The organism is Sphingomonas sp. OV641 (genome assembly GCF_900109205.1).
In the GTDB taxonomy this organism is placed as follows: Bacteria; Pseudomonadota; Alphaproteobacteria; order Sphingomonadales; family Sphingomonadaceae; genus Sphingomonas.
This window is the reverse complement of sequence record NZ_FNZB01000002.1, coordinates 169,147-283,492: the sequence shown is the minus strand read 5'-3', so window position 1 is coordinate 283,492 and position 114,346 is coordinate 169,147. Positions and strand designations below refer to the sequence as shown.

107 protein-coding genes, 2 tRNA genes and 1 pseudogene (2 of these 110 running past the window's edge) are annotated in these 114,346 nt (G+C 66.5%); 50 read left to right on the top strand and 60 right to left on the bottom strand.

The annotated features are described in order from the left end of the window. From BMX36_RS12245 to BMX36_RS12230, 4 genes are all read left to right on the top strand, one after another. Positions 1-1,718 carry the 3' portion of a TonB-dependent receptor gene (locus BMX36_RS12245; protein WP_256210782.1) on the top strand. It extends 934 nt beyond the left edge of the window, so only the last 1,718 of its 2,652 coding nucleotides appear in the window; the start codon falls outside the window, past its left edge; the stop codon is at positions 1,716-1,718. Between the two features lie 24 nt (positions 1,719-1,742). Beyond that, positions 1,743-2,618, top strand: coding sequence for a tyrosine-protein phosphatase (locus tag BMX36_RS12240; protein ID WP_093065864.1), 876 nt, complete (start codon positions 1,743-1,745; stop codon positions 2,616-2,618). Between the two features lie 136 nt (positions 2,619-2,754). Next, positions 2,755-3,555, top strand: a complete 801-nt coding sequence (locus BMX36_RS12235; protein WP_093065862.1) for a DUF72 domain-containing protein — start codon at positions 2,755-2,757, stop codon at positions 3,553-3,555. A 191-nt stretch (positions 3,556-3,746) separates the two neighbouring features. Continuing rightward, positions 3,747-4,490 (top strand): hypothetical protein, encoded by a 744-nt coding sequence (locus BMX36_RS12230; RefSeq protein ID WP_093065860.1) that lies wholly within the window; start codon positions 3,747-3,749, stop codon positions 4,488-4,490. Between the two features lie 187 nt (positions 4,491-4,677). Here BMX36_RS12230 and BMX36_RS12225 read toward each other — a convergent pair whose 3' ends face one another. From BMX36_RS12225 to BMX36_RS12200, 6 genes are all read right to left on the bottom strand, one after another. Next, positions 4,678-5,892 carry a UbiH/UbiF/VisC/COQ6 family ubiquinone biosynthesis hydroxylase gene (locus BMX36_RS12225; RefSeq protein WP_093065858.1) on the bottom strand — a complete coding sequence of 405 codons (1,215 nt, stop codon included), beginning with the start codon at positions 5,890-5,892 and terminating at the stop codon, positions 4,678-4,680. 143 nt (positions 5,893-6,035) lie between these two features. Then, positions 6,036-6,794, bottom strand: a complete 759-nt coding sequence (gene pgeF / locus BMX36_RS12220; RefSeq protein WP_093065856.1) for a peptidoglycan editing factor PgeF — start codon at positions 6,792-6,794, stop codon at positions 6,036-6,038. Further along, a complete protein-coding gene (locus tag BMX36_RS12215) occupies positions 6,791-7,306 on the bottom strand; it encodes a GNAT family N-acetyltransferase (RefSeq protein WP_066775786.1) in 516 nt (171 codons plus the stop codon). The genes pgeF and BMX36_RS12215 overlap by 4 nt, the downstream gene beginning before the upstream one ends. Next, entirely contained in the window at positions 7,303-8,355 is a 1,053-nt protein-coding gene (locus BMX36_RS12210) for a class I SAM-dependent methyltransferase (protein WP_093066365.1), read from the bottom strand. The genes BMX36_RS12215 and BMX36_RS12210 overlap by 4 nt, the downstream gene beginning before the upstream one ends. Before the next feature lie 121 nt (positions 8,356-8,476). Beyond that, a complete protein-coding gene (locus tag BMX36_RS12205; protein WP_093065854.1) occupies positions 8,477-9,502 on the bottom strand; it encodes a glycosyltransferase family 4 protein in 1,026 nt (341 codons plus the stop codon). Next, a complete protein-coding gene (locus tag BMX36_RS12200) occupies positions 9,499-10,374 on the bottom strand; it encodes a UDP-2,3-diacylglucosamine diphosphatase (RefSeq protein WP_093066363.1) in 876 nt (291 codons plus the stop codon). The genes BMX36_RS12205 and BMX36_RS12200 overlap by 4 nt, the downstream gene beginning before the upstream one ends. 255 nt (positions 10,375-10,629) lie before the next feature. Between BMX36_RS12200 and BMX36_RS12195 the strand changes: the two genes are divergently transcribed. Together BMX36_RS12195 and BMX36_RS12190 are read left to right on the top strand one after the other, a co-directional pair. Further along, positions 10,630-11,274 (top strand): class I SAM-dependent methyltransferase, encoded by a 645-nt coding sequence (locus BMX36_RS12195; protein ID WP_197420557.1) that lies wholly within the window; start codon positions 10,630-10,632, stop codon positions 11,272-11,274. A gap of 11 nt (positions 11,275-11,285) precedes the next feature. Beyond that, positions 11,286-11,885: a hypothetical protein gene (locus BMX36_RS12190; protein WP_093065852.1), complete on the top strand. Its 600-nt coding sequence runs from the start codon at positions 11,286-11,288 to the stop codon at positions 11,883-11,885. Positions 11,886-11,903: 18 nt separating this feature from the next. On the opposite strand, the gene BMX36_RS12185 is transcribed toward BMX36_RS12190, so the two are convergent. Then, positions 11,904-13,562, bottom strand: coding sequence for an aminotransferase class III-fold pyridoxal phosphate-dependent enzyme (locus BMX36_RS12185; RefSeq protein WP_093065850.1), 1,659 nt, complete (start codon positions 13,560-13,562; stop codon positions 11,904-11,906). A gap of 32 nt (positions 13,563-13,594) precedes the next feature. Between BMX36_RS12185 and asd the strand changes: the two genes are divergently transcribed. Next, on the top strand, positions 13,595-14,467 hold the full coding sequence (asd, locus tag BMX36_RS12180; RefSeq protein WP_231731776.1) for an archaetidylserine decarboxylase: 873 nt from the start codon (positions 13,595-13,597) through the stop codon (positions 14,465-14,467). 82 nt (positions 14,468-14,549) lie between these two features. Beyond that, a complete protein-coding gene (locus BMX36_RS12175) occupies positions 14,550-15,104 on the top strand; it encodes a tyrosine-type recombinase/integrase (RefSeq protein ID WP_256210780.1) in 555 nt (184 codons plus the stop codon). 151 nt (positions 15,105-15,255) lie between these two features. Here BMX36_RS12175 and BMX36_RS12170 read toward each other — a convergent pair. Further along, a tRNA-Leu gene (locus BMX36_RS12170) sits at positions 15,256-15,342 on the bottom strand. A 100-nt stretch (positions 15,343-15,442) separates the two neighbouring features. Here BMX36_RS12170 and BMX36_RS12165 point away from each other — a divergent pair. The 4 genes from BMX36_RS12165 (at position 15,443) to gltB (ending at position 23,325) form a co-directional block, all read left to right on the top strand. Further along, positions 15,443-16,369: a complex I NDUFA9 subunit family protein gene (locus BMX36_RS12165; protein ID WP_093065848.1), complete on the top strand. Its 927-nt coding sequence runs from the start codon at positions 15,443-15,445 to the stop codon at positions 16,367-16,369. A 58-nt stretch (positions 16,370-16,427) separates the two neighbouring features. Continuing rightward, positions 16,428-17,228, top strand: a complete 801-nt coding sequence (locus BMX36_RS12160) for an undecaprenyl-diphosphate phosphatase (RefSeq protein WP_066782271.1) — start codon at positions 16,428-16,430, stop codon at positions 17,226-17,228. Between the two features lie 134 nt (positions 17,229-17,362). Further along, positions 17,363-18,811, top strand: coding sequence for an NAD(P)-dependent oxidoreductase (locus BMX36_RS12155; RefSeq protein WP_093065846.1), 1,449 nt, complete (start codon positions 17,363-17,365; stop codon positions 18,809-18,811). Beyond that, complete coding sequence (gene gltB / locus BMX36_RS12150) at positions 18,811-23,325, top strand: glutamate synthase large subunit (RefSeq protein ID WP_093065844.1); 4,515 nt, start codon at positions 18,811-18,813, stop codon at positions 23,323-23,325. The genes BMX36_RS12155 and gltB overlap by 1 nt, the downstream gene beginning before the upstream one ends. A 431-nt stretch (positions 23,326-23,756) precedes the next feature. Here the strand turns inward: gltB and BMX36_RS12145 are convergent, their stop codons facing one another. Further along, entirely contained in the window at positions 23,757-25,868 is a 2,112-nt protein-coding gene (locus BMX36_RS12145; RefSeq protein WP_093065842.1) for a transglycosylase domain-containing protein, read from the bottom strand. A gap of 61 nt (positions 25,869-25,929) precedes the next feature. Here BMX36_RS12145 and BMX36_RS12140 point away from each other — a divergent pair, with 61 nt between their 5' ends. The 12 genes from BMX36_RS12140 (at position 25,930) to BMX36_RS12085 (ending at position 39,669) form a co-directional block, all read left to right on the top strand. After that, the gene (locus tag BMX36_RS12140) at positions 25,930-26,532 is read left to right on the top strand and encodes an NADPH-dependent FMN reductase (protein WP_066781779.1); all 603 of its coding nucleotides are present in this window, start codon (positions 25,930-25,932) and stop codon (positions 26,530-26,532) included. A 236-nt stretch (positions 26,533-26,768) separates the two neighbouring features. Continuing rightward, positions 26,769-27,881, top strand: a complete 1,113-nt coding sequence (locus tag BMX36_RS12135) for an Rv3169 family protein (protein WP_093065840.1) — start codon at positions 26,769-26,771, stop codon at positions 27,879-27,881. Then, positions 27,878-29,296, top strand: coding sequence for a phosphotransferase family protein (locus BMX36_RS12130; protein WP_093065838.1), 1,419 nt, complete (start codon positions 27,878-27,880; stop codon positions 29,294-29,296). Before BMX36_RS12135 ends, BMX36_RS12130 begins: the two co-directional genes overlap by 4 nt. Continuing rightward, complete coding sequence (locus BMX36_RS12125; protein ID WP_093065836.1) at positions 29,293-31,569, top strand: CaiB/BaiF CoA-transferase family protein; 2,277 nt, start codon at positions 29,293-29,295, stop codon at positions 31,567-31,569. Before BMX36_RS12130 ends, BMX36_RS12125 begins: the two co-directional genes overlap by 4 nt. A gap of 11 nt (positions 31,570-31,580) precedes the next feature. Next, complete coding sequence (locus BMX36_RS12120) at positions 31,581-32,384, top strand: crotonase/enoyl-CoA hydratase family protein (RefSeq protein ID WP_093065834.1); 804 nt, start codon at positions 31,581-31,583, stop codon at positions 32,382-32,384. After that, positions 32,384-33,889, top strand: a complete 1,506-nt coding sequence (locus BMX36_RS12115) for an acetyl-CoA acetyltransferase (RefSeq protein ID WP_093065832.1) — start codon at positions 32,384-32,386, stop codon at positions 33,887-33,889. The genes BMX36_RS12120 and BMX36_RS12115 overlap by 1 nt, the downstream gene beginning before the upstream one ends. 213 nt (positions 33,890-34,102) lie before the next feature. Further along, the gene (locus tag BMX36_RS12110; RefSeq protein WP_093065830.1) at positions 34,103-36,142 is read left to right on the top strand and encodes a malate synthase G; all 2,040 of its coding nucleotides are present in this window, start codon (positions 34,103-34,105) and stop codon (positions 36,140-36,142) included. Positions 36,143-36,334: 192 nt separating this feature from the next. Beyond that, on the top strand, positions 36,335-36,790 hold the full coding sequence (gene rpiB / locus BMX36_RS12105; RefSeq protein WP_093065828.1) for a ribose 5-phosphate isomerase B: 456 nt from the start codon (positions 36,335-36,337) through the stop codon (positions 36,788-36,790). Further along, positions 36,787-38,094: a serine hydroxymethyltransferase gene (glyA, locus tag BMX36_RS12100; RefSeq protein WP_093065826.1), complete on the top strand. Its 1,308-nt coding sequence runs from the start codon at positions 36,787-36,789 to the stop codon at positions 38,092-38,094. Before rpiB ends, glyA begins: the two co-directional genes overlap by 4 nt. A gap of 7 nt (positions 38,095-38,101) precedes the next feature. After that, on the top strand, positions 38,102-38,278 hold the full coding sequence (locus tag BMX36_RS21720; protein WP_177179126.1) for a hypothetical protein: 177 nt from the start codon (positions 38,102-38,104) through the stop codon (positions 38,276-38,278). Positions 38,279-38,405: 127 nt separating this feature from the next. Continuing rightward, on the top strand, positions 38,406-38,867 hold the full coding sequence (gene nrdR / locus BMX36_RS12090; RefSeq protein ID WP_066776567.1) for a transcriptional regulator NrdR: 462 nt from the start codon (positions 38,406-38,408) through the stop codon (positions 38,865-38,867). Between the two features lie 58 nt (positions 38,868-38,925). Further along, positions 38,926-39,669, top strand: a complete 744-nt coding sequence (locus BMX36_RS12085; protein ID WP_093065824.1) for an RNA methyltransferase — start codon at positions 38,926-38,928, stop codon at positions 39,667-39,669. Positions 39,670-39,699: 30 nt separating this feature from the next. On the opposite strand, the gene BMX36_RS12080 is transcribed toward BMX36_RS12085, so the two are convergent. From BMX36_RS12080 to murI, 9 genes are all read right to left on the bottom strand, one after another. Next, positions 39,700-41,487, bottom strand: coding sequence for an acyltransferase family protein (locus tag BMX36_RS12080; RefSeq protein ID WP_177179125.1), 1,788 nt, complete (start codon positions 41,485-41,487; stop codon positions 39,700-39,702). A gap of 293 nt (positions 41,488-41,780) precedes the next feature. Then, positions 41,781-41,856, bottom strand: a tRNA-Phe gene (locus tag BMX36_RS12075). Positions 41,857-41,886: 30 nt separating this feature from the next. Next, positions 41,887-42,057 (bottom strand): DNA gyrase inhibitor YacG, encoded by a 171-nt coding sequence (locus tag BMX36_RS12070; protein WP_082745974.1) that lies wholly within the window; start codon positions 42,055-42,057, stop codon positions 41,887-41,889. Continuing rightward, positions 42,054-42,980: a ribonuclease gene (locus BMX36_RS12065; protein ID WP_093065820.1), complete on the bottom strand. Its 927-nt coding sequence runs from the start codon at positions 42,978-42,980 to the stop codon at positions 42,054-42,056. Before BMX36_RS12065 ends, BMX36_RS12070 begins: the two co-directional genes overlap by 4 nt. Next, the gene (locus BMX36_RS12060) at positions 42,973-43,548 is read right to left on the bottom strand and encodes a Maf family protein (RefSeq protein ID WP_093065818.1); all 576 of its coding nucleotides are present in this window, start codon (positions 43,546-43,548) and stop codon (positions 42,973-42,975) included. The genes BMX36_RS12065 and BMX36_RS12060 overlap by 8 nt, the downstream gene beginning before the upstream one ends. A 29-nt stretch (positions 43,549-43,577) precedes the next feature. After that, positions 43,578-43,823 (bottom strand): translation initiation factor IF-1, encoded by a 246-nt coding sequence (infA, locus tag BMX36_RS12055; RefSeq protein WP_026325702.1) that lies wholly within the window; start codon positions 43,821-43,823, stop codon positions 43,578-43,580. Between the two features lie 183 nt (positions 43,824-44,006). After that, a complete protein-coding gene (locus tag BMX36_RS12050; RefSeq protein WP_066776578.1) occupies positions 44,007-44,876 on the bottom strand; it encodes a 3-hydroxybutyryl-CoA dehydrogenase in 870 nt (289 codons plus the stop codon). A gap of 148 nt (positions 44,877-45,024) precedes the next feature. Then, the gene (gene hemA / locus BMX36_RS12045) at positions 45,025-46,269 is read right to left on the bottom strand and encodes a 5-aminolevulinate synthase (protein WP_066776581.1); all 1,245 of its coding nucleotides are present in this window, start codon (positions 46,267-46,269) and stop codon (positions 45,025-45,027) included. Positions 46,270-46,367: 98 nt separating this feature from the next. Further along, positions 46,368-47,156, bottom strand: coding sequence for a glutamate racemase (murI, locus tag BMX36_RS12040; RefSeq protein WP_093065816.1), 789 nt, complete (start codon positions 47,154-47,156; stop codon positions 46,368-46,370). 114 nt (positions 47,157-47,270) lie between these two features. Between murI and plsY the strand changes: the two genes are divergently transcribed. Together plsY and dprA are read left to right on the top strand one after the other, a co-directional pair. Beyond that, on the top strand, positions 47,271-47,897 hold the full coding sequence (gene plsY, locus BMX36_RS12035; protein ID WP_093065814.1) for a glycerol-3-phosphate 1-O-acyltransferase PlsY: 627 nt from the start codon (positions 47,271-47,273) through the stop codon (positions 47,895-47,897). Beyond that, positions 47,890-48,984, top strand: a complete 1,095-nt coding sequence (gene dprA, locus BMX36_RS12030) for a DNA-processing protein DprA (RefSeq protein ID WP_093065812.1) — start codon at positions 47,890-47,892, stop codon at positions 48,982-48,984. The genes plsY and dprA overlap by 8 nt, the downstream gene beginning before the upstream one ends. On the opposite strand, the gene BMX36_RS12025 is transcribed toward dprA, so the two are convergent. Then, entirely contained in the window at positions 48,985-49,719 is a 735-nt protein-coding gene (locus BMX36_RS12025; RefSeq protein WP_066776589.1) for a Crp/Fnr family transcriptional regulator, read from the bottom strand. Positions 49,720-49,846: 127 nt separating this feature from the next. Between BMX36_RS12025 and murA the strand changes: the two genes are divergently transcribed. Continuing rightward, positions 49,847-51,145 carry a UDP-N-acetylglucosamine 1-carboxyvinyltransferase gene (gene murA, locus BMX36_RS12020; protein ID WP_066776592.1) on the top strand — a complete coding sequence of 433 codons (1,299 nt, stop codon included), beginning with the start codon at positions 49,847-49,849 and terminating at the stop codon, positions 51,143-51,145. A gap of 78 nt (positions 51,146-51,223) precedes the next feature. Here murA and BMX36_RS12015 read toward each other — a convergent pair whose 3' ends face one another. The 7 genes from BMX36_RS12015 to BMX36_RS11985 all read right to left on the bottom strand — a co-directional run bounded on the left by BMX36_RS12015 (position 51,224) and on the right by BMX36_RS11985 (position 57,652). After that, positions 51,224-51,667, bottom strand: coding sequence for a DMT family transporter (locus tag BMX36_RS12015; protein ID WP_371262880.1), 444 nt, complete (start codon positions 51,665-51,667; stop codon positions 51,224-51,226). A gap of 86 nt (positions 51,668-51,753) precedes the next feature. After that, entirely contained in the window at positions 51,754-53,214 is a 1,461-nt protein-coding gene (locus BMX36_RS12010) for a flavin-containing monooxygenase (RefSeq protein WP_093065808.1), read from the bottom strand. A gap of 173 nt (positions 53,215-53,387) precedes the next feature. Continuing rightward, complete coding sequence (locus BMX36_RS12005; RefSeq protein WP_177179124.1) at positions 53,388-53,795, bottom strand: hypothetical protein; 408 nt, start codon at positions 53,793-53,795, stop codon at positions 53,388-53,390. A gap of 86 nt (positions 53,796-53,881) precedes the next feature. Then, positions 53,882-54,214, bottom strand: coding sequence for a hypothetical protein (locus BMX36_RS12000; RefSeq protein ID WP_093065806.1), 333 nt, complete (start codon positions 54,212-54,214; stop codon positions 53,882-53,884). 172 nt (positions 54,215-54,386) lie between these two features. Beyond that, positions 54,387-56,651 carry an NADP-dependent malic enzyme gene (locus BMX36_RS11995; protein WP_093065804.1) on the bottom strand — a complete coding sequence of 755 codons (2,265 nt, stop codon included), beginning with the start codon at positions 56,649-56,651 and terminating at the stop codon, positions 54,387-54,389. A 72-nt stretch (positions 56,652-56,723) separates the two neighbouring features. Continuing rightward, positions 56,724-57,260, bottom strand: a complete 537-nt coding sequence (locus tag BMX36_RS11990) for a DNA-3-methyladenine glycosylase I (RefSeq protein ID WP_093065802.1) — start codon at positions 57,258-57,260, stop codon at positions 56,724-56,726. After that, entirely contained in the window at positions 57,257-57,652 is a 396-nt protein-coding gene (locus BMX36_RS11985) for a winged helix-turn-helix transcriptional regulator (RefSeq protein ID WP_371262903.1), read from the bottom strand. Before BMX36_RS11985 ends, BMX36_RS11990 begins: the two co-directional genes overlap by 4 nt. An 85-nt stretch (positions 57,653-57,737) precedes the next feature. On the opposite strand from BMX36_RS11985, the gene BMX36_RS11980 reads away from it, so the two are divergent. Further along, positions 57,738-58,505: an SDR family oxidoreductase gene (locus BMX36_RS11980; RefSeq protein WP_093065798.1), complete on the top strand. Its 768-nt coding sequence runs from the start codon at positions 57,738-57,740 to the stop codon at positions 58,503-58,505. Here the strand turns inward: BMX36_RS11980 and BMX36_RS11975 are convergent. After that, complete coding sequence (locus BMX36_RS11975; RefSeq protein ID WP_066776608.1) at positions 58,489-58,983, bottom strand: methylated-DNA--[protein]-cysteine S-methyltransferase; 495 nt, start codon at positions 58,981-58,983, stop codon at positions 58,489-58,491. The genes BMX36_RS11980 and BMX36_RS11975 overlap by 17 nt on opposite strands. 214 nt (positions 58,984-59,197) lie before the next feature. Between BMX36_RS11975 and mutS the strand changes: the two genes are divergently transcribed. Further along, complete coding sequence (mutS, locus tag BMX36_RS11970; protein WP_093066357.1) at positions 59,198-61,885, top strand: DNA mismatch repair protein MutS; 2,688 nt, start codon at positions 59,198-59,200, stop codon at positions 61,883-61,885. Between the two features lie 292 nt (positions 61,886-62,177). After that, positions 62,178-63,473 (top strand): ATP-dependent protease ATPase subunit HslU, encoded by a 1,296-nt coding sequence (gene hslU, locus BMX36_RS11965; protein WP_093065796.1) that lies wholly within the window; start codon positions 62,178-62,180, stop codon positions 63,471-63,473. 54 nt (positions 63,474-63,527) lie between these two features. On the opposite strand, the gene BMX36_RS11960 is transcribed toward hslU, so the two are convergent. The 6 genes from BMX36_RS11960 to BMX36_RS11935 all read right to left on the bottom strand — a co-directional run bounded on the left by BMX36_RS11960 (position 63,528) and on the right by BMX36_RS11935 (position 69,816). Next, entirely contained in the window at positions 63,528-63,833 is a 306-nt protein-coding gene (locus tag BMX36_RS11960) for a hypothetical protein (protein WP_066782205.1), read from the bottom strand. 126 nt (positions 63,834-63,959) lie between these two features. Next, a complete protein-coding gene (locus BMX36_RS11955) occupies positions 63,960-65,090 on the bottom strand; it encodes an acyl-CoA dehydrogenase family protein (protein ID WP_093065794.1) in 1,131 nt (376 codons plus the stop codon). 61 nt (positions 65,091-65,151) lie between these two features. Then, complete coding sequence (locus tag BMX36_RS11950; RefSeq protein WP_093065792.1) at positions 65,152-66,729, bottom strand: DHA2 family efflux MFS transporter permease subunit; 1,578 nt, start codon at positions 66,727-66,729, stop codon at positions 65,152-65,154. Positions 66,730-66,779: 50 nt separating this feature from the next. After that, positions 66,780-67,931, bottom strand: a complete 1,152-nt coding sequence (locus BMX36_RS11945) for an HlyD/EmrA/EmrK family protein (RefSeq protein ID WP_093065791.1) — start codon at positions 67,929-67,931, stop codon at positions 66,780-66,782. Continuing rightward, entirely contained in the window at positions 67,928-69,367 is a 1,440-nt protein-coding gene (locus tag BMX36_RS11940) for an efflux transporter outer membrane subunit (protein ID WP_256210779.1), read from the bottom strand. The genes BMX36_RS11945 and BMX36_RS11940 overlap by 4 nt, the downstream gene beginning before the upstream one ends. After that, positions 69,355-69,816, bottom strand: a complete 462-nt coding sequence (locus tag BMX36_RS11935; protein WP_197420523.1) for a MarR family winged helix-turn-helix transcriptional regulator — start codon at positions 69,814-69,816, stop codon at positions 69,355-69,357. Before BMX36_RS11935 ends, BMX36_RS11940 begins: the two co-directional genes overlap by 13 nt. 115 nt (positions 69,817-69,931) lie before the next feature. On the opposite strand from BMX36_RS11935, the gene BMX36_RS11930 reads away from it, so the two are divergent. Beyond that, the gene (locus tag BMX36_RS11930) at positions 69,932-72,787 is read left to right on the top strand and encodes a M16 family metallopeptidase (protein ID WP_093065790.1); all 2,856 of its coding nucleotides are present in this window, start codon (positions 69,932-69,934) and stop codon (positions 72,785-72,787) included. After that, positions 72,787-73,086: a hypothetical protein gene (locus tag BMX36_RS11925; RefSeq protein ID WP_093066353.1), complete on the top strand. Its 300-nt coding sequence runs from the start codon at positions 72,787-72,789 to the stop codon at positions 73,084-73,086. Before BMX36_RS11930 ends, BMX36_RS11925 begins: the two co-directional genes overlap by 1 nt. 39 nt (positions 73,087-73,125) lie before the next feature. Here the strand turns inward: BMX36_RS11925 and BMX36_RS11920 are convergent, their stop codons facing one another. The 9 genes and pseudogenes from BMX36_RS11920 to BMX36_RS11885 all read right to left on the bottom strand — a co-directional run bounded on the left by BMX36_RS11920 (position 73,126) and on the right by BMX36_RS11885 (position 77,771). Continuing rightward, complete coding sequence (locus BMX36_RS11920) at positions 73,126-73,569, bottom strand: SRPBCC family protein (protein ID WP_093065788.1); 444 nt, start codon at positions 73,567-73,569, stop codon at positions 73,126-73,128. Between the two features lie 12 nt (positions 73,570-73,581). After that, a complete protein-coding gene (locus BMX36_RS11915; protein ID WP_066778172.1) occupies positions 73,582-74,196 on the bottom strand; it encodes a dihydrofolate reductase family protein in 615 nt (204 codons plus the stop codon). Then, positions 74,189-74,689: a VOC family protein gene (locus BMX36_RS11910; RefSeq protein ID WP_093065786.1), complete on the bottom strand. Its 501-nt coding sequence runs from the start codon at positions 74,687-74,689 to the stop codon at positions 74,189-74,191. The genes BMX36_RS11915 and BMX36_RS11910 overlap by 8 nt, the downstream gene beginning before the upstream one ends. A gap of 24 nt (positions 74,690-74,713) precedes the next feature. After that, entirely contained in the window at positions 74,714-75,496 is a 783-nt protein-coding gene (locus BMX36_RS11905) for a VOC family protein (protein WP_093065784.1), read from the bottom strand. A gap of 16 nt (positions 75,497-75,512) precedes the next feature. Next, complete coding sequence (locus tag BMX36_RS22145; RefSeq protein WP_305825948.1) at positions 75,513-75,893, bottom strand: DUF1428 domain-containing protein; 381 nt, start codon at positions 75,891-75,893, stop codon at positions 75,513-75,515. Further along, positions 75,882-76,226: pseudogene (locus tag BMX36_RS22140) on the bottom strand (DUF1428 domain-containing protein); the annotation flags it as partial. The gene BMX36_RS22145 and the pseudogene BMX36_RS22140, both read right to left, overlap by 12 nt. Further along, the gene (locus BMX36_RS11895; RefSeq protein WP_093065780.1) at positions 76,223-76,927 is read right to left on the bottom strand and encodes a glutathione S-transferase family protein; all 705 of its coding nucleotides are present in this window, start codon (positions 76,925-76,927) and stop codon (positions 76,223-76,225) included. The pseudogene BMX36_RS22140 and the gene BMX36_RS11895, both read right to left, overlap by 4 nt. Positions 76,928-77,091: 164 nt before the next feature. After that, positions 77,092-77,322, bottom strand: coding sequence for a DUF4287 domain-containing protein (locus tag BMX36_RS11890; protein ID WP_093065778.1), 231 nt, complete (start codon positions 77,320-77,322; stop codon positions 77,092-77,094). A 14-nt stretch (positions 77,323-77,336) separates the two neighbouring features. Beyond that, positions 77,337-77,771, bottom strand: coding sequence for a VOC family protein (locus tag BMX36_RS11885; protein WP_093065776.1), 435 nt, complete (start codon positions 77,769-77,771; stop codon positions 77,337-77,339). Positions 77,772-77,866: 95 nt separating this feature from the next. Here BMX36_RS11885 and BMX36_RS11880 point away from each other — a divergent pair, with 95 nt between their 5' ends. The 6 genes from BMX36_RS11880 to BMX36_RS11855 all read left to right on the top strand — a co-directional run bounded on the left by BMX36_RS11880 (position 77,867) and on the right by BMX36_RS11855 (position 84,070). After that, a complete protein-coding gene (locus tag BMX36_RS11880) occupies positions 77,867-78,535 on the top strand; it encodes a winged helix-turn-helix transcriptional regulator (protein ID WP_371262877.1) in 669 nt (222 codons plus the stop codon). Positions 78,536-78,581: 46 nt separating this feature from the next. Next, complete coding sequence (gene cobS, locus BMX36_RS11875; RefSeq protein WP_066778154.1) at positions 78,582-79,586, top strand: cobaltochelatase subunit CobS; 1,005 nt, start codon at positions 78,582-78,584, stop codon at positions 79,584-79,586. A 7-nt stretch (positions 79,587-79,593) separates the two neighbouring features. Beyond that, a complete protein-coding gene (locus BMX36_RS11870; RefSeq protein WP_093065773.1) occupies positions 79,594-80,019 on the top strand; it encodes a hypothetical protein in 426 nt (141 codons plus the stop codon). A gap of 2 nt (positions 80,020-80,021) precedes the next feature. Continuing rightward, a complete protein-coding gene (gene cobT / locus BMX36_RS11865; protein ID WP_093065771.1) occupies positions 80,022-81,845 on the top strand; it encodes a cobaltochelatase subunit CobT in 1,824 nt (607 codons plus the stop codon). Between the two features lie 77 nt (positions 81,846-81,922). After that, positions 81,923-82,936 carry a glycosyltransferase family 2 protein gene (locus BMX36_RS11860; protein WP_093065769.1) on the top strand — a complete coding sequence of 338 codons (1,014 nt, stop codon included), beginning with the start codon at positions 81,923-81,925 and terminating at the stop codon, positions 82,934-82,936. Positions 82,937-83,083: 147 nt separating this feature from the next. After that, positions 83,084-84,070 carry an acyltransferase family protein gene (locus tag BMX36_RS11855; protein ID WP_177179123.1) on the top strand — a complete coding sequence of 329 codons (987 nt, stop codon included), beginning with the start codon at positions 83,084-83,086 and terminating at the stop codon, positions 84,068-84,070. Between the two features lie 208 nt (positions 84,071-84,278). On the opposite strand, the gene BMX36_RS11850 is transcribed toward BMX36_RS11855, so the two are convergent. From BMX36_RS11850 to BMX36_RS11835, 4 genes are all read right to left on the bottom strand, one after another. Then, positions 84,279-85,502: a tetratricopeptide repeat protein gene (locus tag BMX36_RS11850; protein ID WP_218142162.1), complete on the bottom strand. Its 1,224-nt coding sequence runs from the start codon at positions 85,500-85,502 to the stop codon at positions 84,279-84,281. A gap of 10 nt (positions 85,503-85,512) precedes the next feature. Next, positions 85,513-87,693 carry a GumC family protein gene (locus tag BMX36_RS11845; RefSeq protein ID WP_066778146.1) on the bottom strand — a complete coding sequence of 727 codons (2,181 nt, stop codon included), beginning with the start codon at positions 87,691-87,693 and terminating at the stop codon, positions 85,513-85,515. A 54-nt stretch (positions 87,694-87,747) separates the two neighbouring features. Further along, complete coding sequence (locus tag BMX36_RS11840) at positions 87,748-88,446, bottom strand: polysaccharide biosynthesis/export family protein (RefSeq protein WP_197420522.1); 699 nt, start codon at positions 88,444-88,446, stop codon at positions 87,748-87,750. Between the two features lie 138 nt (positions 88,447-88,584). Then, on the bottom strand, positions 88,585-89,925 hold the full coding sequence (locus BMX36_RS11835; protein WP_093065763.1) for an O-antigen ligase family protein: 1,341 nt from the start codon (positions 89,923-89,925) through the stop codon (positions 88,585-88,587). 98 nt (positions 89,926-90,023) lie between these two features. On the opposite strand from BMX36_RS11835, the gene BMX36_RS11830 reads away from it, so the two are divergent. After that, complete coding sequence (locus BMX36_RS11830; RefSeq protein ID WP_093065761.1) at positions 90,024-91,163, top strand: glycosyltransferase family 4 protein; 1,140 nt, start codon at positions 90,024-90,026, stop codon at positions 91,161-91,163. A 61-nt stretch (positions 91,164-91,224) separates the two neighbouring features. Then, the gene (locus BMX36_RS11825; protein ID WP_093065759.1) at positions 91,225-92,490 is read left to right on the top strand and encodes a hypothetical protein; all 1,266 of its coding nucleotides are present in this window, start codon (positions 91,225-91,227) and stop codon (positions 92,488-92,490) included. A 71-nt stretch (positions 92,491-92,561) separates the two neighbouring features. On the opposite strand, the gene BMX36_RS22135 is transcribed toward BMX36_RS11825, so the two are convergent. The 6 genes from BMX36_RS22135 to BMX36_RS11795 form a co-directional block, all read right to left on the bottom strand. Further along, on the bottom strand, positions 92,562-93,239 hold the full coding sequence (locus tag BMX36_RS22135; RefSeq protein WP_066778136.1) for an acyltransferase: 678 nt from the start codon (positions 93,237-93,239) through the stop codon (positions 92,562-92,564). Then, positions 93,236-94,477: a glycosyltransferase family 4 protein gene (locus BMX36_RS11815; protein ID WP_093065757.1), complete on the bottom strand. Its 1,242-nt coding sequence runs from the start codon at positions 94,475-94,477 to the stop codon at positions 93,236-93,238. Before BMX36_RS11815 ends, BMX36_RS22135 begins: the two co-directional genes overlap by 4 nt. Positions 94,478-94,482: 5 nt before the next feature. Beyond that, the gene (locus tag BMX36_RS11810) at positions 94,483-95,544 is read right to left on the bottom strand and encodes a glycosyltransferase family 2 protein (protein ID WP_093065755.1); all 1,062 of its coding nucleotides are present in this window, start codon (positions 95,542-95,544) and stop codon (positions 94,483-94,485) included. Further along, entirely contained in the window at positions 95,541-96,890 is a 1,350-nt protein-coding gene (gene wzx / locus BMX36_RS11805; RefSeq protein WP_066775847.1) for an O-unit flippase-like protein, read from the bottom strand. The genes BMX36_RS11810 and wzx overlap by 4 nt, the downstream gene beginning before the upstream one ends. A 126-nt stretch (positions 96,891-97,016) precedes the next feature. After that, positions 97,017-97,655: a class I SAM-dependent methyltransferase gene (locus BMX36_RS11800; protein ID WP_066775845.1), complete on the bottom strand. Its 639-nt coding sequence runs from the start codon at positions 97,653-97,655 to the stop codon at positions 97,017-97,019. Between the two features lie 82 nt (positions 97,656-97,737). Next, positions 97,738-99,018 (bottom strand): right-handed parallel beta-helix repeat-containing protein, encoded by a 1,281-nt coding sequence (locus BMX36_RS11795; RefSeq protein ID WP_093065753.1) that lies wholly within the window; start codon positions 99,016-99,018, stop codon positions 97,738-97,740. 170 nt (positions 99,019-99,188) lie between these two features. Here BMX36_RS11795 and rfbC point away from each other — a divergent pair, with 170 nt between their 5' ends. From rfbC to rfbA, 4 genes are all read left to right on the top strand, one after another. Next, positions 99,189-99,749, top strand: coding sequence for a dTDP-4-dehydrorhamnose 3,5-epimerase (gene rfbC / locus BMX36_RS11790; RefSeq protein ID WP_093065751.1), 561 nt, complete (start codon positions 99,189-99,191; stop codon positions 99,747-99,749). Between the two features lie 14 nt (positions 99,750-99,763). Next, a complete protein-coding gene (gene rfbB / locus BMX36_RS11785; protein ID WP_093065749.1) occupies positions 99,764-100,816 on the top strand; it encodes a dTDP-glucose 4,6-dehydratase in 1,053 nt (350 codons plus the stop codon). Positions 100,817-100,973: 157 nt separating this feature from the next. Continuing rightward, entirely contained in the window at positions 100,974-101,879 is a 906-nt protein-coding gene (gene rfbD / locus BMX36_RS11780) for a dTDP-4-dehydrorhamnose reductase (protein ID WP_093065747.1), read from the top strand. Beyond that, positions 101,876-102,742, top strand: coding sequence for a glucose-1-phosphate thymidylyltransferase RfbA (gene rfbA, locus BMX36_RS11775; RefSeq protein WP_093065745.1), 867 nt, complete (start codon positions 101,876-101,878; stop codon positions 102,740-102,742). The genes rfbD and rfbA overlap by 4 nt, the downstream gene beginning before the upstream one ends. A 4-nt stretch (positions 102,743-102,746) precedes the next feature. Here the strand turns inward: rfbA and BMX36_RS11770 are convergent, their stop codons facing one another. Then, on the bottom strand, positions 102,747-104,162 hold the full coding sequence (locus BMX36_RS11770; protein ID WP_066775830.1) for a sugar transferase: 1,416 nt from the start codon (positions 104,160-104,162) through the stop codon (positions 102,747-102,749). A 170-nt stretch (positions 104,163-104,332) separates the two neighbouring features. Between BMX36_RS11770 and BMX36_RS11765 the strand changes: the two genes are divergently transcribed. The 3 genes from BMX36_RS11765 (at position 104,333) to BMX36_RS11755 (ending at position 107,313) form a co-directional block, all read left to right on the top strand. Beyond that, positions 104,333-105,637: a UDP-glucose dehydrogenase family protein gene (locus BMX36_RS11765; protein WP_093065743.1), complete on the top strand. Its 1,305-nt coding sequence runs from the start codon at positions 104,333-104,335 to the stop codon at positions 105,635-105,637. Then, complete coding sequence (locus BMX36_RS11760; RefSeq protein ID WP_218142161.1) at positions 105,634-106,074, top strand: VOC family protein; 441 nt, start codon at positions 105,634-105,636, stop codon at positions 106,072-106,074. The genes BMX36_RS11765 and BMX36_RS11760 overlap by 4 nt, the downstream gene beginning before the upstream one ends. Before the next feature lie 87 nt (positions 106,075-106,161). After that, positions 106,162-107,313 (top strand): PQQ-dependent sugar dehydrogenase, encoded by a 1,152-nt coding sequence (locus BMX36_RS11755; RefSeq protein ID WP_371262902.1) that lies wholly within the window; start codon positions 106,162-106,164, stop codon positions 107,311-107,313. Here the strand turns inward: BMX36_RS11755 and BMX36_RS11750 are convergent. Together BMX36_RS11750 and BMX36_RS11745 are read right to left on the bottom strand one after the other, a co-directional pair. Then, positions 107,297-107,677, bottom strand: a complete 381-nt coding sequence (locus tag BMX36_RS11750) for a PaaI family thioesterase (protein ID WP_093065739.1) — start codon at positions 107,675-107,677, stop codon at positions 107,297-107,299. The genes BMX36_RS11755 and BMX36_RS11750 overlap by 17 nt on opposite strands. After that, positions 107,674-108,111 carry a PaaI family thioesterase gene (locus BMX36_RS11745; RefSeq protein WP_066775825.1) on the bottom strand — a complete coding sequence of 146 codons (438 nt, stop codon included), beginning with the start codon at positions 108,109-108,111 and terminating at the stop codon, positions 107,674-107,676. The genes BMX36_RS11750 and BMX36_RS11745 overlap by 4 nt, the downstream gene beginning before the upstream one ends. A 102-nt stretch (positions 108,112-108,213) precedes the next feature. Here BMX36_RS11745 and BMX36_RS11740 point away from each other — a divergent pair, with 102 nt between their 5' ends. Both BMX36_RS11740 and BMX36_RS11735 read left to right on the top strand, forming a co-directional pair. Further along, positions 108,214-108,996 (top strand): crotonase/enoyl-CoA hydratase family protein, encoded by a 783-nt coding sequence (locus tag BMX36_RS11740; RefSeq protein ID WP_066775824.1) that lies wholly within the window; start codon positions 108,214-108,216, stop codon positions 108,994-108,996. Between the two features lie 111 nt (positions 108,997-109,107). Continuing rightward, complete coding sequence (locus BMX36_RS11735) at positions 109,108-109,380, top strand: CsbD family protein (RefSeq protein WP_093065737.1); 273 nt, start codon at positions 109,108-109,110, stop codon at positions 109,378-109,380. 199 nt (positions 109,381-109,579) lie between these two features. Here the strand turns inward: BMX36_RS11735 and BMX36_RS11730 are convergent, their stop codons facing one another. From BMX36_RS11730 to BMX36_RS11720, 3 genes are all read right to left on the bottom strand, one after another. Next, positions 109,580-110,023, bottom strand: a complete 444-nt coding sequence (locus BMX36_RS11730) for an acyl-CoA thioesterase (protein ID WP_093065735.1) — start codon at positions 110,021-110,023, stop codon at positions 109,580-109,582. 222 nt (positions 110,024-110,245) lie between these two features. After that, positions 110,246-111,028 (bottom strand): SDR family NAD(P)-dependent oxidoreductase, encoded by a 783-nt coding sequence (locus BMX36_RS11725; protein ID WP_066775818.1) that lies wholly within the window; start codon positions 111,026-111,028, stop codon positions 110,246-110,248. A 152-nt stretch (positions 111,029-111,180) separates the two neighbouring features. Next, on the bottom strand, positions 111,181-112,386 hold the full coding sequence (locus tag BMX36_RS11720; RefSeq protein ID WP_066775853.1) for an acetyl-CoA C-acetyltransferase: 1,206 nt from the start codon (positions 112,384-112,386) through the stop codon (positions 111,181-111,183). Between the two features lie 81 nt (positions 112,387-112,467). On the opposite strand from BMX36_RS11720, the gene BMX36_RS11715 reads away from it, so the two are divergent. After that, the gene (locus BMX36_RS11715; RefSeq protein WP_066775816.1) at positions 112,468-113,133 is read left to right on the top strand and encodes a nitroreductase; all 666 of its coding nucleotides are present in this window, start codon (positions 112,468-112,470) and stop codon (positions 113,131-113,133) included. Positions 113,134-113,281: 148 nt separating this feature from the next. Here BMX36_RS11715 and BMX36_RS11710 read toward each other — a convergent pair whose 3' ends face one another. Together BMX36_RS11710 and BMX36_RS11705 are read right to left on the bottom strand one after the other, a co-directional pair. Continuing rightward, positions 113,282-113,542, bottom strand: coding sequence for a hypothetical protein (locus tag BMX36_RS11710; RefSeq protein WP_066775814.1), 261 nt, complete (start codon positions 113,540-113,542; stop codon positions 113,282-113,284). A gap of 218 nt (positions 113,543-113,760) precedes the next feature. Further along, positions 113,761-114,346: the 3' portion of a DEAD/DEAH box helicase gene (locus BMX36_RS11705; RefSeq protein WP_066775812.1), read on the bottom strand. 800 nt of this gene lie beyond the right edge of the window; the window shows 586 of its 1,386 coding nt (coding positions 801-1,386); its start codon lies off the right edge, out of view; it ends in the stop codon at positions 113,761-113,763.

Sequence of the window (114,346 nt, the reverse complement as noted above, 5' to 3'; positions counted from 1 at the left end):
GCGTGCAGAGTGGCGACCTGCTGCGCGTGCCGGTGCGTGGCACCTTCAACGACGGCAAATATCGCACGCGCAACTACATCAACACGATCGGCGGCGAGCTGGAGGATGGGAATGGCCTCCGTGCCGCGGTCACGCTGAACTATACGCGCACGGAAAACACGACCGATCTGCCACTGATCCAGGCGAGCACGCCAGGGAGCGCCTCGCCCTCGCTGACCTATAACTTCAGCGATCCGCGCTTCCCGATCGTCCAGCTGTACAGCACGGTGGCGGGCGCGACGCCTGGCAGCTTCGCACGCGGCCCGGCGCTTGACGGCTTTGACCAGCGCACCTTGACGGGCACGTACGTGATCCCGGGCCGGCAGGACTCCTTTACGGACAGCTATACCGCGAAGCTCGACCTGTCGAAGGAGTTCGATCAACTGACGCTCTCGGGTGGTGGCCTTTACGCCGATCGCACGATCGATGGCTTCACCTTCGCAACCAGTTCCGTCGTGAACCTTGCGGCATTTCCCGCAGGCTCGGGACTGGCATTCAACGTCAATGATTATGTGACGGACGATCGCTGGGACACCAACTTCCCGCTGGGCATTTCCTTCAAAAATATAGACAATCCGGCGCTGGGACGTGATGTCAGCGCGATCCTCAACCGGCTGCAGGCGCTCGGCATCTATAATCCGGCGAACGACGTGCCTGTCAGCAACCGTTATGCGCTGAACGAGCGCCTCGCGGCCGGCTATGCCATGGCCAAGCTGCGGTTCGACGCAGGGCAGGTGATCGCTGGCGTGCGCGTCGAACACCTCGACCTCGACAATCGCGGCACGGCGCTGTTGCGCGGGAATGTCGCTGCGCCGCTTTCGGCCGGGCAGAGCTATACCGACGTCTTCCCGAGCCTGAACGCGCGCTTTGATCTATCGCGCGACTTCGTGTTCCGTATCGCCGGCCAGCGTGGCATCGCGCGGCCCTCCTTTGGCGAGATCCGCGTCGGTTCCTCGATCGATGATACCGCCTCGCCAGGCAGCATTGGCGGCGGCAACCCGAACCTGCGGCCGGAATATACCTGGGGCGTGGACGCCAGCCTGGAATATTACCTGCCCGGCAGCGGGATCCTGTCGGTTGCCGGCTTTCATCGCTGGGTAGACAACGTGCTGTACGCCAACACCCAGGTGGTCGGGAACGATGCGTTCGATAGCGGCGGGGTGGATCGCTCAGCCTATCTCCTGACCTCGACGTTCAACGGCGAGAGTGGGCGTCTCTACGGCGTGGAGCTCAACTACCAGCAGCAGTTCACCTTCTTGCCCGCGCCATTCGACGGCTTCGGCTTTCAGGGCAATCTCACGCTGCTGGACGGCCAGTTCGACACTGCGGAACGCCAGGACATCCGCTTTCCCGGCACGTCAAACCGGATCGCCAATGCGTCACTCTATTTCGAGAAATATGGCCTGTCGGCACGCGTCAGCTATCAGCATCGCACGCGCTGGCTAGATACGCTTGGCGGGCTTGGCATCGGCGCGGGCAGCGGGGACGAATATCGCGCCGGCTATGACAATCTCGACGTCGCGATCCGTTATGCGATCACCGACAACATTGGCGTCTATGCCGACCTGAACAACCTCACCAACGCCATTTACTGGGCGTATCAAGGCGATGAGAGCCGACCCACCGAAGTGGAGCAGATCGGCCGCCGCTTCCTGTTCGGCATTCGCTTCAACTTCTGACCCCTTCCCGAGAAAGGAACCGTGATGTTCAACCTTGCTACCCGGCGTCTGCCGCTGGCGCTGATCGCCGCAGCGCTGCCCCTTTCCCTGACCCACGCCCAGGTGGCGCAGCCGCGCGCAGCGCAAGCGGCCCCGGTCGCGCAGCAACGCGTTCTTCCGCTGGAGGGCGGGCAGAACTTCCGCGACCTTGGCGGCTATCGCGCGTCTGACGGCCGAACGGTGAAATGGGGCCTCCTCTACCGCTCGGGTGCGATGAACAACCTGACGTTGAAGGATTATGAGACGCTGCGTGCGCGCGGCATCCGCAGCGTCTGCGACTTCCGCGATACGCGGGAGCGGGCTGCGGCACCGGTGCAATGGCCAGCGGGCGTCAAGCCGGCGGTATTCGCGGACGACTACGAAATGGACAGCAATTTTCGGGCGCTGATGAAGCCGGGCCTCACCGGCGAACAGGCGGCCGCGCTGATGGCGGAAGGCTATCGCGACATTCCGCTCCGTTTCGCCGGTCAGTACAAGCGCATGTTCGCGCAGCTTGCCGCGGGGAACGCGCCGCTGGCGTTCAACTGCTCGGCTGGCAAGGATCGCACCGGCGTCGCCGCGGCGCTGCTGCTCACCGCGCTGGGCGTGCCCTATGCGACCGTGATGGAGGATTATCTTCTCTCCAATCAATATTTTAAGCCCGACCGGATGAAGGCGGATCCGCAAGCCGCCGAGTTCGCGAAGCGCGTGTCACCAGACGCGTTGAAGGCGATGATGGGGGTCGACCGGCGCTATTTGGATGCGGCGTTCGATGCGCTGCGCAGTCGTCCGGGTGGTCTCGAGGGCTATTACCGCAACGAGCTGGGCGTTGACGACGCTATGAGGAAAGCGCTGCGCGCGCGCTATCTCGAGCGGGCCTGATGACCATGAGCGTGACCGGCGGCCGAACGCCCGTCACGCTCCCTCACGCCAGGTGCAGCCGCGCCTGGTCTGCCCAACGCCCCCATGCGTGATGGCCGCCTTCGCCACCCGGGCGGCGCCCTGCTAAGCCGTGGTCATGACACAGGCACCGATTCGCGTCGGCATCGGCGGTTGGACCTTCGAGCCTTGGCGCGGGACCTTCTATCCCGCCAAATGGCCGATCAAGCGCGAGCTGGAATATGCCAGCCGCCATGTCACCGCGATCGAGGTGAACGGCACCTATTACAGCGGGTTCAAGCCGGCGACCTTTGCCGGATGGGCGCAGACCGCGCCGGACGGCTTCGTCTTCACGCTGAAGGCCTCGCGCTTCTGCACCAACCGCAAGGTGCTGGCCGAAGCCGGTGAATCCGTCGCCCGCTTCGTGGGGCAGGGGATCGTCGAGCTTGGCGAGAAGCTGGGCCCGATCCTGTGGCAGTTCATGGCCACGAAGAAGTTCGAACCCGATGATTTCGCGGCATTTCTCGCGCTGCTGCCCAAGGCGCACGAGGGCGTTGCGCTGCGCCATGCGGTGCAGGTGCGACACGAAAGCTTCCAGGTGCCGGCGTTCATTTCCATGTGCCGGGCGGCGGGCGTTGCCATCGTGTTCGGCGATTCGGCCGACTATCCCGCCATTGCCGATGTGACCGGCGACTTCGTCTATGCTCGGCTGGAAAATGCGGTGGAGGAGGAGGCGGCGGGTTACTCCCCGAAGGCGCTGGATCGCTGGGCAACGGCGGCGCGGCAATGGGCATCCGGGGCACTGCCAGACGACCTTCCCTATGTCAGCAGCGAGGTGCCGGAGCGGACGCCGCGCGAGACATTCGTCTTCTTCATCAACGGGTTCAAACCGAAAGCGCCGCAGGGTGCGATGGCCTTGATCGAGCGGCTGACGGCCTGATTCGGCCTGTTTCGGCCGTCTTCGGCCTGTTTCGGCCGTTTTTGGCCTGTTTTGGCCGATGTCGGCCAGATGATGTCGCGGCACCTTTATCGCAGCCCCGTCGCACGGTCGCAGCGGCGTCGCGGCGCGGATGAGGCGCGGCGCGTGCCCGTCTAGTCGGGCGGCATCAACACGATGCAACGGAGTTTCGCATGGCGACCGCTTTCGCCGCCGCTGCCGCTCGCCCGCGCGATACCGCGGAGCGGCGCTTCTATCGCTATATGGCGTGGCTGATGGTCGCGCTGGTCTTCGCCGGCTTTGCGCCGAGCTGGTTCCTGCGCGGCATGGTGCCCTCGCCGCGACCGCTGGCGCCGCTGGACGGGGCGGTGGTGGTGCATGGGCTGCTGTGCACATTGTGGCTTCTGATCTTCTGGACGCAGACGCAGCTCGTTTCGGCCGGGCGCCGGGACCTGCACATGCGGCTGGGCGTCGCGGGGCTGATCGTGGCGGTGCTGATGATTCCATTCATGTACCTGACGATGATCCATCTGCCGCAGCGGATGACCCAGCCCCCCGGCGTGAGCCCCTATGGCTGGATGGCGCTGCCGATGGGGGCGCTGCTGTCCTATACGCCGCTCGCCGCGCTGGGCTTTATCCGTCGGCGTGACGGTCAGGCGCACAAGCGGCTGATGCTGGCAGCGACGCTGGTCTTCATGGGGCCGGCAATGGGGCGGATCCCGCTGGGACCGCCATCACCGGCCATGTTCACGGCAAGCCAGGTGATCGGGCTGCTGCCGTTCGGCCTGCTGTTCTGGTGGGACCGTATGTCGCTCGGCCGATTGCACTGGGCGAGCATCACCGGCGCGGCGCTGACCAGCGCGGGCGCGGCCTTTGGCGTCGGGCTGATGGATGCGCCCGGCTGGATCAGCGTGGCACAGCGGCTGCCGGGGGTTTGACGCGACGGCCGCAGAGCCCGAGCCGGGGGGATGAAGCCAGATCTGCGTGACCCCCCGGTGAACGCTGGGGAAGGTGGAAAACGGATCGTGACTGCCGCTGCGCACGCCAGCTTCGCCCCCCAACTGGGCCCCGGCCTTCGCCGGGGAGACGACACAAGTGGGTGAAAGCCATTTCGAGCGGAAGCTTCTAGACGGTCATGCCCTGCAGCAGGCGCGGCAGGGCGCCGCTTTCGCCGCGTGCCTCGGCCATGAAGCGGTCCTTCAGCGGGGGAATGGCGTTCACCGCCGAAATCCCGAAGCGGCGCACGGCGCTGGCGGTGCGGCCCGGGATGCCGAACAGGCGGGTCAAGGTGTCGGTGGCGCCGGCGACCAGCAAGGTATCGAGGCTGCGCCAGCGGCGGTAGCGATCGAGCAATTGCGCGTCGCCCGCGTCAAGCCCCAGGCGGCGCCCCTCGACCAGCACCTCCACCAGCGTGGCCACGTCGCGGAAGCCAAGGTTCAGCCCCTGGCCCGCGATCGGGTGGATACCATGCGCGGCATCGCCGACCAGCGCGAGCCGCTCCGCCGTGATCGCGGCGGCATGGTGGAAGCCGAGCGGATAACTCGCGCGCGGGCTCGCCTTGTACAAGGTGCCGAGAAAACCGCCCATGCGCTTCTCCGCCTCCGCCAGAAAGGCGCGGTCGGACAGTTTCAGCATCCCGGGGCCATCCGCCTGCTTCACCGACCAGACGATCGCGCAGCGATGCCCGTCCTCGTCGTCCACCAGCGGGAGCAGGGCGAAAGGGCCGGACGGATAGAAGATCTCAAAGGCGATATTCTCATGCGAGCGTTCGTGGTGGAACGCGCCGATGATCGCGGCATGATCATAGCGCCAGTGCGCCGTCGTGATCCCGGCGGCGGCACGGGTCGGCGAGTTGCGCCCCTCGGCGGCGACGAGCAGCGAAGCGGTGACCTCCGTGCCGTCGCTCAGCGTGGCGCGAACACCGGTCGCCGACCGCTCCACTTCGGTGGTGCGCGTCAGCGGGCGGAAATCGACCCCGCTTTCGCCGAGCGACTGGGCGAGCGCCCGGCGGAGCGCCCGATTTTCGTACATGGTGCCGAGCGCGCTATCGTCCGCGTCCGGAATGAAATCGAGCGCGCCCGGCTCCAGCCCGTCGCTGACCCGGATCTGCCGGATCGCGCAGCCCTGCCCGGCCAGGCGGTCGGCAACGCCGATCGCCTCGAGCATACGGTGGCTGGCGCTGGCGATGGCGGAGGCGCGCCCGTCAAACCCGGCCGACAAGGTAACGGAGGGATCGGCCGGGTCGACGACGATGGTCGAGAGGCCATGGCGGTCCAGCGCGATCGCCAGCGTTGCGCCGACCAGCCCGCCGCCAAGGATGAGTACGTCCGCGTGCTGCATGTGCCTGGCCCTTGTCTCCGTTCACGGCGCCTGTCCCGCTGGCTCACCGGCGCCTGCGTGGGACAAGGCGCCGGCCGTCACCGGATCAAAGGCTTGTGTTGCCCGCGCTCTAGCGCGTGGGGGCGGAAGGCGAAAGCAGCCGATCAACCCAGGGCAATGATCGCGATCTGGCGGCCGTAATCGGGCTCGCCGCGATGGGTGGCACGGCGATAGCTGAAGAAACGGTCCTCGTCGGCATAGGTATCCAGCCCGAGCGCCTCGATCCGGCGCACGCCGGCGGTCGCGAGGCGATGGGTGACATAAGCCTCCAGATCGAATTGCGCATGGCCGGCGCGCGCGTCGACGAAAAAGCGCTCGTTGGCGGGATCCTCCCCTTCGAAGCGGCGACGGAAATCCTCGTCCACCTCATAGCTTGCCCGGGCGATGCAGGGCCCGATGGCGGCGGCGATGCGGTGTCGCCGGGCGCCGAGCCGCTCCATGGCGGCGAGCGTGGAATCGGTGACGCCGCCGATCGCGCCCTTCCACCCCGCATGTGCCGCGCCGATTACGCCGGCCTCCGCATCGGCCAGCAGGACCGGGGCGCAATCGGCCGTGAGGATGCCGAGCGCCATGCCCGGCCGATCGGTGACGAGCGCGTCGGCGCGGGGCCGCTCCTCCGGTGGTGCGGCGACGGTGACGCAATCGGCGGAATGGATCTGGAAACAGGTGACGAGCGGCGCGCCGGGGAGCACCGCCTCGGCCGCGCGCCGGCGGTTCTCCGCCACCGCCGCGGGATCGTCCGCCGACCCCAGGCCGACGTTCAGGCCGCCGTGCAGCCCTTGCGACACGCCGCCGCGCCGGCCGAGGAAGCCGTGCGGCACGCCGCCGAGCGCGCGGGCCCGGATGACATCCACGCCGGTCACAGATCCAGCCGCATGATCAGGTCACGGTCGATCTGGTCGCCCGTCTTGAAGGCATAATCGCCGATATGGACGAAGCCGTGCTTGGCATAAAAGGCCCGTGCCCGGTGGTTCTCCTCCCACACGGTCAGCAGGATCGCCTGGCGGTTGCGCCGGCGCGCCAGGCCGCATGCCCAATCAAGCAGGTGCGCGGCGACGCCGCTGCCATGCGCCGCCGGATCGACATAAAGCTGGTGCAGATGGAGCGTGCCCTCGGTCGGCACCTCGCCGTTGAAGAAGGTTGGCCCGACCTTGCAATAGCCGACCACCACGCCCCGTTCCAAGGCGAGCTGGAAGTCATAAGCGGGATCGGCAAGGTGGCGGCGCAGCAAGCCGTCCGCCCCATAAGCATGGGCGACATAGGCATCGATATCGCCCGGCGGGGCGGAATGACCGAAGGTCGCGAGCCAGACGCGGCGCGCCATGGCATCCAGCGCTTCCCCGTCCGTGTTCACGGCATTGCGATAATCGATCATGCGAATCCTGCAGGCTCCGGCCAGTCACGATGGCGCATCGCCAGAACCTTGAACAGCGTTCCCATGGCCTCAACCAGGCGATCGCGATCCGGCGCGACACGCGGGCCGAGCGCGGCCGCGCGGGCATCGATCCCCAGCCGGGTGAGAAAGGCGCCCTGTGGCACCGGACCGGAGACGGCGGCGCCGCTGGCCGTGCCGACCATGCCGAGCGTGGCGAAGTCGACATGCGCCGTCAGGTCGCGCTCGCCCGGCTCCTCAAACGGATTGGCAAAGGCATGGCCGCGCACCGCCTGCAGCGTTTCGCCGAGCGCCGGGCCTTCATAGCCATAGTCGATGGCGAGCAGCGCGCCGCCCTGCGCCACGATGCGGGCGGCGAGAACGCGCATGATGCCGACGCTGGCCGGCGAGGTTTCGATGATCGCGCCGGGCGCGGCCTCCCGCAGCGCGTCCGGGATCACGCTGTCCGGCACCGCGGCGCCCGGGATCGGCAGAAACAGCAGATCCTGGCAGGCGACGATCCGCTCGTGCCAGCCGGTGCGCCCGCGGACCAGCTGGCGGATCGGCAGCGCATCGAAGAATTCGTTGGCGATGACGATGAGCGGTCGGTCGGCCGGCAGATCCTCGACATCGTCGTGCCAGGTGGCGGCGGGCACGCGCTCCGCCTGCCGCGTGCGCAGCACCGGGCTGGTCTCGACGAAATGGACCGGCGGGGCGAAGCCGGCGCGGGCGGCCGCGCGCATCGCATCGGCGGTGAGCGTCCCGCGCCCCGGGCCGAGCTCCACCCAGCGAACCTCTGGCCGGCCGGCGCGATCCCACAGATCCGCCGCCCACAGGCCGATCAGCTCACCGAACATCTGGCTGATTTCCGGCGCGGTGGTGAAATCGCCGTCCGCGCCGAGCGGATCGCGCGTGGCGTAATAATGCGCGTTGGCGGCAGCCATGAACTGGCTGACGGGGATCGGCCCACCCAGCGTGATGGCACGGGCGAGCCGCTCGGGCAGATTGCCCTCCGGCGGGGTGGCGGGATCGTGATCGGGGATGTCGGTCATCGCTCGGCCCGACATGCCGATGTGCCACGGATCCCGCAAGCGACGGCGCTGCCCAACGGGAAGGAGCAGCGCGGCGGGTGCCATAGCGGGGGGGGGGGCGGGCGTGTGCCCGCCGATCACCTCAGGCGGCGAGCAACGACCGGCACGGCTCCAGCCCGGCGAGGAACTGCGCGGTGCAGGCGTCCCAGCAATAGGCCCGGCCGGCAGCGGCGGCGGCGCGCCGGTCGAGTTGAAGCGCGCGGGCGACGGCGCGGCCGAGATCCTCGTCCAGCGCCCCCGCCTCAGGGTGTTCGCCCAGCACGTCGAGCGGGCCGGCGACCGGATAGGCGGCGACCGGCGTGCCGCAGGCCAGCGCCTCGATCATGACCAGGCCGAACGTGTCGGTGCGGCTGGGAAAGACCAGGACATCCGCGTCGCGATAGGCTGCGGCGAGCCGCTCGCCCTGAAGCGCGCCGAGAAACAGCGTGTCGGGAAAGCGGGCGCGGAGCATCGGCAGCGCGGGGCCATCGCCGACCACAACCTTGGTGCCGGCGGTGCCCGCCGACAGGAACGCCTCGATATTCTTTTCCGGCGCGACCCGCCCGACATGCAGCAGGATCGGCCGCGGCAGCGCGGCAAGCTCGGGCAGCGGCGGGCCACCGGGGCGGAACAGCGCCAGATCGGCGCCGCGCGACCAGCGATGGGTCTGCGGCAGGCCGCGCCCACGCAGCTCGCCCTCCAGCGTCTGCGTGGCGGCGAACACGCGCGCCGCCGGCTGGTGAAAGCGGCGCAGACTGGCCCAGAACAGCGACGGCGACAGCCCGGTGCGCATCGCCATGTAATCGGGAAAGCGGGTGTGGAAGGAGGTGGTGAAGGCATGGCCGTGCTGCAGGCACCAGCGCCGGGCCGCCCAACCCAGCGGGCCCTCGGTGGCGATGTGCACCGCTTGCGGCGCGAAGGCATCCAGCCGCCGCCGCACGCCCCGGCCGGGCATCACCGCCAGCCTGATCTCGGCATAGGTCGGGCAGGCGACGGTGGGAAAGGTATCGGGCGTGACCGTTTCCACCTCATGGCCCATCGCGCGCAGTCGGGCGACGGTGGTCGACAGGGTGCGCACCACGCCGTTGACCTGCGGCATCCACGCGTCGCTGACGAGCGCGATCCTCACGCCTCGACCACCGTCAGCTTCGGCTTGGCGCGCGCGGCGACCGCATCCGCGCGGTGCCGCTCCGCCCAGTCGATGATCTCCATCCGGCCGCAGGCGTGCTCGACCAGCGCGGTGCAGCTCTCCACCCAGTCGCCGTCGTTATAGTAAGTGACGCCGTCGAACTCGCGGATCTCGGCCGAGTGGATGTGACCGCATACCACGCCGTCGACGTTCCGGTCGGCCGCGGCATGCGCGACCACTTCCTCGAAGCGCGAGATGAACTGCACGGCGTTCTTCACGCGCTTCTTCATGTGCGCGGCGAGCGACCAATATGGCAGGCCGAGCCGGCGACGCGCCCAGTTCACCGTGCCGTTGCTCTTGAGCAGCATGGTGTAGGCCCAGTCGCCGAGGAAGGCGAGCCACTTGTGGTAAAGCACGACGTTGTCGAACTGGTCACCGTGGATCACCAGCAGGCGCCGGCCGTCGGCGGTGACATGCACGTCCTCCCCGACCAGCTCGATGCCGCCGAATTCCAGCCCGACATAGTCGCGGAAATGCTCGTCATGATTGCCGGGCACGTAGATGACGCGCGTGCCGTGCTTGGCCATCTTCAGGATGGCGCGCACAACGTCGTTGTGCGCCTGTGGCCAATACCACCCTTTGCGCAGCTGCCAGCCGTCGACGATGTCGCCGACCAGGTACAGCGTCGCGCATTCGTGATGCTTGAGGAAGTCGAGCAGCAACTCGGCATTGGAGCCCGGCGTGCCGAGGTGAAGATCCGAGATGAAGATGGTGCGATAGCGCGTACGCTTCGGCGATGGGCCGGCATCGTCGCCGTCAATGGCGGTCAGCCAGGGCGGGAGCGTTCGCGGGAGATCGCGCGGGTCCCCCATACCGCTGATGCGCGCGCTTGTTTTCGAAAACAGGTCGGCCATGTCGCGTCCCCGAATGGCGGGCCGGACGGTCGGCCCTTCCTGCTTCGGCCGTTTAGAACATGATAGGGACAGTTCGGTGAGCGTGCGGTGACGATTGCATTGCGAGATTATGGCGGACCCTGTCGCAAAACCTTCGCTCAACTGAAATGCTGGGCTGTCACAGAGCCAGAGAGGATGTGATCCCAAGGGGATCGCGCGTACGGGAGCCTCTTCTTGGCCACACAGATGAGCACCGCCGGCGTCGCCAAAGCCTATGATCGCTGGGCGCCGATATACGATCTGGTTTTCGGTCCCGTGTTCCGCCAGGGCCGCGCCGATGCGATCCGCGCCGCGGAGCGGGTCGGAGGGCGCATTCTGGAAGTGGGCGTGGGAACGGGCATCTCGCTGCCCGGCTATGACCGGCGCAGCCGCATCGTCGGCGTCGACATATCGGAAGACATGCTGGACAAGGCGCGCATCCGGGTCGACCGGTTGGGCCTCGACAATGTCGAGGACATCCGTGTCGACGATGCCGAGCGGCTGTCGTTCGGCGACAATGCGTTCGACGCGGTGGTCGCGCAATATGTCGTGTCCGCCTGCCCCAATCCGGCAAAAGCGCTCGACGAATTCGCGCGCGTATGCCGCCCTGGCGGCGAGATCATCATCACCACGCGCGTGAGCGCCAATGCGGGTTTCCGCGGCGGCGTGGAGAAGGCGCTGATGCCGATCACCAGCCGGCTGGGTTTCCGGACGGAATTTCCCTTTTCGCTTTACACCAACTGGGCGGCGAGCCGGTCCGACGTGTGTCTGGTCGAGAACCGGCCGTTGCCGCCGCTCGGCCATTTCTCGCTCGTCCGTTTCGCCAAGCTCGCCGCCTGAGGACCTCGACCATGACCAGCTTCCGCGCCCAGCTCGCCGAGCAACGTTGGGATGACCATCGCTATTATCACCACAGCCTGGTCAACCAGAGCCTGCACTTCGTCAGCGCCTGCACCTTTATCACCGCATATGTGCTGCTGTTCATCGACCCGGCGGTGGCGAGCCTGCTCGCCTGGGGCGTGGCGATGACGAGCCGCCAGGCCGGCCATTTCTTCTTCGAGCCCAAGGGCTATGATCACGAGAACCAGGCGACGCACGCGCACAAGGAAGAGATCAAGCTCGGTTACAACCTGTTCCGCAAATGGGTGCTGATGAGCCTGTGGGCGGCGGTGCCGGTCACGCTGGTGCTTCAGCCGACATTGTGGGGCCTGCTCGATCCGTCCGACGGGTGGATGACGACGCTGCGCCGCGTTGGCTCGGCATGGCTGTTCCTGGGCGTCGGCGCGATCGTGTTCCGCTCGCTGCAGCTCTTCATCCAACGCGACGTGGAAACCGGGCTCGTCTGGGCGACCAAGATCGTCACTGACCCGTTCAACGACTTCAAGCTCTACAGAAGCGCGCCGGGACGGCTGCTGCGCGGCGAACGTACGGATCGCCGCCACGCCGCCTGAGCCCCGGGGGCGGGACGGTCAGCGCCGGCCGAGCCGCGCCCTGACCGTCTCACGCAAGACCCCGCGGCGCAGCGACTTGTCGGTCACCCCAGCGCCGACCCACCACCAGCCGTCCGCCTCCATGGCGCGGGCGGCGGCGACGAAGCGGTCGACGATCTCCGCGAACAGCGCGTCAGCGATGTCGAGACTGAAGATGAGCCGCCCCGTGCCGACCCAGCTCAGCGCCAGCCCCTCCATGCGGAGGTAATATTGCAGCATCCAGTTATAGCGCGAGGGGCGGGTATAAAGGATCGTCCAGATCGACTGCATGCCCGCCGCCTGAACGGGCAGGCCGGCGGCCGCGAGCCGATCGTTGAGGAGCGCGAGCCGCGCCTGCCAGCGCGCATCCTGGCCGTCATACAGCGCCCGCACCTCCGGCCGCTCCAGCCGGCGCAGGAAGGCATCCATCGTGCCCATCACATAGGGATGCGCATTGAACGTGCCGCGCGCGAAGCAGATGTCGACGGGACGATCGTCCCGCCAGCGCTGCATGAGATCGGCGCGGCCGCAGATCACGCCCACGGGAAGGCCGCCGCCCAGCGTCTTGCCGTAGGTGACGAGATCGGGGCGAACCCCGAAATATTCCGACGCCCCGCCGGGTGCGAGGCGGAAGCCGACGAATACCTCGTCGAAGATGAGCACGGTGCCCGCCGCGCGGCAGGTGGCGGCGAGGCGCGTGAGCCAGTCCGCATAGGCATCGCGATCGAAGCTCGCGCGGCGGCCGGCGCTGTCCACCAGCTGCGAATCGCCCGGCGCCGCGCCGTTCGGGTGCATCGCCTGGAGCGGATTGACCAGCACGCAGGCGATGTCCCGCCGGCGGCGGAGCACGTCCAGCGTCCGCTCCGACATTTCCGCCAGCGTCAGCGTGCCGTCTGCCGGGACCGGGTTGCCGATCCCCGGCTGCACGTCGCCCCACCAGCCGTGATAAGCGCCGGCGAACCGCACGATGCGCCGGCGCCCGGTGTGATAGCGCGCGAGGCGAACCGCCTGCATCACCGCTTCCGTGCCGGACATGTGGAACGACACTTCGTCCATTCCCGTCAGCGCGCGCAGGCGGCGGACATTGTCGGCGACGAGCGGATGATAATGGCCGAGCACCGGGCCCAGCGCCTCGACGGCGGCCGCACCCTCGCGGATCATGTCCTTATAGGCGTCATAACCGAGCAGGTTGACGCCATAGGAGCCGCTCAGGTCTATCAGGCGATTGCCGTCGAGATCATGGAGCAATGGCCCTTCCGAGCGCGCCAGGAACGCGCCCGTGGGCAGCGCCTGGCGGACGTGCTCGCTGAACTGGAACGGCACACGGTAGCGCCCGGTGAACTTGAGGTCGGACAGGCCCTCGCGCGTTTCCTTCGTCAGCGCGATGGTGCGGGCGAAGCGCGCGTTCCACGCCGTTGCAAGCCGATCAAACGCGGCGCGGCGCCGCTCGGCCACATCGGCCGGCGCGTCGTCGGCGCGATAGAAGCGATCAGCGGCATAACCGTAAAACGGGATCTGGCCGGCGATGCGCTTGGCCAGGCGGACATGGCCGGCGAGACCGGGATGCTTGGCGCGCGACAGGCGGAGCCGCTCGCGGCCCTTGGTAGCAGCGGCAAGGCCGGCACCGGCCGCGGCAATCGACAGGAGAAACGAAGCCATGCCCCCTGTGAGCTTATTGCGGTGACACGGCCGTGACAGGAACATCCGGCCCGCGCGGCCTGATGCGCGTCCTGATGCAGGAAGACGTGAACTTCCTGCTCACCAACCGGCTGCCGCGGCGGCTGGCGACGCGCGTCGTCGGGCGAATCGCGCGCGTGCGGCACCCGGTGGTGCGCGCGCCGGCGATCGCTTTGTGGCGATGGTTCGGGCAGGTGGATCTGTCGGATGCGGCAACGACGCGCTTTGCCACCCTGCGCGACGGCTTCACCCGCGCGCTTCGCCCCGGCGCGCGGCTGTTCGACCCCGACCCCGATGTCATCGCCAGCCCCTGCGACGCGATCGTCGGCGCGCATGGCCGCGTGGTGGCAGGTCGGGTGCATCAGGTGAAGGGCTTCCCCTATCGGCTTGCCGATCTGGTGCCCGATCCGGTGCTGGCCGAACGGTATCGCGACGGCAGTTTCGTGACGCTGAGGCTGACGGCGGGCATGTATCACCGCTTCCACGCGCCGCACGATCTGGTGGTGGAGGGAGTCACCTACCTATCGGGTGACTGCTGGAACGTGAATCCGATCGCCTTGAAGCGCGTCGAGCGGCTGTTCTGTCGCAACGAGCGCGCGGTGATCGAAGCGCGATTGGCAAACGGCACGCCGCTGCTGCTGGTGCCGGTGGCGGCGATCCTGGTCGCGAGCATCCGCCTCACCTTTCTCGACACGGTACGGACGGTGCGCGATCTCGGCCCGGCGCGCGTCCGCTGCGCGGCGCCGCTGGCGAAGGGCGAGGAGATGGGCTGGTTCGAGCACGGATCGACGATCATCGTCTTTCTGCCCGCTGGCGTGCCGCTGGCGCCGGGGCTGTCGGAAGGTCAGGCGATCCGCGCAGGCGAGGCGCTGGCGCGGCTCGGGTGAGGCGGGGCGTTGCTGAGTGCGCATCCGCGACCGAGGGCGGCGCGCTGCTGCGCGTAACGGGAGTGATTTTCGGAAGGGCGCGGTGAGCCGCATCAACCCGCCGCGACGCTGTCGCGGCTACCCATCAACGATCGGCGCGCTCAAGCTCTCCCCGCACCTGTTCCAGCGCCCTGGCGAGATCCGCGCCATGCGCTGGCGCGAGCTCGACCTGGGCCGCGCTAAGTGGGTGATCCCAGCGGAACGGACGAAGATGCGCCGGTCGCACGAGGTGCCGCTGTCACGACAGGCAATCGCGATCATCGAGTCGATGCGGCCGATCTCGGGCATCGCCGACTACGTGTTCCCGGCGTTCCACTCGCGGACGAGGCCGATCTCTGAGAACACGGTGAACCAGGCGCTGCGGCGGTTGGGCTACCAGGGCGTGATGACCGCGCACGGCTTCCGCTCGACCGCCAGCTCGCTGCTGAACGAGAGCGAGCGGTGGTCGCCCGACGTCATCGAGAGCGCGCTCGCGCACCAGGATCAGAACGCGGTTCGGGCGACCTACAACCGTGCGAGCTACTGGAAGACTCGCGTCGAGATGATGCAGTGGTGGAGCGACCATCTGGACACGCTCCGCGCCGCGGCGGGCGCGTGATCTAGGGGCCCCAAAGCGGGCCCCCAAACGAGCCCCAACAGGCCCCCGATTTGCCCCAAATGCCTGCGGACCGCGCCGAACGGTCTGCGGGCATTTCTCTTTGCAAATCAGTAATATGCAGCACTGCTGCGGCCACCTGCGCGCAGGTAAATGGTGCCCAGAAGAGGACTCGAACCTCCACGCCCTTGCGAGCGCCAGCACCTGAAGCTGGTGCGTCTACCAATTCCGCCATCTGGGCACGGGGTAGGCCGGCGCCTCTAGGGTGTCGGTGCCGGCCTTGTCAACAGGCACTTTGCACGGCTAGGGGCGGGGCGAAATTTTCCCCGGCGGAGCGTTACATGAGAGACAGGCTGTTCACGCTGATCGGGGGTGGCGGTTTTCTGGGCCGTTATGTCGCACAGGCGCTGCTCGCCACGGGCGCGCGCGTTCGCATTGCGCAGCGCGATCCCCGCGAGGCCTGGTATCTGAAGCCGCTGGGCGGGCTGGGGCAGACCCAGTTCGTCGCGGCCGACATCGCCCGGCCCGAGACGATCGAGCGGGCGATCGCGGGCGCCGATGGCGTGGTGAACCTGGTCGGCAGCTTCACCGGCGATCTGGACCGCATCCATGTGGCGGGCCCGCGGGCGCTGGCCGAAGCGGCGCGTCGCGCCGGCGTGGGCGCGCTGGTCCATGTCTCCGCGATCGGGGCAGATGCCAATGCCGAGGCGCAATATGCGCGGACCAAGGGCGCGGGCGAGGCGGCGGTGCGCGAGGCGTTCCCCGCCGCCACCATCCTGCGCCCCTCCACCGTGTTCGGCCGCGAGGACAAGTTCATCAACATGTTCGCAGGGCTGATCGCCCGGCTGCCGGTGGTGCCGGTGCTGAAGCCGAACACCCGTTTCCAGCCGGTTTTCGCCGGCGACGTCGGCGATGCGGTGGCGGCGGCGCTGCGTGACCCGGCCCGCTTTGGCGGGCGGACGTTCGAGCTGGGCGGGCCGGACGTGCTGACCATGATGGAGCTGCAGCAGTGGATCGCGCGCCAGATCGGCCGCGCGCCGTCGCTGGTGGCGCTGCCCGATGCACTGGGCGGGCTGCTCGCCGCGCTGCCGGGCGCGCCGATCTCGCGCGATCAGTGGAGGCTGTTGCAGAAGGATACGGTGGTGGCGCCGGGCGCGGACGGGCTGGAGGCGCTGGGCATCACGCCGACGCCGCTCGCCGCGATCGCGCCGGGCTGGCTGGTGCGATACCAGCGCGCCGGCCGCTTCGCACGGCCGACCGCCGCCTGATCCCCGCATCACCGTTCCGCGCATCGGCCCGCGGCGGCGGGCAACCTGAAAGGCTGTCATGTCCGACCTGCTGACCGCGATCATCCTCGGCATCGTCGAGGGGGTCACCGAATTCCTGCCGGTGTCCTCCACCGGCCACCTCGTGCTGGCGACCGAGCTGCTGGGCTATGATCCGCAGCGCTGGGCGGTGTTCAACATCGCCATCCAGCCGGGCGCGATCCTGGCCATCGTAGTGCTGTACTGGCGCACGTTCATGGCGGTGCTGACCGGGCTGTTCCGCGGTGAGCCGAACTCGGTTGCCTTCGTGCGGAACCTGCTGATCGCGTTCGTTCCCGCAGTGGCGCTGGGCCTCGCGTTCAACGACCAGATCGAGGCATTGCTGGAGAATGCGGTGGTGGTCGCCTGGGCGCTGATCATCGGTGGCGTGGCGATCCTGGTTGTGGAGAGGCTGGCGAAAACCAGCGTGGTTGGCGGCATTTCCGGGGTATCCACGGCGCAGTCGGCGAAGATCGGCCTGGTGCAGTGTATCGCGATGATACCCGGCGTCAGCCGTTCCGGCGCGACGATCATGGGCGCGATGGCTTTCGGCATCGACCGGCGCACCGCCGCCGAATTTTCCTTCTTCCTCGCACTGCCGACGCTGACCGGCGCGACAGTGCTTCAACTCGTCAAGCATCGCGACGCGATCACCGCCAACGACCTGCAGCTGATCGGGGTTGGCGCGTTCGTCTCGTTCATTGTCGCGCTCGCCGTGGTGAAGGCGTTCATGGCGGTGGTGACCAAACATGGCTTCGCACCCTTCGCCTGGTATCGCATTATTGCCGGGGCGGCGGCGTTGATGATGCTTTCCGCACGATAGGTCCGGGGTGTTACCTTCTTTATTGGTGTTTGTAGCGGTCAAGTGACGAAAAGGCGGGGTGAAGCTGCAAATAGGTAAGCAGTACTGACTTGATGGTGTTTCGGCGATGTGAGACCCACGTCGGCGGAGGGCTTATGGCTGCTGATACCATGCTTCGATTCGTCGCGACCCCGCAGTCCTATCCGGACAAACGGTCGGCCGAGGCGCGAGCGGAAGATTTTCGTGAGATCGCCGACCGCTACGCCGTGGTTCGGGCGGAGGAGCAGGCCGGGCGCTGTTCGCAATGCGGCGTGCCTTATTGCACCGTCCATTGCCCGCTCCACAATCACATCCCGGACTGGCTGCGACTGACCGCCGAGGGGCGGCTGCGCGAGGCTTATGAGCTGAGCAACGCAACGTCGACCATGCCGGAGATCTGCGGCCGCATCTGCCCGCAGGACCGGCTTTGCGAGGGTAATTGCGTGATCGAGTTCAGCGGCCATGGCGCCGTGACGATCGGCTCGGTCGAGAAGTTCATCACCGACACGGCCTGGGAAGAAGGCTGGGTGGAGCCGCTGGTGCCCGGGCCGGCGCGGGGCCAATCGGTGGGCGTGATCGGCGCCGGGCCGGCCGGTCTGACCGCGGCGGAATATCTGCGCGCCAACGGATATGAGGTGCACGTCTATGACCGGCACGACCGGGCGGGCGGGCTGCTGACCTACGGCATTCCCGGTTTCAAGCTGGAGAAGCCCGTCGTGATGCGGCGGGTCGAGCGGCTGAAGGCGGGCGGCATCGTCTTCCATGAAGGCTTTTCCGTTGGCGAGGATGCGGGGTTCAACGACCTGCGCCAGCGCCACGATGCGATCCTGATCGCCACCGGCGTCTACAAGGCGCGCGAGATCGACGTGCCGGGCAATGCGGCGGGCGGGGTGATCGCCGCGCTGGATTACCTCACCGCGTCCAACCGCAAGAGCTTCGGCGATGCGGTGGCGGCGTTCGATGATGGCAGCCTGGATGCGGACGGCAAGAATGTGGTGGTGATCGGCGGCGGCGACACGGCCATGGATTGCGTGCGCACCGCCATTCGCCAAGGTGCGAAGAGCGTGCGCTGCCTGTATCGCCGCGACCGCGCTAACATGCCGGGTTCGCAACGCGAAGTCGCCCATGCGGAGGAAGAAGGCGCGGAATTCGTGTGGCTTTCCGCGCCGCATTCATTCGTCGGCGACGAGACGGTATCCGGCGTCCGCGCCAACCGGATGCGGCTGGGCGCGCCCGACGCGAGTGGCCGGCGCGCGCCGGAAGTCGACCCGGGCGGCCCGATCGACATGCCGGCGGACATGGTAATCAAGGCGTTGGGCTTCGACGCGGAGGAACTGCCGCACCTGTGGGATGCGCCGGAACTGGGCGTCACGCGCTGGGGCACGGTGCTGGTCGACAACAAGACGCTGATGACGAGCCTCGACGGCGTGTTCGCCGCGGGCGACATCGTGCGCGGGGCGAGCCTGGTCGTCTGGGCGATCCGCGACGGCCGCGATGTGGCATCGACGATGCACAAATATCTCAAGAGCAAGGTCGCGGCGCAGCCCGCGAAGGAGGCCGCGTGATGGATCAACGCGAATATCTCGCCACCCACGGCATGTACCGTCCCGAGTTCGAGGGTGATGCCTGCGGCGTGGGTCTGGTGGCGGCGACCGATGGCAAGCCCTCGCGCCGTGTCGTTCAGTCGGCGATCGATGCGCTGAAGGCGGTGTGGCATCGCGGCGCGGTGGATGCGGACGGCAAGACGGGCGACGGCGCGGGGCTGCATGTCGACCTGCCGGTACGCTTCTTCGACGATGCGATCGCGATGAGCGGGCACAAGGTGCGGCCCAACCGGCTGGCGGTGGGCATGGTGTTCCTGCCGCGCACCGATCTGGCCGCGCAGGAGACGTGCCGCACGATCGTGGAAAGTGCGATCATCGAGGCGGGCTATACCATCTATGGCTGGCGTCAGGTGCCCGTCGACGTGTCGGTGATCGGCATGAAGGCGCAGGCGACCCGTCCCGAGATCGAACAGATCATGATCGCCGGGCCGATGCCTGACGAGGTCGATGCGGCCGAATTCGAAAAGAACCTGTATCTCGTCCGCCGGCGGATCGAGAAGCGCGTGATCGCGGCGCAGATCCAGGGCTTCTACATCTGTTCGCTCAGCTGCCGCTCGATCATCTACAAGGGGCTGTTCCTGGCCGAGAGTCTGTCGGTCTTCTACCCGGACCTGACCGACAAGCGCTTCGAGAGCCGCGTCGCGATCTTTCACCAGCGTTATTCCACCAACACCTTTCCGCAATGGTGGCTCGCGCAGCCGTTCCGGTGCCTGGCGCATAACGGCGAGATCAACACGATCCGCGGCAACAAGAACTGGATGCTCAGTCACGAGATCCGCATGGCGAGCATCGCGTTCGGCGAGCATTCGGAGGACATCAAGCCGGTGATTCCGGCGGGCGCTTCGGATACCGCGGCGCTCGACGCGACCTTCGAGGCGATCTGCCGTTCGGGACGCGATGCGCCGACCGCCAAGCTGATGCTGGTGCCCGAAGCATGGCAGAGCGACGTGGCCGACGACATGCCGCCGGCGCATGCCGCGATGTACCAGTATCTCGCCTCGGTGATGGAGCCGTGGGACGGCCCGGCCGCGCTGGCGATGACCGACGGCCGCTGGGCCGTGGCGGGCATGGACCGTAACGCGCTCCGCCCGCTGCGCTATACCCAGACGGCGGACGGCCTGCTGATCGTCGGTTCCGAAAGCGGCATGGTAGTGGTGCCGGAATCGACCATCATCGCCAAGGGCCGGCTGGGGCCGGGGCAGATGATCGCGGTCGATCTGGCCGAGGGCAAGGTCTACGACGATCGCGCCATCAAGGACCGGATCGCAACCGAGGCGGACTATGCCGGGATGATCGGCAATTTCGCGACCATCGACGATCTGCCACCGGCGCCCGCCGCGGGCGTGCCGCGCTTCGATCGCGCCGAGCTGGCGCGTCGCCAGGTGGCGGCCGGGCAGACGCTGGAGGATATGGAGCTGATCCTCGCGCCGATGGTGGAGACCGCCAAGGAAGCGATCGGATCGATGGGTGACGATACGCCGCTGGCCGTCATCTCGGACAAGCCGCGGCTCATCAGCCAGTTCTTTCGGCAGAATTTCAGCCAGGTGACGAACCCGCCGATCGACCCGCTGCGCGAGCGCTATGTGATGAGCCTCAAGACGCGGTTCGGGAACCTCGCCAACATCCTCGACACCGAGGATCGGCGCGAGCGCGTGCTGGTGCTCGATTCGCCGGTGCTGACCTCCACCGACTGGGCGCGGCTGAAGACCTATTTCGGCAGTGCGGCGGCGGAAATCGACTGCACGTTCGAGGCAAGCGGCGGGGCGGACAAGCTGCGCGCCGCGATCCAGCGCATCCGCAACGAGGCCGAACAGGCGGTGCGCCAGGGCAAGAGCGAGATCTTCCTGACCGACGAATATGTCGGGCCGGAGCGGATCGCGATCCCAGGGGTGCTCGCGGCGGCGGCGGTGCACACGCATCTCGTGCGGCGGGGCCTGCGCTCCTACGCCTCGGTGAACGTGCGCACGGCCGAGTGCCTCGACACGCATTATTACGCTGTGCTGGTCGGCGTGGGCGCGACGACGGTGAACGCTTACCTCGCCGAAGCGGCGATCGTGGATCGCCAGGCGCGCGGGCTGTTCGGCGACCTGCCGCTCGACGAATGCCTGAAGCGGCATCGCAAGGCAGTCGAGGAAGGGCTGCTGAAGATCATGTCGAAGATGGGGATCGCGGTGATCTCCTCCTATCGCGGCGGCTATAATTTCGAGGCGGTCGGGCTTTCCCGCGCGCTGGTGAACGATTTCTTCCCGGGCATGCCGGCCAAGATCTCGGGCGAGGGCTATGCCTCCTTGCACATCAACGCCAAGGATCGCCACGACGCAGCGTTTGACGAGACGGTGGTGAACCTGCCGATCGGCGGCTTCTATCGCCAGCGGCACACCGGGGAGGCGCATGCCTATTCGGCGCAGCTGATGCACCTTCTGCAGACCTCGGTCGCGACGGACAGCTATTCGACCTATCTGCAGTTCGCGCGCGGGGTCGGCGATCTGCCGCCGATCTACCTGCGCGATCTGCTGCAGTTCAACTTCCCGGCGGAAGGCGTGCCGATCGACCAGGTCGAGCCGATCACCGAAATTCGCAAGCGCTTCGTGACGCCGGGCATGAGCCTGGGCGCGCTATCCCCGGAAGCACACGAGACGCTGGCGATCGCGATGAACCGGATCGGCGCCAAGGCCGTTTCCGGCGAGGGCGGCGAGGACAAGAGCCGGTATCAGCCGTACGAAAACGGCGACAATGCCAATTCGGTGATCAAGCAGATCGCGAGCGGCCGCTTCGGCGTGACGGCGGAATATCTCAACGCCTGCGAGGAGATCGAGATCAAGGTCGCGCAGGGCGCCAAGCCCGGCGAGGGGGGGCAGCTGCCCGGCTTCAAGGTGACCGAGTTCATCGCCAAGCTGCGCCATGCGACGCCGGGCGTGACGCTGATCTCCCCGCCGCCGCACCACGACATCTATTCGATCGAGGATCTGGCGCAGCTGATCTACGATCTGAAGCAGATCAACCCGCGCGCGCGGGTTTGCGTGAAGCTCGTCTCCTCGGCGGGCATCGGCACCGTCGCGGCGGGCGTGGCGAAGGCCCACGCCGATGTGATCCTCGTTTCCGGGCATGTCGGCGGCACCGGCGCTTCCCCGCAGACCAGCATCAAATATGCCGGCACGCCGTGGGAGATGGGCCTTTCCGAGGTCAACCAGGTACTGACGCTGAACGGGCTGCGCGGGCGGATCAAGCTGCGCACCGATGGCGGCCTGCGCGTTGGGCGCGACATCGTGATCGCGGCGATCCTGGGCGCGGAGGAATTCGGCATCGGGACGCTCAGCCTCGTCGCCATGGGGTGCATCATGGTGCGCCAGTGCCATTCGAACACCTGCCCGGTGGGCGTATGCACGCAGGATCCGCGGCTGCGCGAGAAGTTCGTCGGCACGCCCGAAAAGGTCATCAACCTGATGACCTTCATCGCCGAGGAAGTGCGCGACATCCTGGCGCGGCTGGGCGTGCGCAGCCTGGACGACGTGATCGGACGCACCGAGCTGCTGCGCCAGGTGAGCCGCGGCGCCGAGCATCTGGACGACCTCGACCTGAACCCGATCCTTGCCAAGGTCGACGCGACGGATGCGGAGCGGCGCTTTTCGCTGAACACCTTCCGCAACGAAGTGCCCGACAGCCTCGACGCGCAGATCATCAAGGACGCCGGCGCGGTCTTTTCGCGGCGCGAGAAGATGCAGCTCACCTATTCGGTGCGCAACACGCACCGTGCGGTCGGCACACGGCTGTCGAGCGAGATCACCCGGACGTTCGGGATGACCGCGCTCAACGATCACCATGTGACGATCCGCCTGCGTGGCTCGGCCGGGCAGAGCCTGGGCGCGTTCCTGTGCAAGGGGATCACGCTGGAGGTGTTCGGCGACGCCAATGACTATGTCGGCAAGGGCCTGTCCGGCGGCATGATCGTCGTGCGGCCGGCGGTATCGTCTCCGCTGCGCAGCCAGGAGAATACGATCGTCGGCAACACCGTGCTGTATGGCGCGACCGCTGGCGCGCTGTTCGCGGCGGGGCAAGCGGGCGAGCGGTTCGCGGTGCGCAATTCGGGCGCGACGGTGGTGGTCGAGGGCTGCGGCGCGAACGGCTGCGAATATATGACCGGCGGCGTCGCGGTGGTGCTGGGCGCCGTGGGGCAGAATTTCGGTGCCGGCATGACGGGCGGCATGGCGTTCGTCTATGATCACGACAACAGCTTCGCCCGCCGCGCCAATCCGGAGAACATCACCTGGCAGCGGTTGGCGGCGGCGCATTGGGAAGGCGTGCTGCGCGACCTGATCGAGCGCCATGTCGAGGCGACCGATTCCAAATGGGCGCGCGGGATCCTGGACGATTGGGAGCGCGCCTCGGGCAGCTTCTGGCAGATCGTGCCGCGCGAGATGCTCGACCGGCTGACCCATCCGCTATCCGACGCGCCGGCGATGGAGGCGGCGGAATAATCGTCCCGGCGGGGAGGTGCTGCGCGGGGCGGACGCGTTGTCCGCCCCTTGCCCAGCCGGCTTGATCCGGCTGGTGTGAGGTGTGTCGACGGGCGTGTGTTCCGGGCACGTATCTCGATACGCTAAGCACGTCCCTCGACGCCGCCAACGTCGTCGCTCGGGACAAGCCGGCATGACGATGTGGGTTGCAGCGGTTCCGCGAAGGCTGGGGCCGCTTGGACCCGCTCCTGCGTGAGAGGGGCTATCTTCTCGCCTGAGCCCAGGCTTCGCCGTCCGCGAGGTTTGATCCACCCCGATTGATCCGCCTCCCCGGCGAAGGCCGGGGCGCAGTTGCGCGACCAAGCTGGCAGGCACACCGGCTGTTTCCAACGCTTTCCCGCCTGGCCCCCGGCCTCCGCCGGGGAGGTGCTTCCGGGAGCCTGGATCGGACTCTAGAAGCCTTGCGGCTCGATCTCTTCCGGTTCGAGCTCCTCGCGCCGGCGTGGCGGCGGTGGCGGGGCTTCGGGGCGGGAGACGGTGACGGAGCCGTCGGGGCCGATCTCCAGATCCATGCCGAGCGCGTCCAGCCGTTCGGCGGCGGGCGCGATTTCGTTTTCCACCATGCCGATCAGCCCGGCCTCGGGATCGACATCTTCCACGACGGGCGCCTTTACGACGGGGGCGAGATCCAGCGCGTCCGTCATGAAATTGCGCCAGATCTGCGCCGGTATGCCGCCGCCGTGCAGGCCCGGATTGGGCGTGTTGTCGTCATTGCCGACCCAGACGCCGACCACCAGATCGCCGGCAAAGCCGATGAACCAGGCGTCGCGGCCCGATTGCGACGTGCCCGTCTTGCCATAGGCATCCACCGACAGCGCCGCCGCCCGGCCGGTGCCACGTACAGAGGCCGCGAGCAGCGTCAGCATGTCATCATGGATGCGATCGGGCAGCGTCTTCTGGCCACCGGTGAGGGAGCTGTACCAGCTCTTGTCGCGCACATCGGGCAGGCCGTGCGGCTGTACCGGATAGCGGCCCTCCGCCACACCGGCGAAGGCCGCGGTCAGCTCCAGCAGGGATACTTCCGACGTGCCAAGACCGATCGTGGCCTCGTTCGCGATGGGCGTCGAGATGCCGAGATCGCGCGCGGCGCGAATGACGTTGCGCACGCCGACCTCCTGCGTCAGCCGTGCGGCGACCACGTTGGAGGATCGCTGGAACGCGCGGCGCAGCGTGATTTCACCCAGATAGCGATTGTCGTCGTTCTTCGGCTTCCACCCGGCGATCTCAACGGGAGAATCGTCGACCATCGTGTCGGGTGACATGCCGGCGCGCAGCGCGGCGAGATAGACGAAGAGCTTGAACGTCGATCCCGGCTGGCGGCGCGCCTGCGTGGCGCGATTGAAGGCGCTTTTCTTGTAATCGCGCCCGCCGACCATCGCCACGACCTTGCCGTCGCGCGTCATGGCGACCAGCGCGGCTTGCGCCTGACGCAGGCCGGCCTGGCGGATGACCCGCTCCGCCGAGCGCTGAAGCCCGCGATCCAGCGTGGTGCGAACGGTGGCCTCCGTCTTCACTTCGCCGGCCTGATCGCGCGCTTCGGGCAGGATCCAGTCCGCGAAATAGGTGCCGGTTGGCAATTGCTGCGGCCGGCTGGCGAGCACGCGCTGCGGCTGCACGTCCTCCGCCTGCGCCTTGGTCAGGAAGCCGGCATCGACCATCGCGCCGACCACCACGGCCTGGCGTTCGCGCGCGCCCTTTAGATTGCTGGTCGGCGCGAGGCGTGAGGGCGCCTTGACCAGGCCGGCGAGCATGGCCGCCTGACCGATGTTCATCTTTTCCGGCGAACGACCGAAATAATGTTTCGAGGCGGCGCGCAGGCCATAGACGTTGTCGCCGAAATAGACGTTCGACAGGTAGCGCGAGAGGATCTCATCCTTGCTGAGCCACGCCTCCAGCCAGAAGGCGATCATGACTTCGCGGATCTTGCGCGCGGCGGTGCGATCCGAATCGAGAAAGGCGTTCTTGGCGAGCTGCTGCGTGATCGTGCTGCCGCCCTGGCGCACGCCGCCGGAGCCGAGATTCGCCCAGGCGGCGCGGGCGATACCGCGCGGATCGATGCCCCAGTGCGAGTAGAACCGCCGGTCCTCGATGGCGAGAAAAGCTTCCCGCACATGGGCAGGCATTTTTGCCGCATCCACCGGCTCGGCAATGATCGCGCCGCGCCGGGCGATCGGCGTACCGTCCGCCGCGGTCAGCGTGATCGAGGGCGGCGTCGGCGGCTTGAGCGATTGCGAGAGCGGCGCGGTGATCGCGAGCCAGGCGATCGCCAGCACCAGCAGGACAAGGACGGCGCCCAGCCCGCGCATGATCCAGCGCATGGAGATGCGCGGCAGTCGGCGCGCCGGGGCAAGGCCGGAATCAGGATCGGGCGGCGGCGGCGCTTCATCCTGCCAGGCATCGAAGCCGGGCATGGCCGGGCGCGGCTCTCCCGGCGAATGGTGATAGCGGATACGGCCGCTGTCAAAGGGATCGGGGCGCATATCGTCGTTCCGGCGGTCAGCCATCGCGTGTTACTTTACTAAGACAGTTGCCGCAAGGATGCGCATCGTGCGAGGGAATAGGACCATGAGCGGCGAAGCGGAAGCACTTCAATCAGATCAGCGGCCTCTGGTGGTGGGGATCGGCGGCACCATCGGCGCGGTCTCCTCGACCGAACGCGCGCTGCGAATCGCGCTTGATGCGGCGGAGGAGCAGGGTTTTCGCACCCGGCTGTTCGGCGGCGAGGACATGGCGAAGCTGCCGCTCTACAACCCCAAGGCGATCGAGCGCACGGCGGAGGAGCGGGACTTTGTCGAGGCGGTGCGCGGTGCCTCGGCGCTGATCATCGCGTCGCCCGGCTATCACGGCAGCATTTCCGGCGTGGTGAAGAATGCGCTGGACCTGCTGGAGGAAACGGCGCGCGATCCCGAGCGGACCTATCTGGCGGACATGCCGGTCGGCCTGATCGCCACGGCCTATGGCTGGCAGGCGACAGGCTCCACCATCGCCGCGCTGCGCTCCATCGTGCACGCGCTGCGCGGCTGGCCGACGCCGTTCGCGGCCGCGATCAACAGCGCCGTCACGAAATTCGATGACGAGGGCGGCGCGAGCGATCCTGCCGTGGTGGAGCAATTGCGGCTGATCGGGAAGCAGGTGGCGCGGTTCGCGCCGCTGGCCGGGGTGGAGTGAGACTGGGCAGTAAGGAACCCTCACACCGTTCGTGCTGAGCCTGTCGAAGCACGTTTCAAGCAGCGCGGCGCCTGACGCACGTCCTTCGACAGGCTGAGGACGAACGGTTGGGGTAATAACAGGCTTGCCATCGCTGCCTACGTAACTTCTGTTATCTTGGCGTTGACAGCGGCCCTGCCGCCGGTCCACCTCCCCTTTCAGACCGGTAAACCGGCGCAGCAGAGCGGAGAGCGGGCATGGTGCTGACCAAGGGCGACGAATATCCGATCCACCAGACGGCTGAGCCGGTCGCCTATGCGGGCACCGACCGCAACTTCTACGATCGCTTCTTCTTCAACGGCTATGCGCCCGGTGCGGATGAGGACGGCTTCTTTGCCGCGGCGATGGGCATCTATCCGCATATCAACATCATCGATGCGAGCTTCTGCTGGCTGAAGGACGGCAAGCAGGTCAACATCCACGCCAGCCGCGACCTTGGCATGGAGCGGATGGACACGCAGGTGGGCGGCATCGCGGTGGAGGTGCTGGAGCCGCTGAAATCGGTGAAGCTCACGGTTGATGCGCCCGAACACGGCATCCGCGCGGAGCTGACCTATACCGGCCGCGCCTTTCCGCTGGAGGAGCCGCGCTTCACCCGCCGCAACGGGCCGCGCGTGCTGATGGACGTGACGCGCATGACGCAGAACGGCAGCTATCAGGGCTGGATCGAGGTGGATGGCGTGCGCACCGAGGTGAAGGACTGGCTGGGCACGCGCGACCGATCCTGGGGCGTGCGCCCGATCGGCGCGCCGGATGCGCAGCCGGCAAGCCCGCCGATCATGCCGCAATTCTTCTGGCTGTGGAGCCCGACGGCGATGGAGGACGGCGACTTCTACTTCCACACCAACGATGACGAGCATGGCCGCTTCTGGAACCGGCGGGCGGCGTGGAAGCCGCTGGGTGGCGGGATCGCGGACGAGACCCATTTCGAGTCCGATTACGAGATCCAGTGGAAACAGGGATCGCGCCACGCGCAGGGCGCAACCGTGACGCTGAAGGACGAGGCCGGCGCCGAGACGAAGGTCGAATTCGACCTTGGCCAGACGTTTATGATGCTTGGGCTTGGCTATACCCATCCGAAATGGGGCCACGGTCGGCACCAGGGCGAGGGCGTGGTGGTGGAGCGCGAGGATTTCGTGCCCGCCGAACTCGACGTGATGCAGCCGCATCACCTGCACATCCAGGCCGTCGCCGCCGTCACCATGACCGGCCCCGATGGCAAGGTGCGCCGCGGCAAGGGCGTGCTGGAGCAGCTGGTGATCGGGCCGCATGCGCCATCGGGCTTCAAGGGGATGCTGGACGCGGCATGAGCGGGGCAGCGGCGCTGACCGGCGCGGAGATCGAGGCCTATCTCGGCCGGCTGTGGCAGCGGGCGGTGCGCGTGGAGTCACTGGCGCGGATCCCGGGCGGGGCGAGCCGCGAAACCTATCGCTTCGATGCGCATGACGGCGAGCGGCTGCACCGGCTGATCCTCCGTCGCGAGCCGGCCAAGGGCCTGATCGACACGGAAAGCGAAACCGAGTTTCGCGCCTATCAGAGCGCGGCCGGCGTGGTGCCGGTGCCGCGCGCCGTGGCGCTGGAGCGGGAGGGCGCGGAGCTTGGCCGGCCGTTCTTCATCATGGAGCGGATCGAGGGCGGCGAGGTCGCCGGCAGCTTCGCACGCGATCCGTTCGGTGCGCATTGCCGCACCTTGGGGGAGGAGTTCTTCGGCGCGCTCGGCCGGCTTGCTGCGCATGATGCGGAAGGATCGCCGCTGGCGCAGCATGTGGCGGCGCCCCGGGCGGACGAATGCTGGCGCATCGCGCTCGATTACTGGGAAGGCGTGATCGAGGAGGATGCGCTGTCGCCGCAGCCGATCGCGCGCGCGGCGATCCGCTGGCTGCGCGCCAAACCGCCGCCACCGGCACAGCGCGTGGGTATCGTCCATGGCGATTACCGATCAGGCAATGTGATGCACGACGGCGCGGGCAAGATGCTGGCGATGTTCGATTGGGAAATGGCGCATATGGGCGATCCGCTGGAGGATCTCGGCTGGGCGCTGGATCCGATCTGGGATCATTTCTCGCCGGGCATGTCCTGCGGCATGCTGCCCCGCGACGAGGCAATCGCCGCGTGGGAGCGCGCGAGCGGGCTGACGGTTGATCCCGCGGCGATGCGCTGGTGGTCGCTGTTCGCATCGGTGAAGGGGATCGCGATCTGGATTTCCGCCTTTCGCGAATTCGTCGACGGCGGGCGGCAGGATCCGGTGCTGGCGGTATCCGGCTGGTATACGGCGCGGCGGCAGGACGCGATCATCGCCGCGCAACTGGGCGGACGGCATTATGATCCGGTGCCGGTGATGCCGTCGAGCGATCTCGCCCAAGTGCTGATCGGCGCTGGGATCGCCGCGGCGGGCGCGGGCGAGAAGATGGGCGCGGTGGATGCCTTTGCCGGATCGACGCTGACGGTGGCCGCGCTGCTCGCGCTGCTCGGCGCGCAGGAGGCGGAAAAGGCGGCGGCATGGCGGCTGGCGGACATCCGCGACATGCGCCGGCTGCTGGGCGAGGACGCGCCGGTCACGCATGAAGGCGAGATGCTGGATGCGCTGGACGGGATCTGGGGCACGCTGGCCATCGCGCTTATCGCACAGCATGACGAAGTGGCCGAAACCGGCGGCGACGAGGCGGCGTTCTTCGACTTCTATCGCGAAAGCGCGGCGCGGCGGGAGTTGGCCTGGCCATTATGACGGACCTGCCGCTTTCGGGCGTTCGCGTGATCGACGCCGTGCCGGGCGTGCTCGGCGCGGTAGGGCGGCTGCTGGGCGAGCTTGGCGCGGACGTGATCCGAATCGAGCCGAGCGGCGGCGGAGCGGATCGCACGGCCGGCGCAACCGTATCCGGCGTCAGCCTGTCGTTCGTTGCCGCCAATCTTGGCAAGAGGGCAACCACGATCGATCTGCCGGATGATCACGACCGCCTGCTGGCACTGGCACGCGAGGCGGACATCCTGCTTGAAGCGGGCCTTAAGGGGCTTGATAATGCGGCGCTGCGTGCGGCTGCGCCCATGCTGATCCATGTGTCAATCAGCGATCTTGGCACCAAAGGGCCTTGGCGCGACTGGCAGGCGAGTGATGCGGTGCTGCATGCGCTGACCGGCGGATTGTCACGATCCGGTCTGCCGGGACGGCCACCCCTGCTGCCGCCCGGACAGCTGGCGCTGGAAACGGCGGGGCCGCAGATCGCCGTCGCGGCGCTGGCCGCCTTCATCCGCCGGCTGCGGACGCGCGAGGGCGAGCGGGTGAACGTATCGCTGCTGGAGGCGGGGATGCAGGCGCTTGATCCTGGTTTCGGCCTGTCGGGCAGCGCGCAATCCGGCGTGCCATTGTGGAAGATGCCGCGCAGCCGGACGGACGAGCGGCACCGCTATCCCATCCTGCCCTGCGCCGACGGCTTTGTTCGCCTGTGCATCTTGGCGCCGCGGCAATGGCGCGCGATGCACCAGTGGATGGGGGAGCCGGAAGCGTTCGCCGGGCCGGAATGGGACCGGCTGATGACGCGCATGACCTCGCCCGACCTGCTGCCGGCGATCACGCGCTTCCTCGCCGACAAGGAGCGTAGCGCGATCGAGGAGGAAGCCGCGCGGCGCGGCATACCGGCGGCTGCCGTGCTCGACGCCGGTGAAGCCGTCCGGACGGCGCAGATGACTGCGCGCCGCGCCTTCGTGCCGGTGGAAATCGCGCCTGGCCGCAGCCTGCCCTTTCCGAACGGCACGATCGAGATCGACGGCGCCCGGGCGGGGCTGCGCGGGCCAGCGCCGGCTGCCGGTGGCGATGCGCGCTTCGCCGGGGAGCGGCCGTCATTCGATACGCCGCCCGCTGCCGATTACCCGCTCGCCGGCATTCGCGTGCTCGACATGGGCGTGATCGTGGTGGGCGGCGAAACCGGCCGCCTGTTCGCGGATCTCGGCGCGGACGTGGTGAAGGTGGAGAATGGCGCCTTCCCGGACGGGCAGCGCCAGTCGCTGGACGACGCGCCGGTCAGCCTGACCTTTGCGGCGGGGCACCGCAACAAGCGCGGCCTGTCGATCGACCTGCGCGCGGATCGGGGCAAGCAGCTGTTCCTTGATCTGGTGCGGCAGGCGGACGTGCTGCTGTCGAACTTCAAGCCGGGGACGCTGGCGAGCCTGGGCTTTGACGAGGACGCGCTCAGCGCCGTCAATCCGCGGCTGATCACGGTGGACAGCTCGGCCTTCGGGCCGACCGGGCCTTGGTCCCGCAGGCTGGGCTATGGCCCGCTGGTGCGCGCCTCCGCCGGGCTGTCGCGGCAATGGGTCTATCCCGACGATCCCGACGCATTCTGCGATACGGTGACGGTGTACCCCGACCATGTCGCCGCGCGGATCGGCACGCTGGGCGCGCTGTCGCTGCTGATCCGCCGGATGCGAACGGGCAAGGGCGGCACCGCCAGCGTGAGCCAGGCGGAAGTGATGCTTGGGCATATGGCGGCCGACATCGCGCGCCGCGCGGCGGAAGGTGCGGGCGTGCCGGTGGAGAAGGGCGAGCCGGCCGAAAACTGGCTGCTGCCGTGCGCGGGGGAGGACGAATGGTGCGTCCTTACCCTGCGCGGCGCGGCCGACCGGGCGGCGCTCGCCACCCTCGCCGGCGGTGCGGATCGCGCGGCGGCGGAAGGCTGGGCACGGACGATGGCGCCGGACGCTGCGGCTGCCGCGCTGCAAGGTGCCGGCGTGCCCGCCGGCATGATGGTGCGAGTGGTGGAGCTGCCCGACTCGCCCGGCTATCGCGCGCTCGGTACCTTTCGCGAGGCGTCGCACCCGTTGGTGCCCACCGCCTTTCAGGTGGAAGGGCCGATCGCCCATTTCCAGCACGTGCCCGAGCCAGAACAGCGACCGGCACCGCGCATCGGCGAGAATAGCGCGGAGATCCTTCGCGACTGGCTGGGGCTGAGCGACGATGCGATCGCGCCGCTGCTCACCGACAAGATCATCGAACAGGCTGCCTAGAAAGGACTCTCATGGCCGAATTGGGAAATGAAGCCGTCACCGTCGAGACGCGCGGGAACGTGATGCTGATCACGATCAACCGCCCGGAAGCACGCAATGCGGTCAATCGCTTCGTGCATGAAGGCGTGGGCGACGCGCTGGAAGCGGCGGACAAGGACCCGGAGATCCGCGTCGTCATCGTGACGGGCGCGGGCGACAAGTCGTTCTGCGCGGGCGCGGATCTGGTGGCGCTGTCGCGCGGCGAAAGCCTGGCGCCGGAGGACAAGACCAAGGCGGCCTGGGGCTTTGCCGGAATCGTGAGTCATGCGATCTCCAAGCCGGTGATCGCGGCGGTGAACGGCATGGCGCTGGGCGGCGGGCTGGAGATCACGCTAGCGGCCGATCTGGCCGTGGCGGTGGAAGAGGCGAAGTTCGGCCTGCCCGAGCCGAAGCGCGGGCTGTTCGCGGCGGCCGGCGGCGTGTTCCGTTTGCCCGAGCAGCTGCCGAAGAAGATCGCGATGGAGATGATCCTGACCGGCGATCCGATCGATGCGCAGCGCGCGCTGGAGCTGGGGCTGATCAACGCGGTCGCGCCGCGAGAGGCACTGCTTGATACCGCCTTTGCGCTGGCGGAGCGGATCGCGGTCAACGCGCCGCTGTCGGTGCAGGCGTCGAAGCGAATGGCGCAGGGGATTTCGGGCGGCAAGGTGGCGCGCGAGGAAGCAGCCTGGGCGCAGAACCGCGACGAGACCAAGATCGTCTTCACCAGCGAGGATTCGCGCGAGGGGCCCAAGGCCTTTGCCGAGAAGCGCGCGCCGGTGTGGAAGGCGAAGTAATGGCGGTGGATGCAGAGAAGGTCGCGGTCATCGTCGGCGTCGGGCAGGTCAACGACCGCCCGACCGATCCGATGGCGGGCAAGGATTCGCTCGGGCTGATGATCGCCGCGCTGGAAGAGGCCGACAAGGATGCGGGCGGCGGCTGGCTGGCGGATGTGGATTCGGTCGCGGTCGTGGCGCAGATCAGCTTCCGCCAGGACAATCCGCTGGCGCAGAAGGTCGCCGACGGGATCGGGTCCAAGGCGGGCATCGTCTATGAATCGGTCGGGCCGAACGGCGACAGCCCGATCCTGCTGCTGAACGAGGCGGCCAACCGCATCGCGCGCGGCGAGATCAAGGTGGCGGCGGTGACCGGCGGCGAGGCGCTGCGCACCGCGAGCCAGCGCGCGGCGCTGGCGGCGAAGACGAGCGTGGCGGACCAGAATCCGCTGCGCAATCTCAGCAAGGGGCGCGCGCCGGGCTATCGCCAGATCTATGGGCTGACGACGCCGGTGGATGTTTACCCGCTGTACGAGAATGCCGGGCGGGCTTCGTATGGGCAATCGCTGGCCGAGGGGCAGCGTGAGTCGGGCGAGATCTGGTCGCGGTTTTCCGAGGTCGCGGCGCAGACGCCGGCGGCGTGGATCCATGCGCCGAAGACGGTTGAGGAAGTGACCGAGGCGACGGCGGACAACCGCCCGATCGCTTTTCCCTATACCAAGCTGATGGTGGCGAATTCGAGCGTTAATCAGGGCGCGGGGTTCATCGTCACCAGCCTCGCCGAGGCGCGGCGGCGCGGGGTGCCGGAGGAGCGGATCGTCTATGTGGGGCGCGGTGCCAGCGCGCATGAGGCGGACGATTTCATGGCGCGGGATCGCTACGACAAGTCGCCGAGCATGGAGGTGTGCCTTCGCCGCACGCTGGAGTTCAATGAGGTAAGCGCGGACGATCTCGACCTGGTCGAGCTCTATTCGTGCTTCCCCTGCGTGCCGAAGATGGCGCGGCGGGTGATCGGCTGGCCGGTCGAGAAGCCGGCGACGGTGTTCGGCGGGCTGACCTTCGGGGGCGGGCCGATCGGCAATTACATGGCGCATGCCGTGGCCGAGATGGTCGATTCGCTGCGGGCGGGCGAGGGGCGCAAGGGCTTGTTGTTCGCGAACGGCGGGTTTGCGACGCACAATCATGCGATCGTGCTGGGGATGGAGCCTTTGCCCGGGGCGGGTGAGGCGTGGGAGTTCGATCTTCAGGCGGAGGCGGATGCGGCGCGGGGACCGGTGCCGGAGCTGGTGAAAGATTATACCGGGCCGGCTCAGGTGGAGACGTACACGGTGTTCTATAACCGTGACGGCTCGGCGAAGGCCGGGGTGGTCGTGGCGATGACGCCGGGGGGCGCGCGGACGCTGGTGAAGGTGCCGGCGGAGGATGCGGCGACGATTGCTTTCCTGAGCGATGGGAGCGCGGAGCCGGTGGGGACATCCGGTGAGGTGGTGTCCGAGGGTGACATGATGGTGTGGAAACGGGCGTGACGGCAAAGCCCTCTCCCCTTCAGGGGAGAGGGTGGCCGAGCCGCAGGCGAGGTCGGGAGAGGGGCAGTGTTGGGTTGCTTGGCCGCTCCGCAGGACTGCCCCTCTCCCCTGAAGGGGAGAGGGAGATTGGCGCACTTGCCCTCCTCCCACCCATCGCCTAACCACCGCTCGCCCTCCCCAGGCGATTGAACACCAACGTCAGGAGGATTCCGCATGCAGACCCGCGCCGGCCTTTCGGTCGACGACCGCCTCGTCGCCTTTGTCGAGCAGGAGGCGCTGCCGGGCACCGGCATCGCGCCCGACGCCTTCTGGCAGGGCGCGGCGGATGTGTTCGCGAATTTCACCCCGGAGAACCGCACGCTCCTCGCCCGGCGCGAGGAACTGCAGGCGGCGATCGACGCGCGCTACGCCGCGGGCGAGGCGGTGGATGCGGCGTTCCTGACCGAGATCGGCTATCTCGTGCCCGAGCCGGCGCCGTTCACGATCGGCACGGAGAATGTCGATCCCGAGATCGCGACGATGGCCGGACCGCAATTGGTGGTGCCGAGCCTCAACGCGCGCTTCGTGCTCAACGCGGCGAATGCGCGCTGGGGTAGCCTGTATGACGCGCTCTACGGCACCGACGCGCTGCCTGGGAAAGCCAAGCCGGGGGGGTACGACGCAGAGCGCGGCGCGCAGGTGATCGCGCGGGCGCGGGCGTTTCTCGACGAGACGCTGCCGGGCTGGGAGGCGGCGCTGACCGGGGGCGATTGCGCGCATCGATACGCGAAATTCGATAAGGGCGTGATGTTCGTCCACAACGGGCTGCACATCGAGATCCTGGTCGATCGCGAACACCCGATCGGCAAGACCGACCCGCTCGGTATCGCCGATGTGGTGCTCGAATCCGCGCTAACGACGATCGTCGATCTGGAAGACAGCGTTGCGGCGGTGGATGCCGAGGACAAGGTGGCGGCCTATCGCAATTGGCTCGGGCTGATGCGCGGCGATCTGGTCGAGACGTTCGAGAAGGGCGGGCATACGCTGACCCGCAAGCTGTCGGGCGACCGAACCTACACCTCGCCGAACGGGACCAGCTTCACGCTCCCCGGTCGCTCATTGCTGTTCGTGCGCAATGTCGGGCATCTGATGACGACGCCGGCGATCATCCTGCCCGATGGGTCGGAAGCGCCGGAAGGGATTCTCGACGCGATCCTCACCTCGCTGATCGGGCTGCATGATCTGAAGCGGCTCGGCAGTCTCCAGAACAGCCGCGCCGGGTCGATCTATATCGTGAAGCCCAAGATGCATGGGCCGGACGAGGCGGGGTTCACCAACCGGCTGTTCGATGCGGTGGAGGATCTGCTGGGTCTGACGCGCCATACGATCAAAGTGGGGGTGATGGACGAGGAGCGGCGCACCTCGGCCAATCTCGCGGCGTGCATCCATGCCGTGCGCGACCGGATCGTGTTCATCAACACCGGCTTCCTCGATCGCACCGGCGACGAGATCCACACCGCGATGCGTGGCGGCCCGGTGATCCGCAAGGGCGAGATGAAGAAGGCCGACTGGATCGCCGCTTATGAGGATCGCAACGTGCGCATTGGCCTCGCGTGCGGGCTCAGCGGCAAGGCGCAGATCGGCAAGGGCATGTGGGCCGCGCCAGACATGATGGCGGACATGCTGGCGCAGAAGATCGGCCATCCGCAATCGGGCGCGAACACGGCGTGGGTGCCGTCGCCGACCGCCGCGACACTGCATGCGCTGCATTATCATGCGGTGGATGTGTTCGCGCGGCAGGCGGAGATTGCCGGGGAGGCCCCGCCCGCTCTGGAGCGGCTGCTGACGGTGCCGTTCGCGGCGGGTCGCAACTGGACGCCGGAGGAGATCCGCGAGGAGCTCGACAACAATTGCCAGGGCATCCTCGGCTATGTCGTGCGCTGGATCGATCAGGGCGTGGGCTGTTCCAAGGTGCCCGATATTCATGACGTGGGGCTCATGGAGGATCGCGCGACCTTGCGCATTTCCTCGCAGCATCTGGCGAACTGGCTGCTGCACGGCGTGTGCACCGCGGATGAGGTGGATGCGGCGCTCGATCGCATGGCGGTGAAGGTGGATGCGCAGAATGCCGGCGATCCCTTGTATGTGCGACTAAGCCGCGACGGGTTCGCGTTCAAGGCGGCGCGTGCGCTGATCTTCGAGGGCGTGACGCAGCCGTCAGGCTATACCGAGCCGCTGCTGCATCGATTCCGGCAGGAGGCGAAGCGGGGCTAGCGCCAAACCATCACCGTTCGTGCTGAGCTTGTCGAAGCACATGCCGCCGGGCGGTGCGCGCATGACACGCCCTTCGACAAGCTCAGGGCGAACGGGGCGGGAGTCTATGATCTACCGACCCCCATGGCATTCCCGTGACACCCCGGCTAAAGGCGCGCGCATCCGTCACTGCCAAGAGCATCGCCGAGCCTCATGCGAGTCGCCATCGCTTCCGATCACGCCGCCGTGTCGCTGAAGGCGACGCTTGTCGCCTGGCTGCAGGAGGCCGGCCATGACGTCCTCGATCTTGGCCCCGCCACCGACGCGCGCGTCGATTATCCCGATTTCGGCTTCAAGCTCGCCACCGCCGTGGCGGGCGGAGAGGCGGAGCGCGGCATCGCCTTGTGTGGATCGGGGATCGGCATTTCCATCGCGGTGAATCGCAACCCGGCGGTGCGCTGCGCGCTGGTGTCCGATCCGCTCGCCGCCGCGTTGTCGCGCGAGCATAATGACGCCAACGCCCTTGCGCTTGGAGCCCGCCTGATCGGCGAGGACATGGCCAAGGCCTGCATTACCGCTTTCCTCGACACCGCCTTCGCTGGCGGCCGCCACGCCCCCCGCGTCGACAAGCTCGGCGCGCCTGATTTCCAGAAGGAGCCCGCCGCATGAGCACCAACCCGACCACGTTGAACGACGTGCAGCCTGATGGCTTCTTCACCCGCAGCCTTGCCGAGGTGGATCCCGCCGTCTTCGCCGGTGTCGAGCATGAGCTGGACCGCGAGCAGACCCAGATCGAGCTGATCGCATCCGAGAACATCGTCTCCAAGGCGGTGCTCGAAGCGCAGGGCAGCGTGTTCACGAACAAGTACGCCGAGGGCTATCCGGGCAAGCGCTACTACCAGGGCTGCCACCCCTCCGACGAGGTCGAGCAGCTCGCGATCGATCGCGCCAAGCAGCTGTTCGGCTGCGGCTTTGCCAACGTTCAGCCGCACTCGGGCGCGCAGGCGAACGGCGCGGTGATGCTCGCGCTGGTGAAGCCGGGCGAGACGATCATGGGCCTCAGCCTCGATTCGGGCGGGCACCTGACGCACGGCGCCAAGGCGGCGATGAGCGGCAAATGGTTCAACGCGGTGCAATATGGCGTCACGCCCGACACGCATCTGATCGACTATGATGCAGTCGAGAAGCAGGCCATTGAGACGCAGCCCAAGCTGATCATCGCCGGTGGCTCCGCTTATCCGCGGCACATCGATTTCGCCCGCTTCCGCGCGATCGCGGACAAGGTCGGCGCGTTCTTCATGGTCGACATGGCGCATTTCGCTGGCCTGGTCGCGGGCGGGGTGCACCCGACGCCATTCGGCCATGCGCATGTCGTAACCACCACGACGCACAAGACGCTGCGCGGCCCGCGCGGCGGCATGATCATGACCGATGACGAGGCGATTGCGAAGAAGATCAACTCGGCGGTGTTCCCCGGCCTGCAGGGCGGCCCGCTGATGCATGTCGTCGCTGCCAAGGCGGTGGCGTTCGGCGAGGCGCTGCGCCCCGAGTTCAAGAGCTATGCCGCCGCGGTTGTGGAGAATGCCAAGGTGCTGGCCGCGACGCTGAAGGAGCGCGGTGCGGCAATAGTTTCGGGCGGAACCGACACGCATCTCGCGCTGGTCGACCTCACCCCGCTGGGGGTGACGGGCAAGGATGCGGACGAGGCGCTGGAGCGCGCCGGAATTACCTGCAACAAGAACGGCATTCCCAACGATCCGCTGCCGCCGGTGAAGACCAGCGGAATCCGCGTCGGCTCGCCTGCGGGCACGACGCGCGGCTTCGGCACGGCCGAGTTCCGCGAGATCGGCAACATGGTCGCCGATGTGCTGGACGGTCTGGCCAAGAAGGGCGAGGCTGGCGACGCGGAGGTCGAAGCGGCCGTGCGGGAACGAGTTCGCGCGCTGTGCGCTCGTTTCCCGATCTATCAGTGAGGTGAACGTGTCCAAGATCGAGGAAGTGCAGCACACCGTCCAGAACACGCCGGGGCTCGGCAAGAAGATGGCGAAATATGGCGCGGTCGGCGCGGTACTGGCGATTCCGGTGCCCTTCGTGGGGCCGGTGCTGGGCGCGCTGGTCGGGGCCGGCGTGGCCTATGCACGCCGGGACAAGATCTGATCTCATCAACTACCGTCATTCCCGCGCAGGCGGGGATCCATACTGGCTAGCCTCTCGATGGAGGCGCAACGTATGAGGTTATGGATCCCCGCCTGCGCGGGAATGACGGCTTCCAGGACATAGAAACATGCGCTGTCCCTTCTGCGGCCACGATGCGAGCCAGGTGAAGGACAGCCGGCCGACCGATGACGGAGCGGCCATCCGGCGGCGGCGCCAGTGCGAAGGATGCGCCGCGCGCTTCACCACCTTCGAACGGATCCAGCTTCGCGAATTGACGGTGGTGAAATCCGAAGACCGGCGCGAGTCGTTCGATCGCGAGAAGCTGCTACGGTCGATCGGCATCGCCGCACGCAAACGGCCGCTGGACACGGTAGCGATTGAGCGACTGGTCAGCGGCATTCAGCGGCAGCTGGAGACCAGCGGCGAGGCGGAAGTGACCTCCAAACGGATCGGCGAAATGGTGATGGAGGCGCTGAAGGGCCTTGATTCGGTCGCCTATATTCGCTTCGCCAGCGTTTATCGCGACTTCACCGAGGCACGCGATTTCGAGGAATTCGCTGGTACGGTCGAGGAAGCCGGGCGTAGCTGATCTGCCTGGATTGATCCGGTGCTTGTCTCGCCACCCGATCGCCGGATAGGCGCACGCCATGGTTTCTGATGCTTCCGCTTCGCCCGTCATCGTCCTCGTCCGGCCGCAGCTTGGCGAGAATATCGGCAAGGCAGCGCGCGCCATGCTCAATTTCGGGCTGACGGAGATGCGCCTGGTTGCGCCGCGGGACGGCTGGCCGAATCCGGCGGCGGGGCCTGCCGCATCGGGCGCGGACATCGTGCTGGCCAATGCGCGCGTGTTCGACACGGTGGCGGATGCGGTGGCGGACTGCCCTCATGTCTATGCTACCACCGTACGCAAGCGCGGCGTGACCAAGCCGGTCGTAACGCCCGAAGAGGCCGCAACTGAGATGCGCGCGGCGCCGGGTCGTAGCGCCATCCTGTTTGGCCCCGAGCGGTCCGGCCTAGAAACGGACGATGTGGCGCTGGCGCGCTCCATTTTGACCGTGCCGATCAATCCCGAGTTCGGCAGCCTGAACCTCGCCCAGGCGGTAATTCTGGTGGCCTATGAATGGTCCAAGGGGGAGGCGCTTGCCTCCCCGCCGGAAGTGGCGCTGGAGCCGCCGGCGCCGCAGGAGGAGCTGGAGGGCATGATCGGGCAGCTGGATGCAATGCTCGAGCAGGCGAATTTCTTCTTCCCGCCCGATCGCACGCCGGCGACTCGGCGCACCTTGCGCACGCTGCTGACCAAGCCGGGCTGGAGCAGCCAGGAAGTGCGCACCCTGCGCGGCGTGCTTTCGGCGCTTGGCGGTGCCAAGGCGAAGCGCTCCGGCGGCGGGTAAGCGCGGCTTGCCGCACCCGCACCCGCGCCATCAGTCACGATCCAGTGCGCGGCGGGCGATCATCTGCCGCCAGACCGGCTGGCGAAACAGCCGCTCGCCCACGAAGCGCGCGCCGGCGCGCGTGACGTGAACCCGGTCCTCGCTAAGAATCCGGCCCTGTTCGTCGAAGACGGGCAGACGCCGGCCATCGGCAGAGAGCGCGGCGATGACATCAAGGTAAAGCTCGGCGGGCGTGATCGCGCGGTACAGCCGACTCGCGGCAAGCGCCTGATCGGAGAGCGCGACGCGCGCGGCGGCACGCTGATGAAGCGGCAATCGGGCAAAGGGGTTTAGGTTGGTCCCGAAATCCTTGGGGCCGACGAACAGGATCTTGGCGCGCAGATCGGCGCGCTCCGCCAGCAGCCGGCCATTACATGTCTGGCGCGGCTTGTGATCATAAACGAGCACGATCAATGTTGCCGCGGCGACCAGCGCGCGCTTGGTGGCACTGAGCCGGGCCCCATCGCACAGGTCCAGATCGTCGCGATAGACGATGGCGTAGCCGGCGAGGGCATTCGCCTCCCGCGCCATGTTCACGAAATCGCGCCCGGTACTGTTGCCCAGAACAAGCGCGCGTCGCTGCGTACCGGGCGGGAAGCGATCGGCTTTGAGCGCGAGCACGCCCATGTTGTACGCCTTGAACGTCGCCGGCCGGTCAGCTCCCGGCGCCATGTCGAACCGCTGCGGCAGGCCGCCACGCAGGTGCAGGACGGTGCCGATCGCCAGCAAGGCGATGGCTGTCGGCAGCAGCACCGCGGCGACCGCGCGAAAGCGCATCGATCTGTCGCGGAAAGGTTGTTCGACAAAACGCCAGCTCGCCCAGGCGAGGATCAGCGCGACCGGGATCAGCGCCACGAACTGCCACGTCGGTGGCGGGCTGATGCTGGCGACGCGCAGAAAGGCGAACAGCGGCTGATGCCAGAGATAGGTGCTGTAGCTGATGAGGCCGATGCCCACCATCATCGGCGAGGACAGGAAGCGGTGCGCCAGACCGGCGCGGCAGTAGAGCAGGACAAAAACTGTGCCTGTCACCGGCAGCAGGATCGCCGGCGCGGGCGAAGGCGATCCTTCCGGCAAGCCGAGCACGGCCGCGGCAATCATCAAGAGGCCGGTCAAGGCCAGCGGGTCCGAGCCGCGACCGGCATCGGGCGAGCGGATGGTGGCCGCCCAGCCGCCCGCCGCCAGTTCCCAGGCGCGGGTGTGGAGAAGGTAGAAGTTGCCGACCGGATGCGCCCGCATGCTCCAGAGGCACAGGAGGAAGCTGGCCAGCCCGACAAGCGCCAGGGCAAGCGGCACGTGGCGACGGAGGAAGCGGTGAACGGCCGCCAGGAGCAGCGGTACGACGATATAATATTGTTCCTCGACCCCCAGGCTCCAGGTGTGGAGCAGCGGTTTGAACTGGGATTCCATGTCCCAATAGCCGCTGGTGACGGTGAGGAGGATGTTGTTCGAAAAGAGCGTGGTGGCGACGATGCTCTGGCCAAGGTTCTGATAGGCGTCCGCGCTCATCAGGAACCATCCGGCGATCAGGCAGGCGACGAGCACGACGAACAGCGCCGGCAGTAATCGTCTGGTGCGACGCTCATAGAAGCGCACAATGGAAAAGCGCCCGTTGTCCAGCTCGGACAGGATGATCCCGGTGATCAGATAACCGCTGATGACGAAGAACACGTCCACGCCGACGAAACCGCCGGCAAAAAGCGACACGCCGGCATGGCTCAGCAGAACTGGCAGGACTGCGACAGTCCGCAGCCCGTCGATCTCACGACGATGCTTCACTCGAGCGCCCCCCTTGCCCGTTTGCGCTATGATAAACGGGCCGTGCTTACTTTGTCAGCAACGGAGCGCGGGACCAGTCTTTTAAGTGATGTTTGTGACCGGATCGCTTTATTCCAACCATTCGGTCTGGTCGCGGCTACATGTCGGGCGAGATGTTCAACGTGTCAGCGACATAATCCACCGCAATGGGCATAGCGCGTCGTAACCTATGGCAGCCATCAAGTCGGCCGCACGAGGATCTTGGCTCTGCGCGCCAACGAGGCAGCTCGGTTCACATCAATGTCGAGGAAGAATGGTGCCCAGGGACGGGATCGAACCGCCGACACTGCGATTTTCAGTCGCATGCTCTACCAACTGAGCTACCTGGGCACACCGGCGGAACGCCGGGGAGCGGTCCCCCTAATCGGGTGTGCGCCCGCTGTCCAGCCCATCCGGATCGATCTGTGCACCGGGAATGCGATAACCCTCGCCGAGCCATTGCAGGAGATCGCGGTCCTTGCAGCGGCGCGAGCAGAAGGGGGCGTTGGCGGGGTCGCTCGGCTGAGCGCAGAGAGGGCAGGTGTCGGTCATGCGTCGAATATGGGCGTGCGGCCAGTGCGTTGCACCAGCGCGGCGATCCAGTCCGCACGTTCGGTGATTCGCGCGCGCACCGCTGGGGGCAGGCGGAAGCGGTTGGGAGAGGGAGGGGGCGTGCGCTCGATCTGGCGCAAGGCGGCCCGTGCGGCAGCACCGACGGGATCGGCGCGGAGGATTTCGGGCAAGGACGGCGAAGTTCGGCCGCGCACGATCTGCAGGAAGCCGAAGCCGTTCACCGCTGTGCGCTCGAAAGGTTGCGCAAGCCGCGAATCGATCGCGGCGGCGACAGCCTGACGCGCCTCGCGCCCCGCGAGCGTCGGAAAGTCGATGCCGATCGAGCCGCCGATGTCATGACGCTCGATCGCAGCGGCGACGGCCGTTGCGGCGCGCACGGCTAGCACCTCAAGCGGCGGATCCCCGTCGACATCGAACAGCGCCATGGCCGGCGTGGGCCACAGGCGCAGCATGCCGCCAGGAAAGGCGATGTCGCCAGTGATCGCCTCCTCCAGCATTTCCGACCAGCCGGCGGCCTCCAGCGCGTCGGGCTCGTGCGCGCGCAGCTCACGGACGGGCGCGTCGGTGAGGCGTTGTCGCAAGGTGGGGGCGGCGCGGGAAGGCGCGTCGGTGATCCGGCCGCGCGGCGGCTTCGGACGGCCGGGTTCGGGAATAGCGGCGCGGGTGATCTCGACCTGGATCGCGGCCCCGAGCGTGATCCCGGCCGGCGCGCGCGGCAGCGCCACATCCTCGCCCGTGTCGAGCCGGGCGAGATTGCGCTCGATCAGCCGGGCCGGTGCGATGAGACCGGGCTGCGGACCGCCGCCGTCGACGGCGATCCGCGCGCGCAGGATCGTGCCATCATCATCGATCAGGGCGGCGCGCTGCTCGCCGACACCGGCTTCGTACAGCCACTCAGGCAAAGGCGACGCCCGCCGTGGCCAGCAGCGCCTGAGTCTCGAACAGCGGCAGGCCGACGACGCCGGAGTAGGAGCCATGGATGCGGCGCACGAACGCCTCTGCGCGCCCCTGGATGGCGTAACCACCCGCCTTGCCCATGCCCTCGCCGCTGGCAACATAGCCGGCGATCTCTGCGTCGGTCAGCGGCTTGAAGGCGACAAGCGTGTCAGAAAGGCGGGTGCGCACCTTGCCCGCTCCATCAACCACCACGACCGCCGACAGGCAGTGGTGGCGGCGCCCGGAGAGCAACCGGAGCATGCGCACAAGATCCGCCTCGTCCACCGGCTTGCCGAGAATGCGCGGCCCGACGGCAATGCTGGTATCGGCGGCGAGAACGACCTCGCCCGTCCCCCGCGGCACGGCGGCGGCCTTTGCGCCGGCGACGCGCAGCACGTAATCGCGCGGCCGCTCCGCCTTCAGCGGCGTTTCGTCAACGTCCGGCGCGAGCACGCGCGCGGGTACGACGCCGATCTGCGCGAGCAGCGCCAGCCGACGGGGCGAAGCGGAGGCAAGGATCAGATCGGCGGGCATCGGGCCCACCCCCACGTCGTGCGCGCGGCTTATTGCGGGCCGGGGCCGCCGCGGCCAGGCATGAAGCGGTAGGTGATCCGCCCCTTGGTCAGATCATAAGGGGTCAGCTCGACAAGCACTTCGTCTCCGACCAGCACGCGGATGCGGTTCTTGCGCATCTTGCCCGCGGTGTGGCCGAGGATCTCGTGATCATTCTCCAGCCGGACGCGGAACATGGCGTTGGGCAGGAGCTCGACCACCTGGCCGCGCATTTCGAGGAGTTCTTCTTTCGCCAAAAAATCAGTCTTTCTGCGGATGAGGGCGCGCGCGCGCTTAGCTGAAGCAACGCCAAAAGGAAAGGCGCGCCGGGAAAGCGCCAGCGGCAACCCAGCCAAAATGTGGCCGGAAGAGAAACAATTCAACTGCGGGCGCGCAATTGGCCGCGGCGCGCCGGTGCTTCTTCACCGGTGCGGCAAGGCTTAACGCGTCGGAACCGGGGTGTCGCCCGTGTAATCATAAAAGCCGCGCCTGGTCTTCTTCCCGAACCAGCCGGCCTCGACATATTTCACCAGCAACGGGGCGGGGCGGAACTTGGGATCGCCGGTCGTCTCGAACAACACCCGGGTGATTTCGAGGCAAGTGTCGAGCCCGATGAAGTCGGCCAGCGTCAACGGCCCCATCGGGTGATTGAGGCCGAGCTGGCAGGCAAGATCGATGTCGCGGATCGTGGCAACGCCCTCGCCCAGCGCGAAACATGCCTCGTTGAGCATCGGCATCAGGATGCGATTGACGATGAAGCCCGGCGCATCATTGGCGTGCACCACCGCCTTGCCCAGCGCCGTCGCGAACGTCTCGACGGTCTTCACCGTCTCGCTCGCCGTGGCGAGGCCGCGGATCACCTCGATCAAGCCCATCACCGGCACCGGATTGAAGAAGTGAACGCCGATGAAGCGGGCCGGATCGGGTGACGCCTGCGCCAACCGGGTGATCGGGATCGAGGAGGTGTTCGACGCGAGCACCGCCTGGTGGCCGAGCACCTCGCCAACCTGAGCGAAGATCGCGCGCTTCACCTCTTCACGCTCGGTCGCCGCCTCAATCACGAGGCCGCAGGCGGACATGCCCTGAACGCCTTCGATGGGCTCGATCCGTTCCAGTGCCTGCTCGCGCGCCTGCGGATCGAGCTTGCCCTTCTCGACGGCGCGGTCGAGCTGCCGGGCGATCCCCGCCTTGCCGGCCTCCGCGCGAGCCTTGTCCACATCGGTCAGGAGGACGCGATAGCCGGCCTGGGCGGAAACCTGCGCAATACCTGCGCCCATCTGCCCCGCGCCAATGACGCCGACTGCCTGCATGATTTACCCCTATCTGGCGAAGGAGCGAACCATTCGCCCCGTTCGTGCTGAGCTTGTCGAAGCACGTGCCAAGCAGTGCCTCGCTTGGAACACGCCCGTCGACAAGCTCAGGGCGAACGGAGGAAGTAGGTTTCTTGCCGAACGAGGATCAGGCCGCCTTGCGCAGATCCAGCCGATCCCAGATCTCGACCAACGCGTCGGTCAGTTCCTGCATCATCGCTTCGCTGTGCGCCGGACCCGGCGTGAAGCGGAGCCGCTCGGTACCGCGCGGGACGGTGGGGTAGTTGATCGGCTGCACGTAGATGCCGTATTCGGCGAGCAGCACGTCGCTGATCTTCTTCGCCTTCACCGGATCGCCGACCATCACCGGCACGATGTGCGTGTCGCCCAGCATCACCGGCAGGCCGGCCTCGGTCATCATCGCCTTCAGCCGGGCGGCGGCGGCCTGCTGGCCCTCGCGCTCGACCGACGAGCTCTTGAGGTGGCGCACGCTCGCCAGCACGCCGGCGACCAGCACGGGCGAGAGCGAGGTGGTGAAGATGAAGCCCGGGGCGTAGCTGCGGATCACGTCGATGATCGTCTTGTCGGCAGCGATATAGCCGCCCATCACGCCGAACGCCTTGCCCAACGTGCCTTCGATGATGGTCAGGCGGTGCGCGACATCGTCCCGCTCCGAAATGCCGCCACCGCGCGCGCCGTACATCCCGACGGCGTGAACCTCGTCGAGATAGGTCAGCGCGTTATATTTGTCTGCGAGGTCGCAGATCGCCGCTATCGGGGCGACATCGCCCTCCATCGAATACACACTCTCGAACGCGATCAGCTTGGGCGCGTTCGAATCGTCGGCGGCAAGCAGTTCCTCGAGATGCGCCAGATCATTGTGGCGGAACACGCGCTTCTCGCAGCCCGAGTTGCGAATGCCGGCGATCATGGAGGCGTGATTGAGCTCATCCGAATAGATGATGCAGCCCGGCAGCACCTTAGCGAGCGTCGCCAGCGTCGCCTCGTTCGAGACATAGCCTGACGTGAAGAGCAGCGCGCCCTGCTTGCCGTGAAGGTCGGCGAGCTCGCCTTCCAGATCAACATGGTAATGCGTGTTGCCGCCGATGTTGCGCGTACCGCCCGAGCCGGCGCCCACGTCGTGCAGTGCCTCTTCCATTGCCGCGATCACCTTGGGATGCTGGCCCATGGCGAGATAATCGTTCGAGCACCAAACGGTGATCGGCTTCGGGCCATTGTGACCGGCGAAGCAGCGCGCGCTGGGATAATGACCCTTGTTGCGCAGAATATCGATGAAGACGCGATAGCGGCCCTCAGCGTGCAGGCGGTCGATCGCCTGCGAAAAGGCGCGAGTATAATCAACCGGCCGCGTCGCAAGAGTGTCAATGGACATGGCCCCGCCGCTTACCCCTGTGTCAGTGACAATACCAGCGGATTCAGGCGCTTTCAGTGATCGCTTCGGTCGCTTGTTCGTCGAGTGATGCCTTGGCGCTATAGCCGGATGCAGCTCGGGAAACCGTAGGTCGCCAATGCCTGATCGAGCCCGTCGCCGATCGTTCCGGTGAAGACGGCGAGGTCGGGCGCCGTGCGGGCAAATGATTCGCCTGTCGTGAGGTGCGCGATTCGGCGGGCGATCCCGGAACCGCCATCGACAAAGGTGACAGGGCGGCCGAACGCCTGTGCAAGCTCCTCTGCCAGCAGGGGAAAATGGGTGCAGGCGAGCGCAACCGTGTCCATGGCGTCGGCTCCCGGCGCATCAAGCATCGGGGCGATGGCGGCCTTGACCGACTCGACCGCCACGGCCGCGCCGCGCAGCTTCGCCTCAGCCAGCGTCACGAGATCCGCCGATCCATGGCGGATGACATGGCAATCGGCGGCGAAGCGCTTGGCGAGATCGTCGACATAGGCCTGGCGCACCGTCGCCGCGGTGCCGAGCACGCCGATGGTGCGGGTGCGGCTGTGCGCCGCCGCCGGCTTGATCGCCGGCACGGTGCCGACAATCGGAATGTCGAGCGCGCCGCGCACCGCCGCGAGCGCGATGGTCGACGCCGTGTTGCAGGCAATGACGATCAGGCGCGGCGAATAGCGCTCGGCAAGGCGGCCGAGCAGGGCGGGCACGCGACCGGCGATCTCGGCCTCATCCTTGATTCCGTAAGGAAAGCCGGCGGAATCGGCGACGTAAACGAAGCGCGCCTGAGGAACGGCAACGCGGGCGGGGGCGACAATCGACAGACCGCCGACGCCCGAATCGAAGAACAGAATGGGGCGCGGATCGCTCATCGCGGGCGCCTTAGAGAAGGTAACGGCGGCTTGGAAAGACGGCGCGGGCCCGCGCGACAATCACGCCGTTCTTGATCTGTATGTTGGAATTGCCGCGTTCATTGAGCTATCGTCATGATCAACGGAGGGATTGTACTGGACACCGAGATCATCTGGAAGCCAGCGGTGGCGGCGCTGATGCTTGGCTATCTGCTGGGCTCGATTCCGTTCGGCGTGCTGCTGACGCGCGCGGCGGGCGCGGGCGACCTGCGCCAGATCGGCTCGGGCAATATCGGCGCGACCAACGTACTGCGCACCGGGCGAAAGGGCCTGGCCGCGGCCACGCTGCTGCTGGATCTGGCCAAGGGATGGTGCGCGGTGGTGATCGCCACCGCTTTTCTGCCGGACAATGAACAGCTTGCCGCCGCCGGCGCCTTCATCGGACATTGCTATCCGCTGTGGCTGGCGTTTCGTGGCGGCAAGGGGGTGGCGACGCTGATGGGCATCGTGCTGGCGCTGCACCCGCCGCTCGGGCTGGTCTATGCCGTGGTGTGGCTCGGCCTGCTGGGCACGCTGCGCATCTCCTCCGTGGCGGGCATGGCGGCGGCGGCGAGCGCGCCGGTGGGCGCGGCGGTACTTGGCCGATTCGAACTGGTGCCGCTGCTGCTGGCGCTGGCGCTGATCGTGGTGTGGAAACACCGCGAGAATATCAGCCGCCTTCTGGTGGGGGCGGAGCCCAAAATCGGCAGCAAGCGTGGCTGATGCGGATCCGCCGGCCGACGCGTTCGACCGGCTCCGCCTGATCCGCACGCCCGGCGTCGGCCCGGTTACCTATCGCCAGCTGCTGCGCCGCTTCGGCAGCGCGCGCGCCGCCCTGGAGGCGCTGCCCGATCTGGCGAAGCGCGGTGGCGGGCGCGCGCAGACGCCGCCCGATCCGAAAGTGATCACGCGCGAGATGGAGGCGGTGGCGCAGCTCGGCGCGCGACACCTGTTCCTGGATGATCCGGCCTATCCCGCGCTGCTGGCCGAACTGGACGATGCGCCGGCCGCGCTGACGCTGCGCGGCACCTTGCCGGAGGCGAGCCGACCGGCGATTGCGATTGTCGGCGCGCGCAACGCATCGGCCGCGGCCTGCCGCTTCGCGCGCGGGCTGGCGCATGATCTGGCGGCCGAGGGCGCGACTGTCATCTCCGGCCTGGCGCGCGGGATCGACACGGCGGCGCACATGGGCGCTGGTGCGGCGACGGTAGCTGTGATCGCCGGCGGAATCGACGTTGCCTATCCGCCCGAAAATGCCGAGCTGCAGGAGCGGATCGGGCGCGACGCGCTGCTGATCGCCGAGATGCCGCCGGGGACGGAGCCGCGCGCGCGACACTTTCCTTATCGCAACCGGATCATCGCCGGGCTGGCGCATGGGACCGTGGTGGTGGAGGCGGCGCCGAAATCGGGCTCGCTGATCACTGCACGCCTCGCCAACGAGGCGGGACGCGAGGTGATGGCGGTGCCAGGCAGCCCGCTCGATCCGCGTGCGCAAGGCTGCAACCTATTGATCCGAGAAGGCGCGACGCTGATCCAGACCGCGGCCGATGTGTTGGAACAGGTGCGCCCCTTCGACCCGCGCGCCGTCCGCGCGCCGGTCTCCGACTATGCGCCGCAGCAGCCGGCCGATGCCGATGACGCCGCGCGGCGGGTGGTGACGGCGCTGCTCGGCCCGGTGCCTGTCGCGGTGGACGAAGTGATTCGCCAGTCCGCGGTTCCGCCGGCGGTGGTGCAGATGGTGCTTCTGGAACTGGAGCTTGGCGGCCGGCTCGAGCGCCATGCCGGCGGCCGCGTGAGCCTGATCGCCTGATCAGGTCGACGGCGGCAGCCAGGACAGGTCGAGCGCCGTCAGCCGATCGACGTAATTCGCCTCCCGCATCAGCTTTCCCTCGTCGAGCAGCGTCACGCGCCCGGAATCGCGCGCGATCAGCCCTTCATCCTCCAACTGGCGAAGCATGCGGTTGACGTGCACCGCCGTCAGCCCCGTGGCATCGCCGATCTCCTCCTGCGTAAGACCCGGCACGAAGCTGTTGCCGAGCGTCAGATCCAGCCGGCGCATGCGATTGCGCACGTGCAGCAGGACGGACGCGACGCGCGCCTTGGCCGAGGTGCGGCCAAGGCCGGCGAGCCGATCGGTGAGCATCACGCGCTCCGCCTGATCAAGCGCGACCATCGCCAGGAACAATCGCGGCTGCTGAAGTGCGATGCGCGCCAGCATGGCCCGGTCGAACGGGCAGACCACGCTGTCCGACAGAGCGGCAACAGTCTCGGGCGCCTGCGGATAAACCAGCGATGGCAGGGACACCATGTCGCCGGGGAACATGAAGCGGAGGATCTGGCGGCTGCCGTCATCAAGGATGACGAAGCTCATCATCATGCCGCTTTTCAGGATGAACAATTCGGTGGACGAATCATTCTCGCGCACGAGGGTCGCCCCCCGGCGCAGGCTGCGCTGGCGTTCCTCCAACTGCAGAAGTGCGGCCCGCTCCTTACCGCACAATGGGACGAATTCGCCGAGACGCTCGGCAAAACGGCTAACGGTCACGCGTGATTGCCCCTCGGATCAAGCATCTACCGCTAGTCGCCGTCAGGACCGGGGCGCATTAAAGTCGATCAACATCGTTACGCCTCAATCGCTTGGCGAGGCCATGGCGGTTCGATAGATGCGCGGGATGGACCGTATCCTTATCCGTGGTGGCAACCGGCTGTCGGGCAAGCTGCCCATTTCCGGCGCCAAGAACGCCGCCTTGACGCTGATGCCCTGCGCGCTGCTGACCGATCAGCCGCTGACGCTGCGCAACCTGCCCCGGCTCGCCGACGTGGATGGCTTTGGCCATTTGCTGAACCAGCTTGGCGCCTCCACGGCCATCGAGGGCACTCGGCCGGAGGAATTCGGCCGCGTGATGACGATCCGCACCGGCCAGCTCACCTCGACCGAGGCGCCCTATGACATCGTTCGCAAGATGCGCGCGTCGATCCTGGTGCTGGGGCCGATCCTGGCCCGGGCGGGCGAGGCGCGGGTGTCGCTGCCGGGCGGCTGCGCGATCGGCAATCGCCCGATCGACCTGCACCTCAAAGCGCTGGAAGCGATCGGCGCGGAGCTGGAAATGAGCGCGGGCTATGTCACCGCTCGCGCGCCGACCACCACTTCCGGCGCGCGGCGGCTGTCGGGCGGGCGCTATCGCTTCCCGGTGGTGTCGGTCGGCGCGACCGAAAATGTCGTGATGGCGGCGGTGACGGCGAAGGGATCGTCGCGGATCGAGAATGCCGCGCGCGAACCCGAGATCGTCGACCTGTGCCGCTGCCTCGTGGCGATGGGTGCGCAGATCGAGGGGATCGGCACCGAGACGCTGGAGATCGAGGGCGTCGATCGTCTGCACGGCGCGACCTACGCCGTCATGCCCGACCGCATCGAGGCGGGCAGCTATGCCTGCGCGGCGGCGATCACCGGCGGCAGCCTGGAGCTGGTGGGCATCGACGCCGAAAGCATGGGCGCGACCCTGTCGGCGCTGGCGGATGCGGGCGTGCTGGTGGAGCTGAAGAAGAATGCGGTGTGCGTGACGGCGCAGGGGCCGCTCCAGCCGCTGACGCTGACCACCGCGCCCTTCCCGGGCTTTGCCACCGACATGCAGGCACAGTTCATGGCAATGCTGTGCAAGGCGGATGGCGCCAGCGTGCTGACCGAGACGATCTTCGAAAACCGCTACATGCACGTGCCCGAGCTGGCGCGCATGGGGGCGGACATCACCGTTTCCGGGCGGACGGCCGTGGTGCGCGGCGTGGAGCGACTGGTCGGCGCGCCGGTGATGGCGACGGACCTGCGCGCATCGATGAGCCTGATCCTGGCGGGGCTCGCAGCAGAGGGCGAGACAGCGGTGAGCCGGGTGTATCACCTCGACCGCGGCTATGAGCGACTGGAGGAGAAGCTGTCGGCGGTGGGTGCGGATATCGAGCGCGTCAGCGACGGGTGAGGTGGCCGCAGGATCAGGCGGGTGCTGCTTGGTGCCGTCGAGGCCTTCGCATAGCTCCCGCCTTCACCGGATGAACTCTTACGCGGTCGACGACACTTTCATCAGCACAAGGCCGGACACAATGAGAGCGGCAGCGATGAGGCGCAGGGCGGTCGCGGCCTCGCCAAAGATGACGATCCCGACGATGAACGCACCGACTGCGCCGATACCTGTCCAGATCGTGTAGGCGGTGCCGAGCGGCAGCGAGCGCATCGCCCATGCCAGCAACCCGAAGCTGATCAACATGCCGACGCCCGTCACCACACTGGGCCATAGTTTCGTGAACCCGTGCGATTGTTTCATCGCCGAGGCCCAGACGATCTCGAACACGCCAGCAAAAACAAGAGCAATCCACGCCATGGCAGCCTTCCCGAAAGCTGCCGGGCCGTCCCGGTCTTGATCACCCGTCGTGGGGCGGGAACGTGGTCGCCGCCACCGAAACATGGCCGTTAATACGGATTTTTCAACGTGTGCCATCGCCATTGGTGGACGCTGGCGGGTCAAATCGCGCTGCGGGAGGAGAAGTCTGGCCGCGTTGCCCCACCCATTATGGGCGAGGCAACGCGGGGTCAGCGTAGCGCCACGGCCTCGCGATCCAGCACCGCCGTCTCCTCGGCATAGCTGGCGCAGTCGCTGGCCCAATTCTGGTACACCCGGCCGTTCGCCGCCTTGTACCAGCTGCGGCAATGTGGGTCGGCCCAGACGGTGCCGGACAGAAGCTGCGTGATCCGCTCGTTGAAGCGGCGCTGGCCGTCGGGGGTGACGTTCGCCGCCTTGGCCTTTTCCGCCTCCAGCGCCGACAGGGTCTGCAGCATGTAACCGACCTGCTGCTCGATCATGAAGCTGATCGAATTATGGCCGAGATTGGTGTTCGGGCCGTAGAGCATGAACATGTTGGGGAGGCCCGACACCATGATGCCGAGATAGGCCTCCGGCCCTTCCTTCCACGTTTCCTTGAGCGTGCGCCCTTCCTCGCCGACCACCTGCATCGACCAGTCCCATTGGGTGGTTTCGAAGCCGGTGGCGAAGATCAGCACGTCCAGCTCGTGGAAACCGTCAGTCGTGCGGACGCCATTGGCCTCGATCCGTTCGATCCCGTTGGTTTCGAGCGACACATTGTCGCGCATCAGCGCCGGGTAGAAATCGTCGGTGATGAGGATGCGCTTGCAGCCGATCGGGTAATCCGGCGTCAGCTTCGCGCGCAATTCCGGATCCGGCACCTGCTCCTCGAGATGATCCAGCGCGGTGCGGGTGAAGGAGGCGCGGCCCTCCGGCGTCCATTTGAACGCCTGCCAGAAGAAGCTGTCGGCATTGTCGAAGATCATTGCGCGCTGCGACGCCCCGAGCTTTGCGGCCATTTCGAGATTGGTAGCCATCAGCGCCTTGGTTTCGGGCGTGACGTGATTGTCGTTGCGCGGGATCACCCAATTGGGCGTGCGCTGAAACACCACCAGCTCTCCGGCGATTTTGGCGACCTCGGGAATGAGCTGAACCGCGCTGGCGGCCGAGCCGATCACGCCGACGCGCTTGCCGGCGAGATCGACCTTGTCGTTCCATTCGGCCGCATGCCACTTGGGCCCGGTGAAATCATGAACGCCGGCGATTTCGGGAAAGCAGGGGCGGCTGAGCTGGCCAAGCGCGGGAACGATCGCGTCGAACGTCTCGGTGACACCCTTTTCGGTGGTGATCGCCCAGGTGCCGGAGCCCGAATCCCATTTCGCCTGGGTCACGCCTTCGTTCAGGCGCAGCGCATCGGCCAGGCCGAACTGATCGACCAAGCTTTTGGTATAATCGTGAATTTCCGCGCCGCGCGCGTAATGGTGGCTCCAGTTCGGATTGGGCGCGAAGCTGAACTGATACAGGATCGCCGGCACGTCGCAGGCGACACCGGGATAGCGATTGGCGCGCCAGGTGCCGCCAACCGAATCGGCATGTTCGAAAACGGTAACGTCATGGCCGGCTTCGCGCGACTTGATGGCGGCGCACAGCCCACCCATTCCCGCACCGACCACCGCGATTCGCTTGCTCATCCGTCTCTCCACTTGCGGTCTCGGGCCGCTCGCCGGCGAGGATGCCTCGTCAGGCGCGTGGAGGGAAGAGGGTTTAAGTCGATTGCGTTAATGGATGCGCGGCGAACACCCTGTTGAGCGCGCCCGCCGCGGTGCCTGCTGGCCCACGGCGGGTGCGTCTCAGTTGAAGCGCCTCAGCGGCAGCGCACATTGTCCTTGTCGATCGACTTGCCGAGCGCGGCGCCGCCAGCGCCGCCAAGCAGCGCGCCGAGGAGGCCCGATCCGCCCGGACGAAGCGCCGTGCCGAGCACGCCGCCTGCAATGCCGCCGACGATCAGGCCAGTGGTGCCATCATCGCGGCGGCAATAATAGCGCCCGTCTCGACCGGCATAGACGCGATCATTGTCCCTCAGCCGGCGTTCGCTGTATCGCTTGTCGTCTCGATAATAACGGTCCGCTTCATAACCGCCGTAGGCGGGATCGGGACGGTTATAGTCATAGGCGGAATAGCCTCCGCCGCCATAGCCCGAGTCATAGCCGGTGCCCATGCAGCCGCTGACCATGGTTGCCGCACCGATTGCGGCCAACGCAACTTTCCGCATCGCTTCCTCCTTCGTACCTTTGACCAAAACCCAATGGCTGGGCCGGGCGAAAGGTTGCGACGAAGCGAAGCGATGCGGCCGATGAATCAACGGTAGTGGCGATCGTTCTTCTGGATCCGGACGCGGGCGCTCAGCCGGTCATAGCGGGCGTTGAGGTCGCGGCGTTCCGCGGCGGAAAGGCCATTGCCGCTGCGGCGGTAGCGATCTTCCAGCCGCGTCAGATCGCGGAACTGGCTGCGCAGGCGCCCGGCTTCGGCACGGTTCAGCGCGCCGCTGCGCACGCCCTGATCGATGCGCGCATCAATGGTGCGCTGGCGCTGGTTGATCGACTGCCACCCCTGCGCCGTAGCGGGAACGGCGGCGGTTGCGACACCCATACCGGCCAGGACAAGGGCGAGATGCCGAAACGCGCTCTTCATGATCTTACTCCTCTTTTCCGTCGCTTGGTGGCGACGGAAACAGAGGTAGGCGCGGGCTGTCGCGCGGCTGTGTCGCAAGCGCCGCTCAAGTGTAACGGCACGTCGCAGATCGTTCAGCTTCGTTCAGCTTTATGGCGCCCGCGGTGGTGATCACCGCGGGCGACGAAGCAGATTAGCGCGCGATGCCGCCCGCCGCGAGCACGGCAAGCGTCATCAGGTCGCCCGCGGTCGAGGTCATCGGGGCGATCTGCACCGGCTTCTCCATGCCGATCAGCATCGGGCCGATCACGCTATCCCCGCCCAGTTCGCGCAGCAGCTTGGCGGAGATATGCGCCGACTGGAGGCCGGGCATGATCAGCACATTGGCCGGGCCGGACAGGCGGGCGAACGGGTAATTGGCCATCTGCTTGGGATTGAGCGCCACGTCTGGCGGCATCTCGCCTTCATATTCGAAGCCGACGTTGCGCTTGTCCAGTTCGGTCACGGCATCGCGGATCCGTTCCAGGAAGGTGCCCTTGGGATTGCCGAAGGTGGAATAGCTGAGGAAAGCGACGCGCGGTTCATGGCCCATGCGACGCGCGACCGCAGCCGTCTGCTCTGCGATGTCGGCCATCTGTTCGGGCGTTGGCCGCTCGTTCATCGTCGTGTCGGCGATGAACACGGTGTGGCTCTGCCCGACCATGACGTGAATGCCAAAGGGGGTGCGGCCGGCCTCCGGATCGATCACGCGGCGCACCTCGCGCATGGACTGTGCCCAGGTGCGCGTGATGCCGGTGATCATCGCATCGGCATGGCCAAGCTGCAGCAGCACCGCGCCGAAAATGTTCCGATCCTGGTTGATCATCCGCTCGCAATCGCGGCGCAGATAGCCGCGCCGCTGGAGCCGCTTGTAGAGGAAGTCGACCATCTGCGGCACCAGCGGCGAGATGCGGCTGTTGTGCAGCTCATATTCTTCCGGATTCTGGATGCCGAGCGCGCGCAGCCGATCGGGCACGTCATCACGGCCGACCAGCACGGGGATGCCGTAGCCGCCTTCCTTGAAGTTGACGGCTGCGCGAAGCACCACTTCCTCCTCGCCTTCCGCGAACAGCACCCGCTTGGGATGCGCGCGCGCGCCCTCGTATGCGAGGCTGAGCACCGAGGTGGTCGGGTTGAGCCGCGCGCGCAGGCTCTGGCGATAGCCGTCCATGTCGAGGATCGGGCGCGTGGCGACGCCCGAATCCATCGCCGCCTTGGCAACCGCGGCGGAAACGACTTCCATCAGGCGCGGGTCGAACGGCGCCGGGATGATGTAATCGGGGCCGAAGACATGCTGCACGCCATAGGCCGCGGCGACTTCCTCGGGCACGCGCTCGCGCGCCAGCTCGGCGATCGCCTGCGCGGCGGCGATCTTCATCGCATCGTTGATCCCGGTCGCGCGTACGTCGAGCGCGCCGCGGAAGATGAACGGGAAGCCGATGACGTTGTTGACCTGGTTGGGATAGTCCGACCGGCCGGTGGCGATGATCGCGTCGGGGCGCGCCTCCTTCGCCAGTTCGGGGCGGATCTCCGGCTCCGGATTGGCCATGGCGAAGATGATCGGCGCGGGGGCCATGTCCTTGACCATTTCGGGCTTCAGCGCGCCGGCGGCGGAGAGGCCCAGGAACACGTCCGCGCCGTGCAGCGCCTCGGTCAGCGTGCGCCGGTCGGTGACGGCAGCGTGCGCCGACTGCCACTGGTTCACGTCCTCGCGGCCTTGGTAGATCACGCCGGTGCGATCGCACATGATGACATTGTCGTGCTGCACGCCCATCGCCTTCATCAGCTCGGTACAGGCGATCGCGGCGGCGCCGGCGCCGTTGACGACGACCTTGATGTCCTTGAGCGAGCGCTTGGTCAGCAGGCAGGCGTTGATGATGCCGGCCGCGGTGATGATCGCGGTGCCGTGCTGGTCGTCATGGAAGACCGGGATGTTCATCCGTTCGCGCAGCGTCTGCTCGATGATGAAGCATTCGGGGGCCTTGATGTCTTCAAGGTTGATGCCGCCGAATGATGGCTCCAGCAGTTCCACGCAGTTGATGAAGGCGTCGACGTCCTCGGTCTTCACTTCGAGGTCGATCGAATCGACGTCGGCGAAGCGCTTGAACAGCACCGCCTTGCCTTCCATCACCGGCTTGGAGGCGAGCGCGCCGAGATTGCCCATGCCCAGGATCGCGGTGCCGTTGGAGATGACGGCGACCAGATTGCCCTTGGCGGTATAGTCATAAGCGGTCGCGGGATCGTCGGCGATGGCCTGCACCGGCACCGCGACGCCGGGCGAATAGGCCAGCGACAGATCGCGCTGCGTCGCCATCGGCTTGGACGCGATGATCTCGATCTTGCCCGGGCGTCCCTCCGAATGGAACAGCAGCGCCTCGCGCTCCGAGAACTGGATCGTCGTGTTGGTCTTGTCGGTCATCTCGCCCCCGGCGGAAGGTTACATCCCAAGCCTTTAGGGGGTGCAGGGGGCGATGCAAACCGCACGCAAACGTCAACGGCGAAAGCAGTCGCGCTGATGGTCTTCGACGATCCCGACCGCCTGCATCCAGGCGTAAACAATCGTCGGGCCGACGAACTTGAAGCCGCGGCGCTTCATTTCCTTGGAGATGCGTTCGGACAGCGGCGTGGTGGCGAGCCATTGCGTGCCGTCGCTGACGACCGGCTTGCCATCGGTGAAGCCCCAGCAGAAATCGTGGAAGCCCGACGCGCCCATTTCCAGATAGATCTGGGCGCCGCGGATGGTAGCGAGGATCTTGGCGCGGGCGCGCACGATGCCGGCGTCCGCCATCAGGCGCTCGACATCCGCATCGCCGAACGCCGCGACCGCCGCGGGATCGAAGCCGGCGAAGGCAGCGCGGAAAGCGGCGCGCTTGTTGAGGATCACCTGCCAGGACAGGCCGGCCTGGAAGCCTTCCAGCATCAGCATCTCCCACAGCATCCGCGGATCGTGCTGCGGCACGCCCCATTCGGTGTCGTGGTAGGCGCGCATGAGATCGTTGCTCTCCGCCCATTGACAACGGATCGTCATGCCGCCGCACGTTCGTCGAAGGCGGCGCGGGCAGCCTCGATCCGATCGACATTCTTCGCCGCCCACACCCAGACCCCGCAAAAGGCATAGCTGAGCCCTTCGCCGAGATCGGTCAGGCGATAGTCAACGCGCGGGGGGACGGCCGCATGAACCGTGCGGATGACGAGCCCGTCACGTTCCATCTGGCGCAGCGTCTGAGTCAGCATCTTCTGGCTGATGCCCTCTGCTGCGCGCAGCAGCTGCGAGAAGCGCTGCTCGCCGGCTTCGGTCAGCACCTCCAGCAGGATCATGGTCCATTTGTCGGCGACGCGGCCGATCACCTGAGTGACGAGCGCCTCCACCCGCGGATCGAGATCGGCGGGGTAGTCGTGATCGATTTCCGGTATCTGCACGGTAAGTACCCCACTTTCAGGTGCCTTCTTCCCGATGGTAACCACGGGGACTATCTGCAGTCCAGCAATTCCGATGGAGGCCAGCATGAACATCTCGGGCAACACGATCCTGATCACCGGCGGGGGCAGCGGCATCGGCCGTGCGCTTGCGGAGGCGCTGCATGCCAAGGGCAACAAGGTGATCGTCGCGGGTCGGCGGCAGGCGGCGCTGGACGACGTGGTTGCGGCCAATCCGGGCATGGCGGCCGTGATGCTGGACGTGGGCGATCCGGCTGCGATACGCGAAGTGTCCGCCCGGCTGGTTGCCGAGCATCCCGATCTTAACGTCGTGATCCAGAATGCCGGGATCATGGTGGCGGAAGATGTCGCGGCCGACGAATGGACGCTCGACACGGCCGAGGCGACGATCACGACGAACCTGCTCGGCCCGATCCGGCTGACCGCCGCGCTGCTGCCGCACCTGAAGGACAAGGACGGGGCGACCATCATGACGGTCTCCTCAGGCCTCGCCTTTGTGCCGCTGGTCGCGACGCCGACCTATTGCGCGACCAAGGCAGCGATCCACAGCTGGTCCCAATCGCTGCGCGTGCAACTGGCGGGCAGCGGTGTCGGCGTGATCGAGCTCGTGCCGCCGGGGGTGCAGACCGAGCTGATGCCGGGGCATGACACCGACCCCAATGCGATGCCGCTTGCCGATTACATCGCCGAGGTGATGGCGATCCTGGAGGCGAACCCGACGGGTGAGGAGATCGTGGTGGCGCGCTGTCGTCCGCTGCGCGCGGCGCAGGACGATGCCGCGCATGGCGCCGTCTTCGCGCGGCTGAATGCCAGCTTCCTCAACAAAGCCGGCTGACGCGGCTTTCGAGATCGAGCAGCAGGATCTTGTTCGGCAAGCCGCCGCCGAACCCGGTAAGCGCGCCGTTGCTGCCGATCACCCGGTGGCACGGCGCGACGATCGGCAGCGGATTGCGCCCGTTCGCCGCGCCGACCGCCCGCGTCGCGCTGGGCCGGCCGATCGCGCGGGCGATATCGGCATAGCTGCGCGTCTCGCCATAAGGGATGGCGAGCAACTGCGCCCAGACCGCGCGCTGGAAGGCGGTGCCGACGGGATCGAGCGGCAGATCGAAGGTGCGGCGGGTGCCGGCGAAATATTCCTCGAGCTGCCGGACGGCAGCGGCGATCACCGGATGATCGGGCGCCGCGATGCGCGGCGCGTAACGGGCCTGCATCGCCGCATCGTCATCCCACAGGATCGCGGCAAGGCCCGCGTCGCTGGCGATCAGCGTGAGATCGCCGGTGGGCGAGGGGACAATGGTGGTCGCAAAGGTCATGGCGCGGCTCCTTCGGCAACGTCCTGATAGACGGCGCGGGCGCGCGCGTCCCGCCGCTTGCGGCCAAAGCGCTCTCGTCAGCGGCGGCATGTCTGGCTAGACAGGGGCGATCCGCCGGGCGGCGCGGCACATGCCGCCCGCTTCGCATCCGCCACGTCTCCACCGCCCGTTCCGACACCCGAAAGCCATGGCCGAACCCACCGCTCCCACGCCGATGATGGCGCAATATCTGGCGCTGAAGGAAGAGGCGGGCGATTGCCTGCTGTTCTATCGCATGGGCGATTTCTTCGAGCTGTTCTTCGAGGATGCGCGCATCGCGAGCGGCGTGCTCGACATTGCGCTGACCGCGCGGGGCGAGCACGCCGGCGTCAAGATCCCGATGTGCGGCGTGCCGGTTCATTCGGCGACCGCCTATCTCCAGCGGCTGATCAAGGCGGGGCACCGCGTCGCGATCGCCGAACAGACGGAGAGCCCGGAGGAAGCGCGCAAGGCGCGCGGATCGAAGGCGCTGGTCAACCGGGCGATCATCCGCTTCGTCACGGCGGGCACGCTGACCGAGGAAGCGCTGCTCGATGCGCGCAGTGCGAACTGGTGCGTCGCCGTCGGTGAGGCGGCGGGCGTGGTCGGGATCGCGGCGGCGGACGTGTCGACCGGGCGGTTCGAGGTGATCGCCTGCTCCCCCCAGGCGCTGGGCGCGGAGCTCGCCCGGCTGGCGGCGGCGGAAGTGGTCGCGGCAGAGGGCAGCGATGCGCCGGCGACGGTGTGGCGACCGCGCGGCGATTTCGACAGCGCGCGGGCTGAGGAGCGGCTGAAGCGCCTGCATGGCGTCGCGACGCTCGACGGCTTCGGCCAGTTCGACCGCGCGATGCTGGCCGCGGCAGGCGGGCTGATCGCCTATCTCGACCATAATGGAAAGGGCGCGCTGCCGTTCCTGCGTGCGCCGGTGATCCGCCGCAGTGCGGAGACGATGGCGATCGATGCGGCGACGCGCGACAGCCTGGAACTGACCTGCACGTCGGGCGGAACGCGCAAGGGCAGCCTGCTGGATGCGGTGGATCGTACGGTGACGGGCGCGGGCGCGCGGTTGCTTGCGGCCGATATCGGTGCGCCGCTGATGGACAAGGCAGCGATCGAGGCGCGGCTGGCGCTGGTGACCTTGTTCCACGATGATGCCGACCTGTGCGCGCGGCTGCGCGAGCGGTTGCGCGCACTGCCCGACATCGGGCGAGCGATCGGGCGGTTGGCGGCGGGGCGTGGCTCCCCGCGCGATCTGGGGCAGCTGCGCGACGGGCTGGACGGGGCGTGGCTTCTGGCGGAGGCTCTTGAGCCCGTTGCCCCCCACACCGTTCGTGCTGAGCCTGTCGAAGCACGGATCGAGGGCGCTGCGCTTGCGACACGCCCCCTTCGGCAAAGCTCAGGACAGGCTTCAACAAGCTCAGGGCGAACGGGGGAAGGGGGTAACCTGCTCTCTCAGCTCACGCCCCGGCTGCGCGGCCATGGGGAGCTGATCGACCTGCTCAAGCGCGCGCTGGTGCCCTCGCCGCCTATCGATGCCGCGAACGGCGGCTTCATCGCGGAAGGCTATGACGCGGCGCTCGACGATCTGCGCGACGCCGGATCCGGCGGGCGGCGGGCGATCGCGGCGCTGGAGGCGCGCTATCGCACCGAGACCGGGATCAACGCGCTGAAGATCCGGCACAACAATGTGCTGGGCTATCATGTCGAGGTGCCGGCGAAGAATGCCGATGCGCTGATGAAGCCCGACAGCGGCTTTACGCACCGCCAGACGATGGCGGGCGCAGTGCGCTTCAACGCGCCCGAGCTGCATGAGGTGGCGAGCCGGGTGACGCAGGCCGGCGCACATGCGGTGGCGGCCGAGGCGGCGCATCTGGAGGATCTCATCGCCGCCGCACTGGCATCGGCCGAGCCGATCGCGGCGACCGCCGATGCGCTGGCGCGGCTGGATGTGGCGGCGGGGCTGGCGGAGCGGGCGGCCGAGGGCGGCTGGGCGCGGCCGAGCCTGGTGGAACATCCGTGTTTCGAGATCACCGGCGGTCGGCACCCGGTGGTCGAGGCGGCGGTGGCGAAATCGGGCGAGCGGTTCGTCGCCAATGATTGCGCGCTGTCGGAAGCGTCGCGGCTCTGGCTCGTGACGGGGCCGAACATGGGCGGCAAGTCGACGTTCCTGCGGCAGAATGCGCTGATCGCGGTGCTGGCGCAGGCGGGGAGCTATGTGCCCGCGACCAGCGCGACGCTGGGGTTGGTCGACCGATTGTTCAGCCGCGTCGGTGCGTCGGACAATCTGGCGCGCGGGCGCTCCACCTTCATGGTCGAGATGGTCGAAACCGCCGCCATCCTGGCGCAGGCGACGCCCAACAGCTTCGTCATCCTGGACGAAGTGGGGCGCGGCACCTCGACCTATGACGGGCTCGCGATCGCCTGGGCGGTGGTCGAGGCGATCCATGAGGACAATCGCTGCCGCTGCCTGTTCGCGACGCATTACCACGAACTGACGCGGCTCGCCGAGCGCTGCGACGCTTTGTCGCTGCATCACGTGCGGGCACGCGAGTGGAAGGGCGAGCTGGTCCTGCTGCACGAAGTGGCGGAGGGGCCGGCGGATCGCAGCTATGGCCTTGCCGTGGCGCGGCTCGCGGGCATGCCACCGGCGACGGTGGCGCGGGCGAAATCGGTGCTGGCGAAGCTGGAGGCGGGTCGCGCAAAGACCGGCGGGCTGGCGGCGGGGCTGGATGATCTGCCGTTGTTCGCCGCGGCAGCGGCGGCAGTGGAGGAGGCGCGCGATCCGCTGCGCGAAGCGGTGGAAGGGCTGGACGTCGATACGCTTTCGCCGCGCGAGGCGCTGGACCAGCTCTATCGGTTGAAGGCGCTGGTTCGGGAAGCATAGCGCCGTCATCCCCGCGAAGGCGGGGATCCATATTCTCCAACGTCCTCGATAGAAGCGAGACGTCAGCCTGTATGGATCCCCGCCTCCGCGGGGATGACGGTAGTTTGAGTCGCGATGTCGCGCCGCAGCCGTTCCCCGGCTGAGGTCTTGGCTCAGATGGGAGGGCTGAGGTGGCGGAGTGCAGCGCGTGTTTACCACCCGTCCTCAACTGGGCCCCGGCCTTCGCCGGGGAACAGGAAGGGATGGGCGTCCCGCTTGATCCCCCGCTTCCCCGCCCCGATATGCGCCGGCGATGAACGACAATCTTACCCCAAAGGCGATCGTCGCCGCTCTCGACGCTCACATCATCGGACAAAAGGAAGCCAAGCGCGCCGTCGCGGTCGCGCTGCGCAATCGCTGGCGCCGGCAGAAGCTCAGCCCAGAGCTGCGCGACGAGGTAACGCCCAAGAACATCCTGATGATCGGCCCGACCGGCTGTGGGAAGACCGAGATCAGCCGCCGTCTGGCGAAGCTCGCCGATGCGCCGTTCGTGAAGGTGGAGGCGACCAAGTTCACCGAAGTCGGCTATGTCGGTCGCGACGTGGAGCAGATCGCGCGCGATCTCGTGGAAGAAGCGGTGCGGCTGGAGAAGGAACGCCGCCGCAATGCGGTGAAGGACAAGGCCGAGGAAGCGGCGATGGGGAGGCTGCTCGATGCCTTGGTCGGCAAGGATTCGAGCCAGGCGACGCGCGAGAGCTTCGCCCAGCGCTTCCGCGACGGGCACCTCAACGAAACTGAGATCGAGCTGGAGCTTCAGGCCGCGCCGCAGATGCCGTTCGAGATGCCGGGCGGCGGACAGGTCGGCATGATCAACCTCGGCGAGATGTTCGGCAAGCTCGGCGGCGGGCAGACCAAGCGGCGCAAGCTGCTGGTGCCCGCGGCTTGGGAGAAACTGGTCGAGGAGGAGGCCGACAAGCGGCTCGACCAGGACGAGGTGAGCCGCGTGGCGCTGGCCGATGCGGAGGCGAACGGCATCGTCTTCCTCGACGAGATCGACAAGATCGCGGTGAGCGACGTGCGCGGCGGTTCGGTGAGCCGTGAGGGCGTGCAGCGCGATCTGCTGCCGCTGATCGAGGGCACTACCGTCTCAACTAAGTATGGCCCGATGAAGACGGACCATATCCTGTTCATCGCGTCGGGCGCCTTCCATGTGGCGAAGCCGAGCGATCTCTTGCCCGAGCTGCAGGGCCGCCTTCCCATCCGCGTGGAACTGAAGGGGCTGACCGAGGATGATTTCGTCGCGATCCTGTCCGACACCAAGGCGTCGCTGCCGGCACAGTACAAGGCGCTGATCGGGACGGAGGGGGTCGAGGTCAACTTCACCGAGGATGGCATCCGGGCAGTGGCGCGGATCGCGGCCGAGGTGAACGGCGAGATCGAGAATATCGGTGCGCGGCGGCTGCAGACCGTGATGGAGAAGCTGCTGGAGGAAGTGAGCTTCGACGCGGAGGACCGTGGTGGCAGCTCCATGACCGTGGATGCGGCCTATGTCGAACAGCAGCTCGCCAGCGTGGCGCGCAATACGGATCTCAGCCGCTTCGTCCTGTGAAGGACAACGGGCGGCCCGTCATCGGGGCCGCCCGTCGGTTGGATCAGGTGTGGATCAATAAGGCTCGACCGTCACGCTGGGGCGGCGGGTGACGGTGACACCGCGTTCCGCCATTTCCTTGTCGAAGTCATGCCGCGCGTCGGCCACTTCGCGGCGATACTCGGACCAGGCATCGACACGATCTGCCTTGTCATTCGCGCGGGCAAGATCGCTGCGCAACTCCCGACGTGCCTCGCTCAAGTCAGTCTTGTAGTCGAGATAGTGGGAATTTGAATCGTTATAAACGCCATGACGCACATCGGCCTGTGCGGCCGTAGCAAAAGCGGTGCCGGCAACTGCCAGCGCAATCATAATCTTCATGTGCCATACTCCGGCTTCTGAAAGACTGGATCGCTAGAACGGCTTACCTGCGGATTACGTTCCCGATGCTTTCGGGCCGCACGCGAATGCTTGTTTCCACTGGCTTTGTTGTTCACCGCGGGGGCGTCAGATTCCCAGATCCTCGCGCATCAGTGCAGCATAGCGTTTCGCGTGGTGATCGGTCGCACCGAACTGCTGCTCGATGGCGGTAGCGCGGCGGAAATAATGGCCGACCGCCAGCTCGTCCGTCATGCCCATGCCGCCGTGCAGTTGCACCGCATTCTGCCCAACGAAGCGCACTGCATCGGCCACCGTCGCCTTTGCCGCCGCGACCGCGCGGGCGCGCTGCTCGGCGGGACCCTCGACATGGAGCGCGGCGAGATAGGCGGCGGAGGTCGCCTGCTCGACGGCGATATACATGTCCACCATGCGGTGCTGCAGCGCCTGGAAGCTGGCGAGCGGCTGGCCGAACTGCTTGCGCTCCTTGGTGTAAGCGACCGTGTCGCCGAGCAGCTTGCGGGTGAGCCCGGCGGCCTCGGCGCACAGGGCAGCGATCCCCTCGTCCCGCGCCTGTTCCAGCAGCGGCAACGCGCCGCCTTCGTCACCCAGCAAGGCATCCGCCGGCAGGGTGACGCCGGCGAGCGTCAGGTCGGACGCGGGCAGGCCATCGATCAGGGCATAATCATGGCGTGACAGCCCCGCAGCATCGGCCGGCACGAGGAAGAGGGATATGCCGCGCACGTCGCGCGTGTCTCCGGAGGTGCGGGCGGTGACGAGCAGCCAGTCGGCACCCGGCGCGCCGGCCACGACGACCTTTTCGCCATCCAGCGTCCAGCCATTGCCGCTCCGCCGCGCTTTTGTCTTCACCGCCTCCAGCGCCTGGCGGCTGTCCGCCTCACCAGCAGCCAGCACGGCGCGGAGGCTGCCATCGGCGAGCTGCGGGAGAAGCGCGGCGGCGCGCTCCCCACCGGTCCGCTTCAGGAGGCCGGCGGCGATCACCGCGGTTTCGATATAAGGAATGGGGGCAAGCGCCTCGCCAAGCGCGTCCGCCACCACCATGGTTTCGACCGCGCCGCCGCCCAGGCCACCAGCCTCGGCCGGCAGGGTTGCGCCCAGCACGCCCAGGTCGCGGCCAAGAACGCGCCACAGGGCGTCGGCGTCGCGCGACTTATGGGGATCGAACGCAAAGCTTTGCGCCAGATACCGCGTGAGCGTGTCGCGCAGCATCACCTGCTCGTCGCTGAGCGAAAGATCCATGGCCCTCTCCCGTCCTTTTCTTGGAACACGCTATGAATTGGCGCGGGAGCGGACGCAAGGCTCAGTCGGCGGCGACGGGCCCAGCGCCATGGGCAGAGGGGCGGCGGCACAGCCACACGATGATCAGCAGCGCGCCGCTGAGATAGGCGGACAGGCGGAACAGATCGGTGGAGGCGAGGAGATAGGCCTGACCCACCATCTGGCGGGTGATGACGGCCGCCGCCTGGGTGGCGTTCAGCCCCAGGTTGGCCAGCCCCTCGCTCGCCATCTGATAGGGAACGTTGTTCCCGATCGCCTCCGACAAGCGGCCCTGGTGCAGCGCCTCGCGCCGGTCCCAGGCGGTAGTGATCATCGATGCGGCAAAGGCGCCGGCGACGATGCGGGTGAAGTTGGACAGGCCGGTCGCCGACGGCAGCCGCTCGGGCGGGATGCGATCGAGCGAGATGGTCAGCATCGACAGGAAGAAGGTCGACATGGCAACGCCCTGCACCAGCAGCGGAAAGACGAAATCCCAGAAGCCGGCGTATGTGGTGTAGCCCGACCGCAGCCAATAACTGATCGCAAAGGCGACAAAGGCGATGCTGGCGAGGATCCGCGCGTCGATCTTGCCCGACAGCCGCGCGCTCAAGGGGGTGAGCAGCACCGCCACCACCCCGCTGGGCGCGGCGACAAGGCCGGCCCAGGTGGCGGTATAGCCAAGCTGCGTCTGGAGCCACAAAGGCAGCAGCAGGATGTTGGCGAAGAACACCGCATAGCCGAGACAAAAGGCGATGTTGCCGATCGCGAAATTGCGGCTGGCGAACAGCGACAGGTCGACGATCGGGTTGGCGTCGGTCAGCTCCCAGATCAGCCAGGCGACGAAGCCGACGCCGGCGATCACCGTCAGCACCACGATCATCGGATCGTTGAACCAGTCGGCATTCTTGCCGAGATCAAGCATCACCTGCAGGCAGCCGACCCACAGCACCAGCAGCGCGAGGCCGATGGTGTCGATCGGCACCTTGGCGGTTGGCGTCTCCCGATCCTTCAGGTTCGACCAGCAGATCGCGATGGTGAAGATGCCGAAGGGCACGTTGATCAGGAAGATCCAGCTCCAATGATAGTTATCGGAGATGTAGCCGCCGAGGATCGGCCCCATGATCGGCGCGACCAACGTCGTCATCGACCAGATGCCGAGCGCGGTGGCGCGCTTTTCCGGCGGGAAGACGGAGATCAGCAATGCCTGGCTGCCCGGCATCATGGGGCCGGACACCGCGCCCTGAAGCACGCGGAAGATGATGAGCGAGGGCAGGCTCCAGGCAATGCCGCACAGGAAGGAGGCGAGCGTGAACAGCGCCAGCGAGGTGCAGAAGGTGCGCACCACGCCGAATCGGCGCATCAGCCATCCGGTCAGCGGCACCGATATACCGTTGGCGACCGCAAAGGCGGTGACGATCCAGGTCGAATTGTCCGAGCTGACACCCAGATTGCCGGCGATGGTGGGAAGCGAGACGTTCGCGATGGTGGTGTCGAGCACCATCATGAAGGTGCCGAGCGCCAGCGCGAAGGCGACGAGGCCGAGGCGCGCGCCGGATAGCGGAGCGGGTTGCGCCGGCGGGCCGCCTGGCCGCGCGGCGACCGGGGCGGCGGCGCTAGCCATGCGACCGATCCGTCAGCATGGCGGCGGTGAGGGGAGCGCGTGCCATCGGATCAGCGGTTCGCCGCGATGATCTGAGCGATCTTCGCCTCGACGGCGGGATCGGCCTCGGCGACGTTGCCACGATAGGGTTGCGCGGCGGGGGCGGCCAGACGCGCACCGCCGGTGCTGGCGGTGTCCACCGTGGCGAGCACCGACAGGCCGACGCGCAGCGGGTTCGCACCCAGCTCTTTGGGATCGAGCATGATCCGCACCGGCACGCGCTGCACGATCTTGATCCAGTTGCCGCTGGCATTCTGCGGCGGCAGCAGGGCAAAGGCGTTGCCGCTGCCCGCCGACAGGCCGGCGACGCGGCCGTGATAGACCACTTCATCGCCATAAGCGTCGGCCACCACCGTCGCGGGCTGACCGATGCGGATGTCCTTGAGCTGCGTTTCGCGGAAGTTCGCGTCCACCCACAGGCGCTGGAGCGGGACCACCGCCATCAGCGGCGTGCCGGCGGCGATCTGCTGCCCCACCTGCGCCTGGCGCTGCGCCACCACGCCATCGATCGGCGCGACAATATGCATGTGGCTGCGCACGATGGCGGCGCGGCGATAGGCGGCGATGGCGGCGAGCACGGCGGGGTTGGTGTTCACCGCCGTGCCGGCCACCGTGCTCTGCGCCTGGGTGCGGCGGCTGCGCGCCAGGTTCAACGCGGCGCGGGCGACCTTTACCTGATCGGCGGCGTGGCTGAGTTCCTCGCCCGAGACGGCGCCCTCCGCGGCGGCACCGCGCCGGCGGGCGTAATCGGCCTGGGCGGCGGCGAGCTGTGCCTCCGCCTGAACCACGGCGGCGCCGGATTCAGTGACGCGGGAGAAATCGGCGCGGGTGCCACGCACGGCGCGCGCCAGTTCCGCCTCGGCCGCGGCGAGGTTCACGTCGGCCGTCAGCGGATCGAGATCGATCAACGGCTGGCCAGCCTTCACCGACTGCGTATTGTCGGCGTGGATGGCGATGATCGTTCCCGGATCGCGCGCCGTCACTGCCACTACGTCGCCGGCGACATAGGCGTCGTCGGTCTCCTCTTCCGGTGCGGCGAGGAGGAAGTGGAACACGGCCCAGATCGCGATGCCGACGATCACGACGATGGCGAGACCCAGCAGCAGCCGGCGACGAAGCGCCGGGCGGCCGGCGGGCGGGGCGGGAACGGCGGTATCGGTCATGATGCTGGGTTCCGGGAGGGATCAAAGCCGCCGCCCAGCGCCTGGGCGAGCCGTGCCCGTGCGGCAAGCGCGTCGACGGACAGGGTGGCGGAGGCGAGCTGGGCGTCCAGCAGGCGGATGTCGGTGTCGATGCCGGTGAGGCGCGACTCGAGCCCGGCATTGATGCGAACGGCGTTCAATCGGTTCGTTTCGGCGAAGCCGCGGACCACTTCGGCCTGCGCCCTCGCCTCGGCCGTGTTGGCGCGAATCTGGGCAAGCGCGTCCGCCGCTTCGCGCACCGCGCCAACCACCGTGCGGTTGTAATCCGCGATGGCGAGATCGACCTGCGCGGTCGCCCCGGCGAGATCCGCCTCGAGCCGGCCGGAATCGAAGATCGGCAGGTGGAGCGCGGCCCCGGCACCGGCGGTGCCCGCGTCGGCGTTGAAAAGGTTGCCGATGCCCACCGCCTGCAGGCCGGCAAGCGCGACCAGATTGACGTCCGGGTAAAAGGCGCGGCGTGCCACCTGGCGCCCGGCGGCGGCGGCATCGACCCGCGCGGCGGCGGCAGCGATATCGGCTCGGCGGGCGAGCAGGTCGGCGGGGATCGTCGCGGGCAAGGCGAGGGTGACGGGATCGGACAGGCGCGTCGGGCCGATCCCGGCCGCATAATCCGATCCCCGCCCCGCCAGCGCCGCCAGCGCGTCCACCGCAATGACGCGCGCGGCCTCAGCCCGGGTCAACGCTACACGTGCCTGGGCGAGCAGGGTGACGGCGGCCTGCACATCCAGCTTGCTGGCGAGCTGGTTCTGCACCCGCGTGTTGGTGAGCCGCACGGCGCGTTCGCGTGCGGCGATCGTCTGACGGGCGATGGCGGCGATCCGCTCGGCGCGGGCCACCTCAGCATAGGTCGCGACGATCGAGCCAGCGAGCATCAGCCGCGCTGCATCCACGTCGAAGCGGGCGGCGGTAAGCGAGGCGCGGGCGCCCTCGATGGCGGCGCGCTGGCGGCCGAACAGGTCGAGGTTCCATGAAAGGTTCGCCTGGGCGGTGCCGAGGAAGCGCACACTGCCGCCATAAGGCGGCGGGATGGTGTAGCGGCCCGACAGTCGTGCGACCTGCGCATTGGCGTCGCCGGTGATATCCGGCCCGGTTTCCGCATCGCGGCGGGCAAGCACCGCCTGCGCCTGCCGGACACGGGCGAGCGCGGCAGCGAGATCCGGATTGCCGGCCGATGCGTCGGCGACGATACGGTCGAGCTGCGGATCGCCGAATGCCGTCCACCAATCGGGATCGATCGCCGGCATGGATGCGCCGGTGAGACCGAGATCCGCAGGCGCCCGCTGGCTGAGCTGCGGCGCGGTGTCGGGCGGGGTGCAGGCAGCGAGCAGCGCGGCGAGCGCAGCCGGGCCGGCGGCGTGCGCGACGATGCGCCGGGACTTCATCTTCAGGCGGCGCATGTGTCGCTTTCCTCCATCGTGCGGCGCAGCCGCTGCAGCATGGCGATCAGATTGGCGACGTCGGCATCGCTCCAGTCTGCGAGAAAGCCGTTCCAGCAGGCGATCACCTTGCGCTTGGCCGCAATCGCCGCCTCGGAGCCGGCCTTGGTCAGCGACAGGCGGATTAGCCGGCGATCCTCATCGTCGCGTTGTCGCGCCACCCAGCCCTTCGCCTCCATCTGATCGATCAGCCGGGTCATCGCGCCCTTGTCGTGGCCGAGCGTGCGCGCGAGCCCGACGCAGGTGTCGGCGTGACCGAAGTGGAGCGACACCAACGTCATCCATTGCGTGGCGGTCAGACCATCCGCCGCCAGCGTCCGATCAAGCGCCGCCACCGACATCTGGTGGATCAGCCGCACCAGATAGCCGGGCGACGCATCCGGGTAGAAGGTCGACTCGGTGAATGCCATCATTGTTGCTTAGGCAATCGTTGCTTTGGCAGTCAATCCTTTGTGACGAAATGTTGCCCGCTTCCCAGCGCGCCGGTCGGCGACTAGGCTGCCGATATCGTTGAGGAGTATCGAATTGCGTCTGTCGATCTCACTGGCCGCCAGTGTCGCGGCCCTTGCTCTTGTTCCCCCCTCCTTCGCCCAGACCACGCCGCAACCGGGTGTAGCGGCAACGGCCGACCGGCCAGCCCCCGTCGCCGACCTCGTGGGCGCCATCGACATCCCATACCAGCAGTTCACCTTGCCCAATGGCCTGCGCGTGGTGGTGCACACCGATCGCAAGGCGCCGGTGGTGGCTGTGTCGGTCTGGTATGACGTCGGCTCCAAGCATGAACCGGCGGGCAAGACCGGCTTTGCGCATCTGTTCGAACATCTGATGTTCAACGGCAGCGAGAATGCGCCGGGCGATTTCTTCGAGCCGCTGAAGCAGGTCGGCGCGACCGATCTCAACGGCACGACCTATTTCGATCGTACCAATTACTTTGAGACGGTGCCGACCGCCGCGCTGGAACAGGCGCTGTACCTCGAAAGCGATCGCATGGGCTGGCTGACCGGCGCGATCTCGCAGGCGGTATTGGATGAGCAGCGCGGCGTGGTGCAGAACGAGAAACGCGAAGGCGACAATCAGCCTTACGGCCTTATCAGCTACAAGCTGATCGAAGGCGTGTTCCCGGATGCGCATCCCTACGGCCACAGCACGATCGGATCGATGGCCGATCTCGACAAGGCCAGCCTTCAGGACGTGAAGGACTGGTTCCGTGACCATTACGGGCCGAACAATGCCGTGCTGGTCCTGGCAGGCGATATTGACGTGCCGACGGCGAAGCGCCTGACGGCCAAATATTTCGGCGCCATCAAGCGCGGGCCGGAGAGCGTGGCCCCGCAAGCGGCGGTGCCGGTGCTGGCGCAGCCGCGCAGCGAGGTGATGAAGGATCGGGTCGCCGCTCCGCTCGTGGTGAAGAGCTGGCCAGTCCCGGGCCTCAACGATGCGGCGGCACCGGCGCTGGAGGTTGCCGCATCGGTGCTGGGCGGGCTCGCCAGCTCGCGCTTCGACAATGCGCTGGTGAAGGGTGACAAGACCGCCGTGCAGGTGAGCGCGAGCTATTCCGATTTCGCGCAGGTCGGCACCTTCACCATCCATGCCATGGTGCGGCCGGGCGTCGACCCGGCGATCGTGTCCCGCCGCCTGGACGAGCTGGTGGCCGAGTTCATCCGCAACGGTCCGACGCCCGATGAGGTGCAGCGGACGCTGACCACCACGATCTCCCGCCGGATTGGCGGGCTGGAGGCGGTCGGCGGCTTTGGTGGCAAGGCGGTCGCGCTGGCGGAGGGCGCGCTCTATTCGGACGATCCGGGCTTCTACAAGAAGCAGCTCGCCGCCTTGGCCGCCCAGATGCCGGCCAGCGTGAAGGCTGCGGCGCAGCAATGGCTGACCCGTCCGAATTACAGCCTCACCGTCGTGCCGGGCGAGCGCGACGCCTATGAGGAAGCCATGGTGCCGCCGCCCGCGGAACAGACCAAGGCGCCGGAGGCTCCGGCCAAGGGGACGCGCGAGCCGATGCCGCCGGTCGGCGAGGTCGGCGCGCTCGCCTTTCCCAAGGTGGAACGGGCGCAGCTCTCGAACGGGGTCGAGCTTGTCTATGCGCAGCGCGCGACGGTGCCGATCACGCAGATGGTCGCCAGCTTCGATGCCGGTGCCGCAGCCGATGTGGCCGACCAACTGGGCACGCAGAGCATGACGCTCGCGATGATCGACGAAGGCACGGCGCGGCTCAATTCGATCCAGCTGGCCGAGGCGAAGGAGCGGCTCGGGCTCGATATCTTCACCGGATCGTCCGCCGATCGAACCACCGTCAGCTTCCGCGCGCCGAGCGCGAATCTCGGCCCGGCGCTGGATATCTGGGCCGAGCTGCTGCGCGCGCCTTCCTTCCCTGATAGCGAGCTGGCGCGCGTCCGGGCGCAAATGCTGACCCAGATCGCGCAGGAGCAGACCGATCCGGAAGGGATCGAGCAGCGTATCCTGCCGCCGATCCTCTACGGCCCGGCGCATCCCTATGCCAAGAACCAGGGCAGCGGCGATGCCGAGGCAGTGGCCGCATTGACGCGCGCCGATCTGGTCGCCTTCCACCACGCATGGCTCAGGCCGGACAAGGCCAAGGTGTTCGTTGTTTCCGATCGTCCGCTTGCCGAAGTGAAGGCGGGGCTGGATCGAGCACTGGCCGGCTGGAAGGGCGAGGGCGCGGCTGGCACCAAGGTGTTCCGTGAGGATCGCAGCCTGCCGGTGCCGCGCATCGTGCTGGTGGATCGCCCGGATTCACCGCAGTCGCGCATCGCCGGCGTGCTTCGCACGGGCCTTCGCGGCACGGACGATTTGTTGCCGGTGATCACCGCCAATGATGCGCTGGGCGGCGACTTCCTGGGCCGCATCAACATGGACCTCAGGGAAACCAAGCATTGGTCCTACGGCGCCTATGGCGGCTTCGCGCGCCATGCGGAGGCCGCGCCCTATCAGCTTCGCGCGCCCGTTCAGGCTGACAAGACCGGCGCGTCGATCGCCGCGATGAAGGCGGAAATCGGCGCGTTCGTCGGCAACCGGCCGATGAGCGAGGCGGAGTTCCAACGGACGATCACCGGCGCGACTCGATCGCTCGCCGGCGATTTTGAAACCTCCGGCGCGGTGCTGGGCGCGATGCAGGCCAACGACCTTTATCGCCGGCCCGACGATTATTATGCCACCATCACGCAGCGGTACCGCGCGATGACGCGCGATCAGCTGAACGGCGCGATCCGTAGCGTCATTGATCCGAACCGTTTCATCTGGGTCGTCATCGGCGATGCCAAGGCGGTCCGGCCTCAGCTTGACACGCTTGGACTGCCGGTCGAGGTGATGCCTGCCGCGTCCGTGACGGGCGCACCCGAGGAGAGTGAATGATGGCTGGAGTGGACGGTACCTACGACGTCACGGTGAAGTCGCCGCTGGGCGACCAGAAGTCGACGCTGACCGTGAAGAGCGACGGCAACACCTTCACCGGCACCAATTCGGGCGCCATGGGCTCGTCTGACGTCTCGGGCGAGGTGAGCGGCAACACGCTGACCTGGAAGCAGCAGATGACCGTGCCGATGCCGATGACGCTGGACATGAACGTGACCATCGACGGCGACACCGTGACCGGCACCGTCGGCGCTGGCGCCTTCGGCAGCTTCCCGCTGACGGGCACGCGGGTAGGGTAACATGCCTTTGCCCCTCCCCGCGAAGGGGAGGGGCTTTGATCAGCGGATCCGCGCGACCACCTCCTCAAGCTGGTCCGTTGCGGCATTCCAGCCGGTGTCGAAGCCCATGGCGGCGTGCTGGTCGCGTGCCTCCTCGGTCCAGTGTCGGGCAATGGCGGTATAATGGGTCTTTTCGCCGGCACCGGCGAACTCGTCGATCCGCACCATGAACGGGCCCGCCGGGATCCAGCCGGGCAGAAATGCGTCGGTGGAAACGATCCGGCGTTGCGGCACCACCTCCAGATAGAGGCCGTCCGACGGCATCTCCTCGCCCTCCGGCCCACGCATCACCATGGCGCAGCGGCCGCCGGTGCGCAGATCGTTCTCGATCACCTCGACCGACCAGGGGCGGGGCACGAACCATTCGGCATAATGTTCGGTCCAGGCGGTCCAGACCCTATCGATGGGTGCGTCGATCACGCGCTCGATCCGCAGTTCAAACATGTGCCAGCTCCGTCAGTCGCCGAAATCGCCGGTACGTACCGGTCCATCACGCTCATAGACGTTCATCACCACGCCGCCCGGGCTGACACGATGGTCGACCAGCCGTAGTCCGGTGGCGGAGGCGGCATCGCCGGTCAGCACGCGTTTGCCGGCACCCAGGATCACCGGCATGATGGTGAGGAAGATCCGATCGATCAGCCCCGCGCCGAACAGCGCGGGATAAAGCTGGCTGCTGCCCTGGATCAGCAGATCGGGGCCGTCGCCGCCGCGCAAAGCCGCGACCGTGCTCGCCGGATCGCCGACCAGCGGCTGCGACCCGCGCCAGGACAGCGTATCGGGATCGGACGTGACGACATATTTGGTGATGCGTTCGAAGCGTTCGCCGATCGGATCGTCTCGGTGGCGCGGCCAGTAATCGGCAAAGATGTCGTAGGTGCGCCGGCCCAGCAGCAGATCATATTCCGCGTTTTGGATATGCCCGGCGATGAAGGCGTCGGTTTGCTCGTCCCAATAGCCCGCTGCCCAGCCGCCCTGAGTGAAACCGCCGCTGGTATCCTCGTCCGGCGCCCCTGGCGCCTGGATCACGCCGTCCACCGACATGAAGAGGCCGCCGATGATCCTACGCATCGGCCGGCTCTCCGGCGCGGGCGCGTTCGATGGTGGCGATATCGATCTTGCGCATGGTCATCATCGCTTCCATCGCGCGCTTCGCGGCGGCGCGGTCGGGATCGGCCATCGCGTCCATCAGCGCACGCGGGGTGATCTGCCATGAAAAGCCCCAGCGGTCCTTGCACCAGCCGCAGGCGCTTTCCTGCCCGCCATTGCCGACGATGGCGTTCCAGTATCGATCGGTCTCCGCCTGATCGTCGGTCAGCACCATGAAGCTGACGGCCTCGTTCGGGGTGAAGTTCGGCCCGCCGTTGAGGCCTAGGAAGGGACGGCCGAGAACGGTAAACTCGACGGTCAGTTCACCGCCCGCCGCCATCGAGGGATTGTCCGCCGGCGAATCCTGCACCGCGCCGACATGGCTGTCGGGAAACAGGCCGGCGTAGAAAGTGGCGGCCTCGCGCGCCTGGCCGAGATCGAACCAGACGCAGGTCACGAGCTTGTCGCTGGGCATCGCTTCTCTCCCACAAGGCTGTCGTCAGGCTGGCTTGCCCGGCGCGGCGACACCGAATGCGGCACCGTGAGGGTCGCGGGCGACGATCACTTTGTCTCCACCGGGTACCTCCATCGGCCCGTTGAGCACCGTGCCGCCCCCGGCCGACACCTTCGCGGCGGCGGCATCGATGTCGGGCGCGCGAAAGTAGAACAGCCAGCCGGGCGGCTGCTCCCCCGCCTTCATCGTCGCGCCCATCACCTCGCCATCGCCGCTGGCAACGAAGACATAATCGCCCAGGTCGCCGGGCATCTCCATCTTGTCCGGATAGGACCAGCCGAACACCTGGGCATAAAAGCCATTGCCGGCGGCCTGATCGGTGGTGGAAAGCTCGTGCCAGTTGCACTTGCCCATGCCCATCCGCTCCCACGAGCGGCTTGGCTCATCGCTTTCGCCGCGCATGACATAGAAGGGGTTGCCTTGCGGATCGGCGACCATCGCCATCCGGCCGACGCCCGGCATGTCGAAGGCGGGGAGATTGACGCTGCCGCCCGCCTGCTTGATCTTGCTCACCGTCGCATCAACATCTTCGACGCCGATGTAGAACAGCCAAGTCGGCGTGGCGCCGCCCTGCACCATCTGCGGCGAGAGGTGCATCAGGCCGCCCACGGTCTCGCCCGATGCCGTGTCGATCATCCGGTAATCCATGTCGCCTTCCGGCCTTGGCCCTACCGTCCAGCCGATCACGGCCTCGTAGAAGGTCTTCGATGCGTCGGCATCGCTCGACAGCAGCTCATACCAGATTGGCGTCCCGGCGGCATTGCGCATCGTGGCTCTCCCTCGTTCAGCGATCAACAACCGGCACAAAGGCGCCGAACATCATGCGCTTGCCGTCGAACGGGCGATCCCCGCCGGCGGACAGCCGCGCGTCGCTCATCAGCCGCTCCCAAGCCGTGTCGCGGACCTGTTTGGACGGCCATTCGATCCAGCCAAAGGCGACGGTCTCGCCATCATGCACCTTTGCGGCGCGGTGGAAATCGGTGATCTTCCCGACCGGAACGTCATTGCCGAACGTGTCGACGACACGCGTCGCCCCGTGCTCGAGGAAAGCGGCGGCGGTTGTTTGCGCAAAGGCGCGATATGCGTCCTTCTTGTCCTGCGGGACGGGCAGCACCAGGCCGTCGACATAGCCGCACTGGCCGCCGTCGCCCGCCTCGTGCAGCACTTCGAAGCCGCCATAGATCATGCGGCTGCCGTCGAAGGGCATCTCGCCCATCGACCCCATGCGCGGATCGCTCATCATCTTCTGGCCCGCGGCGTCGCGCGTCGCCTTGTCAGGATATTCGACCCAGCTGAAAAGCACGGCTTCGTCGTCCTTCGCCTGGACCGCGCCGTACAGATCGTTCACCTCGCCGCGGGGTACGTCATCGCCCCAGCCTTCCACCATGCGGACGGCGCCGAACTCCTTGAACAGATCAAGCGCGCCTTCGGCATGATCGATATATTTCTGTTTGTTGGTGGTCGGCACCGCCACCACGAAGCCGTCGACATAGGTCATGCCGCTTCTCCCTGCTGCTGCTGCTGTTTCAGCCATTCTTCGAACCCGGGCGGCGGATTGCCGGTGAAGCCCGCGAGCTGGTCGGCAAGCGCACGCTGAAACGCGGGGCGAGCGGTGCCACGTGCCACATAGGCGGCAAGGTTCGGGTAGCGTTCGAGAAAGCCGTCGTCCTCCAGGGTGCGCAGCACCGACACCATCATGAGGTCGCCTGCCGTGAACCGGTCGTCCTCCAGCCATTCCTTGTCTCCCAGCCGCTGCGAGACCTCGCCGAAGCGTTCGTGGATGCGCTGCTCGACGGCGGGCAGCCTCGGCTTGGACCAGGGCTGGCCCGCCTCGAACAGGGTCGCAAAGGCATAGTCTGAGATCGGTGGCTCCACGCTGTTGAGCGCGGCGAACATCCATTCGATCGCCCGGGCGCGGGCGGCCGGTTCGCTCGGGAGGAGCCTGCCATGCTGCTCGGCGATGTGGAGCACGATCGCGCCGGATTCGAAGAGGATGAGATCGCCCTCCTCATAGGTCGGCACCTGGCCGAACGGCTGACGGGCGCGGTGCGGCTCCTGCTTTTGGCTGCCCTGCGGCAGGTACAGCACGTCATAAGGCTGGCCCACTTCCTCCAGCGCCCAGCGTACGCGCAGGTCACGGACCTGGCCGCGCGCGAAATCGGGCACCCAGTCAAAGGCGGTGATGGTCGGTTTCGACATCCTCTCTCTCCTTTTTTGGCGTCAGGGTCAGCGTCAGGCCAGCGGCCCGGCACCGATCGCTGCCGCATGAAGCAGGATCGCGAGCGAGGTCGCGACGAATGCCCCGATCCCGTTCATCATGGCACGGTGACGTTGCGGCATGATGTCGCTCCTTCAGGCGCGCGTCAGGCGTCGCCTTCCTTCTTGGTTCCCTTCAGCAGGGCGACCACCGCCATGGCATGGCCGTGACCAAGCCCGAGATCGGCCTTGAGCGTGTCGACGATCGCCATCGGCTTCACCCCCGGGGACAGCGTGCCGTCGCGGGTCCAGCCCTTTTCCGCCCCCATTGCGCGCAGATCCGCGGGTGCCTTGCCGGTCTTCTTCTCGATCGTGTCGAGATAGGCCTGAAATGACATGGCGCTTGTCCCGATCAGGCGGTGGCGGGTTCGGGCTGGCTCATCGCCTGCCCGGCGGCGGCCATGTCCATGTGCATCGGCTCCCACGTATGGCCATCGAGATCCTCGAAGGCGCGGCTGTACATGAAACCCATGTCCTGCGGTTCGCGCGTCTCGCGCCCACCTGCCGCGATCGCCGCCTCAGTGATCGCATCGACCTCCGCCCTGCTGTCGCGCGAGATGCACAAAAGCACGCCACTGGTGGTCGTGGCGTCGATCAGCGTCTTGTCGGTGAAGGTCGCGTAAAAGGCCGTGTCGAGCAGCATCACGCTGATCGTGTCGGACCATTCCATCGCCGCGGCCTGTTCGTTCGAGAACATCGGATTTCGGGTGAAGCCCAGCGCCTCATAGAAGGTCGCCGCGGCGGCGACGCTGGAGACCGGCAGGTTCACGAAGATCATCCTGGTCATGCGAAACTCTCCGCTTTCGACTCGATGCTTGAGTTTTGTGCCCGACGTAGTTATTAAAAACAACCATGAAGTTAGAAAAAGTGACGAGTAGAAGCTTGGAGCCGGCGAAACGATGGTATGATGACGCGTGCGGGACGGCGCTGGCGATGGAATTGGTGGGTGAGCGCTGGTCGCTGCTGATCGTTCGCGAACTGATGTTCGGACCGCGCCGATTTGGCGAACTGAAGGCCTCGCTGGGGGGGATCAGCGCCAATGTCCTGACGCAGCGGCTGGAAGGGCTGGAGCGCGCGCACATCGTGAAGCGGGAACGATTGGCCCCGCCCGCCAATGTGCAGGTCTATGGGCTTACCCCATGGGGCTGTGAGGCGGAGGAACCGATCAAGGCGCTGGGCGCCTGGGCAGCCCGGTCGCCCGATCACAATCCGATGCTGCCGCTGTCGGCGGCGTCGATGATGCTGTCGCTGCGCACGATGATCGACACTGCCGCCGCCGGCAGCGTCCCTGCGATGGCGATCGGCTTTCAGTTCGGGCCCGAATCCTTTGTCGCGCGGCTGGTGGACGGGGCGTTGCCGATCGTGCGCGGGACAGCCGCGGTGGACGCGCATTTCGCCACCACGCCGCGGATCATGGCGAACTTAACCTATGGCAAATGGCCCATTGCGGAGGCCGAAGCAGTCGGCGATCTGGTGTTCACCGGCGACCGCGATCTGGCCGCGCGCTTCCTTGATCTCTTCCGGCTGCCGGCAAAAGCAGAGGTTGAATAACCCGCAAAACAGGGCCTAAGGCAGTCGTGTTACTTTCGAGGCGCGCATGACCGATATTCCGAACACGCTTCCCGACAGCCGCGAGACCACGATCCTCGACGCGCCCGACAAGATGGTCAGCGTGCGCGAGATGTTCGGCATCGACAGCGACATGCAATGTCCCGCTTTCAGCGAGGCGGACGAGCGGGTACCGGATCTCGATCCCGCCTATGTGTTCGATCCGGACACGACCATGGCGGTGTTGGCGGGCTTCGCGCACAATCGCCGCGTGATGGTGCAGGGCTATCACGGCACCGGCAAGTCGACGCATATCGAGCAGGTCGCGGCGCGGCTGAAATGGCCGTGCATCCGCATCAACCTCGACGCGCACATCAGCCGCATCGATCTCATTGGCCGCGACGCGATCGTGCTGAAGGACGGGCAGCAGATTACCGAATTCCGCGAAGGCCTGCTCCCCTGGGCGCTGCAGACTCCGACCGCTCTGGTGTTCGACGAATATGACGCCGGCCGCCCGGACGTGATGTTCGTGATCCAGCGCGTGCTGGAGACCGAGGGTAAGCTGACCCTGCTCGATCAGAATCGCGTCATCCGCCCGAACCCGTATTTCCGCCTGTTCGCGACCGCCAACACGGTCGGCCTCGGCGACACGAGCGGGCTGTATCACGGCACGCAGCAGATCAACCAGGGCCAGATGGACCGCTGGAACATCGTGGTCACGCTGAATTACCTGCCCGCCGCGACCGAGGCGAACATCGTGCTCGCCAAATCGGGCGAATATGACAAGCCCGAAGGCAAGAAGCAGGTCGAGGACATGATCCGTGTCGCCGACCTCACCCGCAAGGGCTTCATCAACGGCGACATCTCCACCGTCATGAGCCCGCGCACGGTGATCACCTGGGCGCAGAACACGTTGATCTTCAAGGACGTGGGCTTCGCCTTCCGCCTGTCGTTCCTCAACAAGTGCGACGAGGCGGAGCGGCCGCTGGTGGCGGAATATTACCAGCGCGTGTTCGGCAAGGATCTGCCGGAAAGCGTCGTCGGAAAGGCGTAAGCACGGGGTGTCGCGCCGCGCCATCCTGCACATCGGCACGGATAAGACCGGCACCACAGCCCTTCAGGTGGCGTTTCGGCGCGATGCGGAACGGCTTGCGACCTCGGGGGTGCGATATCCTGACTTCCGGATGCCGAACCATGCGGCGCTTGTCTTCGCCGCAGCTGACGAGCTGAGCCACCGGCGCGCCAAGCGACCGGCCCTGGCTGAAGCGGAGATACGCGAGGTCATCGCCCTTCGTCCGGCGATCGCAAGCTATCGGTATGTTCTGGCGGAGCTCCTGCATGACCTTGAGCGAACCGATGCTGCGCGGGAAGCGATCGGCACTGCGCTGGTGATGGAACCGGACAATGACGACTTTCGGCGCTTAGCGGCGTCACTTGGCAATCACGGTAGCGACTTGTGCGGGGCCGGCGAGGAGATCAATAGATAGCCATGGCGACCGAAACACCCCTGGACCGTTTCAAGGCCGTGCTCGGCGGGACGTCTCGCGCCCTCTCGGAGGAGCAGGAGCTGGAGCTTGCCTTCACTGCCGATGCCCCCACCCAATCGGGCAAGCATCTGAAGGTGCCCATGCCGGCGCGCAGCCTGCCGGCCGATCAGGTGGCCGAGGCGCGCGGCTTTGCCGACGGCTTTGCGCTTCGGCTGAAGCACCATGACATCGCGCTGCATCAGCGCGGCGCGCCGCAGGAGGCGCTGGCGCGCGCGGTGTTTGACGCGGTGGAGGGCGCGCGAGTCGAGGCGCTGGGCAGCCGCGGCTATCAGGGGATCACCGACAATCTGACGCATGCGTTGGACGTGCGGCTGCGCGCCGACCCGATCACGCGCGCCCGGACGCGAGACGAGGTGCCGCTATCCACCGCGCTTGGCCTGCTTGTGCGCGAGGCGCTCACCGGTCAGAAATCGCCGGCCGCCGCCGCGCCGGGCCTGGCGCTGGTGCGTGAATGGATCGAGCAGCGCGCCGATCTGTCCAACCTGGCGCTGGCGCTCGACGATCAGCGCGCGTTCCAGTCGCTCGCCATGAAGCTGCTCGAGGATCTGGAGCTGGTCGAGGGCGATCAGGCTCCCGAGGACAGCGACGAAGGCGGCAGCGAGGACGAGGGCACCGACAGCGAGCAGCAGGACGAGGGCGAAGAAGGCGAGAACCAGGACGGCGAGGGCCAGGCCGAATCCGAGCAGCGCGGCGAACAGCGCGAGTCGGACGATGCCGAGGGCGAGGGGCAGGAGCAGGGCGAGGAAAGCTACGACGATCTAGACGGTGAGCCCGGTGACGATGGCGAGGAGGGCATGCAGCCCGTCCGCCCGAACCGCCCGCCGGCCGACTGGTCGCCGCAATTCGAGTACAAGGCCTGGACCAATCAGTTCGACGAAGTGATCGCCGCGACCGAATTGTGCGATCAGGACGAGCTGGCGCGGCTGCGCGGTTATCTCGATCAGCAGCTCGTGCCGCTGCAGGCGGTCGTCTCACGACTGGCCAATCGCCTGCAACGACGCCTGATGGCGCAGCAGAACCGGTCCTGGGATTTCGATCAGGAAGAGGGGTTGCTCGACGCCGCCCGGCTCGCGCGGGTGGTCATCAACCCGATGCAGTCGCTGTCGTACAAGGTGGAAAAGGACACCGAGTTCAAGGACACGGTGGTCACGCTCCTCATCGACAATTCCGGCTCGATGCGTGGTCGGCCGATCTCCATCGCGGCGATCAGCGCCGATATTCTCGCCCGCACGCTGGAACGCTGCGGCGTGAAGACGGAAATTCTGGGCTTCACGACGCGGGCTTGGAAGGGCGGGCAGAGCCGCGAGACCTGGCTTGCCGCCGGTCGCCCGCCGCAGCCCGGCCGTCTCAACGACATCCGCCACATCGTCTACAAGATGGCGGACGAGCCATGGCGGCGGGCGCGCAACTCGCTTGGCCTGATGATGCGCGAAGGGCTGCTGAAGGAAAATATCGACGGCGAGGCGCTGCTCTGGGCGCACAGCCGGCTGATCGCGCGCCCGGAGGAACGGCGCATCCTGATGGTGATCTCCGATGGCGCGCCGGTGGATGATTCCACCCTGTCGGTGAACAGCGGCTCCTATCTGGAGCGGCACCTGCGGCAGGTGATCGACTGGATCGAGCGCCGCTCCCCGGTGGAACTAATCGCGATCGGCATCGGGCATGACGTGACCCGCTACTATAGCCGCGCGGTGACCATCATGGATGCCGAGCAGCTGGGCGGTACGATCATCGAGCAACTCGCCGCGCTGTTCGACGCCGAATAGCGTTGCCCCGGCCAGCCGGCGGCTCGGCAACAAATCGTTGATCGTGTTTCGTCCAGTCTTTGCTATCCGTCAGTTCCATGTCCGCCGTACGAACTGCCGAACCCGCCACGACCCGAAACTGGGCGATTGATCCCGATCACCTATGCGTCGTCATCCCCGTGTTGAATGCGGGGCCGCACTTGGCAGATCTGCTGCCAGCCATGGCGCGCCAGGGGCTCGCGCCGCACCAGTTCCTGATCGTCGATTCACAATCGACCGATGGCAGTGCGGATGCCTTTCGGCAGTTTGGCGCCAGCGTGGTGGAGATCGACCGGCGTACCTTCAACCACGGCGGCACGCGCCAGCAGGCGGTGGAGATGCGGCCGGAGGCGCAGATCGTGGTGATGATGACGCAGGATGCCATTCCCCAGGGCGACCATGCCATCGAACGCCTGGTGCAGGCCTTTGCCGATCCGGCGGTCGGCATGGCCTATGGCCGCCAGTTGGCACGTCCGGTCGCTGGCGGGATCGAGCGGCATGCGCGCTTGATGAACTATCCGCCGGAATCGGACGTCCGCGCGCTCGCGGATCGCACCCGGCTGGGGGTGAAGACGGTGTTCTGTTCCGATTCCTTCGCCGCCTATCGCGCCAGTGCGCTTGCGCAGGTCGGCGGTTTCCCGCGTGATGCCTTTTTTGCGGAGGACCAGCTGGTCGCCGGCCGCATGCTGATGTCGGGATGGCAGATCGCTTATTGTGGTGACGCGGAGGTGACGCACAGCCACGGCTATTCGATTGGTGAGGAATTTCGCCGCTATTTCGACGTCGGCGTGTTCCATGGCCGTAATCGCTGGCTGATCGACACGTTCGGTTCGGCGGGCGGTGAGGGGCTGCGCTTTATCAAGTCGGAGTTCACCTATCTTCTCCGCCATCAGCCGGCGCAGCTCCCGTCGGCGGCGATCCGCACCTTCGCCAAATATGCCGGTTATTGGATGGGCGCGCGGGAGGCGAAGCTGCCAAACCGCTGGAAGCAGCGCCTGTCCATGCAGCCGTTCTATTGGCGCAATAAGGCAGCGGCAGCGGAAAGTCCCAAAACGGTATCGCGCAACGGCTGATCGCGCGACAGGGGCCGTTGACCGTTTACAATTTGTCATGAAAAGACAACACGATCGCCGACGTGCGTGTTGCAACCATGACGATTGCGGCATACCACCGCAAATTACCATTTGGGCTGGAATTTCAGGGCGATGCATAAAAGGCAAATGTTCCAGCGCATCCAGATCCTGCGCTTTATCGCTGCCTTCGCCGTTGTGGCTTATCACGCTCAAATAACGATCGTGTCCTATTTTGCCGGTGCGAAGCCGTATCCGCTTGTAGAAAATGGCGCTTACGGCGTTGACCTGTTCTTCGTCATATCCGGCTTTATCATCGTGTTCATCGCCAGTACGAAGGAAAGTTCAGCGGCAGTGTTCGCGCAGCGCCGGGCGGAACGCATTGTTCCGCTATACTGGCTGGTGACCTTTGGCGTCTTTCTGCTCAGTTACGTGCCCGGACTGGCCCGCGGCCATTTGCCGTCACTAACTCAGCTTATCAAATCGCTGTTCTTCATCACCTGGATCGACGGTCCTGAATCCTATCCGGTGCTGAACGTCGGCTGGACGCTTGAGTTTGAAATGTTCTTCTACCTGCTGGCCGGCCTTTCGCTCGCCGTGACGCCCCGCCCCTGGGCGGCGACCGGGTTCGTGATGCTGGCGCTGGTCGGCACCGGACGCGGCACGACCTTCTTTCTTCAGAACCCAATCATGATCGAGTTCGTCTTCGGCATGATCATCGCCGCCTTTATGTATGACCGGCGTCTGTTCTACTGGCTGCTGCCGGCAGCGGTGGTGGTGCTGGCCTCGCTGCCGCTCACCCCAGCGACGCTTCGGGTTTGGACGTTCGGCGTGCCATCGTTCTTCCTGGTCGCGGGTGCCGTGTGGCTCGACCTTCGCAAGCCCTATGCGGGCGTCGTGCTGCCGAAGCTGGGCGACGCCTCCTACTCGATCTACCTGGTCCACGTTCTGGTCATCTCGCTGGCCTGCAAGATCGCGGTCATCATCATGCCCGATCTGGAGCCGGCAGTCGCCATCCCGGTGGTGGCACTGGTCGCGACCGTGGCCGGCGTCGTGGTGCACCAGCTGGTCGAGCGCAACCTGATGCGGGTGCTGAGCGCGCGGCGGCGCGGCATGGTGGTGGCGCTCAATCCCTGATTGCGCCGCCTGACGGGGGCGCCTGCAAGCGTCCGGCACGGCCGGGAGGCGCCACAATGTCGGCCTGGCCCGTTGCGCCCCCTTTAACGGCGGGCCGCACGGCACGGGAGAGGGCTGCGCAGGCGCCCTCTTGCGTGACATGAGCTGGGCTTACGGTATCGGCATTGGCAGAAGGCGCGCAGGAAACTCGGCCTGCGTGCGGCTTTCCTCAGCGGATGGTGACCGACCGCACGGTGGCCGGCTGCGCATCGAACTGGTCGCGGGCAACCAGCGCCAGCCGCTGCGCAGTGCAATTCGCCGACGGAACCTCGAAGATCACGCTCGAAAGCTCATCGTTCGACCCGCGCTTGAGACGGCGCGGCAGTGCCACCTGTGCGGGCAGGCACGTGAGCGTCCAGCCCGCGGCGGCGGTCTCAGGCGAACCATCGATCCTTGCCGTGAGCTCGTGCGTGCCCGGTGACAACATGATCGTCTGGGAGGCGAGTGCCGCCCCTCCGGACACGCCAGTCGGTATCGTCAGGCCTGGGCGGCCTTCATCGTCGCCGAACGTCACCGTGCCCTCAAGGTTCGCGTTGAGCGACCATTCGAACTGGCTCGTCGGCGCGTCAGCTGCCCGCGCGGAGGCTGCTCTGAAGGCAGGATCGTAGGGAACGCCGGCCAGTTGCTGGGTCGAAACGCCGAACGCCGTGGCCCAGGTGCGGCGCGCGCGCGCGAACTGGCCCAGTTCCGCCAGGCGATCGATGTAGCTCATCCACTCCGTCGGCGCGATCACCGAGCGGCGGTCCTGGAGATCTTTGAACAGCCCGGCCATCGGCTCGGCCAAAGCTTCGGGCAGGCGCTGGCGCACGTCGGCAAAGAAAGCGCCGCGCCACATCGGCTGCTGCGCCAGTCGATCGGCCAGCGCGCCGCGCAGGCGTGGCTCGGCCACGGCGGCAAGGAACAGGCCGCGCACCATCTCGCCACCGCGATTGCGCCGCGCCAGCGCATCGGCGTGTTCCACCACGCCGGTGAAGTCGTCCGTCAGGATCGCGCGCTGCAGCAGCCATTGCTGCGTCGGCGTGTCACGCCACCCCAGGCGACCCGCTTGCTGCATGATAGCCAGGGCCTGCCGACGATCGCCACCGGCTTCAGTGGCAAGGCCAAGGACGCGAAGCGCGCGATCGTTCGTCGGATCGGCCATGATCACCGCATGCGCCAGCTGGCGCGCCGCCTGGTGATCCTTGCCGACCAGCCGGGCCTGGGCGAGTGCGGCGCCAGCCTGGGGATGCTGCGGCGTGCCGAAGACGGTGAGAAGTCGCGGGTCCGTCGACCGGGCGGCGACCGCCGCAAAGCTGACGGTGAAGATCTGCCACAACAGCCACGCACCCAGCACGACCACCACGATCAGCCGCGCCAGCGCGGGCACCCGATTTGTCCTGCCGCTTGTACTCATGCCGATCGTCTCAGCTCTTGTCCTCGCCATAGCTGTAGGAATAGCCAAGGTTGCTGGTGCCAAAGGCGTCCGCGTCGAACTTGGTCAGCACGGCGCCGACAATGGAAGCGCGAACGGTCTTCAGGCGGTTCAGCGCGGTGCGGGCCTGACGCCCGTGAACGTGATTGGCCTGCACGATGAACAGCACCGTATCGACATGCGAGGCGAGCGTCGGAGCATCCGCCAGGCCAAGCACCGGCGGGCTATCCACCAGCACGATGTCATAGGTGCCGGTCATCTGCTTGATCAGCTGGTCCAGCGCCGGGCCGGCGATCAGTTCCGCCGGGTTGATCGGAACGGGGCCAGCAGGAATGAAATCGAGGTTGGCGATCTCGGTGTGCTGCAGCACCTCTTGGATCGTGACCTGCCGGGTAAGCAGGTTGGCGAGCCCGATCTTGTTGCTCACGTTCAGGTGCTTGTGCTGCGCCGGCTTGCGCATGTCGGAATCGATCAACAGGACGCGGCGGCCGATCTGGGCGAAGCCGCGCGCCAGCGCATAGGACGTCGTGGACTTGCCTTCGCTCGGCCCGCTGCTGGTGATCATCATGCTGCGCGGCGCACCCGTCGGCGTGGCGAGCTCAAGTGCGGCGCGCAGGGCATAATAGGCCTCCGACACGTCGGAGCGCACCTTCTGCAGCTCGGCATAGGGCTCCACGCCCGCCGGCAATGCCGGGACGAGCCCGATCATACCGACGCCCAGCTTGCTTTCGATGTCGTCGCCGGAGCGGATCGCATCGTCGAAATGCTCGCGAACCGCCACATAGGTACCGCCGATCAGCAGGCCGGCGAACAGCGCGAGCGCCAGGTTGAGCAGCGGGCGCGGGGAGACGGGGCGGACCGGCGGATCGGCGCGATCGATGATCGACACGTTGTTGGAGGACACGCCGGCGGTGGCGCTCACCGCCTTGTAGCGGCCAAGCAGCGCATCGTAGAGCGCGCGGTTGGTATCAACCTCGCGGCGCAGGATGTTGTAGCGCACGCCGCGGCTCTGCTCGGCGAGCGTGGTGTTCTTCAGATCCTTGATGTCCTGCGCAAGCGCGCGCTCTTGCTTCAGCGCGATTTCATATTGCTGGCGCACGCCGTCGCGAACGCTGCGCGCTACGCGGTCGACCTGGGTGTTGATCTCGGAAAGCCGCGCCTTCGCCTGAACCTGGCCCGGGTAATCGGCGCGGTACCGCTTGGCGTTTTCGTTATACTCGGCCTGCAGCTTGGCGCGGTCCTGCAGCAGCCCCTGGATGACCGGGTTCTGCAGCACCTCGGGCTGGCTCAGCAGCGGGGTGCTGGAGGCCTGATTCCACTTCTGCTCGGCCGCGACGCGATTGGCGACTGCTTCCGAATAAGATTGATTGATCTGTACCAGGCTGGCGGTGGTCAATGAACGGGGGCCGGAGGTCGACCCTTCGCCGCCGCCCGAGCTGGCGTCGATCAGCCCAGCCTCACGCGCATAGGCGAGCAGGGCGCGCTCCGAATCCTCAAGCCGCTGCCGCGTCTGGCGAAGCTGGGTCTCGAGGAAGCTGCGCGCATAGGCCGAAGTGTTGAACCGGCGCTGGATGTTGCTGGTGATGTAGCTGTCGGCATAAGCGTTGGCGATCTTCGCCGACAATTGCCGATCCGGGCTTTCGAACGAGATCGTCGCCAGGCGCGAATCGATCGGAAGATCGACGCTGAGGTTTTCCTGCAGCGCGTCAAGGATCTGCTCGCGCCGCGTTTCCGCCAGATTATAGGCGCCGCGCGGTTCGTCCGCCGGCTCGATGCCCATTTTGGACAGGAAGTCGGCGTTGGCGCGGAAAAGGCCGAGACCCTCGGCAACCTGGCGCGCAATGGTGCGGCTCTGGATGATGTCGAGCTGCGTCTGGAGATAACGATCGCCGTCCAGCAGCGATTCCTCCGGCTCGACATCCGTGCCTTCGAGGATCTGTGCGCTCTGCTGGTCGATCTGGATTCGCGCGGTGGCGCGATACATCGGCGTGCTGAGGAACGTGATCAGCAGGCCGATCAGAACGGCAACGACGATCGCGATGATCAGCTCGCGCCGCCGCCGGTACATGGCGGACCATACGGCGCGCAGGTTGATCGGTCCCCAATTCTCGTGCGCCGCCTCATGAACAGGCGCATCCCCGCTGGTGAAGCGCCCGTGTGAAGCGATGGGCATGACACTGTTCATATAGGATCCAGGCTGTCGAAAACGGGGACGAGGAAGGACGTATCAGTTGACCAGGGGAACAAACAGGCCGGCCGCCGGGGCCAATGCCAGAAGATCATAACCGAACGACTTGATGCCGGAAGTGCCGACCACGACATAGTCGCCGCTCTGCAGGACCGGGTCGGGTGCCTGGCCGGCACGGATGGCGGCGATATCGAACAGCGCGCCCTGGCGCTGGCCCTCCACGGTGCGGAACACCGCGACTTTGTCGAACGTCGCCACGCGGGTCGCACCGCGGGCCAGCGCGATCGCTTGCAGCAGCGTCGTATCGCCCTGGAGGCCGTAGACGCCGGGCATACCGACAGCGCCGTCCACCGTGACGCTCTGCGCCTTGGACTCCGCCACGATCACCGAAACGCGCGGGTCAACCAGGAAGCGGGCGCCGAGCTTGCTCTCCAGCTCCTGGGCGAGCGCCGCCGTCGTCTTTCCGGCGGCCTGCACGCGGCCGACCAGCGGCAGGACCAGCGATCCACCTGTCTCGACCGGCGCTTCCTCGACGGACATGTCGGGCTCGCGGAAGACGGTGATCGTCAGCTTGTCCTGCGGGCTGATGCGGTAATCCGGGCGATTGACCGGAACCTCTGCCGGAACAGTCGCATAGGCTGCCTGGCCGGCGGGAAGTCCCTCCCACTTTTCCGACGACACACAGGCCCCGAGGCCGAGGATCACGCCAGACAGCAGGAAGGAACGGTATGCCTTCATCATGGCCTCTAAAATTCGGATACTCGGTCATGGAGGATCCACAGCCGACCGGGGCGTTTATCGTTGGTTTACCCGATTGGCTAGGGTCGTGACAGAGAGTTGATCAAAGCTCGACGTCATCTCAGCCGTGGCGCGTGGTCACTTGGCCTGATTGGTCGAGAACGGCGCGGTGCTGGCCAGCATTGCCGCCAGCATCGAGAATACACATGCCAGAAGCAAGGTGCGGAGCGGATAATCAACCGCTGAGGCGGCCAGAAGAACAGCAATGCCCGTTGCCGCGGCCAGCAGCGGCCCGAATGCCGGCGTACCGAGGCTGCCACGCAGGCGCGACCAGCTGGTGAGCGCAAACCACAGGAAGAACGCCGCCACCAGCAGCAGTCCTGGCACCCCGGCTTCCAGCGCGATCTCCAGGTAATCGGAATGGGCGTGGTTGGTGTAGGTCGGGTGCACCGCTTCCAGAGATTCATTGATGCGGAACACCGGAACGAACGTTCCCGCACCCGAACCCCAGGGCATGAACTGCTTGATGGCATAGATCACGTCGGGCCAGAAGACGTATCGCCCCTCCTGACTGGCGTCGAAGCGATCAAGCGTTTCCTTCACCACGGCGGAGCGGGCGACGATCACCGCCCCGATCACCAGCGCCGCGGCGGCGGGCACGATGGCCTTCCAGAAGCGCTTCACCGCATTGAACCCGCCCATCAGCGGGACGCAGGCCAGCAAGGCGAGCGGCAGCAGCGCCAGGCCGGCGCGGGAAAGGGCGCCGAAAACCGCCAGGGTGAGGAACAGGATCGCCATGCCGGAGACCAGCAGGGGCGAGCCGATGCGGCGCAGCAGCCCCGGCTGGCGCCCCAGCACCGCGACCAGCGGGATCGCCAGCACCAGAAGCGCCGCATTGTGGTTCTTGTTGGCGAAGATGCCCTTGCCCTTGGTCGCATGGGGCGCGTCGTAAATGGTCAGCCAGGTCATGCCCTGGGCCTGCAGCATCACCAGCAGGGCGCTGATCACGGCGGCAGCGGCGACCAGCGCAACCAGCTTCATCTGGGCCGATCGATCAAGGTGAAGCGTGGCGACGAACATGGCTATCGGCGCGAGGAGGAACAGCGCCGATTCGCGCGTGCCGGCGGGATCGAGGCTGAAGGGCATCCAGGTGTCCGTGCTGCCCACGGCGGCCAGCACGTCGACGATGATCTGGCGGCCCGGCAGCGCCTGCCATACGCCCGGCGGTAGCGGGACGAGCTGTGCCACCATCAGCGCCGCGGTGAGCGCGATCAGCGCCAGCGCCGCCCACGTCCGGCGGTCGCCCGGCGCGCGCCAGCCGCGAACGGCAAACCAGCCGAGCACCAGCACGCCGACCATTTCCACGATCATCCGCTGCACCGGTGAGTTCGCGCTGCCCCCGCCAAGCAGGAGCGCGGCCACCATCAATCCTGCTGCGGCCACGAAATCACCGCGGCGGGCATCTGCTGCTGCGATCACTTTTCCTTATCCGCGATCCTAGGTAAGGGGGCCTCCTTGCACACAGGTTAGGGGATGGCAACGGCGGCGCCTGTGCATCCTGCGAGGGTTGCTGGCACATGTCCACGAACACCGGGCCATCGGGCTCCGTCTTGCATTCGGCGCAAGGGGCCCCCGGCCGGCTCTGGTTCATCGGCGGGTTTCCGCCGCCGCTGAACGGCCAGTCGAACGCCAACAAGGCGATGCACGATCATCTCGCAGATGCGGGCGTGCCGCTGGTCGTTCACGATATCGGCAGTGGCGCGGGCAAGATCGTGCGGACGCTTCGTACGGCGCTTGCCCTGCTCGCGCGAGCGACCCGCGACGATCGCGCCTATCTCTCGGTGCCGGGCCAGCTTGGCGTGTGGCTGTTCGTTCCTATCGCTTTGGCGCTCCGCATGCGCGGCGTGGAACATTTCATCCATCACCACAGCTTCCGTCCGATCAATCTCGGCCCGCTCTGCGGCATGCGCGCGCTGGTTCGCGCGGGCGGCGCGCGTCAGTCACACATTCTCCTGTCGCAGCAGATGTCGCGGCGATTTGCGGCGCTTTATCTTCCGCAGGCGCCCGACCGCGCGCTCACTCTTTCGAACGCCTACCTCTTCGGTCCCCAGGCCAAGCTGCACGAGCGGCTGCCACGTCCGTTCACGCTTGGGCATATGAGCGTGCTGACGAAGGAAAAGGGCGTCGCTTATCTACTGGACCTCTTTGATGCGCTGGCGGATCGCCACCCCGGCTGGCGGCTGGTGATTGCCGGCCCCTGCCACGACACGGATCTCGCCGCCCGGCTGGAGCAGGCGGTGGCGCGGCACGGCGGCCGCGTGGATTATCGCGGGTCGGTGAGCGGAGCCGAAAAGGAGCGCTTCCTCGCCGATATCGACCTGTTCGTCCTGCCCACCACCTTGATCGACGAGGCCGAGCCGCTGGTCATGCTGGAAGCTTTCGCCAGCGGCGTCGACGTAGTGGCGACAGACACCGGCTGTATTCGCGATCGGGTCAGGTCGCCCGATCACCTGCTCAGCCGTCAGCCGGGGCAGGATGCCGCGCTGATTGCCGCCCGCGCCGCCGATCTGGAACAGGACTGGGCCGGGCAGCGTATGGCCTGTGTGGAGCACGCCCGCGCGATCAAGCGGGAAGCGGATCGGGAAGCGGAACGGGTGCTGCCCCGGCTGGCGAATGGGTTGGCCGGGTTTGCCATCCATGCAAAGCCTATGACATAGGCGCCGGATTGGCTTACCTTCCCATGGCAGCCGTGGGCAACGGCTTCGGAACCTTTGCGCGATGAATGTCTATCTCGTCCTGTTCGCGCTCTATATCCTGGTGCCGAAGCTGGATCTCTACGCAATCGGCTCGGCCGCCATACGGCCGGAGGATCTGGTCAGCGCGATCGCCTTCGCGATCTACCTGCTGACCGGCAGCAAGAAGCTGTCGCTTCCCGGACATGCGAAGGTTTATCTGCTCTTCGTCGGCTTCGGGCTGATCTCGGCGATGGTGAACCTTGCGCAGGGCGGGGTGGTCGGCATCGTCTACGGCCTCCGCCTCGCGCAATATTTCACCTGGTTCCTGATCATGTACGAGGCTGCACCCCGCCTCAGCACGCGTGCGCTGCGTGGTACCTTGTTGTTCGTCTGCGCCGTGTTCATCATCTGGGGCGGCGCCGAGTATTTCGGCGTTATCGGTCGTATCGGTAAGTTCACCGGCGCGACCGAGCGGCTCACCATCAACACGTCCGGCCCGTTCGAAACCTCGGCCATGCTGGCGATGCTGGCCTATGCCGCGCCGTCCTTCTGGAGCACGCCATTCATGGTCGTGCTGGTGTTCCTCACCCAGGCGCGCATCACGCTTCTGGGCGTGCTGGTCAGCTTCGCCGCGGCCCGCCCGGGCCGTGCCATGGCGCTTGGTATCGGCGGCGCCATCGTGGTGACGATTGCCGCGGCACCGCTTTACGATGCAATCAGCAAGTCCCGCCTTGCCGAATCCGAAACGCCCGCCGCCATGGGACGCCAGCTTGCCTATACCTGGCGGCACACGCCGGTGGTGCCGCGCCCCAGCTTCTACCGCGAACGTTTCCTTCAGGGCGTTCTCATCTATCGCTACATGCCCACCACGCGGGGCGATCTCAGCTTCAAGATCCGTTCGGTGCGCTGGCCGATCATCATCAAGTCGACGGCCGCGCGCTGGGTCACGTTGTTTGTCGGCTGGGGTCCGGGCGCCTGGAGCAATGCCGTCGATGGCTATTATGTGCGCGCGTTTGGCGAAAGCGGTCTGATCGGCCTGGCGATACTGTTGTGGTGGCTGGTGCTGGCCTATCGCGGGTTGCAGGCGGGCAGCATCGGCAGCTTCTCGCTCGTGCTGCTGGCCGTCGCCGCCTTCTTCATCGACATCTTCACCTCGTCAAAGGCGATGCCGATCCTGTGGGCTTTTCTGGCGCTGGAACATGCCCGGCATCCCTTTGTCTATCGACATGCGCGCCCGCTGTTCCGGTTCGGCCGGCAGCAGGGGGCAGATCTGGATCATCAACCCGGCCGCCCCGTTCCGCAATCATAGCGCCTGATCGACGCGATCCGAAACGCCTCCTCGCCTTTGCCAAGGGGGGCGATCGGCCAATAACGCGAACTTCAGTCGGGAACGACCGTCCGCCGCACCTTGGCCGGCGTGCCCACGGCCACGCTGTGCGGGGGAATGGAGCGGGTAACGACCGATCCGGCACCGATGACCGATCCTTCGCCGATCGTGACCCCGTCAAGAATGCTGACGTTGTTGCCCAGCCAGCACCGGTCCTCGATGATGACACCGCGGCGCGAAACCTCGCCGCTCACGAAGCTGCCGTGCGAATCCGCCTCGTGCGATTCGGCGGTGATCGTCAGTCCGGCCCCGATTTGCACGTCCGCGCCGATCGTCACCTGGCCACCAAGACCGATCACCGCATTGGGGCCGATATAGGTGCGGTTGCCGATCCTCAGCCCGGCGGCACGTTCGTTCAGGCCGCTGCGGCTCTGGACCCACGCCCGCTCGCGCAGCGTCACGCGATCGCCAAGCCACAGCCCCTCACGCGCCGCGCAATCGACATAGCTGTACGCGCCGATCGCCACGCCGCGCCCCAGTCGCAGGCGGCTGGACTGGACGAACTGAATTCCGCGGCCCAGCATCAGGCCTGAAGGCTTGCGCAAGCGAACCAGGCTCCACACCATGCCGCGGGCAAACGGGATCCCTCCCTTTGCCATCAGATAGCCGAGATCGCCGGGTTCGATCCGGTAGTTACGGCCAGTCAGGCGGGCGATCAGGCCTGCTATCATGCTGCGTCTTTCCGTCGATCGGGGAGCACCTGGCGGTACACCGCCATGGTGCGTTCGTAATAGCGCTGCGGCGAGAATTCGGCGGCCGCACGTGCTCGCCCGGAAAGGCCCATGCGGCGGGCCAGGCCGGGGTCCGCGATCAGTCGCGCGATGCGATCACACAAAGCGTCGGTGTCGCCGGGCGGCACGTGAAAGCCGTCCTCGCCATCGCGCACCGTTTCGGTGAGCCCGCCGATCGCGGACGCGACAACCGGCGTGGCATGGGCCAGCGCCTCGATCGATGTGAGCCCGAACGGCTCCGGGCCCAGCGAGGGCACCACCGCGCACAGCGCCTTGGCGCGCACCTCGGTCAGCGCGGCACCGGACATGGCGCCTCGCCATTCAACATTGGCGAGCCCTGCGGCCGCCTGCTGCGCCTCGGCTTCGTCGGGACCGCTGCCGACAAAGACGAAACGGGCTGCGGGAAGCCGCCGTGCCACGTCGATCAGCGGAAAAATACCCTTGTAGCGCTCCAGCCTGCCGACGAAGAGGACATAGCCGTCACCGTCGCGATGCGCATGGGGCGCGAGATCGGGAATGGCGACGGGATGGTAGATCGTCTCGATCTGCGTGCCGTCCATGCCCATCGCGATCAGCATGTCGCGCTGATAGTTGCTGATGGCCAGATAGCGGGCAATGACCTTCTTGTGTCCCAGCATGTCGGACAGACGCATCTCCGCCATGTTCCATGCCGAGCGCACCAGCGATCCGCCGGCGCAGCGGTGCCGCACCACTTGCGCATATCTGCCGCCGCGGCAGTCGGTGCACACATGGCCGTCACGATAAAGCAGCGAGATCGGGCAAACGGCGCGATATTCGTGCAGCGTCTGCACGATGGGGATGTTGCGCCTGGCGATCTCCGGCAGGATCGCCGGGGTCAGCCGTTTGAAGTAGCTGTGAAGGTGGACGAGATCGATCCGCTCTTCGTCCAGGATGCGTCCGATCGCCTGGCGTGCCCTGGGGGAATAGAGTGTCCGCAACAGGTCCGACGCGCGCGTCTCGCTCGTCGGGGAGGCGGGCGGGAAATAATGTTCATACTCCGTCGGCCGATTGGCGGAATCGGCGGCGGCGAACGGCACGACGACCTGGCCGTGGGCGCGCAGGATCTCTTCCAGCCGGAACATGGCGACGTCCATGCCGCCCCGGACATGGTAGTTCTGGCTGACATTCAGGATGCGCAGGGGATCGCCGCTCGTCATCGCTGTCAGACGGCCCCGATCGCCAGCCGGTACCAGCGCACCGGGCGAAGGTGCCGCATGGAGATCGGCGCCGCGATCTCGCGCGCGACGTCCTCGGGTGCGAACTGTTGATGCCAGTAATTGTTGGTGTGGCGAAGCGCGATGCCAAGCGAAACCGGGCGCAGACGGCGCCACCAGCGTGGCGCCACGCCGCTGTCCAGCAGCGCTTCCTGAAGCCGGGCCTGACGCTTCAGGAAGCCGAGCTGCGTTTCCGGCCGGTTCGACACATTGTCCGCGACGCGGGAGATGGCGAGCGCATCGCGCAACTGGATGAACCGGTGAAAGCGTGCGAGCCGGGTCATGAAGAAATAATCGGCCGACGGGTAATCGGCCGCCCGATAGCCGCCGAGCGCCCGGATCACCTCCGTGCGGACGACCAGGCCAAGCCCGCTTCCCACGATGCTGCCGAAGAACATCTGCTTGGGCTTGAGCTGGCGTCGCGACGAAAGGCCGAAGCGGAAGATGTTGCGCACCCGCTCGCTCGCTGGCAGCGGAGCGCTTGTATCTCCGCTGCCGTCGCGCTGGTCGAGGAAGCGCAGCGAGCAGGCGATCGCATCGGCGGAAGGCTCGGCCGCCTGCGCCCGGCGGATCGCCGCCACGAAGCCGGGGGCGAGCAGGTCATCGTCATTGATCAGCGTGAACCAGGTGCCTCGTGCAAGCGCCAGGGTGCGATTCCAGTTGCCGAAGAGCCCGGCATTCACCGTGTTGCGGTAATAGCGAAACGGAATGTCGCGCAGGCGTGGAAAGGCCGCCAGCAGCGCCGCTTCCCCGTTGGTGGCAGGGTCATCGTCGACGATCAGCAGCTCCACGCCGTCAAGGTCGGTCTGCGCCAGGATGCTGGCGACGGTCTCCGCCATCAGCTCCGGCCGCCGATAGGTCGGGATCGCGATGGTCAGGCAAATGTCGGCGGTGTCGGCGGGATCGCTGGCGAACAGGCGTTCGCTGTCGAGCGTGGGCAGCGGGGCATCGGGGCTCGGGCGCCAGATGAAGCGTTCGCCGTCACTGGCCGGTTGTGATTGGTCCATCATGTCCGTGCGATCTCACGCCAGGCCATCAACGGCCAGCGCCAGTTGTTATAGGCGAGCTGCACCGTGCCTTGCCACAGCACGATCGCCGTGATCCCCGCGCCGCTCCATCCCAGCAGCAACGCGCCGGCGGCAACGGCCGCGCCCGAAAGCACGGCGGGGCGCAGGAAGGGCACGTTGTTGGCGGTGGTGATGAAAAAGGCGGCGTTGGAGTGGAAGCCTTCCAGCAGGACGATAAAGGCGAGCAGTGCCAGTGTCGGGAGGGGGAGCAAAGACAGATTGCTCCCGATCATCTCCAGGAACACCGGCATGACGAAGAGGATGAAGGCGGCGCCCAGGACGTAGATCAGGGCAAAGGCGATCATCGCGCCGTTGAAGGATAGCCGCAGCGCCGCCTTGTCATGTGCCACCCGGGCAGCGATCAGCCGTGGCATGGCGACCTGCATTGGCAATTGGGCGGCGGCGCACAATGCCATCAACAATTGCAGCGACAGCGCATAGACGCCGCCGATCGCGACACCGACAAAGCTTGAAATCGCAAAAAGGCTGAACCGGGTGACGAGAAAGCCGCCGATCGCAACGGCGCCCATCCGCCCGGCGTTGGGGGCAAGCGTACGCAGGAGGTGGCGCGCGGCGCTTCGATCCACCAGCCGCGAATCCTCTGGTCCCAACACCCCACGCATCAATCTTTGCGCCAGCAGCCGCGCGAACACCTGCGTTGCGACCAACGTGGCGGTCAAAGCGATAAGGTCACCGCCCAGCATCAGCACCGCGATTCCGGCAAGCGAGAAGGTGGCGCGATTGGCGATGATGTACAGATAGTTCTGCTCGACCCGTCCCGATCCCATCAGAACCGGCGTGATCCACAGGAACGACAAGGTGAGGCCGATGGCGCAGCACTGGATCACCCAGGCGATCTGCACCGAGGTGACGGATACGTCACCCTGGCGCGCAAGAGCGGTGATATAGGGCAGTCCGGCCAGCAGAAGCAGCAGCATCACGCCCACTGCCAGCCAGCGATAGAAGCGGCGGGCCGCCGCGACCGCCTCCGCCGCCAGGCGATAGTTTGGCGGCTGGTCGGCGGGAACCGCTTCCCCAAGCCCCTTCTTTTCCAGCTGCCGTGCACCCGAAAGGGCAAGCGCGATGCCGCGCGTGAAGCTGGGCTGAAAGCCGAAGTCGCATACCAAGGCGAGCGTCTGCATGGTGGCGAAGATGTACCACAGCCCCACCGTCGACGCGGAGAAGCGCGTCACCATGAAGGGGACGAGCGCCAGTGCGGAGCCGAATTGAATGACCTGCGCGGTCATGCCGATGGCGAGCGCGCGGTGCCGACGTATGTGAACGATCAAGTGTTTACGCACCCTGTCGCTGGAAGCGCGGCAGGATGGCCGGCGTCGTTGTGAAATACCGCATTGGGATCGGTCGTCTGTTCCGGCAGCCTGTCTTGTTACCGCGCCCGGATGCGACCGGTGCGGTTATGCCGAACGGCGCACGCGGATCAGATATTGCATGATCATGAACCGCGAAAATCGTCCCAGCGTCACGAAGTTGAACAACTTCTGCTTGCGGCCGAGATAGCCGGATACCGCCTCCAGCTTCAACCCCGCTCTCGTCATCAGGCCGATCGCGGTCTCCTTGGTGAACCAGCGGATGTGCGTGCGATCCATGATGCCGGCGTCCTGCAACTCGAACTGGCCGCGCAGCATGAGCGGGAGGACGACGCTGTGATGATTCACGTTCGGGATGCTGGCGACGATCATGCCGTCCTTTGCCAGGCCGCTGGCGAGCGTGTCGACAACAGCCCATGGATCGCGCAGATGCTCCAGTACGTCGAGGCACAGGATCGTGTCGAACGGGCCGTGCTCTTTTAGCAACCGGTTCAGAAAGTCCAGATCTTCCAGATTGCCGCTAACCGCCGCGTCCACTTCCTCGATGGCGTGGTCGGCCACCAGGTCAGCGACCACGACATGGCTTGCCCCGCGAGCCTGCTTCAGTGCGGCGCCGGTCGCGCCGACACCCCCGCCCAGATCGAGCACCCGTCCGGCGGGCTGTGGGATGATATCGAAGACGTCGCTTCGTACAAGATCATGATAGGCGCCTTTGACCTCAGTCATGTACCGCTCCCGCAAGATCGACCCGGCTATTAAGTCGAGCGGCGGGAGAATTTGCAATCAGGTATTTTCGTCTGGGCCTATGTCAGGATCTCGGGAGGGTAGAGAACTCCCCCACCATGATGTCGACAGTCCTTTTGTATCGATTGACAAATTGGCTGCTCCGCGCGTGACCGGCGGGGATTCGGTTTCCACTCACGCGAATATGCGCCAGCTGCTCGGCGGGATTGGCGTTCTCGATCGTCGGCTTGCCCAGGATGATGGGCGTTTCGGCGGTTGCCGGGCGAAAGCGGTTTGCGGTCACCGTGATTCGGCTGACATTGTAGCTGAATTCTACGCCGGCGACCTTGAAACCCTCGATCCTATTGTCTCGCACCATCACGCCGCCGGTGTCGCCACCGATGGCGACGCCGATGGGCGTGGCACTGATCTGGTTTTCGGCAATGGTTAGATTGCGCGGTTCGCCATGGATCCGGTTCACGCGAACGCCGGCGATGCGACAGCCGGAGATGATGTTGCGCGCCGTCACGCTGTCGGCCACCGTTTCCAGGAAAACGCCGATGCTGCAGCCGCGAATCTCATTGTCCGTGATGGTCGCGTTGCGAGACGTCGCCACGGTGGAATGGCCCTTGGTATCGTCACCATAGATGTCGATGCCATTGTCATAGCAGTTGAGAACGCGGTTTCCGGTGATGGACACGCCATCGAACTGTGAACACTGGATGCCGATGAAGGCGGTGCCCTCCACCCGGTTGTTGGCGATCCGCAGCCGCCGGGAGACATTCTCGATCGAGCCCTGGAGCATGATCCCCTGGCCCACCGCATTGCGCACCACCAGGTCCTCGACGGTGATCTCGACGCAGCGCCCCTTCCAACCGAGCAGCACCGCGCCGCCGCCGAAATCGTTCTTGAACTGCCCCTGGCCGGCCCGGTTGCCGTCGATGGTGAAGGATCGCAGCGCGGCTCGGGCGATCTCGCCCTTGCTCGCAATGGTGCGCGCATAAGTGCCCGGCCCATGCTGGCGATCGGCGACGCGAATGATGCACCGGTCCCGGTCGGTACCCTGCAGCGTCACGCCCGATCGCAGCGTGATGGCGCTGCCGCCGTCGCCGTCGTCGGACGCCCGATAGCGCATGAGATAGGTTCCCGGTCCGAACGTCACCACGCCGCCGCCCTGTTTGGCGGCGGTGTCGATCGCGCGCTGGAAAGCGGCGGCGTCATCGGCGATCCCGTCGCCTTTGGCACCATAGTCGCGAACGTCGATGCCGCCTTCGCCCTGCGCCACGTTGCCGCATGCGGCGGAGCCCGCACCGACCAGGGTCGCGCCCAGAACCCAGCGCCGATTGATCCGGATCGGGTCGCTCATCTGTGTCTCCTGCTTGACAATGCCTGCCCCCGTCTGAGCATCCGTAACTGAATGGCACGTGGCCGGCACCGCCAACGCGGCTGACCAATGTGCTCGGAATGGCTCAATGATGCTGGGGGGATTTGGTGCCGATAATTGCTGTGATGCAGCGTGCAGGCTAGGAAGCCGCCATGTCACCCGTCCAGCTCATCCGTCCCAAGCGCCATGGCGATGCCCGTGGCTGGTTCACCGAGGTCTATTCGGAACCTGCGTTCGCCGCGCTCGGCATCACCTGCCGCTTCGTGCAGGACAATCACTCGCTGTCCGTCCCGGCCTTCACCCTTCGCGGGCTGCACTTCCAGACGCCGCCACGGGGGCAGGACAAATTGGTGCGGTGCATCCGGGGCCGGATCTTCGACGTGGCGGTGGACGTGCGGCGCGGCTCGCCCACCTACGGCCAGTGGGTCGGCGCGGAACTCAGCGCCGATAACGGCCACCAGCTGTTCATCCCGATCGGCTTCGCGCATGCGTTCGTCACGCTCGAGCCGGATTGCGAAGTCACCTACAAATGCTCGGACACCTATGCGCCCGAGACCGACGGTGGGATCCGCTGGGATTCGGTCGGCATCGACTGGCCGATTCCCGCGGGCGTGACGCCCGAACTGTCGGAAAAAGATCAGAAGCTGCCGAGTCTCGCCGATTTCGACAGCCCCTTCGCCTATGATGGCAATCCGCTGACCCCGCTCGCCTGAAGGACCAATCACGCATGCGTATCTTCGTCACCGGCGGGGCCGGCTTCATCGGCTCGGCCCTTGTCCGTCACCTCATCGAGAACACGACTCATGAGGTCCTGAACTTCGACAAGCTGACCTATGCCGGCACGCTCTCGACCGTCGAGCGGGTAGCGCAATCGAACCGCTATCGCTTCGTGCAGGGCGACATCTGCGATGCTGAGGCGGTTCGCACCGCGATCGCCGAGTTCAAGCCCGACGTCATCACGCACCTCGCCGCGGAGAGCCATGTCGACCGCTCGATCGACGGCCCGGGCGCATTCATCCAGACCAATGTCGTCGGCACCTATACGATGCTGGCCGAAGCGCGCAGCTACTGGCAGGGCCTCGAGGGCGACGCCAAGGAGCGCTTCCGCTTCCACCACATCTCGACCGACGAAGTGTACGGCTCGCTGGGTGAGGAAGGCCTGTTCACCGAGGACACGCCCTATGATCCGCGCTCGCCCTATTCGGCGTCGAAGGCGGGTAGCGACCATCTCGTTTCCGCCTGGGGCCATACCTTCGGCCTGCCGGTGCTGATCACCAATTGCTCGAACAATTACGGCCCGTATCACTTCCCCGAGAAGCTGGTGCCGCTGATGATCGCCAAGGCGCTCGATGGCGAGCCGCTGCCGGTCTACGGCAAGGGCGATCAGGTGCGCGACTGGCTGTTCGTCGAGGATCACGTCCGTGCGCTGCAGGCGGTGTTCGAGCGCGGCGAGCTCGGCCGGACCTACAATGTCGGCGGGTTCAACGAGAAGCAGAACATCGAGGTGGTGCACACGATCTGCGGCATCCTCGATCGCCTGCGCCCGCGCGCCGACGGCAAGCCCTATGCCGATCAGATCACTTCGGTCGCCGACCGGCCGGGGCATGACAAGCGCTATGCGATCGACGCGACGCGGATCGAGCAGGAGCTTGGCTGGCGACCGCAAGAGACGTTCGAGACCGGCATCGAGAAGACGGTGCGCTGGTATCTCGACAATGAGGCCTGGTGGCGCCCGATCGTCGAGCGCGGCGCGGCGCAGCGGCGCGGCGTGGCGGCGTGAGCTTTTCTCCTTCCCCCTTCCACCCCGGCGAAGGCCGGGGCCCAGTTGGGATGGCCGTAGTAACGAGGCGCAGCGCCAGCCAATCTTTGGCGCGTAACTGGGCCCCGGCCTTCGCCGGGGTGCAGGTGGCCGGGTGTGCGTCTGAAGGAGCCTCCGCATGACCCACGCGATCCTTGTCACCGGCGGCAACGGCCAGCTCGGCACCGAGCTTCAGCGCTGCGCCTGGCCGGAGGGCTATGAAATCGTCGCGATCGACGTCGCCGATCTCGACCTCACCGATACCGCCGCGATTCTCGCCAAGGTGGCGGAACGTGACTGGGCCGCGGTGATCAACGGCGCGGCCTATACCGCGGTCGACAAGGCGGAGAGCGACGTCGTCACCGCCTGGGCGGTCAACGCCATGGCGCCCGCCGCCTTTGGCGAGGCCTGCGCGCACGCCGGTATCCCGCTCGTCCAGGTGTCGACCGATTACGTCTTCGCCGGCGACAAGGCTGGCGCTTGGGAAGTCGACGATCCGGTCGCGCCGCTCGGCGTCTATGGCGCATCGAAATTGGGCGGCGAGCTGGCGGTGCGGACCAGCGGCGCGCGCCATGCGATCGTGCGCACGGCCTGGGTCGTCTCGGCGCACGGCAACAATTTCGTGAAGACCATGCTGCGCGTCGGGGCGGAGCGCGACACGCTGACGGTGGTCGACGACCAGCGCGGCTCGCCGACAGCCGCGGCGGATCTTGCGCAGGCGCTGATGGCGATCACGCTGCGGCTGGTCGAGGATGAAGGCGCGCCGACCGGCACCTTTCACTTCAGCAACGCCGGCGAAACGAGCTGGGCGGGTTTTGCGGCCGAAATCTTCCGCCAGGCGGCCGATCGTGGCGGAGTTTCGGTCAAAGTGACCCCGATCACCACCGATCAATATCCAACCCCAGCCCGGCGACCGGCGAATTCGCTACTCAGCCACGACGCGATCCGCGCCGCTTATGGCATCGCGCCGCGCCCCTGGCAGGACGCGCTCAGCGACATCCTCGACGAACTGATCGGGCACGCCCAAAAGGACATCAAAGCATGAAGGGCATCATTCTCGCCGGCGGATCCGGCACGCGGCTCCACCCGGCGACGCTGGCGGTGAACAAGCAGCTGCTGCCGGTCTATGACAAGCCGATGATCTATTACCCGCTGTCGGTGCTGATGCTGGCCGGCATCCGCGAGGTGCTGATCATCTCCAGCCCGGAATATCTGGACAATTACAAGCGCTTGTTCGCCGATGGCGCCGCCTTCGGCCTCCAGATCAGCTACGCCGAGCAGCCCCGCCCCGAGGGGCTGGCGCAGGCCTTCACCATCGGCGCGGACTTCATCGGCGACGATAACGTGGCGCTGGTGCTGGGCGACAACATCTTCTTCGGCGCGCATTTGACCGACCTGCTGGCCAGCGCGGTCAATCGCACCCACGGCGCGACGGTGTTCAGCTACCGTGTCGAGGATCCCGAGCGGTACGGCGTGGTGGAACTGGCCGAGGACGGCCGGGCGCTCAGCCTCGAGGAAAAGCCCGCAAACCCGAAGTCGAACTGCGCGGTTACAGGCCTGTATTTCTACGACAATCGCGTCGTCGACTATGCCCGCAACCTCCAGCCGAGCGCCCGCGGCGAGCTGGAGATCACTGACCTCAACCGCCTCTACATGGAGGCCGGCGACCTCTACGTCGAACAGATGGGCCGCGGCTACGCCTGGCTCGACACCGGCACCCACGACAGCCTGCTCGAGGCCAGCGAGTTCGTCCGCACCCTCCAGCACCGCCAGGGCATCCAGATCGCCTGCCTGGAGGAAATCGCGTACTTACAGGGCTGGATCAGCAAAACCGAGGCGCGCGCAGCCGGCGAGCGTTTCAAGAAAACTAATTACGGCCGCGCGATCCTGAACGCCATTGACGGCTGAGCCTTCAATACGCGTTGTCGTGCCGCATCACCTTGAGCGTACGCAGAATAATCGAAAGGTCGTTCCGCAGCGACCAGGTGGCGACATATTCAAGATCGGCCTGAAGCCTGTTGGTGAGGTCTTCCAGCTGATGTGTGTTGCCGCGAAAGCCGCGCACCTGCGCTAGGCCGGTCATCCCTGGCTTGATGACATGCCGTTCGCGGTAACGCGCATCGACATCCCAATAGAGCACGTCGGCTGCCTTCGCCGCCAATGCGTGCGGGCGCGGACCGACGACGCTCATGTCGCCGGTCAGAACATTCAGAAGCTGCGGTAGTTCGTCGATCGACGTCCGCCGGATGAAGGCGCCCACTCGGGTAACGCGCGGGTCGCCCACCTGAGTCAGCTTGTCCGCCGCGGCATCTGTCAGATCGGTGTACATGCTGCGAAATTTAAAGATGCGAAAGATCGTGTTGCCGCGCCCGATCCGCTCCTGCCGGAAGAAGATCGGGCCGCTGCTTTCCAGCCGGATGGCAATCGCCGTTGCGAGAAGAACAGGGGCAAGCGCGATCAGCGCTGCAAGTGAGAAGACGATGTCGAACGCCCGCTTCCGCGCCCGCGCCGAAAAGGTCATCGGGCCGGCGTTGATGACCATGGTCCGATGCTCGCCGATGCGATTGATGCCGATGGCCCCGATCGTGTCCTGAACGTCTGTCAGGATTTCACCGTCCACGGACAATGTTCGGAGCACCGGCGCCCAGACTGCGGCGCGTTGCGGTGAGCAGGCGATGATCAGCCGATCCGCGCAATCAACGGTACGGGCGAGGTGGTGAAACGCGCGCGGGTCCTTGGTACCCGGCTCAAAGCCCAGAGCAGCCGCCGTCAAAACGGCCTCGTCGCCCTGAGGGGTGTAGTTGATGCCGTCCTCGATCACCAGCGTCGTATGCGCTGAACCTGCCAGCATATGACGGATTGCCGGCTGCAGAAGCTTCCTTGCCGTGATCAACAGAACAAAGGAGGCAACGAAGCCGATCACGAACACGCCGCGTGAGAAGCCGGCGCTGGCCTTCAGCATATAGGCGATCAGTAGCACCACGCCGCCAGCAATCGTCAAAGCGCTCGCTGCACGCCGCGCGCCAAGGTTGGCATCGTTGAGCGTCGCCGCCCCGTAGGTGCCGTTGCTGCTCGCCTGGAACGCAAACAGCGGCAGGATCACCCCCAGCATCACGAAGCCGTGCTCGATCGGTATCTCTGCCGTCAGATTGACGAACGTGTTCGCCATGATGAACGACAAGGCGATCACTGCGATGTCGCTGCAGATCAGTGCCAGGTAACAGTGCAGGCGCGCCTTTCGGCGATCGCGCGTGCTGACTTGGCCGATGCCGAAGCCGGTCGACGGCAGGCGATGAACGCCGCTCACGCTTTTACGATACTGATGCATGCGAGCGCCCCCATACTGCCGGATGGGCGCCAAGGCAAAGCTGTCCCATGCAGGGTTGCGCCGGCCAGATGCATAAAAGCCGCCGGTTGATGAAATCCCGTCCACTACGTAGAGCGTGAAGCGGCAGCACCGGCCATCGGGACAGGCTGTCGAACAGGGGGCACCAGCACATGCGCATTACGATGATCGGTTCGGGTTACGTCGGGCTTGTTTCTGGGGCGTGCTTTGCTGATTTCGGCCATGCAGTGTGCTGCGTGGACAAGGATGCCAGCAAGATCGAGGCGCTGCATGCCGGGCGCATGCCGATCTATGAACCCGGTCTGGACCAGCTGGTCGCCAGCAACGTGGCGGCGGGCCGGCTGACCTTCACGACCGATCTGGCGGCGGGCGTGGCCGGCGCCGATGCGGTGTTCATTGCGGTTGGCACGCCGTCGCGGCGCGGCGACGGCCATGCGGACCTGTCATACGTCTATGCCGCCACCGAGGAGATCGCGCGTGCCGCGACGGGCCCGCTGGTGGTGGTGACCAAATCGACCGTGCCGGTCGGAACCGGTGACCGGGTGGAGCAGATCCTGCGCGAAACCCGGCCGGACATCGAGTTTGCCGTTGTGTCCAACCCGGAGTTTCTGCGCGAGGGCGCAGCAATCGGGGACTTCAAGCGCCCTGATCGAATCGTCATTGGCACCGACGACGAGCGCGCACGCGAGGTAATGCGCGAAATTTACCGCCCGTTGTATCTGGGCGAAAGCCCGATCTTGTTTACTGGGCGCCGCACGTCCGAGTTGACCAAGTACGCAGCCAACGCGTTCCTGGCGACCAAGATCACCTTCATCAACGAAATGGCGAACCTGTGCGAAGCAGTGGGCGCTGACGTCAAGGACGTGGCGCGCGGCATCGGGCTGGACAATCGCATCGGGCGCAAGTTCCTCCACGCAGGCCCCGGCTATGGCGGCTCCTGCTTCCCCAAGGACACGCTCGCGCTGCTCAAGACGGCCGAGGATTTCGACACGCCCGTCCATGTCGTGGAAGCGGTGGTAAAGGTGAATGACGCGCGCAAGCGGGCGATGGGGCGCAAGGTGGTGGCGGCGCTTGGCGACGATCCTCGCGGCAAGACGGTTGCGATCCTTGGCCTAACCTTCAAGCCGAATACCGACGACATGCGCGACGCTCCGTCGATCGCGATCGTGCAGAGCCTGATGGACGCTGGCGTCACGGTGAGGGCCTTTGATCCCGAAGGTGCAGAGGCCGCCAAGGCAGTAATGCCGGCGGCGCTTATCTATTGCCGTGATCCTTATGAAGCGGCGGACGGGGCGGATGCCGTGGCAATTGTCACCGAATGGGATGCCTTCCGTGCGCTCGACCTCGCTCGCCTCAAGGACACCATGAAGGCGCCCGTTCTGGTCGACCTCCGCAACATCTACGAGCGGCAGGACGCGGAGCGCGCGGGCTTCAGCTATAGCGCGGTCGGCCGGTGACGCGGCCGCGCATCGCGGGATTGCTCGAAACCGCGCTCTATGTCGATGACATGGCGCCGTCGGTGGCGTTCTTCCGCGATGTGCTGGGGCTCGTCGCGATGATCGAAAGCGATCGCCTGACCGCATTCGACGCGGGGCATGGCGGTGTGTTGCTCGTCTTCGCCCGGGGCAAGTCCGTCGAGGATGTCGTGACCCCCCGCGGCACGATCCCGGGGCATGACGGCCACGGGCCGCTGCATATGGCGTTCGCGATTGCAGCGCACGATTACGACAGGTGGCGAGCGTATCTGATCGCGCAAAGTGTGGCGATCACTCAGGAGGTCACATGGCCTGCCGGTGGGCGCAGCCTGTATTTCAACGATCCCGACGGGCACGTGCTCGAACTCGCCACACCTGGTTTGTGGAAAAATGACGCGGACCGGCCCGGCTTGGCCTGAGCGCCATGCTGCATGCCCGGCAGAAGAGCGGAACTGCCGGCCGTTTCCAATGATTTTGATGTCGTGCCGACCCAAGGAGATATCGTGATCTCACGCAGCCTGTTCGTTGCCGCTTTGCTGGCCGCCACTGCCTGTTCCGCCGAACCAGAGGCTTCCGTGCCCGCGGGAGAACAGGCGGCAACCACAACCGCTACAGCGCAGCCCTTCGGGCGCACCGTGATCGCTGATTTCGAGAATCCGTGGGCGATGACCTTCCTGCCGGATGGGCGAATGCTGGTTACGGAAAAGCACGGGCAACTCCTCCTGGTCGCTGCCGACGGCAAGAGCCGCGTGGAGATTGCAAAACTGCCCGCCGATTTCGAAGGACAGGGCGGGTTGATGGACGTGGTGCTCGCGCCCGACTTCGCGCGGTCGAAGCGGGTGTATCTAAGCTGGTCCTCGGCGGAGGCGGGCGGCAAGGGGGTAGTGCTGGCTCGCGGCGTCCTGAATGATGCCAAGGCCGGCGCCGAGACGCTGGATGGGATCGACATCATTTTCCGCGCGACGCCGCTGGTGCCGGGCGCGGGGCATTATTCGGGCCGGATCGCCTTCTCGCCCGATGGTCGCTTTATCTTTTTCACCAATGGCGAGCGGCAGAAGTTCGATCCTGCGCAGGACCCCAAGGCGACACTCGGCAAGGTCTTGCGGCTGACGCTCGACGGCAAGCCAGCACCTGGCAACCCACTGGCCGCGCAGGGCTTCCATCCCGCGGTGTGGAGCTATGGCCATCGCAACCTGCTGGGCATCGCCTTCGACTCGGCGGGCAATCTGTGGGAGCAGGAAATGGGGCCCAAGGGCGGCGACGAGCTGAACCTTGTGCTTCCCGGACGCAACTATGGCTATCCGAAGGTCTCAAACGGTGACCACTATGATGGCCGGCCGATCCCGGATCACAGCCCTGGTGACGGGTTCGAAGCGCCCAAGGTTTGGTGGACGCCGGTAATCTCTCCCGGCGGGTTGATGGTCTATTCCGGCGACATGTTCCCGCAGTGGAAAGGCGACGCCTTTATCGGCGGGCTCTCTTCGAAGGCGCTGGTGCGGGTCGATCTTGATGGCACGGAGGCGCGAAAAGGGGATCAGTGGGACATGGGCGCTCGCATCCGGGAAGTGGAGCAGGCGCCCGATGGGTCGATCTATGTGCTGGAAGATGGCGGCCAGGGTTCGCAAGGCCGAATGATCCGGCTCACGCCCGCGAGATAAGGTAGTTCATCCGTGCTGAGGCGATCGGTTTGTCGCGGCTTTCCTGCCAGGCGATCGCCTCGACATTGGCGATGCGGTTGCCGAGCCTCGTCACGGTCCCGGCCGCATACGTGACCCGCTCGCGACCACCGCGCATGAAGTCGATCGTGACATTGATCGGCTTGACCCTCCCGCCGCCTTCGCCGGCAAGCTGATGGCGCAGCGCGGCGAGCGCTGCCACTTCGATGAGGCCGGTGATCGCGCCTCCCTGGACGAAGCCAGGACGGCCGAGAACGTCGCGGCTGAACGGCATGGCCAATAGAGGAAGGCCAGCCTCCCATTCCAGCGTGGCACCCAGAAGATCGGCATAGGGAGGCAGCTTCATGCACCATCTCCCAGGAACATGAAGGTGCCGGAAACGTGGGCGATTGGATCCATCGGATCCCCGTCATGCGCCTGGCCGCGCACGAAGCTGATCGACCGTTTGATGGCGTAGCATTCGCCATGGCCGATCACGGTCTGACCCGGCTTCGCTGGTCGCAGGTAATCCACCCGCAGGTCGAGCGTCGCGTGCGGAACGAAGCGACCCAGCTTGCGCATCGTGGCAAGGCTGGTGGCGATATCCATCAGGGCGAATATCGGGCCGGAGGCGATCACACCGGATTCTTCATCGCCAATCATGTCTTCCTGATATGGCAGCGTCAGTTCGCACCAGTCCTCGCCATGCGCGCGATAGGCGATGCCGAGCCGGCCGCCATGCCCGCCGAACCGCACATCCTCCATACCGAAGATGTCGCTCAGAGCCTCATCGATCTTCATGCGTGCCGTGTGACACCGGCTTGGTCACCGTGCAACATTCACGGCATTGATGCGCGTCGCAGGCTCATCTAAGTCGATCGTATCAGATCGCGGGAGAGAGACATGGAAGAGCGTGTTACGATATCGGTCGACGGCGGCATCGCCGATGTGCGGCTGAACCGGGCGGACAAGATGAACGCGCTCGATCCCGCCATGTTCGCCGGGCTGAACGCGGCGATCGAGAAGCTTTCCGCCATGAAGGACGTCCGGGTCGCTGTTCTGTCGGGCGAGGGCCGGGCGTTCTGCGCCGGCCTGGACATGGCATCCATGGCAGGCGGCGGATCGGGCAACGATCTGGGCGCGCGCAGCCATGGTGTGGCGAACACCGCTCAGAACGTTGCCTGGGGCTGGCGCGCGCTGCCCATGCCCGTCATTGCGGCCGTCCACGGCGTCGCGCTGGGCGGCGGGTTCCAGATCATGTCGGGTGCCTGTGTGCGCATCGCGCGACCAGACGTGCGCCTGTCGATCCGCGAAACCTATTGGGGCCTGGTACCTGACATGGCTGGCCTTGCCCTTTGGCGAACCCTGGCGCGCGATGATGTGCTTCGTGACCTTACCTATAGCGCGCGCGAGTTTACGGGCGAGCAAGGTGAACGCTATGGCTTCATCACGCGCCTGGCGGAGGATCCCCGCGCCGCTGCCTTCGAGCTGGCGCGTGAAATTGCAGGCCGCAACCCCGATGCGGTGAAGGCGTCGAAGCGGCTGATCAACCTGATGGCGGATGGCGATACGGCCACCATGCTGCAGGCGGAAAGCGACGAACAGATCAAGCTGATGCGCTCCCCGAACCAAGTCGAGGCGGTGAAGGCGAACATGGAGAAGCGCGCGCCGATGTTCGTGGATTGAAGGCGTCCTGCAGCGCGGCATCCCCGGGCACGGCACCGGGATGACGCCGCTGCGGCACAAAATGCCCGTACGTCGGTTATCTCTCCCGATCTTATTATCGGGAGATTCATCATGGCTGACGCACTCACTGGCGACATCAACACCGTGACCGGCAAGGTCAAGGAGACCGCCGGCGCCGCGACCAATGACCGCTCGATGCAGGCTGGCGGCATGTTCGATCAGCTGAAGGGTTCGGTGCAGAAAGCGATGGCGCCGGGCGTCGACGGCCAGCCGCAAGTGGTCGGACAGGCCAAGGCATTCGCCAAGGAGCGCCCTTGGGCCACGGCGGCGCTGGTCGGCGTTCTGGGCCTGGCGACGCTCGGCACGCTGCGCGGCAAGGGCTGACGCGGCCGTTACCGGCCGCTATTCAGGCCTTGTGCCGGTGTCTAAACTGCCGCGAATGCCGAGACTTCGGCGCTCGCGGCACTTGTTTGATTACGTCCGGTCGGGCTCTTCCCGGTGCCGGGGGTGCCGCAAAGCCAAGGATTGTAAGGTCAGCGGATCAGGTGAACCCGGAACGGCGCGGGGGTGACGTCGCGATCGGTCATCCGCCCGTTACAAGCACCTTCTTTAACCGATCGACGAAATCAGCGGGAAGGTTTTCACCCTTGAGGTCGGTCATCACGATGGTCGTGTCGCAGGTCGCGATACATTGCCCCGACTGGAACGCGGCCGAGAGCATTTCGAAGCTGCGATTGCCGATGCGCCCAATGCCAATCCCGATGTCGACGTCCTCGGGAAAGCTGCCTTCCGCCAGATAATTGATCTCATTGCGGGCCACGACGGCACGAAACGTACCCTCCGCCATCTTGCCCCGACTCACGCGGCCGAGTTCCTGGTTCATCCGCACGCGCGCGTCCTCGAACAAGGCGGCGTAAGCGACATTGTTGAGATGCCCCATGGTGTCGAGATCCTGGAAGCGGGTCTGCTTCACCTCGTGCTTGGGGTAGGTTTCGCGGGCGAGGCGCCAGGGCGCGGGGCGGGACATGCGATTTCCTCGTCATGCCGGGCTTGTCCCGGCAGCTACCGGGACGCGTATCCACCGGCGAGAAGGTTTACAGAACGGTGAACGCCGGGACTAGCCCGGCGTGACGGAGTGGCGACCTGACGTCACGAGAACAAATTCCGTGACGTCAGGCGCGGCGTTGCGAGCCGCGCTGGCCGGCCCCGGGCACGATCGCGTGCAGCATGCACGCGCTCGCCCTGCGGCTCACCGCGGCGCCATGCGGATCGCGCCGTCGAGACGAACGTCCTCGCCGTTGAAATAACCGTTCTCGATCATCAGCGTGGCGAGCGCGGCATATTCCTCCGGATCGCCGAGGCGCTTGGGGAACGGAACAGAAGCCGACAGCGCGTCCTTCACGTTCTGCGGCGCGCCCTGCAGCAGAGGGGTGTTGAAGATACCCGGCAGGATGGTGTTGCAGCGAATGCCTTCGTTCATCAGGTCGCGCGCGATCGGCAAGGTCATGCCGACGACGCCGCCCTTCGATGCGGAATAAGCGGCCTGGCCGATCTGTCCGTCCTCCGCCGCGACCGACGCGGTGTTGACGATTGCGCCGCGATCGCCATCCGGCAGCGGATCAAGCGTCATCATGCCGGCGGCCGACTTGGCGATGCAGCGGAAGGTGCCGACCAGATTGATCTGGATGATCCAGTTGAACGCATCGAGCGGGAAGTGCTTGATCGAGCCGTCTTCCTTGCTGCGGCTGGCGGTCTTGATCGCATTGCCGGTACCGGCGCAGTTCACCAGGATACGCTCCTGGCCAATCGCCTCGCGCGACTTGGCGAAGCCCGCATCGACCGATGCTTCGTCGGTGACGTTCACCTTGCAGAACACGCCGCCCAGTTCCTTGGCGAGCGCTTCGCCCTTCTCCTCCTGAAGGTCGAAGATCGCGATCTTCACGCCCTTGGCGGCAAGCTGGCGGGCAGTGGCCGCACCCAGGCCCGAGGCGCCACCGGTGATGACCGCCGAAATGGTATTGTCGAGTTTCATAGGAATCCCCTCCCGATCGTCATGCCAGGCTCGTCCCGGCATCCACGGTTGAACTTGGCGCTACATGGCGCCTTCATCGATATCGAAACGGCAGATCCCATCGCCGTTCACGGCGCGATGGCCGGGACGACGATGGGTCAGATGCGAGCCGGTTATTCCGCCGCTTGCGCGACGTCGCCCTGCCAATCGCAGTTTTCGATAATCGTGACGTTGGCGACGCCGCCGCCTTCGCACATCGTCTGCAAGCCGTAGCGGCCACCGCGGCGACGCAGTTCATGTACCAGCGTCGCCATCAGCTTGGTGCCCGACGCGCCCAGCGGGTGGCCGAGCGAGATCGCACCGCCATTCACGTTGAGCTTGTTCGGATCGGCCTTGGTATGCTCGAGCCAGGCGACCGGCACGGAGGCGAAGGCTTCGTTCACCTCGTATAGATCGATGTCGTCGATCGAGAGACCGGCCTTTTTCAGCGCCTTGTCGGTGGCGAACAGCGGCTCTTCCAGCATCACGACCGGATCGCCGGCGGTGACGGTGAGATTGACGATCTTTGCCAGTGGCTTGAGATTGTACTTCTTGAGCGCTTCCTCGCTGACGATCAGCACCGCGCTCGCACCGTCGCAGATCTGACTGGACGAAGCGGCGGTGAGCACGCCTTCCTCCGACAGCTTCTTCACGCCGGCCATGCCCTCCGGCGAGGCGTCGTACCGGATGCCTTCGTCAGAGGTGTGCAGTTCCTTGCCTTCGGGCGTTTCCACCTCGACCGGAACGATCTCGTCCTTGAACTTGCCACCCTGCGTCGCGGCGACCGCCTTGCGGTGCGAGCTGAGCGAGAAATCGTCCAGCTTTTCGCGCGTGTAGCCGTACTTTTTGGCGATCATCTCCGCACCAGCGAACTGGTTGAAGTTGATGCCCGGAAACTTCTCTTCCAGGCCCGGCGACTTGTTCTTGCCGAGCCCGGCGTCGTAGAACAGCTTGTAGGTCGAACCCATGGGCACGCGCGTCATGCTCTCCACGCCGGCCGCGATCACCACGTCCTGCGTACCCGAAAGCACCGCCTGCGCAGCGAACTGGATTGCCTGCTGCGACGAGCCGCACTGGCGATCGATCGTCACCGCAGGGGTCGACTGAGCCAGCTTCTTCGATGCGAGAACGGCATTGCGGCCGACCTGGCCAGCCTGCTCACCACCCTGGCTGACGCAGCCCATGACGACGTCCTCGACCGCATCGCCAGGAATTCCCGTACGCTCCACGATCGCATCCAGAACCTTCGCCGCCAGATCAACTGGATGGACCCCCGCGAGCTTCCCGCCGCGCCGACCACCAGCCGTCCGAACTGCGTCGACGATATACGCCTCGGCCATCTTCCGACTCTCCATAACAGATGTTATCCCGGCTGCCCATGTGGCGCGATTTCGCGCGCACGGCAAGAGGTGGAGAGGCGAATGAACGTATCGGAGGCAGTTAGGGAGCGGCGCTCCGTCCGCGGGTTCCTCGACAAGGAGGTGCCGATGGACGTGCTGAAAGATCTGGCGCTAACATCCGCGCGTGCAGCCACCGGGGGGAACATCCAGCCTTGGCACATCGACATCGTCACCGGCACGAAGATGGACGAGCTAAAGGCGATCATGCGCGGCAAGCTGGAGCGGCGTGAAACGGAAAAGCCCGGCTATGACATCTATCCGCGCGAGATGACGGACGCGACCAAGAAGCGGACCTTTCAGATCGGCGAGATCATGTACGGCCATCTCGGCATCCCGCGCGAGGACAAAGCGGCACGCGCGCAATGGTTTGCGCGCAATTTCCAGTTCTTCGGTGCGCCGGCGGCGTTCTTCGTCACGGTGGATCGCCGCATGGGCCCGCCGCAATGGGCGGACCTTGGCATGTATCTGCAGAACCTGATGCTGCTGGCGGTCGAAAAGGGTCTCGCCACCTGCCCGCAGGAATGTTGGGCGGTGTATCCGAACACGGTGGAAAGTTTCCTGAGCACGCCGCCGGAACGGATGCTCTTCTGCGGGGTGGCGATCGGCTATGAGGATGCAGACGAGCCGGCGAACCGGGTCCGCAGCCCGCGCGCGCCAGAGGAGGAATGGCTGACCGTACTGGCCTGACCATCATTACCGGGCGATCGGCCCTTTAACCGCAATCCGCTGGGGAGAACCCGTGATCGCCAGGCTTGTCGAAGGCGCCGGCGCTCGGGTTCTCGCCTTCGCGGCGATGATGTAAAAGGATGCGGCGACGTTCGGCGAAGCGGCTCGGTCAAATTGTGGCGGGTTGCGCCTCTTCGATCGCCGCCAGAACCATGCGTTCCCAGATCGCGGGATCACCTGCCGCAGCCATCGCCGCGCTCGGCGCCCGCAGGGTGTGAAGCACGGCGATGGCTTCGTCGCGGTGGTCAGGCCAGGCAGCGTCGACCGCGCCGCCGGCGGACTCCTGATCGCCATGGCCGTTGGCGCTGAGCCGCTCACCCGCCAGGACGCGCGCGATACGTTCCACCAAAGAGCCCGTCGCGATGTCCATCGTGTTTCTCCTGTGTTGAGGAGAAGCAACCGATTACGGGCCGTCCGGTTGCAGCGATGAAGGTTTGGCCATTTCGGCCCGTGGAAGCCGTACCCCCAGCGCTGCCGCTGGTGACACGTTCTTCGAAGAGGTTGGGGGCAACAAAGTGAGGCGCGTTGTCCCCGAAAGGCAGCCGACCTCCGGAAGAACCGGTCCGGCTGCCTTGTTCAAGGTGTGTCTTAGCCCTGCGCCGTCACGCGTGAGCCGCCGCCGCCGCGACCACGACCACCCCGACCGCGGCCACCGCCGCCACCCGGGCGACCGCCACCGCTGCCGCCGCGACGACTGGCATTGGCATAGTCGCGCGTCGCGGTCGGCGCATGCGTCGCCTTGGGACGTGCCGGCCCGCGCTGCTGCCGGGGGCGGTCCTCACGCGGGGCAGGGTCGGCGCCGATCGCCTTCACGCGCGCAGCCTTCAGCGCATCGGCGCGCTTCAGGAAATCGGCCGGCAGGGCGCGCTGCGGTACCTTTTGTCGCGTCAGCTTCTCGATGTCCTTCAGATACGGCCGCTCGTCATCGGCGCAGAAGGAGATGGCGATGCCGCTCGCGCCAGCGCGTGCCGTCCGACCGATCCGATGGACATATTGCTCGGGCACATTGGGAAGTTCGAAGTTGAACACATGGCTCACCCCCGAAATGTCGATGCCGCGCGCCGCGATATCGGTGGCGACAAGGATAGGCACTTCGCCCGACTTGAATGCGGCCAACGCGCGCTCACGCTGCGGCTGGCTCTTGTTGCCGTGGATGGCATTGGCGGCGATGCCG

Coding starts and splice junctions, on each gene's coding strand:
- glyA (WP_093065826.1), top strand. CDS start 36,787: ATGAGCACCAACCCGACCACGTTGAACGACGTGCAGCCTGATGGCTTC.
- BMX36_RS11950 (WP_093065792.1), bottom strand. CDS start 66,729: ATGGCTAGCGCCGCCGCCCCGGTCGCCGCGCGGCCAGGCGGCCCGCCG.
- BMX36_RS12060 (WP_093065818.1), bottom strand. CDS start 43,548: ATGCCCGCCGATCTGATCCTTGCCTCCGCTTCGCCCCGTCGGCTGGCG.
- BMX36_RS11810 (WP_093065755.1), bottom strand. CDS start 95,544: ATGATGGACCAATCACAACCGGCCAGTGACGGCGAACGCTTCATCTGG.
- plsY (WP_093065814.1), top strand. CDS start 47,271: ATGATCAACGGAGGGATTGTACTGGACACCGAGATCATCTGGAAGCCA.
- BMX36_RS11725 (WP_066775818.1), bottom strand. CDS start 111,028: ATGAAACTCGACAATACCATTTCGGCGGTCATCACCGGTGGCGCCTCG.
- BMX36_RS11720 (WP_066775853.1), bottom strand. CDS start 112,386: ATGGCCGAGGCGTATATCGTCGACGCAGTTCGGACGGCTGGTGGTCGG.
- BMX36_RS12015 (WP_371262880.1), bottom strand. CDS start 51,667: ATGGCGATGGCACACGTTGAAAAATCCGTATTAACGGCCATGTTTCGG.
- BMX36_RS12005 (WP_177179124.1), bottom strand. CDS start 53,795: ATGCGGAAAGTTGCGTTGGCCGCAATCGGTGCGGCAACCATGGTCAGC.
- BMX36_RS12200 (WP_093066363.1), bottom strand. CDS start 10,374: ATGGGGGACCCGCGCGATCTCCCGCGAACGCTCCCGCCCTGGCTGACC.
- rfbB (WP_093065749.1), top strand. CDS start 99,764: ATGCGTATCTTCGTCACCGGCGGGGCCGGCTTCATCGGCTCGGCCCTT.
- BMX36_RS11905 (WP_093065784.1), bottom strand. CDS start 75,496: ATGCGCAATGCCGCCGGGACGCCAATCTGGTATGAGCTGCTGTCGAGC.
- BMX36_RS11825 (WP_093065759.1), top strand. CDS start 91,225: ATGAATGTCTATCTCGTCCTGTTCGCGCTCTATATCCTGGTGCCGAAG.
- BMX36_RS12160 (WP_066782271.1), top strand. CDS start 16,428: ATGTCCGACCTGCTGACCGCGATCATCCTCGGCATCGTCGAGGGGGTC.
- BMX36_RS12000 (WP_093065806.1), bottom strand. CDS start 54,214: ATGAAGAGCGCGTTTCGGCATCTCGCCCTTGTCCTGGCCGGTATGGGT.
- BMX36_RS11960 (WP_066782205.1), bottom strand. CDS start 63,833: ATGAAGATTATGATTGCGCTGGCAGTTGCCGGCACCGCTTTTGCTACG.
- BMX36_RS12135 (WP_093065840.1), top strand. CDS start 26,769: ATGGTGCTGACCAAGGGCGACGAATATCCGATCCACCAGACGGCTGAG.
- BMX36_RS12190 (WP_093065852.1), top strand. CDS start 11,286: ATGACCAGCTTCCGCGCCCAGCTCGCCGAGCAACGTTGGGATGACCAT.
- BMX36_RS22135 (WP_066778136.1), bottom strand. CDS start 93,239: ATGATAGCAGGCCTGATCGCCCGCCTGACTGGCCGTAACTACCGGATC.
- BMX36_RS11860 (WP_093065769.1), top strand. CDS start 81,923: ATGTCCGCCGTACGAACTGCCGAACCCGCCACGACCCGAAACTGGGCG.
- gltB (WP_093065844.1), top strand. CDS start 18,811: ATGGATCAACGCGAATATCTCGCCACCCACGGCATGTACCGTCCCGAG.
- BMX36_RS11745 (WP_066775825.1), bottom strand. CDS start 108,111: ATGAAGATCGATGAGGCTCTGAGCGACATCTTCGGTATGGAGGATGTG.
- BMX36_RS11935 (WP_197420523.1), bottom strand. CDS start 69,816: ATGGCATTCACCGAGTCGACCTTCTACCCGGATGCGTCGCCCGGCTAT.
- BMX36_RS12140 (WP_066781779.1), top strand. CDS start 25,930: ATGAGCGGCGAAGCGGAAGCACTTCAATCAGATCAGCGGCCTCTGGTG.
- BMX36_RS11955 (WP_093065794.1), bottom strand. CDS start 65,090: ATGGATCTTTCGCTCAGCGACGAGCAGGTGATGCTGCGCGACACGCTC.
- BMX36_RS12225 (WP_093065858.1), bottom strand. CDS start 5,892: ATGCAGCACGCGGACGTACTCATCCTTGGCGGCGGGCTGGTCGGCGCA.
- BMX36_RS11885 (WP_093065776.1), bottom strand. CDS start 77,771: ATGACCAGGATGATCTTCGTGAACCTGCCGGTCTCCAGCGTCGCCGCC.
- BMX36_RS11890 (WP_093065778.1), bottom strand. CDS start 77,322: ATGTCATTTCAGGCCTATCTCGACACGATCGAGAAGAAGACCGGCAAG.
- BMX36_RS11940 (WP_256210779.1), bottom strand. CDS start 69,367: ATGCGCCGCCTGAAGATGAAGTCCCGGCGCATCGTCGCGCACGCCGCC.
- BMX36_RS11910 (WP_093065786.1), bottom strand. CDS start 74,689: ATGCCCAGCGACAAGCTCGTGACCTGCGTCTGGTTCGATCTCGGCCAG.
- BMX36_RS11980 (WP_093065798.1), top strand. CDS start 57,738: ATGAACATCTCGGGCAACACGATCCTGATCACCGGCGGGGGCAGCGGC.
- BMX36_RS11975 (WP_066776608.1), bottom strand. CDS start 58,983: ATGACCTTTGCGACCACCATTGTCCCCTCGCCCACCGGCGATCTCACG.
- BMX36_RS11855 (WP_177179123.1), top strand. CDS start 83,084: ATGTTCCAGCGCATCCAGATCCTGCGCTTTATCGCTGCCTTCGCCGTT.
- BMX36_RS12070 (WP_082745974.1), bottom strand. CDS start 42,057: ATGACCGACACCTGCCCTCTCTGCGCTCAGCCGAGCGACCCCGCCAAC.
- BMX36_RS11920 (WP_093065788.1), bottom strand. CDS start 73,569: ATGTTTGAACTGCGGATCGAGCGCGTGATCGACGCACCCATCGATAGG.
- rfbA (WP_093065745.1), top strand. CDS start 101,876: ATGAAGGGCATCATTCTCGCCGGCGGATCCGGCACGCGGCTCCACCCG.
- nrdR (WP_066776567.1), top strand. CDS start 38,406: ATGCGCTGTCCCTTCTGCGGCCACGATGCGAGCCAGGTGAAGGACAGC.
- BMX36_RS11990 (WP_093065802.1), bottom strand. CDS start 57,260: ATGACGATCCGTTGTCAATGGGCGGAGAGCAACGATCTCATGCGCGCC.
- BMX36_RS11815 (WP_093065757.1), bottom strand. CDS start 94,477: ATGACGAGCGGCGATCCCCTGCGCATCCTGAATGTCAGCCAGAACTAC.
- cobS (WP_066778154.1), top strand. CDS start 78,582: ATGACCGATATTCCGAACACGCTTCCCGACAGCCGCGAGACCACGATC.
- BMX36_RS12050 (WP_066776578.1), bottom strand. CDS start 44,876: ATGCAGGCAGTCGGCGTCATTGGCGCGGGGCAGATGGGCGCAGGTATT.
- BMX36_RS11840 (WP_197420522.1), bottom strand. CDS start 88,446: ATGAAGGCATACCGTTCCTTCCTGCTGTCTGGCGTGATCCTCGGCCTC.
- BMX36_RS12155 (WP_093065846.1), top strand. CDS start 17,363: ATGGCTGCTGATACCATGCTTCGATTCGTCGCGACCCCGCAGTCCTAT.
- murI (WP_093065816.1), bottom strand. CDS start 47,156: ATGAGCGATCCGCGCCCCATTCTGTTCTTCGATTCGGGCGTCGGCGGT.
- BMX36_RS11895 (WP_093065780.1), bottom strand. CDS start 76,927: ATGTCGAAACCGACCATCACCGCCTTTGACTGGGTGCCCGATTTCGCG.
- BMX36_RS12115 (WP_093065832.1), top strand. CDS start 32,384: ATGGCGGTGGATGCAGAGAAGGTCGCGGTCATCGTCGGCGTCGGGCAG.
- BMX36_RS11740 (WP_066775824.1), top strand. CDS start 108,214: ATGGAAGAGCGTGTTACGATATCGGTCGACGGCGGCATCGCCGATGTG.
- BMX36_RS12130 (WP_093065838.1), top strand. CDS start 27,878: ATGAGCGGGGCAGCGGCGCTGACCGGCGCGGAGATCGAGGCCTATCTC.
- rfbD (WP_093065747.1), top strand. CDS start 100,974: ATGACCCACGCGATCCTTGTCACCGGCGGCAACGGCCAGCTCGGCACC.
- BMX36_RS12125 (WP_093065836.1), top strand. CDS start 29,293: ATGACGGACCTGCCGCTTTCGGGCGTTCGCGTGATCGACGCCGTGCCG.
- BMX36_RS11925 (WP_093066353.1), top strand. CDS start 72,787: ATGGCTGGAGTGGACGGTACCTACGACGTCACGGTGAAGTCGCCGCTG.
- BMX36_RS12145 (WP_093065842.1), bottom strand. CDS start 25,868: ATGGCTGACCGCCGGAACGACGATATGCGCCCCGATCCCTTTGACAGC.
- BMX36_RS11715 (WP_066775816.1), top strand. CDS start 112,468: ATGAACGTATCGGAGGCAGTTAGGGAGCGGCGCTCCGTCCGCGGGTTC.
- BMX36_RS11770 (WP_066775830.1), bottom strand. CDS start 104,162: ATGCATCAGTATCGTAAAAGCGTGAGCGGCGTTCATCGCCTGCCGTCG.
- BMX36_RS11750 (WP_093065739.1), bottom strand. CDS start 107,677: ATGAAGCTGCCTCCCTATGCCGATCTTCTGGGTGCCACGCTGGAATGG.
- BMX36_RS11995 (WP_093065804.1), bottom strand. CDS start 56,651: ATGACCGACAAGACCAACACGACGATCCAGTTCTCGGAGCGCGAGGCG.
- BMX36_RS12010 (WP_093065808.1), bottom strand. CDS start 53,214: ATGAGCAAGCGAATCGCGGTGGTCGGTGCGGGAATGGGTGGGCTGTGC.
- rpiB (WP_093065828.1), top strand. CDS start 36,335: ATGCGAGTCGCCATCGCTTCCGATCACGCCGCCGTGTCGCTGAAGGCG.
- mutS (WP_093066357.1), top strand. CDS start 59,198: ATGATGGCGCAATATCTGGCGCTGAAGGAAGAGGCGGGCGATTGCCTG.
- BMX36_RS12215 (WP_066775786.1), bottom strand. CDS start 7,306: ATGATCGATTATCGCAATGCCGTGAACACGGACGGGGAAGCGCTGGAT.
- BMX36_RS12110 (WP_093065830.1), top strand. CDS start 34,103: ATGCAGACCCGCGCCGGCCTTTCGGTCGACGACCGCCTCGTCGCCTTT.
- cobT (WP_093065771.1), top strand. CDS start 80,022: ATGGCGACCGAAACACCCCTGGACCGTTTCAAGGCCGTGCTCGGCGGG.
- BMX36_RS12230 (WP_093065860.1), top strand. CDS start 3,747: ATGGCGACCGCTTTCGCCGCCGCTGCCGCTCGCCCGCGCGATACCGCG.
- BMX36_RS12185 (WP_093065850.1), bottom strand. CDS start 13,562: ATGGCTTCGTTTCTCCTGTCGATTGCCGCGGCCGGTGCCGGCCTTGCC.
- hslU (WP_093065796.1), top strand. CDS start 62,178: ATGAACGACAATCTTACCCCAAAGGCGATCGTCGCCGCTCTCGACGCT.
- BMX36_RS11710 (WP_066775814.1), bottom strand. CDS start 113,542: ATGGACATCGCGACGGGCTCTTTGGTGGAACGTATCGCGCGCGTCCTG.
- BMX36_RS12085 (WP_093065824.1), top strand. CDS start 38,926: ATGGTTTCTGATGCTTCCGCTTCGCCCGTCATCGTCCTCGTCCGGCCG.
- BMX36_RS11730 (WP_093065735.1), bottom strand. CDS start 110,023: ATGTCCCGCCCCGCGCCCTGGCGCCTCGCCCGCGAAACCTACCCCAAG.
- BMX36_RS12210 (WP_093066365.1), bottom strand. CDS start 8,355: ATGACCGACATCCCCGATCACGATCCCGCCACCCCGCCGGAGGGCAAT.
- BMX36_RS11845 (WP_066778146.1), bottom strand. CDS start 87,693: ATGCCCATCGCTTCACACGGGCGCTTCACCAGCGGGGATGCGCCTGTT.
- murA (WP_066776592.1), top strand. CDS start 49,847: ATGGACCGTATCCTTATCCGTGGTGGCAACCGGCTGTCGGGCAAGCTG.
- BMX36_RS12240 (WP_093065864.1), top strand. CDS start 1,743: ATGTTCAACCTTGCTACCCGGCGTCTGCCGCTGGCGCTGATCGCCGCA.
- BMX36_RS11735 (WP_093065737.1), top strand. CDS start 109,108: ATGGCTGACGCACTCACTGGCGACATCAACACCGTGACCGGCAAGGTC.
- BMX36_RS11830 (WP_093065761.1), top strand. CDS start 90,024: ATGTCCACGAACACCGGGCCATCGGGCTCCGTCTTGCATTCGGCGCAA.
- BMX36_RS11795 (WP_093065753.1), bottom strand. CDS start 99,018: ATGAGCGACCCGATCCGGATCAATCGGCGCTGGGTTCTGGGCGCGACC.
- BMX36_RS11800 (WP_066775845.1), bottom strand. CDS start 97,655: ATGACTGAGGTCAAAGGCGCCTATCATGATCTTGTACGAAGCGACGTC.
- BMX36_RS11945 (WP_093065791.1), bottom strand. CDS start 67,931: ATGACCGATACCGCCGTTCCCGCCCCGCCCGCCGGCCGCCCGGCGCTT.
- BMX36_RS11850 (WP_218142162.1), bottom strand. CDS start 85,502: ATGAGTACAAGCGGCAGGACAAATCGGGTGCCCGCGCTGGCGCGGCTG.
- BMX36_RS11765 (WP_093065743.1), top strand. CDS start 104,333: ATGCGCATTACGATGATCGGTTCGGGTTACGTCGGGCTTGTTTCTGGG.
- BMX36_RS12165 (WP_093065848.1), top strand. CDS start 15,443: ATGAGAGACAGGCTGTTCACGCTGATCGGGGGTGGCGGTTTTCTGGGC.
- rfbC (WP_093065751.1), top strand. CDS start 99,189: ATGTCACCCGTCCAGCTCATCCGTCCCAAGCGCCATGGCGATGCCCGT.
- BMX36_RS11915 (WP_066778172.1), bottom strand. CDS start 74,196: ATGCGTAGGATCATCGGCGGCCTCTTCATGTCGGTGGACGGCGTGATC.
- BMX36_RS12120 (WP_093065834.1), top strand. CDS start 31,581: ATGGCCGAATTGGGAAATGAAGCCGTCACCGTCGAGACGCGCGGGAAC.
- hemA (WP_066776581.1), bottom strand. CDS start 46,269: ATGTCCATTGACACTCTTGCGACGCGGCCGGTTGATTATACTCGCGCC.
- BMX36_RS12235 (WP_093065862.1), top strand. CDS start 2,755: ATGACACAGGCACCGATTCGCGTCGGCATCGGCGGTTGGACCTTCGAG.